We start from the raw sequence: 105,466 nt of genomic DNA, 5'->3' as shown, positions 1-105,466 counted from the left end.
GTTCCTTCCCTGGAGAGGGTGCGAGGGGGCGGGGCGGAGGTTCAGTTGACCGGCTTCGCGGGGCGGGCCACGACGGCCGCGGCGGCGGCGACGAGCACCGAGACCGTGGCGCAGCACCACCACACGGTGGTGTAGGCGTCGATCGTCGGTATCTCGGTGCCCTGGAAGGTGAGGGCGGTGAGGATGGCCGCGAAGACGGCTCCCGCCACGGAACCGCCCACGGTCTTGGCGGTGTTGTAGATGCCGGTGGCGATGGCGGTGCGTTCGTGCGGGCTGGAGTCGACGATCAGGACGGGCATCGCGCTGAGGGCCAGTCCGACACCCGTGCCGACGATGATGTTGACGACGACGAACTGCCAGGGCTCGTCGTGGGCCGCGATCAGGAACAGATAGCCGATCGCCATCAGGCCGCCGCTGAGTCCGAGGGTGCCGCGTCCGCCGATGAGCTTGAACAGGCGGGAGGCGCAGAGCGAGGCGATGAACGCCATGACGCCGGACGGCAGCATCAGCCAGGCGATGCCGAGGGCGTCGTAGCCGAATCCGTAACCGACCTTGTCGGCGGGCGAGGACACGAAGAGCACGAGCGCGGTCTGGGCTCCGAAGAGGGCGGTGCCGAGCAGGAAGCTGGCCGCGTAGACGGGAAGCAGGGTGCGCCGCACGGTGAGGCGGATGTCGACGATCGGCTCGGCGACACGGAGTTCGACCATCACCCAGGCGGTAAGGGTGAGGGCGGCGACGGCGAACAGGCCGAGGGTGGCCGCGTCGGTCCAGCCCCACTTGGGCCCCTGGGAGATGCCGAGCAGCAGGGTGGCGAGTCCGACGCTGAGGAGTCCGGCCCCGGCCCAGTCGACCCGGCCCTGGGCCCGGGTCTTGGATTCGGGCACCAGGAAGAAGACGACCGCGGCGCACAGGACGGTGGCCGCGGCCGGGATCCACAGGACGCCGTGCACGGAGGAGATGACCTCCCGGAGCAGTCCGGCGACGACCATGCCGGCGCTGGCCCCGAAGGTCAGCGCACCGACGAGCATGGCGATGGCACTGCGGGCGCCGGAGGCGTCGAGCCGGTCGCGGACCAGCCCGATCTCCAGCGGCAGGAGCGCGGCGAGCGGTCCTTGCAGCACGCGGCCGACCAGCAGCACCTCGAAGGAGGGCGCCCAGGCGACGAGGACGGAGCCGACGGCGAGGCAGAGGACGGCGATGCGCAGGAGCCGTCGGTGGCCGTACATGTCGCCGAGCCGGCCGAACAGCGGCACGGAGACGGCGGCGGCGAGCAGTTGTGCCGCGTTGACCCAGTTGAGGTCGCCCGCGCCGACGCCGAGAACGGTGCCGAGTTCGGGCAGCAGGGTCGGCATCATCCCCTGGATGATGCCGCTGGTCAGTTCGACGAAGACCAGGAATCCGACGACCGCGGCGACGCGGGTGGCGCCGAGGCCGGGCGCGCCGGTGCCCGTGGTGGGCTGGATACGCGACATGGGTTCTCCACTTGGGCACGGCCGCGCGCGTGGGCGCGGCAGATGGTGGCGGGACAGGGGGACTTCGGGGCGGCGCACCTGGGACCGGTGCGCCCGGGGCGGGCCGGCGTCAGGCGGTGGGCTGCCGGCCGACGGTGAGAAGCGACCGGGCCACGGCCCGTACGACGGCCAGATCGGCCGCGTCCGGGGTGATGCCGAGGGCGGCGAGCAGCGCTCCGGCGTCGGGGGAGCCGTCGCCGGGGGTGGCGGCGGACGGTGCGGGCGACGCGGGAGCCGGTCCGGCTTCCTGGTCCTGGAGCGGGGCGGGCCGTCGCCGGGGGTCGGGCGTGGCCCGGCGCAGATGCCAGGTGGTGACCGACTGGTAGGCCTCGCCCGCCGCGATCAGGGTGGGTTCGCTGCGGGGCCGCCCGGCCAGTTGGAGGGAGAGGGGCAGTCCGGCCGGACCGGCGCCCATGGGCAGCGCGAGGGCCGGGAATCCGGTGGGGTTCCAGACGGCGGTGAGGTTGAGTTCCTCGCCGGGTGCGGCCTCCTGTGCGTACGGCCGCGCGGGGGCCGGCCAGGTCGGGGTGGCTATCAGGTCGACGCCGCCGGGGCCGTCCATCCGCTCCAGCAGCGCCGCGGTGAGCCGCTCGCGGGTGTGCTGGGCGCGGAGGTAGAGGTGGGCGGGCAGAAGCCCGCCCGCGGCGGCCAGCCGGCGAAAGGTCCGGCCGTGGCTGTCCCAGTCGGCGGCGAGCCGCTCACCGTGCACGGCGAAGGCTTCGGCGAGCATGGTCACGGCGTTGACCGCGAGCAGGCCGCCGAACTCCGGGAGCGGGAACTCCCTTATCCGGGCGCCGAGTTCACGTAGGGTCCGCAGGGCTTCCTGGAACGCGTCGCGGCACGCCGCCGTGATGCCCGGTGTGTCGAGAAGCCCGTACGGTACGCCGATCCGCAGTCCGCGCACCCCGGCGTCCGCCACGTGGCCGCCGGGCCGCGGCATGCCGGTCAGCGCGTCGAGGAGGAGTCCGCAGTCGTGTGCGGTGACGGCCATGGGGCCGAGGACGTCCTGCGAGGGGCTGAGCGGGACGCAGCCGTCGAGGGGCAGCAGCCCGAAGGTGGTCTTGAGTCCGGTGGTGCCGCAGAGGGCGGCGGGCAGCCGGACGCTTCCGGAGGTGTCGCTGCCGAGGGCGCCGAGGAAGAGTCCGGAGGCGATGCCGGCGCCGTTGCCCGTGCTCGATCCGCCGGTCCAGCGCTCGGGGTCCCACGGGTTGCGGGGCACCGGGAAGGAGTGGGAGGGATCGGGGCGGCCCATGGCGTACTCGGTCATGGTGGTCTTGCCGAGGACGACGGCCCCGGCGCCGCGCAGCCGGGCGACGGCCGGCGCGTCGAGGCCGCGCCACCAGTGCGGGTCATGGGCCGGGCTCTGCACGGTGGCCGGCCCCTCGACGGTGGCGAGGTTGTCCTTCACCGCGAGGGGCAGCCCGTGCAGCGGACCGCGTTCGGCGGCGGGCAGGGAGTCGGCCGCACGGGCCGCGGCCAGCGCCTGCTCCGGGAAGCGGGCCACGTACACACCGAGCAGCGGGTCGAGCACCTCGGCGTCGGAGAGGGCGGCGGCGACGAGTTCCGCGCTGCCGACGGCGCCGGACCGCAGGGCTGACGCGGCGTCGGCGAGGGTGGCGAAAGGCTGCTGCACGCGGCGCCTCCGGAGTCGGGAAGTGGCTGGATCTGATGGAGTACGGCGATGCTAATCTCCGTTCAAGAAGCGCCCCGAGATTGCTGGTATCTGTCATGGATGATGATCAAATGCAGTTCCTTCCCCTTCCGTCCTCCGGTTCGGACTCTCGATGACCGAAACTCCGCCCTCACTGAGCGAGCTGGACCTGGCCCTGGTCAACGCCCTTCAGATCAATCCGAGAGCGACCTGGACCGAGCTGGCGAAGGCCCTGGACATCGATGCCGCGACCGCGGCGCGGCGCTGGGAGAGGCTGCGGGCCGCGGGGCACGCCTGGGTGACGGCGTACCCGTACGGCGGCTCGGGCGCCGGCGCGCTGATCGAGATCGACTGCGCGCCGGGGCAGGCCGGGGCGGTCGCGGAGATTCTGTCGGCGGACCCGCACGCGGTGACCGTGGAGCACGCGGCGGGCGGGCGCGATCTGCTGATCACCGCGATGGCCACGAGCTTCGGGGCGCTCTCGGGCTACATCGTGGACCGGCTCGGCACGATCGCGGGCATCACGGCGACCCGGGCACATCTGGTCACCCGCAGCTACACGGAAGGCAGTGTGTGGCGGCTGACGAGCCTGAGCCGCTCCCAGCAGGAGGTACTGGCCGCGTCGCGCAGGTCGGCGCTGGGCGACGCGCAGCACCTTCCCGAGTACGCCGAACTCGTCACGGCGATAGGCGAGAACGGGCGCATGTCCCTCAGCGAGCTCGCCGAAGCGCTCGGCGTCTCGGTGAACACGGCGAGCCGCCGGCTGAACCGGCTGCTGGAGGCGGGCCGTCTGGTGATCCGCTGCGACCTGGCCCGCTCCCTGTCCGGTTCGCCCGTCGCGGTGACGTTCTTCGGCACCGTGGCCGCCGAGCACCTGGACGCCACGGCACGGGAGTTGGCCAAGCTTCCGGAGATCAGACAGTGCCTGGGACTGGCCGGTCCGCAGAATCTCATCGCCACCGTCTGGGTCTCGTCGCTGGTGGACGCGCAGGCCCTGGAGGTGCGGCTCGCCGCGACCCTCCCGCATCTGCGGATCGCCGACCGCGCGGTCGCGCTGCGGGCGGTGAAGCTGATGGGCCGGCTGCTGGATCCGGACGGCCGGGCGGTCGGGTTCGTGCCGATGAACCTCTGGGAGTGACAATTGCCGTGGAAGACACCGACGAGGAGACATCCATGACGCTGCACGACATCCCGCTCCACACCCTGACCGGCGAGCCGACCACGCTGGGCGCCTACAGCGGCCAGGCGGTCCTGCTGGTGAACGTTGCCTCCAAGTGCGGGCTGACCCCGCAGTACGCCGGCCTCGAACGGCTCCAGAAGGAGTACGGCGACCGGGGCTTCACCGTGCTCGGCGTGCCGTGCAACCAGTTCGGCGGCCAGGAGCCCGGGAGTTCGGAGGAGATCCAGACGTTCTGCTCGACGACGTACGGGGTGAGCTTCCCGCTGCTGGCGAAGACCGACGTCAACGGCGCCGGCCGGCACCCGCTCTATGCGGAACTCACCCGGCTCGCGGACGCGGACGGTGAGGCCGGTGACATCCAGTGGAACTTCGAGAAGTTCCTCATCTCCCCCACCGGCGAGCCGGTCGCCCGGATCCGCCCCCGCACGGAGCCCGAGGCCCCCGAGGTCGTCGCGGCCATCGAAGCGCAGCTCCCCGCCTGAGTGCCCGGCCGCTGCGGCCCGGCCCGGCCCCCGTTCCTGTCGCGCGGACAGGAACGGGGGCCGGTTCACCGGGGTCCGGGCGGAGCGTCAGCGGATGGGCATACCGGACAGCGTGCGCGCGATCACCAGGCGCTGGATCTCGCTGGTCCCCTCGAAGATCGTGTAGATCGCGGCGTCCCGGTGCATGCGCTCCACCGGGTACTCACGGGTGAACCCGTTGCCGCCGAGGATCTGGATCGCCTGAGCGGTGACCTTCTTGGCGGTCTCGCTCGCGTACAGCTTGGACATGGAACCCTCGGCCGACTCGAACGGCTTGCCGGTGGTCGCCATCCACGAGGCGCGCCAGACCAGCAGGCGCGCCGCGTCGATCCGGGTACGCATGTCGGCGAGCTGGAAGGCGATGCCCTGGTTGTCGATGATCGGGCGGCCGAACTGGGTCCGGGTCTTCGCGTAGTCCAGCGCGACCTCGTACGCGGCACGGGCGGTGCCGACGGCCATCGCGCCGACGGCCGGGCGCGATGCCTCGAAGGTGGCCATCGCGGCGTTCTTCACCCGCTCGCCGCCGCCGGAGGCCGCACGCTCGCGGGCCCGGGCGAGGCGCTGGTCCAGCTTCTCCTTGCCACCGAGCAGGCAGTGACCCGGGACGCGCACGTCCTCCAGGACGACCTCGGCGGTGTGCGAGGCGCGGATGCCGTGCTTCTTGAACTTCTGGCCCTGTGAGAGGCCCGCGGTGTCCGGCGGCACGATGAAGGAGGCGTGCCCCTTGGAGCCGAGCTCGGCGTCGACGACCGCGACCACCACGTGGACGTTGGCGATGCCGCCGTTGGTCGCCCAGGTCTTGGTGCCGTTGAGCACCCACTCGTCCTTGGCCTGGTCGTACACGGCACGGGTACGCATCGAGCCGACGTCGGAGCCGGCGTCGGGCTCGGAGGAGCAGAAGGCGGCGACCTTCACATCGTTCGCGTCGCCGTACATCTGCGGGATCCAGGTGCCGATCTGCTCCTCGGTCCCGTTGGCGAGGACGCCGACGGCCGCCAGGCCCGTACCCACGATCGACAGGGCGATGCCCGCGTCGCCCCAGAACAGCTCCTCCATCGCCATCGGGATGCCGAGGCCCGTCGGGTCGAAGAACTGCTGCGCGTAGAAGTCGAGGGAGTAGATTCCGACCTTGGCGGCTTCCTGGATGACGGGCCAGGGCGTTTCCTCACGTTCGTCCCACTCCGACGCTGCCGGACGGATCACATCCGCGGCGAAGCCGTGAAGCCAGTCCCGGACCTGCTTCTGGTCGTCGTTGAGATCGAGCGTGAACTCGGCCATGTTCCCCTCCACGTACTGCCGTCGAAAACTGATCGTTACTAGCGGTAACAACAGTCTGTTACCGACAAGTAGCCTCTGTCAACCGCTCGGCCGGCGATCCACACACCGCTGGGCAGGGTGTTACGTTGCGCAGGCAGAACGGACATGCACGGTCAGGGGTGGGAGAAACGACATGGAGACCACACGACAGGCCGAGCGCCAGCGGTCCGCGGCCGAACGCCGCCGCCGCGAGCTGCTCGAGGCCGCCGACCGCGTGGTGCTCAGGGACGGCCCCGGGGCCTCGATGAACGCCATCGCGGCAGAGGCGGGCATCACCAAGCCCATCCTCTACCGCCACTTCGGAGACAAGGGCGGCCTCTACCGCGCCCTCGCCAAGCGGCACACGGACGCGCTGCTGAGCGCCCTGCGGGCCGCGCTCGACGCCCCCGCCGACCGCCGCGCCCGCGTCGAGGCGACGCTCGACACCTACCTCGCGGCGATCGAGGCCCGCCCGCAGGTCTACCGCTTCCTGATGCACCCGTCCGACGACGCGGCACCCTCGTCCGAGCAGGGCTTCGACGTGGGGCGGCACTCCGCCCCGCTGCTGCGCCGGCTCGGCGAGGAGCTCGCCATGGTCATCGCGGAGCGGGTGGACCTCGGCCCCGACAGCCAGGAGATGGCCCGGATCTGGGGCCACGGCATCGTCGGCATGATGCACGCGGCGGGCGACTGGTGGCTGGGGGAACGCCCCTGCTCGCGCGAGCAGTTGGTGCGGAGTCTGGCCGATCTGCTCTGGGGCCGACTGGCCGCGGCGGGCGACCGCCCCGGCGGTCCCGGGTTCTGACGCCGGCGGCCCTCAGCCGGTGCGCCCCCAGGGCGCCCGGCGAGCCGCGCGCAGCGCGCGGGCCTTGCGCAGCCCGGTCAGCCGGTCCGTGTAGACGGCTCCTTCGAGATGGTCGCACTCATGCTGGAGGCAACGGGCGAAGAAGCCCGTCCCGCTGATCCGCACCGGCTCCCCGTCGGCCGTCACGCCCTCGACCACCGCCCGGTCGAAGCGTGGAGTGCCGGCCTCGATACCCGGGAGCGACAGGCAGCCCTCGGGGCCGCGCACGGTGATGCCGTCGGCCTCGACGAGCGTGGGGTTGACCACGTGTCCGAGATGACGGACGTCCTCGTCGTCGGGGCAGTCGAAGACGAACACCCGGAGCGGCACGCCGACCTGGTTGGCGGCGAGCCCGACGCCCTGCGCCTCGTACATCGTGGCGAACATGTCCTCGATCAGCCGGGCGAGCGACGGGCCGAAGTCGGTGACCGGCTCGCAGGGAGCATGGAGGACCGGGTCGCCGAGCAGGCTCATGGTCCGGACGAGCCCGGAGCTGCCGGGGATGGGACGGTTTCGCATGGCGGCCATCGTACGTTCCGCGAGAACGCCCTCCGCCTGCCGTGACGGGCTCGCCGCCCCGGCGACCTGCGACACTGCAGGCCGCACGGTCCGGTGCGCACGAGGAGAACGGAGGCGGATGCCGTGATGAGCCTTCAGGATCTCGGACTCACGGCGGACGAGGACGCGGTGTACCAGGCGCTGATAGCGCTGCCTTCGCCCGGCTACGAACAGCTGGCCGCCACGGTCGGCCTGCCGGAACAGCGGACCGGCGCCGCGCTGCGCACCCTGGCCGACCGCGGACTGGTTCTCCGGGTGGCCGACGGGCAACGCTATGCGGCCGCGCCTCCGGCCGTCGCCCTGGGGGCCGAACTCGCGGACCGCCGTGAGCGCCTCCAGCGTGCCGAACTCGCCGTGGCGCGGCTCGCGGAGACGTACCGCACCGCGACCGCCGACCGGGCTCAGCGCGAGCTCGTGGAGATCGTCGAGGGCACCGACGCGATCCGCACGCGCTATCTCCAGCTCCAGCTCTCCGCGCGCGGCACCATCGACATCTTCTCCGCCGGCACACCTCAGGCGGTCACCCCGGCGGACAGTGCGGAGGTGACGGCCATCTCGCGCGACGTGCGGGTGCGGGCGGTCATCGACCAGGGGTTCCTGGGCGAACCGGGTGCGGCGGACCAGGTGGCGCAGTCCCTGGCCGACGGAGTCCAGGTACGCACGGTCACCGAGGTCCCCTACAAGCTCATCCTGTGCGACGGCGCCGTGGCGATGCTGCCGCTGCACGGACGGGACGCCCGCGTCGACCCGGCGGTGGTGCTGCGCGGCGGACTGGCCCATGTGGCACGGGAGCTGTTCGAGCAGGTGTGGGGGCGCGCCCGCCCGTACCAGGAACAGCCGCACGCGGAGATCGACCCCGTCGACGCGCACATCCTGCGGCTGCTCCTCGCCGGTCTCACGGACACGGCGGTGGCCGGCCAGGTGCGCCTGTCGGTGCGCACCGTGCAGCGCAGGCTCCAGGCGCTCATGGCCCGGACCGACGCGACGACCCGTCTCCAGCTGGGCTGGCACGCGAAGGACCGGGGCTGGGTGTGACACGGCGGGGACGGACCGGTCCGCCGGTCCGTCCCCGCCACGCACCCGTCCTGTCCGTCAGCGCAGAGCGACCGCGTCGATGACGTCCTGCTGGACGGAGAATCCGCCCGGCGCCTGGGCACCGGCGCGCAGGGACACCCCGTGGGCGTCGCGCGGCGTGACCAGGGTCGTGGTCCACCGTCCCTCGCCGGTCCGCCTCAGCTTCGCGTTCTGCCAGGTCGCCCCGGCGTCGTAGGACACCTGGAGCGTCGCCTCGTCCGCGGTGACGTCACCGGGCAGCGTGGCCGCGTGCAGCCCCACGTCCAGGCGCTTGCCGGCCTTCGCCGCACCCGACAGATCGGTGTCGATGTCGTAGCCGAGGTTCAGCAGCGACACGTCCTTGCGGGCGACGGTGCCGGGGGGCGCCGCCTCGAAGTCGAAGCCCCAGGTGGTGCGGGTGCTCGTGGAGGTGCCCCACACCGTGGAGCTGCGCGCACCTTCGGCCACCAGCCGGTAGGAGCCCGTGGTCAGGCTGTAGGCGCGCCCCGCGCGGGAGTTCACCTTCGCCAGCTGGGTGTCGCCCCGGTAGAGCGAGGTCCGGGCCGTTCCGCCGAATCCGACGTGGTCGTCGTCGCCGCCCGACAGCATCGGGATGTTCCATATCAGCGTGTTGGTCCCGGTCGCGTACGTGGCGTAGTCGTCGTTCAGGCGTGGTGCCTGCACCGGCTTGAACCACGCGGCCTCGATCGGCCGTCCCCTGGACGCCTGTGTGTAACCGGTCTCCCAGTAGTCCGCCGCGTCGCCGAGGCCCTGGTGCTGCTCCCACCACGCGCCGACGTCGCTCACGTCCGGGGTGACGTACTCGGTGAGGGTGCGCCCGTACTTCTCGTACGAGTCGCCGCCCAGAGCCGGGCTCCACTTCGGGACGAAGTACCGGCCGCCGAGACCGAGCGTGCCCTGCGCGGCGTAGAAGCCGGTGTTCAGCCGGGCCAGTTGGCCGTCGCCCGGCCGGTAGGTGAGCTTGTCCGGGATCCGCCCGTCGAACTTCTCGAGCAGGTCGTAGGTGTAGTCCGGATACTGTCGCTGCGTCACGCGCAGGGTGCCGCGGCCCGACTTCGCCTCGGCGACCAGTCGCGCGCCGTCCACCTGGGGCACGGACGCGATAGTGACCTCACCGGCGCCGCTGTACGTCTGGTAGAGCCGGCCTCGGGCGTCGTGGGCGACGATCAGCATCGCGGCACCCGCGTCCGAGGCGGCCTTCGCGCGCTGGGCGGCGGTGACGGCGTCGCTGCGGTCGATCACGACGGCCTTGCCGCGCGCGTCGATCCCGTCGTAGTCGGCGGCCGCGCCGCCGCCCGCGTACACGGTCTTCAGGGTGCCGGTGCCGTCGTGGTACGCGGTGCCGCCCTGCGGGGTCAGCGCGATGCCGCGGCCCGTGCCGGTCGTCGCGGTCAGCGCCTCCTGCCGCATCCGCCAGTGCATGAACGCCTTCATCGAACCGTCGGCGACCCGCGCGGTCGGCGTCAGGTAGACGGAGTCGTACTTGGCGGCCAGCAGCAGCGAAGTGGACCAGCCGTGCTGCGAGGCGTCGGCGTACTGACGCGACAGGTTGAAGACCGTCTCCGTCGTCTCGCTGCTGCGCTCGGACACGGCGGACACCTTGCGTGCCTCGGTGGCGTCCAGGACGGCGGTGCCGGCCGGGTGCCGGGCGTCCAGCGTGACCTCGTTGGAGATCAGCAGCGCCTCGCCCAGCGAATCCGGGCTCTCACCCGGCACGTCCATGTACGAAGAGACGGAGTAGCGGCCCGGCGGCAGGCGCAGCGTCTTCTCGCCGTCGACGTTGATGTACGACGCCTCGGCCGCGGACGCGTCGTAGAACGCGACCGAGTCCGCGGCGGGATTGCCCGCGCGGTCCTTCACCTTGATGGTGAAGTCGTACATCTCGGCTTCCTTGAACAACGCGAAGCCGGTGTGCGCGACGACCGCGCCCGAGGCGGCGTCGGTGGCCGCGACCTGGCCGGAGAACGTGGTGCCCGCGCCGACCTTCGACGGGTCGAGGGTCAGACGGACATCGGCGGTCCCGTCGGCCGGGACCTTCACGGAGGACGCGGACAGGGTGTAGGTGTCCCCGTCGGTGCCCGTGGCGAGGTCGAGGATCACGTCCGCGTCACCGTCGTTGCGGTAGGTGATCGTGCGGGTGACCGCCTGCGCGCCGGCGTTCGGCCAGTTGTACGTGGCCGCGGCCACCGAGCCGGTCGCCTCGATCGTGGAGTCCACGGCCGCGGCCGTGTCGACGCGGCCGGTGCCCACCTCGTAGGGAGTCTCGTCGGTGCGGTGCGAGGTGGTCATCAGCGCGTTCTTGATGCGCTCGCCACTCCAGTCGGGGTGACGCTGCTTCAGGATCGCGGCGGTGCCCGCCACCAGCGGGGTCGCCATCGACGTGCCGCTCATGGTCCGGTAGAGGCCACCGGACCAGCCCGGCACGGACTGCGAGGCCGCGGCGGTGACGTCCACGCCGGGCGCCGACACGTCGGGCTTGAGGCCGTGGGTGCCGGTCAGCGGGCCCTGGCTGGAGAACTCCGCGCGCCCGTCCTTCTTGTCGACGGCGGCCACCGTCAGGGCGGCGGTGGCGGCGCCGGGGGCGCCGACGGTCCCGGGGTCGTAGGAGTTGCCCGCGGCGATCACGAAGAGCGGGCCGCCGTTCGCCGACAGGGTGTTCACGGCCTGCGACATGGGGTCCTCGCCGTCGGACCCGTCGGGGGTGCCGAGGCTCATCGACACGATGTCGGCGCCCTGGTCCTTGGCCCACTCCATGCCCGCGATGACATCGGAGTCGTTGCCGGAACTGCCGTGGTTGCTCAGGACCTTGCCGACCAGCAGCCGGGCTCCGGGGGCTGCCCCCGTCTCCTTGCCGCCGGAGGCGGCGCCGCTGCCGGCGATCGTCGATGCGGTGTGCGTGCCGTGGCCGTGACCGTCGTCGACGTCCTCGCCCGGAACGAAGCTCTTCGACACGTCCACCCGGCCGACGAGGTCCGGGTGGTCGAGGTCGGCGCCGGTGTCGAGCACGGCGACCTTCACGCCGGTGCCGTCATAGCCCTTCTGCCAGGCGTCGTTCGCCTTGATCTGCGCCGTCTCCTCGGCCAGGGAGGCCTTGACCTTCCCGTCCAGCCACAGCTTTCCGATGCCACTGCTCAGTGTGCGCGGCGCCTGGCCGGGGGCCACGTCGTTCCAGAAGGCGCGGGCGTCGTCCTTGGCGGTGCGCATCGCCGTCGCGTCGATCGACTCCAGCGTGTGCACGGTCGTCGCACCCTCGGGCGCTGCCGGGGGCCGGGCGGACCGGGCGTTCTCCGGCGCCGTCGCGATCAGCGGGACGGAACCGGCCTGCGCGTCGTCGTACCCCAGAGCCACCAACTCGGTGACGTCGAACAGACGCGGGTCGAGCCGGTCGGCCGCCAGCAGCGGCATCGCCTGCGTCGGCACCACAGACGTGTGGTCCCCCTGTGTCCGCACCTGCACACCGCCGGCGTCCGGATCGGCGAGGTCGACCGTCACGACGTCGTTGGCACCGGGCAGGTCGGTGTAGTGGACGACGTCGCCGGTGACCAGCGTGATGTCGTACGCCTTGCCGGTGGGCGCGCTCGCCGGAGCCGGCGCGGAGGGGTCCGCCGCCGCGGCCGACACCCCCGCCCATCCGGTGAGCGCCATGGTCAGCGCGGTGGCGGCCGGAAGGAGCCGGCTCCTGGTTATGGATCTCATGGGATCGGTTTAACGGGCGGGGCGGCCCTTGCACAGCCTTGACCTGTGTCGTATCTCCGACATGGCGGAAACGTGACGGGCGCAGGCCGCGAGGCGGTGTGCCGGGGACCCCGGACCGCGGCCTCGGGATACCTCAGGGCTGTCCCGCTGCTCCTGATCCCGCCCAGACGCCCTGACCTGTATGTTTGCCAGACACATGAAGTGGTGTTAGTTCGCGCGTGTCTCGTTCCACAGGAACTCCACGGTCCGGACGGTGCCGCCGTGCCTCCGCCGTGCCGGACATCGATAGGCTGGGCGCGGACCGATGCAAGGAGGATCTAGGACGATGGCAGGCAACACGGAGCCGTTGTCGCCGCGGGCCAAGCTGGCCGTGACGGCGGGCAAGGCCGCTGCGGCGGTGTCGCGAGCGGCCGGGCGAGGCAGCGGATCGGTGATCGGCGGCCGGGTGGCGCTCAAGCTCGACCCCGACCTGCTGGGGCGGCTGGCGCAGCACCTGGACGTGATCCTCGTGTCGGCGACGAACGGCAAGACGACCACGACCCGGCTGATCGCCGAGGCACTGCGGGCCGCGGGCCCGGTCGTGTCGAACGCGCTGGGCGCCAACATGCCCGCCGGTATCACCTCGGCCCTGGCCGGTGGCTCGGACGCGCAGTACGGCGTGATCGAGGTCGACGAGAAGTACCTCGCCGGCGTCGCCCGCGACACGACGCCCAAGGTGATCGCGCTGCTCAACCTCTCGCGCGACCAGCTGGACCGGGCCGCCGAGACCCGGATGCTGGCCGAGAAGTGGCGAGAGGGACTGTCCGGCTCCAAGGCCGTGATCGTGGCCAACGCCGACGACCCGCTGATCGTCTGGGCGGCCTCCTCCTCCCCCAACGTGGTGTGGGTCGCGGCCGGCCAGGCGTGGAAGGACGACGCCTGGTCCTGCCCGTCCTGCGGCGGCGTCATGCAGCGCCCCGGCGACGACTGGTTCTGCGGCGAGTGCGGCTTCCGCCGCCCGCCGCCCAGCTGGGTCCTGCACGGTGACTACGTGCTCGACCCGCACGGTTCGGCCTGGCCGATCCATCTCCAGCTGCCCGGCCGCGCCAACAAGGCCAACGCCACCAGCTCGGCCGCCGTGGCCGCCGTGTTCGGCGTGCCGCCGCAGGTCGCCCTGGAGCGGATGTACCAGGTGCAGGCCGTCGCGGGCCGCTACGACGTGGTCACGTTCCTCGGCCGCGAACTCCGGCTCCTGCTGGCGAAGAACCCGGCGGGCTGGCTGGAGACGTTCTCCCTGATCGACCCGCCGCCCACCCCGGTGATCCTTTCTGTGAACGCCCGCGGCGCGGACGGCACGGACACCTCGTGGCTGTGGGACGTGGACTACACCCAGCTCGCGGGCCACCCGATCTTCGTGCTCGGCGACCGGAAGCTGGACCTCGCGGTCCGCCTCGAAGTGGCCGGTCTCGACTTCCGGGTCTGCGAGAACCTCGACGAGGCCGTCCAGCAGGCACCGCCCGGACGCATCGAGGTCATCGCCAACTACACCGCCTTCCAGGATCTGCGCCGTCGTGTCGGCAACTGACCCCGGCCCCGGGCCCCTCAGGAGAGGACGAAGCATGAGCAACAACAGCCTGCGGCTGGTGTGGGTCTACCCCGACCTGCTGAGCACCTACGGCGACCAGGGCAACGCCCTCGTCGTGGAGCGCCGGGCCCGTCAGCGCGGTCTCGACGTGTCGCGCGTCGACGTGCGCAGCGACCAGCCGGTCCCCACGTCCGGGGACATCTATCTGATCGGCGGCGGGGAGGACCGCCCGCAGCGGCTCGCGGCGGAGCGGCTGCGCCGCGACGGCGGCCTCAGCCGGGCCGCGTCGAACGGCGCGATCATCTTCTCGGTCTGCGCGGGCTACCAGATCCTCGGCCATGAGTTCGTGAACGACCTCGGTGAGCGCGAGCAGGGTCTCGGGCTGCTCGACGTGGTGTCCACCCGCGGCGAGGGCGCCCGGTGCGTCGGCGACGTGCTCGGGGACATCGACCCGCGTCTCGGGCTGCCGCCGCTGACCGGCTTCGAGAACCACCAGGGCGTCACCCATCTCGGGCCGACGGCACGCCCGTTCGCCCAGGTGCGGTTCGGCCGGGGCAACGGCACGGGTGACGGGACCGAGGGCGCGTACAACGACACCGTCTTCGGCACGTACATGCACGGGCCCGTGATGGCGCGCAACCCGCTGATCGCGGACCTGCTGCTGAAGCTGGCCCTCGATGTGAACGCGCTCCCGCCCTGCGACGACCGCTGGTACGAGGCGCTGCGCGCCGAGCGGATCGCCGCGGCGACACAGCCCGCCTGATGAGGGGTATTTCGCTCAGCTGAGCGGAGTCCAGCAGGCGGACGCCCGGTTCGGTCCCGCCACCCTGCGCCGGTAGGGTGGCGGGGATCCAACCGGACGACGTGGTCCGGTCGTCGGCCCACGTTGCAAAGGTTTCCCGGGCAATGCGAATTGGTGTGCTCACCTCCGGCGGCGACTGCCCCGGCCTCAATGCCGTCATCCGTTCCGTCGTCCACCGCGCTGTGGTCGACCACGGCGACGAGGTCATCGGCTTCCACGACGGGTGGCGGGGCCTCCTCGAGTGCGACTACCGCAAGCTCGACCTCGACGCGGTCGGCGGCATCCTGGCCCGCGGCGGCACGATCCTCGGCTCCTCCCGGGTCCAGCCCGCGCATCTGCGCGGCGGTGTCGAGACGGCCAGGGGCCACGTCGCGGACCTCGGCCTCGACGCGATCATCCCGATCGGCGGCGAAGGCACGCTGAAGGCGGCCAACCTGCTGTCCGAGGCGGGACTGCCGATCGTCGGCGTACCGAAGACCATTGACAACGACATCGCGTCCACCGACGTGACCTTCGGTTTCGACACCGCCGTCGGCGTGGCGACCGAGGCGCTCGACCGGCTGAAGACGACCGCCGAATCCCACCAGCGCGTCATGATCGTCGAGGTCATGGGACGTCACACCGGCTGGATCGCGCTCCACTCCGGCATGGCGGCCGGTGCGCACGCCATCGTCGTTCCCGAGCGGCCCTTCGACATCGACGAGCTCACCGAGCTGGTCGGCCGGCGCTTCTCCGCCGGCAAGAAGTTCGCGATCGTCGTGGTCGCCGAGGGCGCGAAGCCGCGTGAGGGCTCCATGGAGTTCCAGGCGGGCGTCAAGGACGTCTACGGTCACGAGCGCTTCGCCGGCGTGGCGACGCAGCTCTCCATCGAGCTGGAACAGCGCCTGGGCAAGGAGGCGCGCCCGGTGATCCTCGGCCACGTCCAGCGCGGCGGCACACCGACCGCGTACGACCGCGTCCTCGCGACCCGCTTCGGCTGGCACGCGGTGGAGGCGGCGCACCGCGGCGAGTTCGGCATGATGACGGCCCTGCGCGGCACGGACATCACGATGGTGCCGCTCGCGGACGCCGTGGAGACCCTGAAGACGGTCCCCGCGGAGCGCTACTCCGAGGCCGAGTGCGTGCTCTGAGACACACCAACGCTGAGAACCGCCCCCGGCCGCAGTTGCGGCCGGGGGCGGTTCTACTCTGGTCGGGACAACCGGCACGAAACAGGGACGTCCCGACGTTCCCATCGGGAGTGAACAGATGGATCACAGCGGGCACGGCATGAACATGGATCTGCCGCCGTTCACGCTGGGACGCGGGCTCCAGTTCTCCGCGGACCCGTTCTTCCTGATCGGCTGCGTCCTCGCAGTGGTCCTGTACGCGTACGCGGTGCTGCGGCTGCGCGGACGCGGGGACGACTGGCCGGTCAGCCGGACCGTCTTCTTCGTCGTCGGGGTGCTGACCATCGCGCTGGTGATGTGCACCCGGCTCAACGACTACGGCATGGTCATGTTCAGCGTGCACATGGTGCAGCACATGGTGATCAGCATGCTGTCGCCGATCCTGTTGCTGCTCGGTGCGCCCGTGACCCTCGCACTGCGTGCTCTGCCGGTGGCGGGGCGTGACAGGACGGGACCCCGCGAGCTGCTTCTGATGCTGCTGCACAGCCGCTACATGAAGATCATCACGCATCCCGCGTTCACCATCCCGCTCTTCATCGCCAGTCTCTACGCCCTTTACTTCACGCCGCTCTTCGACTTCCTGATGGGTTCGACGGCCGGGCACCTCGCGATGATGGTCCACTTCCTGGCGGTCGGCCTGGTCTTCTTCTGGCCGATCATGGGCATCGACCCGGGGCCGCACCGGCCCGGCTATCTGATGAGGATGCTGGAGCTGTTCGCCGGGATGCCGTTCCACGCCTTCTTCGGCATCGCGCTGATGATGGCGAGCGAGCCGATGGTGAAGGTCTACGAGAACCCACCGGCCTCGCTCGGCATCGACGCCCTGTCCGACCAGAACGCGGCCGGCGGCATCGCGTGGGCGTTCAGCGAGATCCCCTCAGTGCTGGTCCTGGTGGCCCTGGTGTTCCAGTGGTACCGCTCGGAACAGCGGACGGCGAAGCGTTCGGACCGGGCCGCGGACCGGGACGGCGACCGGGAGCTCCAGGCGTACAACGCCTATCTCGCCTCCTTGCAGGCGCGCGGACAGTAGCGGTGGAGGGGCCTTCGGGGTGACGATGGCATCCACGGCCTCGAGGAGGGTGCGCGCATGTCCGGATCCACGAAGGCAATGGGAGTGCTCACCGTAGGTGCCCTGGTGGCAGTCACCGCGTACACGGTGGCGCTGGGGAGCAATGGCTGGCTCTGGTTCGGCTGGGTGGTGCTGGGGCTGATCACGATGGGAATGGTCGCCACCCGCGAGACCTGAGCCGGACGGAGCGGGGCCCGGCCCTCCGGAAGCCCCGCCCGCCGGCACCCACGGATGGAGCGGGGCCCCGCTCTCCGGAAGCCCCGGAGAGCGGACCCATGGCTTCCTCCGGGCGCCCGCGCCGGGCCGGGCCGGCGGCCCCCTCCCGTGCGCGCACGGGCACGAAGGGCGCCGTGATCAACGGGATGCGGCAATCCGTACAGTGACGGCGACCGAAGGCAAGGCCTTCGACACCGCGGATGTGAATTCGGGGCAAACGGTCCCCTTCGGGGCCCTGCCCGGCCGGGCGCGAATCCGTACATCCTCACCCTCCGCCCGGCCGCGAACGGCTCCGCCACAGCCCTCTGAGACCCCTTTCCGTACGCCCCGCCGAGCGGGTACCCGGGCCGGGACCGGCCCGTGGCGTACACCATCGCGTACGCGCGGGGACCGCGTACACGCCCGCCACCACACCGTCCACGGCCCGGCCCTCTGTCACTCTCCGCCCCATGTCGGTACATCATTGAACTACCTGCCGGGGGGCCGGCGCCCGCACGAGGACCCCTCCGGCGAGCCGTCACCGTCGGCACTTATACAGCTGTCCAGCGGCTTTGCCGTCCACGGCCGGGCAACACGCGACCGCGGCACCGCCTGCCCCATGACATCGCCCCGGGGAGCCCGGAGTCCCCGCCCGTCACCCACCGTGCACACCGGTCATCAGCGCCCACCGGCCCCCGCGCCACCCCTCGCGCGCAATCGCGAACGGGCCATGTCCGGCTCGCCCGCGCCTTGAACCACGCCCGGAACGGAGCGTTCACGCGCCGTCGGAAACACCCCCGCCGACAGGCATCGCCGGCACCTCGCGAGGCGGCCGACCCCAGCTCCCCCGGCGTCCGTTCGAGGAGTGGCCGAGTTAACGCGCTCGTAAGGCAGTTGTGATTTAAGTCTTGACAGGTGCCTATCACCACGCCACCTTGGGAGCGCTCCCACAATCAAGACTTGCACACTCCACTCCCCTCCCTTCTCCCCCAACACCGGGCGGCCAAAGGGGTGTTACGGGGCGCAGCCGCGCACCCCGCAACGCTCCATGCCGCACGGCCGAGGAAGGCCTTTGTCATGAGCTTGGTGAAGCGCTGTAGACACAGCCGCACCGGAGGGCTCCCGACCCTCCTGGTCGGAGCCCTGGCCCTCGTCACCACCCTGATGGGCGGACCGGCGACCGCGGCCGAGCAGAGCACCTTGCACGAACTCGCCACCGCCCAGGGCAAGTACTTCGGCTCCGCCACCGACAATCCGGAGCTGCCCGACGCCGCCTACGCGGCCGTCCTGGGATCCGAGTTCGGGCAGATCACCCCCGGCAACTCCATGAAGTGGGACACCACCGAGCCGGCACAGGGCCGGTTCGACTTCGCCAAGGGTGACGTGATCACCGGCTTCGCCCAGCAGCACGGCCAGACCGTGCGCGGCCACACCCTCGTCTGGCACAGCCAGCTCCCCGGCTGGGTCGGCGCACTGCCCCCGGCCCAGGTCGAGGCCGCCATGACGAACCACGTCACCGAGGAGGCGACGCACTACCGCGGCGCGGTCTCCGCGTGGGACGTGGTGAACGAGCCGTTCAACGAGGACGGGACCTTCCGCACGAGTCCCTTCTACACCGCCATGGGCAGCGACTACATCGCCACCGCTCTGCGCGCCGCCCACGCCGCCGACCCGGACGCCAAGCTGTACGTCAACGACTACAACATCGAGGGGCTCGGCGCGAAGAGTGACGCCATGTACGCCCTGGTGAGCGAGCTGCTCGCCGAGGGCGTGCCGCTCGACGGGGTCGGCATGCAGGCGCATCTGGCCGTCCAGTACGGCTTCCCCTACCAGATGCGGGCGAACATGCAGCGGTTCGCCGACCTCGGGCTCGACGTGGCCGTCACCGAACTCGACGTGCGCATGCAGCTGCCCGCCGACAGCGCCAAGACGGCCACGCAGTCCTCGTACTACCGACAGGTGACCGAGGCCTGCCTGGCGGTCGCACGCTGCGTCGGCATCACCGTCTGGGACTACACGGACAAGTACTCCTGGGTCCCGAGCACGTTCCCGGGTGAGGGCGCGGCCAACCTGTACGACGAGAACCTGCTCCCGAAGCCCGCCTACTCCGCCGTCCGCACCGCACTGGGCGGCGACGACGGGGGCGAGGGCGGCGAACCGGGCGCGCTCAAGGCCCAGTACCGCAGCAGCGACTCCTCCTCGGGCGACAACCAGATCAAGCCGGGCCTCCAACTCGTGAACACCGGCGACACGGCGGCGGACCTCTCGGACGTGACGGTCCGTTACTGGTTCAGTTCCGACAACGGAGCTTCTACGTACGGCACTTGGTGCGACTGGTCGCCACTCGGCTGCTCCACCGTGACCCACCGCGTCGCCGCCGTGAGCACCCCGAAGGCAGGTGCCGACCACTACCTCGAAGTCGGCTTCACCGGCGGCGGTCTGGCGCCGGGCGCCACCACCGGAGAGATCCAGCTGCGCCTGAGCAAGACGGACTGGTCGAACTTCGACGAGTCGGACGACTACAGCCACGGATCCGGCGCCTCCTACGCGGACGCCGACAGGATCGCCGTGTACGTCGGCGGCGAGCTGGTCTGGGGCATCGAGCCCTGACCGTCGGCCACGCCGGCCATCCCCTCCCACCGCTTTCCGCTCCCCGCCGCATCACCCCGCACCCGGCGTCGGCGCCCTGCTCCTTGAAGGGCGAGCCGGAGTCCCGGAACCCGCCGAAGGGGTGGTGGACGTCCCAGCCGGGAGTGGTGAGGTTGACGGCGATCTGCCCGCACTCGGCCCGGTCCGCGAAGCGGTGCGCGGCGCCCAGGTCCCGGGTGAAGACGGCTGCGGCGAGCCCGAACGCCGAGTCGTTCACCGCGTCGACGGCCTCGTCGAACGAGTCGACGGCACGCAGCGCGAGAACCGGGCCGAAGACCTCGTCGTGCCAGATGTCCATGGCGGGTGTGACGTCCGCGAGGACCGTGGGTCGCACGAAGCAGCCGTGCTCGGGCAGCTCCTGACCCGCGCCTTCCGCTCCGGCGATCACGGTCGCGCCCTGCTCCACCGCTCCCGCGACCGCCGCGAGCACGGCGTCCCGCTGACGGGCACCGGACAGCGGACCCATCGTCGTCCCGTCGGCGAGGCCGGGGCCGGTGCGCAGGGCGGCGACCTCGTCGAGCAGCAGCTTCGTGAACTCCAGGTACACGTCCCGCTGCACGATCACCCGGCTGGTGGCGGTGCAGCGCTGGCCGGCCTGGCCGAAGGAGGCCGCAGCGACGGTCCTCGCGGCCTTGGGCAGATCGGCGTCGGAGAGGACGACCGAGGCGTTCTTGCCGCCCAGTTCGCCCTGGAAGCGGATGTTGCGGACGGCGAACCGCTCACGCAGCCGGTCACCGACCGCGTTGCCGCCGGTGAAGGTGACCGCGGCGATGCGCGGGTCACCCAGGAGCGCCTCGCTGATCTCCGCGGTACGTCCGGTGATGACGTTCAGCACGCCGGCGGGCAGCCCCGCGTCGTCCAGGGCGCGGGCCAGGTGGAGTCCGGAGACGGGGGTTTCGGTCGCGGGCTTGAGGACGGCCGCGTTGCCGGCGGCCAGTGCGGGCGCCAGCTTGCGGGCCGGGGTGATCAGCGGGTCGTTCCACGGGGTGATGGCCAGGACGACGCCGAGCGGTTCCTGGTGGGCGCTGGTGCGGGTGTCGGGCCGGACGTCGTGGAGGAGTGTGCCGTAGCCGCCGCGGCCCACGAGCAGGCCGTAGTACTCCAGGAAGTCGGCGGCCTTGAGCGACTCGCCGCGCGCCTCGGCACGGGTCTTGCCGTTCTCGGTGGCGATGTCGGCGGCGATCTCCTCGACGCGCTCCCGCAGCAGCCCGGCCGCGCGGCCCAGCACCACGCTCCGCTCCAGGGGGCTGGTGCGCCGCCACAGGAGGGCGCCCGCCTCCGCGGCGTCGTAGGCGCGGGTGACGTCCTCGGGACGCAACGCGGGGACGCGGAACGCGGGGGCGCGCAGGTCGGCGGGGTCGTGCACGTCGATCCACTCGCCGGAGGCCTCCCACTGACCGCCCAGGAGGGTTTCCACGGTACGCATCACAATCACTTCTCTCGTTCGCCGCGCTGCGGTCGTCGCGGTCGCGGATCCGGTTTCGGGGAACCGGATGTACGACACACCATCGGAGGGCGGCGCGGACAGAGCCGGAGCGGCAGTCATTGGTTGCGCGCCGTGAGGGCCGCGGCCCGCGTGATCCGTGCTGGAATCGGCTGGCCGGAGCGCAGTCGCGCACCCCGCAGGACCCGAGGAGAGACACCCATGGCGTACGCCGTCTTCGCCCACTACCGCTGCGAGCCCGCCGACGGGGCAACGGTGCGGGACGCGCTGCTGAAGATGCGCGAGCACACCCGCGAGGAGCCCGCGAACCGGGAGTACGAGGTGCACGCGCAGGAGGACGTACCGGGCGGCTTCGTGCTGTACGAGGTGTACGCGGACCGGGCGGGTTTCGACGCGCACGCCACCACGGACCATTTCGTGGAGCTCATCGTCAAGACGGTGCGTCCGCTGCTCACGGACCGGACGGTGACGTTCGCCGAGCGTCTCTGAGCCAGCGGTGCGGTGGGGGCCGGGAAGCACCGCGGTGCTTCCCGGCCCTTCGGCGTGCGGTCAGAACTCGTTGCCCCAGCAGTAGCGGGCCAGCGTCTCAACCAGGACCAGCTTGCGGCGCTGCTCCTCCGTGGTCAGCAGCGGGCCGCCGGCGGTGTCGGCGAAGCCGCGGGAGGGCGAAAGGGCCATGTCCTCCAGGTCCTTGACCTCGGCGGCCGCGTCGATGCGTGTCAGCACCGTGTCCAGTTCCTCGATCGCGGCGACCCGGGGGTCGACGACGCCGAGACAGGCGTCCCGGTCCTCGGGCAGTGCGGCCAGGAGGTCGAGTTCGGCCGCCGTGCCCCGGTCGAACGGCAGCACCCAGCGGTCCGCCGGCACGGTCGTGTAGAGGCGCTCGGCCGCGGCCCGGTCCACCTGTCCGGGGGCGGTCCAGCCCGGGCAGATGCCCACGCGCACGCCTTCGGGGCGGCCGCCCGGCGCTACCGCCAGGGCCTCCACGGCCAGCGCGTCCTCGAAGGAGAGCGCGGTGGGTGCGGCGGCCCCGGTCGCGGTGTGGGCGAGCAGCAGCGGGTTGTTGAGCTGGATGAGCTTCACACCGCGGGCGACCAGCAGCGCGATCTCCCGGTGGATGATCTCGGCCAGTGCCTCACCGAGCTCCCGGGCCGAGGCGGGGCCGCCGGCGCCGGCGCGGTCCGGGTCGAAGCAGGTGGCGGCGAGATAGGCCGGTGAGGGCAGCGACACCTTGGGCGCGATCACCGTCAGTCCGGCGAACCGTGCCGTCCCGTCGGCCATCGGCGGGCCGTCCGCCTTCGGACGGGCCTCCGCCACCCAGCGGGCCAGGCCGTCGGTCTCCTCGCCGGTACGCCGGAATCCGGAGACGTGGTCGAGCACGACGCTGCGGAAGTCCTCGCGCGGGAAGTCGCCGTCGGTGACCACGGTGGTGCGCAACCTGCGCTGGAACGTCACCGCTTCCTCGACCGCCGCGCGTTCGGCCTCCTGGAGCGCCTCGGCCCCGGCCTCACCCCGTGCGTACCGCTCGCGGGCGGTCAGCAGGGCCGCGGGGCGGACCAGGCTGCCGTGGTGGTCGATGCGGTAGTTGAACGTGTCCGCCATGACTCACTCCTTGCCGGTGGGCTTGCCGGGGACGCCCCAGGCGGGGAACTCCAGCTCGTAGCCGAGGGTTTCGAGGATCTCGTCGGCGATCTGCTGGTCCTCGTCGGCGGTGCCGCCGGCGACGCCGAGGCCGCCGATGATCACGCCGTCCTTCTTGACGGTGACGCTGCCGTCGGCGGCCATGATCGGCATGGCCGCGCCGGGCAGCTGGGAGAGCTGGGAGAAGAAGACGGGCTGGCTCTCCTGCCACTTCTTCAGCATCTTTCCGGGCCGCTGCATCACGGCCGCGGTGTACGCCTTGGCGCGGGCGATGTCCGGAGTGAGCGGTCTGGCACCGTCCGAACGGCGGATGCTGACCGGGAATCCGCCGGCGTCCACGACGGCGACGCTCACGGCCTTCCCGAGCGCCCGGGCGCGCGCGATGACGGCGTCGGCGATCGCGTCGGCGGCGTCGAGGCCGATGCTGCTCATGCTGCTTCCTTCGGGCTGGTCATACTGATTCCTTCGGTGCGGTGAGGGTGCGGCGCAGGCGGGCGACGGCCGCGTTGTACTGCGCGGGCGCCTCCCAGTACATGGAGTGCGGGGCGCCGGGAACGATCTCCAGGTGGGAGCCCGGGAGCATTTCATGGGCGCGGGTGACGGTCTTCACGCTGAGGACCGCGTCCTTCTCGCCGGCCAGGAAGGCCACCTTCACCCCGGAGTCCCGGATGTCGTCCAGGCTCGGTCCGTCGGTGTCAAGGTTGCGCAGGTCCGCCATCTTGGCGACGTTGAAGGTGCCCATCTGCTGGAACAGGAAGGTGAGACCGGCCCGTTCCTGCTGGAAGTCCTTCGTGAGCAGCCGGTCGATGACGGGCAGTTTGACGGCCTCGGCCCGGTCTGCGGCGGCCAGCTCGGTGAGTTCCGGGTGGCTGATGCCGCCCAGGGAGTGGCCGAGCACGGCGGCGGACACCCGGTCGGGGCGCTGGAGGGCGGCGCGCAGGGCGGCGACGGAGCCGATGGACTGGCCGACGACCATGACGTCGGTCAGCTGCTCGGCCTCCAGGACGGCGACGACGTCGCCGGGGAAGTCCTGCCCGTCGAACTCCGGCATGGACGAGTCGGACTTGCCGAAACCGCGCAGGTCGACGGTGACGACCGTGAACTCGTCTCGGAGTGCTGCCACTTGCTGCCACCATGCGGCGTGATGGCCGCCCGATCCGTGCACGAAGAGGATCGCTGGGCCGCTGCCGTGGCGTTCGTAATAGATGGAGGTGCCGTCGGAATCGGCGTAGGGCATGGGACATCTCCTCGCAAGAACCGGTCAGTTGGGGCGCTTGCCGTGGAAGACCAGCTCGATCATGGTGTGGTCGGGGTCGTGGATGTAGCAGAACTTGGACTGGTTCTCCGGTCGTTCGATCGGGCGGGTGTGCCGGATCCCCAGTTCCTTCAGGTGGGCCATGAAGTCGTCCCAGTCGTCGACCTCGACGGCGAAGTGGTACGGCGCCATCCTTTCCATCTCCTCGACCGGGGTGAAGTGCAGGTCGAAGTTGCCCCGGGTCATCAGCACCACGCGGGTGTTGGACCTGGGCATGATGCGCTTCATCCCGAAGACCTTGGCGTACCACTCCGCGGTCCGGTCGGGGTCGGTGGTGGGGAAGTTGACGTGATGGATGTAGCGGGGTTCCCTGCTCATGGCTCGTTTCCTTTCGGTGGCTGGGCGTGGCGGACCGGGCGCGCCGGCTCCTCCCGCACGGGGTTGGCCAGGACGCCGATGCCGCTGATCTCGACCTCGACGGTGTTGCCCGGTTCCAGTCCGCAGGTGGACTCGGCGCCCATCCACAGGACGTCGCCGGGCTGCAGGGTGAGGTAACGGGTCATCTCGACGATGTAGTCGTACGGGTCGAACACCATGCCGCCTGTCGGGAAGGAGGCCCGCACCCGGCCGTCGACCCGCAGGGTCGTCGTCTGGGCGAGCGCGTCCACGTCCGTCTCGATCCACGGCCCCATCGGTTTGAAGGAGTCGGCGTTCTTGCTGCGCCAGAAGGTGCGGTCCTCGTGCTGCCAGGTGCGGGCGCTGACGTCGTTGCCGATCGTCCAGCCGAAGACGGCGTCCCTGGCCTCCTCGTGCGTGGCGTGGCGCAGGGTGCGGCCGATCACGGCGACGAGTTCGGGTTCGGCCTCGAATCTGCCGGTCACCTCCCGCGGCTTCACGATGGGCGAGAGGTGGCCGGTCAGCGCGTTGTTGGCGCGGTATCCGATCTCCGGCCGCTCGGGCATGACCGCCGCGATGTTGCCCAGCGCGCGGGCGTGCTCGATGTGCCGGGTGTAGTTCAGCCCGACGGCGTAGAAGACGGGCGGGACGACGGGCGGCAGCCACACGGCGTCGGCCGTGGCCACGCTGCCGATGACGGTCGGCCGCCCGGCCAGCGGTGACTCGGACAGCAGCTCGACATGATCGTCGTGGACGCGGCCCCACACCGCCATCCCGCCGGCCGCGACACGTGTGTATCTCATGGGTGTTCAGCCGGCGAGCAGGTGGGAGACGCGCTTGGTGACGAGGTAGCCGTCCAGTCCCTCCGGGCCGCCCTCGCGCCCGTAGCCGCTGTCCTTCATTCCGCCGGAGGGCGCCTCGTGGACGGAGCCACCGCAGTGGTTGAGCGACACGATGCCCGCCTGGAGTCCGCTCGCCAGGCGTTCGGCGGTGGCCGCGGACTCGGTGAATCCGTAGGCGGCGAGCCCGTACGGAAGGGAGTTGGCCTGTGCCAGCGCCTCGTCCAGTCCGGCAAAGGAGACGATGGGGGCGATCGGGCCGAAGGGCTCCTCGGTCATCACGAGTGCGTCGGCGGGGACGCCGGTCAGGACGGTGGGCGGGTAGAAGTAGCCCGGTCCCTCGATGCGCTCGCCGCCGAGGGCGACGGTCGCGCCCCGGGTCACGGCGTCGGCGGTGAGGCGTTCCATCGCCGCCAGCCGGCGTTCGTTGGCGAGCGGCCCCATGGTGGTAGCGGCGTCGAGCCCGTCGCCGACCCGCACGCCCTCGGCGGCCTTCACGAATGCCGCGGTGAACTCCTCGACGAGGCTCTCGTGGACCAGGAACCGGCTCGGCGACGTACACACCTGCCCGGCGTTGGCGAATTTCGCTCCGGCCGCGCGGCGCGCCGCGACGGCCGGGTCGGCGTCGGCGCAGACGATGACCGGGGCGTGCCCGCCGAGCTCCATCAGCGAGGGCTTCATCCGTGCGCCGGCGTCGGCGGCGAGCAGCTTGCCGACGGGCACCGAGCCGGTGAAGGCGACCAGCCGGATGACCGGGTGGGCGATGAGCCGCGCGGAGACCTCCGCCGGCTCGCCGAAGACGAGGTTGAGGGCTCCTGCCGGGACACCGGCGTCCTCGAAGCAGCGCACCAGCGCGCAGGCCGTCCCGGGGGTCTCCTCCGACGCCTTGATGACGATCGAGCAGCCCGCGGCGAGGGCGGCGGAGATCTTCCGCATCGGAGAGCCCGCCGGGAAGTTCCACGGGACGAAGGCCGCGACGGGGCCGACCGGCTCGCGCCGCACCGTGAGGACGGTGCCGGGGGCGGCGGGGATGATGCGGCCGTAGGCGCGCCGGGCGTCGTCGGCGTGCCAGCGCAGCGAGTCGGCGACCCGGCAGACCTCGCCGGCGGCTTCGGCCAGCGGCTTGCCCTGTTCCAGGGTCATGATGCGGCCGATGGTCCCGGAGCGTTCCGTGGCGAGGTCGGCGGCGGCGTGCAGGATCGCGGTGCGGCGGGCGATCGGGGTGTCGCGCCAGGTCTCGAAGCCCTCGGCGGCGGCCTCGGCGGCGCGGTCCAGGTCGGCGGGTGCGGCCAGGGGGACCTCGCCGATCACCTGCTCGGTCGCGGGGTTGACGACGGTGGACGTCCGTCCGGTGCTGCCCTGGCACCACTCGCCCGCGATGAACATGCGGACGGGCGGGTAGCCGTGCTCGGTGGTCATGAGTGGGTGCCTCTCGGGAAAACGGAGGGGGAGGTGGCGGTTCAGGAGGCCGGGGTGTCCTGGGCGTCCCGGTTGGAGCGCAGCGACCAGATGGTGTGCGGGGGCGCGGTCGTGTGGACACGGGTCTCGAAGGTCTCGTCGACCCGGTCCATGTCGCAGGCGTACTCCACGCGGCCTCCGCACGGGGCGTGCAGGAAGCGGAAGACGTTGGAGCCGATGGTGTGCCGGCCCAGTTTCCGGGCCTCCCGCCAGCCGCGCTCGATCATGTGGTTGCCGCCTTCGACCACGTCGTCGAAGCCGGGTACCTCGTAGGCGATGTGGTTGACGCCCGCCCGGTCGGGGCGGTGGCACAGCAGGAAGGTGTGCTGGTCGTCGTCGCCGGGTGCCTGCATGAACACGCCCATGGGCTCCACGACATCCGTCGGCCGGAAGCCCAGGAGGCCGGTGTAGAAGGCGACGGCCCGCTCCCGGCCCTCCTTTTCGATGTTGAGGGCGACGTGGCACATCCGCAGCGGCCGGACCTGTCCGACCGTCTCCAGCGGGGCGTTCCAGCGGGTGATGTCACCGGAGACGTTGGCGGTCCGGGAACCGTCCGGCAGGGGCCTGGGCCTGGCGAGGGTGAGGCCCACCCCGAAGCCGGACAGGTCGACGGTGCGGTGGATCCCGTCGGGGGTGCTGTGCACGGGGCGGTCCGCGCGCACCGTGTCCACGAGCCGCGCCAGTTCCCCGGCGGTGTCGACGCCCCACACGACCTCGCGGAGAGTGGGGCCGTCCTCGACCGGGGGCGGGAGCAGCGGTCCGGGGCAGGTGTCCAGGTGAACGGTCTGGCCGGCGAGGGTCTCGAACACTGCGTGCTCCTCGGTCCGTTCCACCAGGAAGAGGCCGAAGTCTTCGAAGAACCGCACAGACTCCTCGAGTACCTCGACGCCGTAGGTGACGGATTCGATTCGCTGGATCCCCATGGATTCCTCACTTCGGATGATGCGTGCATGCGGACCGGTACCCGTTCCCGGCGATCCTAGATTTACCGGGCGCACGCCTCAACGGTCCTGCCGTGCAGGCTCCGCAATCCTTGATTGCACGGCATGCGGCCTGGTGCTCAGATGTTTTCCGGAATGCGCGGAATGGGGTTCTTGGAAAACCATTCGGTGAGGAATTCGAGGAAGACGCCGACTTTTCGGGGCGTGGAGGGGCCGGGTCCGTAGATGGCGAAGAGCGGGCGGTCGGGGACGCCTCGTTCGGGAAGGAGGATCTCCAGCGCCCCGGACAGCAGGTCGTCGTACGCCGACCGCTGGGGCAGCAGCCCGATGCCGCGGCCGTGGACGGCGGCTTTCTGCAGCGCGATGTAGGAGTTGGACGAGAACGCGACGTTGCGGATCTTGTGCAGCGTGGAGGCGTGTCCGTGGCCGATGCGCCAGACCGGGTCGTTGACGTGCACGAGGCAGTCGTGGGAGGCGACGCCGTTGGGCTCGGTCAGCGCCCCGTGGCGCTTCAGGTACGAGGGGGCGGCGCACAGCATGAAGGGCAGGGACGCGATCTTCTTGAGGCGTACGCCGGAGTCGCGCAGATCCCGGGTGTGGAACGCGACGTCGAAGCCGCCCTCCAGGAAGTCGTAGGTCCGGTCGGACATTCCGCCGAGTTCGAAGCGCACCTGAATCTTCGGATGTGCCGCGGAGAATGCGGCGATGGCGTCGCCGAGATCGAGGCTGCCTATCCATTTCGGACAGCTGATGCTCAGCGCCCCTTCGGGGCGGTCGTGAAGGTGGGCTATGGACGCGTCCTCCGTCTCTATCTCCCCGAGAATGCGTATGCAGAATTCCGCGTATCTCTGCCCCTGCTCGGTCAGGCTCACCGAGCGCGCGGTGCGATGGACGAGGCGTACGCCCACCTGTCGTTCCAGTTCGGCCACGTGCCGTGAGACCAGTGAGCCCGACGAGCCCAGTTTCTTGGCGGCTCCGTTGAAGCTGCCCGTCTGGGCGACGGTGACGAAGCTGTGCATGACGAGCAGGCGGTCCATGGATCCTCCGGGCGGCCCCGGGGCGGGTGGACCCGGGGCCGGTCGTGCGTCAGGGCGGGGGTTGCTGCCGCCGGCCTGGGGCCGGGGTCGTGAGGGTACGGGCGTTTGCTGTGACCGAGCCGCTTCCGGGCAGCGGAAACCCGCCCGTCCGGGCTACTTGGGGCAGTATTGAGGAGCTTGCGCCACGTTGTCCTTGGTGACAAGAGTCAACGGAACATTGCTGATCTTGTCGCCGTTCTTGTCGGCGAGCAGGGCCAGAGCCTTCTCGACGGCGGTCTGCCCGATCGTCATCGCCGAGTTGGCCACGGTGGCGGAGAGGGTGCCCGCCCGGACGGCGGCGATCCCCTCCTCCGTCCCGTTCACGGAGACGATCTTGACGTCCTTGGCGCCGGCGGCGTCGAAGGCCTTGCGGACGGCGAAGGCCATCTCCTCGTTGGCGACGAAGGCGTAGTCGAGGTCGGGATGGGCCTGGATCATGTTCTCGGCGACATCCTGCGCCTTGGCGGGGTTGAACATGCCGGGCTGGTTCGCCACCACCTTCGCGGTGGCGGGGAGTGCCGCCTTGAAGCCGCCGACGAGCAGGTCGGACGCGGCGCCGGGCGCACCGGCGACSACRCCGACCTGTACCTGCTTGCCGGCCGCGTCCTTCTCGATCCATCCGGCGTCCATGGCGCCGACCTTCTTGAGGTCGACGACGGCGGCGCCCAGGATGTCGGAGAGGTCGTCGGTGGCGACCGAGGTGAGATAGATCGGGATGCCCGCGTTCTTCGCCTTGGTGATGTCTCCTTCGAGGGCGTCGACGTTGACGGTCTGGACGATCAGCGCGCTGACGTTGCGGGCGATCATGTCCTCGATGTTGGACAGTTCGGTGCCCGCGTCCTGCTTGGAGTTGGCGGAGTACAGCTTCGCCCCCTTCACCTCGGCCGTCTGCTCGACCGCCTTGAGCAGACAGGTGTGGAAGTGGGTGTTGGCGCCGTTGACGAATCCCAGCGAGGTGGAGCCGTCACCGGATCCGCCGTCGGCTCCCTCGGAGCATCCGGAGAGGAGGAGCGCGGCGACGCCGGCGAGCGAGACCGCGAGAACGCGGCGGGAGCGGGTGGTCGAAGACATGGAGGTGGGACCTTTCCTGCGACATTGACGGGAAGGGCGTGGGGGGAGCCGGCGGCGTGGGTCAGTGACCCGGTCCGGACCTGCGGTTGAACTCGTTGACGACGGCCGCGACGAGGAGCACCGCACCGGTGACGACGGGCTGGTAGTAGCTGTTGACCTGGAGCAGGTTCAGCGCGTTGGCGACGACGCCCAGGAGGATCACGCCGAGCACGGTGCCGGGAATCGTGCCGTGCCCGCCGACCAGCAGCGTGCCCCCGATGACCACGGCGGCCACGGCGGTGAGCTGGAGCTGGAGGCCTCCGGTGTTGGGTGCGCTGGCGCCCAGGCGGGAGAGGAGCATCAGGCCGGCCAGTCCGGACAGCCCGCCGGCCAGTGCGTAGAGGGCGAGCTTGCGGGCGGGCACGTTGATGCCGCTCAGCCGGGCGACGTATTCGTTGCCGCCCATCGCGAAGGCGTCGCGGCCGAACGTGGTGAACCGCATCGCCAGGCCGACGGCCACCAGGACCACGACGGCCACGATCAGCAGCCAGGGGATGCCCAGGAGCTTGGAGTTGCCGAGCGCGGACATCCTGTCGCCGATGGAGATGCTCATGCCGTTCAGGACGAGCAGGGCGACACCGTCGAGGAGCATGGCCGTCGCCAGGGTGGCGACGAACGGCGCCACCCTGGTGAAGGTCACGACCAGGCCGTTCACCAGGCCGATCAGGGTGGCCAGCAGCAGGGTGGCGATCACGGTGACGGTCGTGGACTGTCCATGGGAGAGCAGTTGCGCGGCGACCGCGGTGGTCACGGCGGCGTTGCTGCCCATGGAGAAGTCCATGCCGCCCGCCGTCATCAGCAGGGTGAGACCGCCCGCGATGACGGCGGTCACGCTGATCTGGCGGAGGATGTTGAGGAGGTTCTGCGAGGTGGTGAAGGAGTCGGCCCGCAGAGCGGTGAAGACGATCATCAGGATCAGCACGGCGATCAGTCCGCCGTGAGGGATCCGGCCCAGCGAGCTGAGCGTCGGGCGGGGCCGGGCGGTGGCCGGCGCGGTCGCCCGGTCAGGGGCGACGGAGGGGGATTTCAGGCTCACTGCGGCGCTCCTCCGAGGGCGGTGGCGACGAGTTCGTCGCGGGTGATGGCGGTGGTCTCGTACTCCGCGACGGTGCGCCCCGCCCTGACCACGAGGATCCGGTCGGCCAGACGCATCGCCTCCTCCGCGGACGAGGAGGCGAGCAGAACCGCGACTCCCCGCGCGGCGAGGGCGTCGATGAGCGTGTGGATGTCCGCCACGGCGGCGACGTCCACACCGTTGGTCGGGTCTTCGAGGAAGCAGGCCGTGGGGGCCGTCTCCAGCCACTTGGCCAGCAGGACCTTCTGCTGGTTGCCGCCGGACAGGCTGCCGACCGGCGGGTCACCGCCGAGCGTCACGACGCCGTAGTCCTTGCGCCGGGCCGCCGAGCGCCGGGCCAGCTCTCCACGGCGGTGCAGCCTCCTCCGGTGGAACCGGTCGTCGGCCAGCATGAGGTTCTCGTCCACGGACAGCCCCGGCACGAGTCCCAGGGCCCGGCGGTCCCCGGTGACGCACCGCAGCCCGCTCGCGAGAGAGGCCGGCACCCGCCCCAGCGGCACGGGCGTGGCGTCCACGTGCAGCTCCCCGCTCAGCGGACGCTGCCGCCCGGAGAGCAGGTCGAACAGGCAGGACTGGGCGTCACCGGCGGGGCCGAGCACCGCGACGACCTCGCCCTTGCGGACCTGCGTGGTGAAGTCGCGGATGGACCGTCCGTGCGTGAGGCCACGGATCGCCAGTCCGATCTCGTCGGCGGGCGCGGGCCGCTCCGGCCGGTGCGACACCACGTCCCGGCCGACCATCGCCCGTACGAGCTCCCCCGCGTGGAACCCGTCGGCCGGTGCGCTGCGCACCACGCTTCCGTCGCGCAGCACCGTGACCCGGTCCGCGAGGCCCAGCACCTCGTCGATGTAGTGCGAGATGTAGACGACGGCGACGCCTTCGTCGCGCAGCCTGCGGACCAGGCCCCTGATCCGGCCGGCGGCCTCCGCACCGAGGCACGCGGTCGGCTCGTCGAGGATGAGCACGCGTCCGCCGCGCCGGACCTCCCGGGCGACCTCGACCATCGTCTGCTCGGCGACGGTGAGTTCGCCCGCGGTACGCCGTACGTCGATCTCGATGCCCAGACCCGCGAGCGCCTCCCGGGCCCGGGAGAGCATCTGCGGCCGGCTCACGAAGCCGCCGCGTCGCGGCAGGTCGCCGAGCATGATGTTCTCGGCCACGCTCAGGCCCATGACCAGCTCGCGGCGCTGCGGAACGAAGGCGATGCCGAGGTGGCGGGCCTTGCGCACCGTGAGACCGGAGTGGTCGTGCCCGTCGACGCCGATGGTGCCGGCGTCCGCCTGGTGCACTCCGGAGAGGACCTGGACGAGTGTCGACTTGCCGGCACCGTTCATGCCCATGAGTGCGTGGATCTCCCCCGGATACAGGTCCAGGTCGACGCCCTTGAGCGCCGCGACCCCGCCGAAGCCCTTGGTGATCCCGCGGACCCGCACCACAGGTGCGGAGCGGTCGGCGCCGTTGCCGGGGTCCGTGCCGGTCCGCCCGGGGTCCGTGCCGGTCCGCTCGGAATCCGTGCCGACTCGCCCGGTGTCCGTGCCGGTCCGCCCGGGGTCCGTGCCGGTCCGCCCGGAATCCGTGCCGACTCGCCCGGTGTGCGTGCCGGTCCGCCCGGGGTCCGTGCCGGTCCGCTCGGTCACGGCCGGTGCCCGTTGCCGTCACGGGCGACCCGCTCGAAGCCGCGGATGTCCGGGAAGGGGGGCTCGCGGTCGGCCTGGAGGTCCACCTGGAAGGCGTTGAGACACATGCCGAGCATGGTGAAGTTGCCGAGCGCCCCGATGGTGTCGACCAGGCCCTGCGAACCGAAGTGCTCGTGGGCCAGGGCGAAGGTGTCGTCGGACACGAAGTGGTCCTGGAGGATCTCCCGGCAGAACTCGTAGAACGCCTGGTCCGGCTCGTTCCCGAACACCGGCCGGCGCTGTTCGGCGATGGCCCGGACCGCCTCCTCGGGCACCCCGGCCTCGATCGCGGAGCGTACGTGCGCGTTCCAGGAGTACTGGGCGTCCCAGTTGCGGGCGGCGAGCAGCAGGGTGAGTTCGCGCAGATGCTCGGGAAGGCTGCAGTCGAAGCGGGCGAAAGCGCCGAGCGACTCGGCGCGCTCGCACATCTGAGGGCTGTGCAGCCAGACCCGGAACGGCCCCCGAACCGCGCCGCGGCGGGCCGTGATGCGCGCGGCCAGCTTCTTCTGGGGCGGAGTCATTTCGTGTTCGGTGAGTACGGGGAGCCTCATGTCGGCGATCCGCCTTTGCCTCGGGCACGGTCCGGTTCCGCCGTGCGATGGTGGCCGACCGTACCCCCGTATCCGGCAACCACATCCCTCCTGACGTGCAAGGTAAAACTGCATACCGGAGGGCATCACATCCCGGTTCCTGGCCCTAGGGTCTGTCCGACCCCGAACCGCCGGACAGGCCCTCACGTCGTTCGGCGCAGCCCTGCCGAAAGAGGAACCCTCCGATGCCCACCGTCATCAAGGCCGGCGCCGTCCCCCTGCTCGACCGCGGCGGCGCCGTCGTCACCACGCCCCTGGTCACCACGGTCTCCGCTCGTGGCGAGAACCGGATCACCAGCGGGATCAGCGTCTACCCGGTCGGCTCCGGGGCGCCCCTGCACTCGCACAACTGCGACGAGCACGTCACGGTCCTCGACGGCGACGCCGAGGTGGTGATCGACGGAGAGGTGACCCGTCTGGAGCGCTACGACACCACCTATGTCCCCGCTCCCGTCCCGCACCTCTTCCGGAACGTGGGCGATACGCCGCTGCGGATCCTGTGGGTCTACAGCTCGGGGCACGTGACCCGCACGTTCACCGAGACCGGGGTGACGGTGGAACACCTCTCGCCGCAGGACCAGATGGGCTGACCAGCCCCACGAAAGGCGGTACTCCCCGTGCTCCTCCCCCAGGACGGACCAGATGAACCGAAGAGACCCCGCACTTCCCGCCGAGCACTGACCGCATCGGCCGCCGGCGCGGCTCTCGTGCTGAGCGGCTGCGGTGGCGGCTCCGGTGCGGGCGACGACACCGCGGTCACGCTCGGATTCGTCAACGGGGCCCACACCGATTTCCACACCTGTCTCCAGGGCGCCGTCGAACTCGCGGCCGAGAGCGCGGGCGTCAAACTGTTCACCGCGAACTCGCAGCAGGACGCGGCGAAGGAGCTGGACAACATCGGGAAGATGACGTCCTGGAAGGTGGACGCGCTGATCGTTCAGCCCGTGGACATCGACGCCCTGCCGGGCGACATCGCCCGGGCCCGGAGCGCCGGCACGCCCGTCTTCCTGACCTCGGTGGTACCGAAGGACACCTCGGACATCCTCGGGGCGGTCGTCGTGGACCTCGAACAGGCGGGCCGTCTCGACGCCGAGTGGATCGGCGAGAACGCGAACGGCAAGCAGTCCGAGGTCGGTGTCGTCGCCGGTGCGCCSGGCGCGGCCTCCGACCTGCTCGTCTCGGGTTTCACCGCCGCGCTGCCCGGCAACGCCGAGATCGTGGCCAGTCGGCCCGGCATGTTCGACCCGGTGCAGGCGTCGGCCGTCGCAGCCACCATGATCCGGGAACACCCGGGTCTGGACTACGCGTTCGTCGCCAACGAGGAGATGGCCTTCGCGGTGCGCAAGGCCTTCGACGCGGCCGGGGCGCAGGCGGTCGCGATCGTCACGGTGAACGGAACCGACAAGGGCCTGGCCGCGATCAGGAGCGGGCAGTTGTCCGCCACGGTCACCAACTCCCCTCTGGCGAACGGGACCCTGGCCGTCAGGAACACCCTGGCGCTGCTCGCCGGGAAGAAGGCTGCCCGGATCGACTCCGTTCCCCTGGTCCTCGTCACGAAGAACAACCTCGACCAGGCACCGCAGTACTGTCCCTGAGCCGCCCCGGCCCGGGGCAGGGCAACCCGGGCTCCCGTGCCCTTGAGCCATCCGGATCTGCGCCCATGCGTGCGACTTCAGGCCCGCACGGTCGCGGACGGTTACGGGAATCACCGGTCGGCCCTAGGCTGTTCCCCCAGAGGTATCCGCTGACCTGGGAAAACGCAGCCCCGGAGCCCATCCGGCAGAGCTTGGAGCCGCCCGTGTTCTATTACGTACTCAAGTACGTCGTCCTGGGGCCGCTGCTGCGGTTGTTCTTCCGCCCCGTCGTCAAGGGGATGGAGAACATTCCCGCGGACGGCGCGGCGATCATCGCCGGCAACCATCTGTCCTTCTCCGACCACTTCCTGATGCCGGCGATCATCAAGCGGAGGGTTACCTTCCTCGCGAAGGCGGAGTACTTCACCGGGCCCGGTCTGAAGGGCCGGCTGACCGCGGCGTTCTTCCACAGCATCGGCCAGATCCCGGTGGACCGGTCGGGAAAGGAAGCGGGGCAGGCGGCGATCCGCGAAGGGCTCGGAGTGCTGGCCAGGGGTGAGCTGCTCGGCATCTACCCGGAGGGCACCCGTTCGCACGACGGGCGGCTCTACAAGGGCAAGGTCGGTGTGGCCGTGATGGCCATCCGGGCACAGGTCCCGGTGGTGCCGTGCGCGATGGTCGGCACGTTCGAGATCCAGCCGCCCGGGAAGGTCGTCCCGCGCATCAAGCAGGTCACCATCCGCTTCGGCGAACCGCTGGACTTCTCCCGCTACGCCGGCCTGGAGAACGAGAAGGCGGCGATCCGGGCGGTGACGGACGAGATCATGTACGCGATCCTCGGTCTCTCCGGTCAGGAGTACGTCGACGAGTACGCGGCCAAGGTGAAGGCGGCCGAACAGGCCGAAGGCGCCGGAAGGTTCCCCAAACGGCGACGCTGACAGCGGATTCGCGCTCGGTGAACCTCGCTGGTCCGGGCGCCCGCAGAGCCCCTAGCGTGCGGTGCATGGGCAAAGGACACGCATGGGTACTGGGAGCGACGGGTCAGATCGGACGGGCCGCGGTGCGCTCGCTCGTCGAGGACGGCTGGGACGTCACCGCCGCCTCGCGCGGTGGTGGCCGTGACACGAGCCGGCACGAGGACGTCCGGACGGCCGCGCTGGACCGCGACGAGGACGGCGCGCTCGCCGCGGCGCTCGGCGACGGCTGTGACGTGCTGGTGGACATGGTGGCGTACGGCGAGCGGCACGCCCGTCAGCTGACGGCGCTCGCGGACCGGGTCGGCTCCGCGGTGGTGATCTCCAGCGGTGCGGTGTACGAGGACGGCCGAGGCAGGAGTTTCGATACCCAGGGTGAGCCGGACGGGGCGCCTCGCTACCCGGTGCCGGTTGCGGAGTCGCAGGCCACGGTCGCACCGGGCGGGGCCACCTATGCGACGCGGAAGATCCGGCTGGAGCGGGACCTGCTGGCGGCGGGTGACTCGCTGCCGGTCACGCTGTTGCGGGCGGGCGCGGTCCACGGCCCGTACTGCCGCTCACCGCGGGAGCTCTATTTCGTGAAGCGGGCCCTGGACGGCCGTACGCGGCGGGTCCTGGCCTACGGGGGAACCTCGCGATTCCATCCCGTCCATGCGTCCAATGTGGCGGAGCTGATCCGTCTCGCCGCTCTGCAGCCGGGCTCGCGGGTGCTCAACGCCGCCGATCCGCAGGCGCCGACGGTCGCCGAGATCGGTGAGGCGGTGGACGCGGTGCTGGGCCGGAGCGCGCAGACCGTACTGATGCCGGGGGCTGCCACACCGGAAGGCGTGGGCGACACGCCCTGGAGCACTCCCCATCCCGTCGTGTACGACATGAGCGCCGCGGAGCGGGAGCTCGGCTACCGGGCGGTGACGGGCTATGCCGAGTCGCTGCCGGAGACGGTCGAGTGGATCGCCGGGCAGCTGGCGGGCCGTGACTGGACGGACGCGTATCCGGCGATGGTGCGCACCTACGGGACCGGCCTCTTCGACTACGCGGCAGAGGATGCCTGGCTGGAGCGGTACGACCGGGAGGTGTGAGCCGGGCGCGGCGACAGCGACGGGCCGCCGGTGGGTTACCGGCGGCCCGTCCCTGTCACTCGGGTGCTACGGCTTCGGCGTGGCGTGCGGGGCGCACGTCACGTCGCGCCGGTCGGTCTTCCCGGTGAGCAGGTAGCTGTCCACCCGCTCGTTGATGCAGGAGTTGACCAGCCCGGTGACGCCGTGCGAGCCGGCGCCCTCCTCGGTGATGAGCCGCGAACCCTTGAAGCGCTTGTGCAGTTCGACGGCGCCCTCGTAGGGAGTGGCGGCGTCACGTGTGGACTGCACGATCAGCACCGGCGGCAGCCCCTTGCCGGTGCGCACGTTCAGCGGGGTCTGCTGCTTGGCCTGCCAGGTCGCGCAGGGCAGGTTCATCCAGGCGTTGGCCCAGGTCATGAACGGGTGGTCCTGGTGCAGCCGGGTGTTGTCGCGGTCCCATGTGCGCCAGTTGGTGGGCCACTTGGCGTCCGCGCACTCGACCGCGGTGTACACGGCGTTGCTGTTCTCGGACCGGATGTTGCCCGCCGTGTCCGACAGGTCGGGGGCGGCGGCGTCGATCAGTGCCTGGGTGTCACCGGCCCGGTAGGCGCTCCAGGTCCGGGCGGTGGGCGCCCAGGCGGAGTCGTAGTACGGGGCGCTCTGGAAGAAGCCGATGAGCTCGGCGGGGCCGAGGACGCCGCCGATCGGGCTCTTCTTCGCGGCTGCGCGCAGCTTCAGCCACTCCTGCTCGACCTTCTGCGGCGTCGTGCCGATGTGGAAGGTGGCGTCGTTGGCGGCGACCCAGGCCTTCCAGTCGTCCCAGCGCTTCTGGAAGGCGATGTCCTGGTTGAGGTTCGCCTGGTACCAGATGTTGTCCTTCGCCGGGTTGACGACACTGTCGACGACCATGCGGCGGACGTGGGACGGGAAGAGGGTGCCGTAGACCGCGCCCAGGTAGGTGCCGTAGGAGACGCCCAGGTAGTTGAGCTTCTTCTCACCGAGCGCGGCGCGGATGACGTCCAGGTCGCGTGCGGTGTTCGGTGTCGTCATGTGCGGCAGCATGTCGCCGCTGCGTTCGGCGCAGCCGTCCGCGTACTCGGCGGCGAGCTTGCGCTGGGCGCGCTTGTCGGCCTCGGTGTCGGGCACCGGGTCGGCCTTGGGCGCCTTGACGAACTCCTGCGGGTCGACGCAGGAGATCGGCGCCGAGTGGCCGACGCCGCGGGGGTCGAAGCCGACGAAGTCGTAGGCCTTCGCCGCGTTGGCCCAGAGCGGGTTCTTGGTGACGATGCGCTTGGGGAACGCCATGCCCGAGCCGCCGGGGCCGCCGGGGTTGTAGATCAGGGCGCCCTGGCGCTCACCGCTGGTTCCGGTGCTGACGTGCCGGTCGACGGCTATCTTGATCTGCTTGCCGTCGGGCCGCGCGTAGTCGAGCGGGACGGTGACCCATCCGCACTGGATCGGCGCGGCGATGGCCCAGTCGGCCGGGCAGTCCGCCCAGTCGATGCCGGCCCTGGCGGCGCGTGCCGCGGCCAGCTGGACGCCGCGCGCCTCGGAGCCGTTGTGGTGGCGGCCGTCGGCGGTGGCAGCCGGTGCGGCTATCGCGCCCGCTATGAGCGTGCCCGCGATCAGAGCGCCGGCTGAGCCGAACGCTGCTGTGCGTCTCAAGTGGAACCTCCCCCATGGTGAAGCGCCTTCAGGTGCGGCGCGGTTCAGTAGGTACCTCCCGCGGATCCTGTCGCCTGTGAGCCGCCTGAGACAGATCGCACACACACTTCTTTACCGAATCGATAACCGGACACCGGACTCCTGCCAGCGGTGTTCAGCCATGCGCGGCAGCCGGTGTTCGGCCATGCGCGACAGCCCCGAGTTCCTCCGCCGCCTTGTTCAGTACAGCGCGCAACTCCCGTGCGTCGGCGGCGAGTACGGATACGAGCACGGCGGGTCCCGCCAGCCGGGTGAGCACGGCCGTGGCCCCCAGCACCCGGGTTTCCGGGCCCCGGTCTCCGAAGTCCGGGTCCACGACGAGCAGTTGTCCGGTGGCCCGGTGGCCGCCGAGCACGGCCGGGCCGTCCCAGCCGCCGGGCGCGCCGGGCCCGTAGGCCAGTTGCTGATCGAGGAGCGGGCGTCCGGCGCGGTGGACCGTGAGCCGGCTCCGGAGCGTTCCGGTGGTCTCGCCGTGCCGGCCCAGGATCTGTTCCTCGCGCAGTACCAGCCGTGCGGTGGGGGCGAGTTCGGCCACGGTCGTCATATGGAGTTCGCTGCCGTGCGCGGAGATCAGCTGCTCGGGCAGCCAGTGGAGCTCGGCACCCTCCTCGGCCTTCAGCGTGATGGCGTAGTCGGCCGCTGCCGGTGCGGGCCCGGGCCCGGGGAGGGCGACCGTGGCCGCCGCGGAGTCGACGGTGAGCCGGGTGCCCTGCCCAGCCCGTACCTGGATGGCGAGCCGGTCGCCGCCGAGCGGGGCGCTCATCGCGCCCACGACGGTGACGCGTGCGGCCCCGGGAAGGACGGCTCTCGTCCGGCGCGGTGCGAGCGGCCCGTCACTCTCCAGAACGGGGAGCGTGGTGGCGCCGCGTGCGTCGCGTACGGCGGTGATGCGGGCGGTGGCGCGGACGCTCACGCGGTCCAGGAGGCGAGCTGCCCCCGTACCCAGTCCGCGACGGGTCCGACACCTTCGCCCGAGGTGAGCGAGGTGAAGGCGACGGGCAGTTCGCCGCGCTGCTGTGCGGCGTCGTGGGCCATCCGGCCGAGGTCGGACCCGACGTAGGGTGCCAGGTCCGTCTTGTTGATCACCAGCAGGTCGGACGTGGTGACGCCGGGACCGCCCTTGCGGGGGATGTCGTCGCCGCCGGCGACGTCGATGATGAAGATCTGGGCGTCCACGAGCCCCTTGGAGAAGGTGGCCGTGAGGTTGTCACCGCCGGACTCCACGAGGATGAGGTCGAGCGGTCCCACGGTGTCCTCCAGGTCCTCGACGGCTTCGAGGTTGGCGGATATGTCGTCGCGGATGGCGGTGTGCGGGCAGGCGCCGGTCTCGACCGCCTGGATCCGCTCGGGCGGCAGCACCGCGTTGCGCAGCAGGAACGCCGCGTCCTCCCGCGTGTAGATGTCATTGGTGACGACGGCCAGGGACAGCTGGTCGCGCAGGGCCCGGCAGAGCGCTGCCACGGTCGCGGTCTTGCCGGATCCGACGGGTCCGCCGAGGCCGATCCGCAGGGCCCGCCGGGTGCCGTCGGGGCGTGCGGCGTCCGCTCCGAGTGCGGCCGGGCCGGCGTGGGCGTGATCGAGGTGCATGGTGCGGCTCCTGTGCTGTTGGGGCGGCGTACGTCTCGGCGCTGCGAGGTCACGAGGCGAAGAGCCGGACGGGGCGTGCGGCATGGGCCTCGGCAGCGATGTCGAGCAACGGGGCGGAGAAGGAAGGAAGTTCGCCGATGGGGCCGCGTGCGGCTGCGGCGGCCAGCTCGGCGACGTGGTCGAGCTCGGGGGCGAGCCCGGCCAGGACGGCGGTGGCATCGAAGGGGTTGAGGGAGAGCAGCCGGACGACGGCGGTGGCCGGTCCGCCGACCGTCTCGTACGCGGCGCAGTGTGCGGCGTCCTCGGGGGCGAGCCCCGCCGAGCGCGCGGTGAGGCCGAGCACGACGGGCTGGTGGCCGCCGCGTGGCCGGGCCAGCGCGAACGCGTCGAGTTCCTCGCCCGGCCAGGTCGCGCGGGCGGCCCGCATCAGCTGCCGGCCGAGCTTGCGGGCGACCGCCCGCAGGGCCGGTGAGGGCGTACGGGCGTCGGCGGCCTCGTCCAGGGCCAGCGGGTCGTGGCCGTGGGCGGCCGCCGCGGCGAGTGCCGCGGCGGTGAGCCCGGTGGTGTGCAGACGGCCCCGGCAGAACGCCGCGAGGTCGTCGGCGTCGCGGATGCGTCCTGCCACGACGGCCGCTTCGGCACCGCCGGAGTGGGCATGGCCCCCCGCGGGGAAGCGACCGTCGGAGAGGACGAGGAGGGCGGCTCGGCTCATCCCTGGTCCGTTCTCAGAAGAGGAAATAGCGCTGGGCCATGGGGAGTTCGGCGGCGGGCGCCGGTTCGACCGGCTCCCCGTCGATGGTCACGGCGAAGCTGTCCGGGTCGACGTCGACCCGGGGCAGCGCGTCGTTCTCCCGCATGTCGGCCTTGGTGACGCCCCGGGTACTGGTGATCGGCACGAACCGCTTTCCCAGGGCGAGCCGCTCCGGCAGCCCGTCCTCGATCGCCGCTGCCGAGACGAAGTTGAAGGAGTTGGCGGCCGGGGCCCTGCCGATCGCACCGAACATCGGGCGCGGCAGGACGGGCTGGGGGGTGGGAATGGAGGCGTTGGCGTCGCCCATCTGCGCGTACGCGATCTGGCCGCCCTTGATGACGGTCTGCGGCTTGACCCCGAAGAAGGCCGGTTCCCACAGGACCAGGTCCGCGAGCTTGCCCGTCTCCACGGAGCCGATCTCCCGGTCGAGGCCCTGCGCCACTGCCGGATTGATGGTGTATTTGGCGACATAGCGACGGACCCGGTGGTTGTCGGCCCGCCCGTCGCCCGGCAGTGCGCCTCGCCGCTTCTTCATCACGTGGGCGGTCTGCCAGGTGCGCAGCACGACCTCGCCGATGCGGCCCATGGCCTGGGAGTCGGAGGAGATGATCGAGATGGCGCCGAGGTCGTGCAGGATGTCCTCGGCCGCGATGGTCGAGGGCCGGATCCGTGACTCGGCGAATGCCAGATCCTCCGGCACGGCGGGGTTGAGGTGGTGGCAGACCATCAGCATGTCGAGGTGTTCCTCGATGGTGTTGACGGTGTGCGGCCGGGTCGGATTGGTCGAGCTGGGCAGGACGTACGGCTCCGAGACCACGCTGATGATGTCGGGGGCGTGCCCGCCGCCCGCGCCCTCGGTGTGATAGGCGTGGATGGTGCGCCCGGCGATGGCGGCCAGGGTGTCGGCGACGAATCCGGCCTCGTTGAGGGTGTCGGTGTGGATGGCGAGCTGGGCCCCGGTCTCCTCGCAGACACCCAGGCAGGCGTCGATGACCGCGGGGGTAGCGCCCCAGTCCTCATGAATCTTGAACCCGAGTGCACCGGCCCGCAGCTGGGACTCCATGGCGTCACGTGACATCGTGTTGCCCTTGCCGAGCAGACCGATGTTGACGGGGTACGCCTCCAGCGCCTCGAACATCCTGGCCAGGTGCCAGGGACCCGGGGTGATGGTGGTGGCCTTGGTGCCTTCGGCCGGGCCGGTTCCGCCGCCGACCAGGGTCGTGATGCCGCTGGACAGGGCCTCGTCGACGAGGGTCGGCGAGATGAAGTGCACATGGGCGTCAATGGCGCCCGCGGTGAGGAACTTCCCGTTGCCCGCGATGATTTCGGTCTCGGGGCCGATGACGAGGTCCGGATGGACGCCGTCCATCGTGTCCGGGTTCCCGGCCTTGCCGATCCCGGTGATCCGGCCGTCTCGGATTCCGATGTCCGCCTTGACGATGCCCCAGTGGTCGATGACGACGGCGCCGGTGATCACGGTGTCCGGCGCTCCTTCGGCACGGGTGGTGCGCGCCTGCCCCATGGACTCCCTGATCACCTTGCCCCCGCCGAACACCGCCTCGTCGCCCGCGAGTCCGGGTCCGCCGCAGCGGTCCTCCTCGATCTCCACGAGCAGACCGGTGTCGGCCAGGCGGATCCGGTCGCCGGCGGTGGGGCCGAACAGGTCGGCGTACACGGCACGGTGGAGCTCAGCCATCGAGGGGACCTCCGGTCTGCCCGCGCAGGCCGGGGACGATACGCCGCCCGGCCAGCGGAACGAGTTCGATGTCGACGGGGACGCCCGGCTCGAAGCGAACGGCCGTTCCGGCGGCGATGTTCAGCCGCAGTCCGCGCGCGGCCGCACGATCGAACTCGAGGCCGGGATTGGCCTCGGCGAAGTGGTAGTGCGATCCCACCTGAACCGGCCGGTCGGCCGCGTTGAGGACGGTGAGGCGGCTGACGGGCCGGCCCGCGTTGAGCGGCACGGAGCCCTCCGCGTACAGGATCTCTCCCGGAATCATCGGCGGCGGCCCGTCAGACGATCGGTTCGTGGACGGTGACGAGCTTGGTGCCGTCCGGGAACGTCGCCTCGACCTGCACGTCGTGGATCATCTCGGCTATGCCGTCCATGACGTCGTCCCGGGTGAGCACCTTGCGTCCGGACGCCATGAGTTCGGCGACCGTACGGCCGTCGCGCGCCCCCTCCATCAGATGGGAGGTGATGAGAGCGACGGCCTCGGGGTGGTTGAGCCGCAGCCCTCGAGCGCGGCGCTTCTCGGCCACGTCGGCGGCCACATGTATGAGCAGGCGTTCCTGCTCGTGCGGGGTCAGTTGCACGCGTCCACCTCACAGTTGTCCGCCCAGTTCCGGCCCTGGGCGCAGCGAGACACTAGCGATCTTCAACAGCCTGTTGAAGATCGAACCGGTGTCGCACGGCGAGGTATTGCACGTTAGAGCCGAAGTTTTTCCGGCGCGTTAACTGGCCCTTTGCAGATCCATGGACATCAGCCCGCGCAGACCGTCCTCGAGGACCTCGGGTCCCGCGTCGCCGAACATGGCGAGTTGGGCGATGAGACCCTGGGCGGTGGCGATCAGCGTGCGGGCGATGTGCTCGTCCGGCACCCCGGCAGCGAGCATCCCGCGTGCGCGGTACTCACCGACCAGTTCCGTCCAGGAAATCCGCAGACCCTCGTACGCCTCGCCGAGCGTGGCCGCCAGCCGCTCGCTGCGCAGGGTCTCGGCCCACACCTGGACGATCAGCCCGGCGTACGCCCTCGGATCCAGCCCTGCCCTCCGCGCGGCGTCGTCGCCGAACAGGGTGCGCACCACGCGGCCGATCAGCACGTCAGGGGTGGGCGGAGGACTGACTCGGGCGGCACGCTCGAACGCCTGCCGGACCCCGCCGACCGCCTCGCCGGCGATCGCGGCGATCAGATCCTCCTTGCCGCCGAAGTAGCGGTAGACCGCACCGGCCGACAGCCCGACCTCCTTGAACACGTCCTGCATCGAGGTGGCGTGGAACCCGTCACGGGCGAAACACCGGGCCGCCCCGTCGAGGATCTGCCGGCGGCGGGCGTCGAGGTGCTCCTGGGATACACGGGCCATGAACCCAATCTAAAACGAACGTTCCTTCTTGACAAGGGTCACCGCCCGGCACGACAGTGGCGCCATCACGGAAAACGAACGATCATTCTCTTTGGAATCGAGGTTCCCGTCATGCCCGCTGCCCCGAACCGCCGTTTGGTGGCGGTCGTCCTCCTGGTCCCTGTCGTGGTGGCGCTCGCCCTGTGGGCCTTCGCCTGGCCCGCCGCCCGCATGGCTCCCCGCGACCTCCCCCTCGGCATCGCCGGCTCCGCACCGGCCGCCGACCGGCTGGCGCGGCAGCTCGAACAGCGCGAAGGCGCTTTCGAGATCCACCGTTACGACTCCGAGGCCGCCGCCCGCACCGCGATCGAGGCCCGCTCCGTATACGGCGCGGTCGTCGTCACACCGAAGGGCCCCGAACTGCTGACGGCCTCCGCCGCCGGCCCCGCGGTCGCCCAGTTGCTGAGCGAAGCGGTGACCGCATCCGCGCCCGCGGGCACCGCGGTGCCGGTCACGGACGTGGTGGCGGCACCGGCCGCCGATCCGCGGGGCAGTGTCCTCGGCGCGAGCATCCTGCCCCTGGCGATCGCGGGCGTGGCCGCCGGTTCGGCCGTGACGCTGCTGCGGCTGCGCGGTGGGCGCGCGGTCACGGCGCTGCTCGGCGTGGCCGCCCTGGTAGGGGCCGTCGCCGCCGCGCTCACCGACAGCTGGCTCGGAGTCATCACCGGTGACTGGTGGAGCGAGGCGGGGGCCCTCGGCCTCACGGTGCTCGCCATCGGCGCCACGGTGGCGGGGCTCGCCGCGCTGATCGGACCGGCGGGCGTCGGGCTCGGGGCGCTGCTCATGGTGCTCGTGGGCAATCCGTTCTCGGGCGTCACCAGCGCGCCGGAACTGCTCCCCCGGCCGGTCGGGGCGATCGGCCAGTGGCTGCCGCCGGGCGCGGGCGGCTCATTGCTGCGCTCGGTCGCCTACTTCGACGGGCGGGCGGCGGGCGGCGCGGCCCTGACCCTGGCCCTGTGGGCCGCGCTCGGCCTCACCGCGGTGATCATCGGCGGCCGCCGCCGGCTCCCGGCACCAAAGGCGCCCGAGGCCACGCCCGCGCGACAGCCCGCACTCGCGGGCTGAGCGGCCGGCCGTGAAGGCCGTGGGTCCCCGCCGACAGCGGGGGCGCACGGCCTTCCTGCGTTCCGTCAGTTGCCCGGCCCCTGCTGCCCCCGGTGCTCGGCAGCGATCCCGAAGCGGTGCCGTTCGCCCGGAGCGGACGTGGAGGAGCCGATCGAGGAGACCGAACTGATCACCTGCTCCCGCTCCGCCGCCTCCTCGTTCTCGAGTCGCTCCAGGTCAGCGGCTGATACGAACGCCACCAGGGGCTTGCCGTGCCGCGTCACGACCACGCGCTCGCCGCCGTAGACGACTCGGTTGATCAGTTCGGCGAGGTCGGCTCGGGCTTGCGTCACCGGAATCTCATAGACCATGCTCCCATCATAACCTTCTGTACGTCCTGTACGTTTTTTACAGACGTGCGCGGGCGCCCTCCCGGACCCGCGCGCCCCGGAGGAGAGGTCCGCCATGCACCGCCCCGCCGCCCGCCATGTACTGCCCGAGTTCACGGAGCGCACGTCCCAGGGGACGCGCACGCTCGACCCGTACTCCAAACTGCTCGCCGAACGGGTCGTGTTCCTCGGGACGCCCGTCGACGACACGGCGGCCACCGATCTGGTCGCCCAGTTCATGTACCTGGAACACGACGCTCCCGACCGGCCGATCTCGCTCTACATCAACTCCCCGGGCGGCTCGTTCGGCGCCATGACCGCCATCTACGACACGATGGCGTACCTCACCTGCGAGGTGGAGACCTTCTGCCTCGGCCAGGCGGGGGCCGCCGCGGCCGTACTCCTCGCAGCGGGCGCCCCGGGCAAGCGACACGCACTGCCGGGCGCCCGCGTGGTGGTGCAGCAGCCCGAACTCCCCGAGCCCGTACAGGGGCAGCCGTCCGACCTGGAGATCGAGGCGCGTGAACTGGCCCGGATGCGCGACACGCTGACCGGCATGCTGGCCCGTCACACCGGCCGCCCCTCCGAGCAGATCGCAGCTGACACCGAGCGCGATCTGATCCTCGACGCCGAAGGCGCCAAGGACTACGGGCTGGTCGACCACATCGTGCGACGACGCGGCCCGGCGCTGCCTCCGCGCCCCGGGAGGTGAATCCGCGATGCAACCACCGGAGTTCGCACCCCTGCCCGCCCTGACCCGCGCGGAGGGCGAGTTCATCGACCGCTATCTGCAAGTCCTCGATCAGGTGGGCCGGATCAATCCGGCCCACGGTGGCGACACCTACGGCGCCCTGCGTGCCGCCCAGGCGCTGGCCTCGTACTCGGCCGCGCTGCGGGACGCGCTCACGTTGATGCACGAGCGGGGCGAAGACCGGATCCACGCGGCCACGTTGACCCGGGCGCTGCGCGTTCTCGACGGCGAGAGGCGCTCCGGGCGGGTCACCGTGCCGCCCGACCCGCCGAGTTGATCAGTTCGACGGACCGACACGCCCAACGCGTGGACCGGATTTTCTCGCTCGTTCGGCGTAGGCGCTACTTCGCACGAGGGACAACTCGATTTGCGTTTTCGAAGTGGACTCTGGGTGAAATCTCCCGTTCCGTCGCTGGTGCCGCACCGGTCGGCAGGGCCCTGCGGTTTGCCGCAACGTCACCTGTCCACCCGAACGGATCATTGGTGATGAGCCTCACATATGGCTGTTTCACCTCGGAAATCCGGCACTCGGTGAGTCAAGATCCCTGGGACGACAAGCCCCCGCCACCGCGGCGGGGCGGTCCGGGCGGACGCCGAGTCCTGCCGCCGCCCGGATGCCTGGTCGACAGGAGTGGATCGGCAGGAGTGGAGGACCCAGCACAACGGGTCGACCGGATTTCCGGTCGTCCCTCGGGGTGAAGCCGCATCCGCGGCCGGGCGACTTCGCCGGCCCGAACCCGACAGGTCATCCTTCACAGGCGGCTGACGAAGGGTTGCGCATGACTGCGCAGGTTCATGTCCCATCTCTGCTTGCCCGGGCCGGTACGGCCTCGGTGATGACTCTCGCCGCCGTAGGCGGCACGCTGTTCGTTCCCGGCGCCGTGACCGACGCCCAGGCCGCCACCCATTCGATGAAGGCCCTCACCATCGCCGCGTCGAAGAAGGGGGCGCCCTACCGGTGGGGCGCCACCGGGCCCAGCCGCTTCGACTGTTCCGGGCTCACGCTCTACTCGTTCAAGAAGGCCGGCAAGAAGCTCCCGCGCACGGCCCAGCAGCAGTACAACAAGACCCGTCACATCTCGTCGTCCAAGCGGCAACGCGGCGACCTGGTCTTCTTCCACTCCGGCCGCAGCATCTACCACGTGGGCATCTACGCGGGCAGCGGCAAGATCTGGCACTCGCCCAAGACCGGGGCCGTGGTCCGCCTGGAGAAGATCTGGACGAAGAGCGTCTACTACGGACGCGTCCGTTGAGGCCCCTCCCCCGCCCCGGCCCGTGCTCCCGCGTCAGTGCACCAGCGGGCCCGTCACCAGGGCCAGCCCCAGTGCGGTGAGTGCCGCGCCGCTGCCGCCCTCGATCGCCCGGGCGGTACGCGGCCGGCGCAGCCACCGGCCGAGGCGGTCCACCAGGAGCGCCACGAGCGGGAACCAGATCAGCGCCAGCACCACAACGATCGCGGCGAGCAGCAGCGTCCTGGGCAGGGGCGCGGCCCCGGCCGGCACGAACTGCGGCAGCAGGCTGAGGAAGAGCACGGGCGCCTTGGGGTTCAGCGCGTTGGTCAGGAATCCCTGACGCAGTGCGCGGCCCGTCCGCAGGCCCGTCCGCCCGCCGTCCGCCTCGTCGGGCCCGGGCTCCGCATCCTGCCCGGCGCCGCGCCGGGCCGCGCACAGAGCGCCGATCCCCAGGTAGAGCACGTAGGCGCCACCCAGCAGCTGGATGATCCGGAACAGCACGGGCACCGCCACCAGCACGGCGGCCAGACCGGCGACGGCGAGCGCGGTGTGCACGAGGAGGCCCCCGGCGACCCCGAGCGCGGTCGCCACCCCTGCCGCGCGCGAGGCGAGGGCATTGCGTACGACGACGGTGAAGTCCGCGCCGGGCAGCGCGACCATGGCGGTGGCGACCCCGACGAAAGCGGTCAGTTGTGCGTCCATGGGTCCACCCTGGACCGCAGGAGCCTTTAGCGTGTACTTGTAATCTCCTGGGTCTGCCAAAAGGAATGCTTAATGTACGACCCGACACGGCTCGCGGCGCTGGTGGCGGTCGCCGAGGCCGGTTCGATCACCCGGGCCGCCGCACGCCTGGGCTACACGGCCCCGGCGCTCTCCCAGCAGCTCGCCAAGCTGGAGCGGGAGGCGGGGGCGGCGCTGCTGGTGCGCCATCACCGGGGCGCCCGGCTGACCGCGGCGGGCGAGCTGCTCGCCGGACGCGCCCGGCGGGTCCTCGACGAGATGGAGCAGGCCCGGCACGAGCTGGCCCGGCTCGCCGGACTCTCCGGCGGGCGCCTGCGGGTCGGCACCTTCACCACCGCGGGCATCCATCTGCTGCCCCCGGTACTGAGCGCGTTCCGGCGGGCCCACCCGGACGTGGAACTGGCGGTCACCGAGTACGAGCCGCCGGGCGGGGTGGCCGCGGTGGCGGCGGGCGAGGTGGATCTGGCGCTGACCCATGACTACGAGCCCGGACCCGTGACGCCGCCGCCCTCGGGTGTCCTGACCGAGCCGGTCCTGATCGAGGAACTGGTCCTGATCACGGCCGTCGGCCAGGTCCTGGCGGACGGCAGCGGGCGGCTTCCGGTGACGGAGCTGGCGGGCAGGCCCCTGATCAGCAGCGCGCCCACACACCCGCCGCGCCGCGGGGTGGAGAGCGCGCTCGCCGAGGCGGGGGCCCTGCCCGCGGTGGTCTGCGAGTCGCCCGGCTACGCGCTGGTGTGCGCCCTGGTCAGTGCGGGCATCGGGATGGCCGTGGTGCCGGAGATGGTCGCCGCCATGTCGCCGACGCCCCTGTCCGTACGACGGCTGGAGCCGGCCTCGTTCCGCCGGACGATCTCGGTGGTCCATCGCGGGGACCGTACGAGCCCCGCGGCATCGACGCTCCAGGCGCTGCTGCGCAGCGGATTCGGGCGGGCCGCGACGCCTGGGTGACCGCGACGCGCGACGGAACGGTTCAGTGCTGGACGGGCAGGTGCCACGGCAGCGCGATCCACACGGTCTTCCCGCCGTCCGGGGTGGGCGTGACGGTGAGCCGGCCACCGTACTCCTTGGCCAGCGAGCGGATGATCACCATGCCGCGGCCGTTGTCCTGCTGCACGGCCGCCGGCAGCCGCTGGGGCCACCGGGGGTGACTGTCCGTCACCCCGAGGCGCAGCTGCTCCTCGCGCTCCAGCCGGAGGTCCACGGTGAAGGTGGGTGACTGTCCGAACGTGTGCTGGACCGCGTTGGTCGCGAGTTCCGAGACGATCAGCCGGACGGTCTCGCCCGTGTCCGTGCCGTCGGGCAGTCCCCATTCGGCCAGTACCCGGGCCACATAGCGCCGGGCTGCGGAGACCGAGACCGGCTCGCTCGGCAGCGTGACACGTGCTTCCTGATGGTCTGCCATGGCGAGCCGTCCCTTTCCCACCCGGAAGCGACCCCGCGATCGATGGTCCGGGTTGTGCTTCGCGCCAGATTGCCACTGATGCTGCCCGCTGTAACGGCGATCCACCAAGATATGCATATATCTGTCGCTCAAAGCGGTGAACTCTGCACCGGATGCGCCGTGAGGGCGCCACACTGTCCGCTCGGCGGGGAGTGGGAGGGAGGCACCACATGCAGCACGGCCCTGCGGTGCGACGCCGCAAGCTCGGGGAGGAGCTGCGGAGTCTGCGTCACGCGTCGGGACTCACGAGCCGGGACGCGGCGCGTCTGCTCGGCTGGCATCAGTCCAAGGTCAGCCGGATCGAGACCGGTGTGAGCGGAGTGAGGCCGGGTGACGTGACCCGGCTGCTCGACACCTACGGCACCAACGACCCGAAGTTGCGGGAGGTACTGGAGGCACTCGCGGGTTCCGCGGGCGGCGGGGGCGCGGGGTGGTGGCACGCCTACCGCGGTCTCATCCCGCCGCAGTACCGCGACTTCATCAGTCTGGAATCACAGGCGCGCACCGCCCGCACCCTGGAGACATCAGTGGTGCCGGGCCTGTTGCAGACCGCCGGCTACGCCCGTGCGGTGACCCGGGCCTCGCTCGACGGACTGCCCACGGGACAGCTCGACTCGCTCGTGGAAGTACGGCTGGCGCGGCAGGGCGTCCTGCGGAGCGATCCTCCGCTGCGGCTGAGCGCGGTACTGGACGAGGCGGTGCTGCGGCGGGAGGTCGGGGGCCGCCGGGTGATGCGGGAGCAGTTGCGCCATCTCAGCAGGGTGGCCCAACTACCGAATGTGCGGCTCCAGTTGTTGCCGTTCTCGGTCGGTGGCTATGTGGGCCTCACCGGACCTTTCGTTATCTTCTCATTTCCGACCACTTCTGATCTGGATGTGGTCGTTCTTGACCACTTGACGAGTAGCCTCTACCTGGAGCGGAAAGAAGACCTCGAGGCGTACAGCTCGGCCTTCCGCACCCTTCAGGAACACGCGCTGTCGCCGGAGCACTCGTTGGATCTGATCGCCGCAATCGACCGCGACGGTCGGTGAACCCGGACTGCCCGAGGGAGCGTCATGTCGGATTGCCTCGCACAGCACGCGTTACGGTGGCGGCGCAGCAGCCGCAGCACGGGAATGAACAACTGCGTGGAGGCCGCGCCGTTCGGTGGCCGGCGGCTGGCCGTGCGCGACTCCAAGGACCTTTCCAGGCCGCCTCTGCAGTTCTCCGCGACGGCCTGGACCTCCTTCGTCACCGCCCTGAACGGCGACTCCGTCCGCTGAACCGGACGCCGCGGAGCGGCGGATTCCGGCGTCTCAGCCGGCCGGGGCGGTCCGCCGTACGACCGCCACCGCGTGGGCGATCTGCTCGTCCGTCAGGTCGGCGCGTGCGGTCAGCCGCAGCCGGGAGATGCCGTCCGGTACGGACGGCGGCCGGAAGCACCCCACAGCGATGCCGGCGGCCCGGCAGTCGGACGCCCAGCGGACGGCGGCATCCGCCGAGGGCGCGCGTACCGAGACCACGGCCGCGTCGGGCCTGACCGCGGTCAGGCCCGACGCGGTCAGCTGCCCGTACAGCGCGGTGGCGACGGTACGGGCCCTGGCCGCGCGTGCCGGTTCGCGCCGCAGCAGCCGCAGGCTGCCGAGCGCGGCGCCGACGGCGGCCGGGGCGAGCCCGGTGTCGAAGATGAAGGTACGGGCGGTGTTGACGAGGTGGTCGATCACGCGGGCCGGGCCGAGGACCGCACCGCCCTGGCTGCCCAGCGACTTGGAGAGGGTGAGCGTGGTGACGATGCCGTCGCCGCCCGCCAAGCCGGCCGCGGCGGGGGCGCCCCGGCCGCCTTCCCCGAGTACGCCCAGCCCGTGCGCGTCGTCGACGAGCAGCGCGGCGTTCTCCGCGCGGCAGGCGTCGGCCAGTTCGGCCAGCGGCGCGGCGTCACCGTCGACCGAGAAGACCGAGTCGGTGACCGCCAGGGACCGGCCCGGGTGCGCGTGCAGGCTCTTGCGTACGGCATCGGGGTCGGCGTGCGGCACGACGGCGGTCTCGGCCCGCGAGAGCCGGCAGCCGTCGACGATCGAGGCGTGGTTGCCCGCGTCCGACACGATCAGCGAACCCCGGCCGGTCAGGGCGGTGAGCGCGGCGAGGTTGGCGGCGTACCCCGAGGACAGGACCAGGGCCGCCTCGAAACCGCAGAATTCGGCCAGTTCGCGTTCGAGCTCGGCGTGCAGTGCGGTGGAACCCGTGACCAGCCGGGAGCCGGTGGACCCGCCGCCCCAGCGGCGTGCCGCGTCGGCCGCGGCAGCGGTCACCTCCGGATGCCGCGTGAGGCCGAGGTAGTCGTTGCTCGCGAGGTCCAGCAGTTCCGGTTCGGCGGGCCGCGGCCGGAGCGTACGGACAAGTCCGGCGTCCGCGCGGCGGCGCGCCTCCTCGTCGATCCAGTCGAACGGGGCGAAGGACATGAGCGGGTCCCTTTTGTAGGCAGCTCACAGACCCTAACCGCGGGCGCGGCCGGTCATGGTGTGGCCATGCACACACCCTCAGCGGGCTCTGTTGTCCGGTTCCTCCTTGGCTCGGAGCGGTGCCGTGCGTCAGGATCGTCGCCATGGACCTCCTGAACACGCTGGTGGACAAGGGGCTGCGGCGCGAGCTGCCGACCCGTGAAGAAGCGCTCGCCGTACTGGCGACCCCGGACGACGAACTGCTCGACGTGGTGGCCGCGGCCGGAAAGGTGCGCCGTCAGTGGTTCGGGCGGCGGGTGAAGCTGAACTATCTGGTCAATCTCAAGTCCGGGCTCTGCCCCGAGGACTGCTCGTACTGCTCCCAGCGGCTGGGATCCAAGGCCGAGATCCTGAAGTACACCTGGCTCAAGCCCGACGAGGCGTCGAAGGCAGCGGCGGCGGGAGTCGCCGGTGGCGCCAAGCGCGTCTGTCTGGTCGCGAGCGGCCGGGGGCCGACCGACCGGGACGTCGACCGGGTGTCGCAGACCATCGAGGCGATCAAGGAACAGAACGAGGGCGTCGAGGTGTGCGCGTGCCTCGGCCTGCTCTCCGACGGCCAGGCCGACCGGCTCCGGTCGGCGGGCGCCGACGCCTACAACCACAACCTCAACACGTCCGAGGGGACGTACGGGGAGATCACGACCACCCACACCTACGCCGACCGGGTGGAGACGGTCCACCAGGCGCAGGCCGCCGGGCTCTCCGCCTGTTCCGGGCTGATCGCGGGCATGGGAGAGAGCGACGCCGACCTGGTCGATGTGGTCTTCGCCCTGCGTGAGCTGGACCCGGACTCGGTGCCCGTCAACTTCCTGATCCCCTTCGAGGGCACCCCCCTCGCCAAGGAATGGAACCTGACGCCGCAGCGCTGTCTGCGCATCCTGGCCATGGTCCGGTTCGTATGCCCGGACGTCGAGGTACGGCTGGCGGGCGGCCGCGAAGTGCATCTGCGGTCGATGCAGCCGCTGGCCCTGCATCTGGTCAACTCGATCTTCCTGGGCGACTATCTGACCAGCGAGGGCCAGGCGGGCCAGACCGACCTCGACATGATCGCGGACGCCGGCTTCGAGGTCGAGGGTGCGGGTACGACGACGCTGCCCGGCCACCGGGTCGACGCGGGCGGCGGCTGCGGTTCGCACACGGGTGCGAGTGACGGCTGCGGTTCGCACGCGGGCGGCGGGTGTGCGCCCTGCGGCGACGGCCCGGAGAAGGAGGCGGCTCCCGCGGAACCCGTCCTCGCGGAAGCCGACGGGAACCTGGCGGCGCGCACGGACCTGGTGACGGTCCGCCGTCGTGGCGCGGGTACGGATCTCGCCCCCAATGCCTGAGCCGCTCTCCCCCGCCGGGCTCCGGGCGCTGGACCGGGCCCATGTCTGGCATCCGTACGGTCCCATGCCGGGCCGGCAGGAGCCGCTGGTCGTGGAGTCCGCGTCCGGTGTACGGCTCCGGCTGGCCGAACCGGCTCATGGGCAGCACGAGTTGGTCGACGGGATGTCGTCGTGGTGGTCGGCGGTGCACGGCTACAACCACCCGGTGCTGAACGAGGCGGCACGCGACCAGCTGGACCGGATGAGTCATGTGATGTTCGGCGGGCTCACCCACGAGCCCGCCGTGCGGCTGGCCGCCAGGCTGGTCGAGATCACGCCGGAACCGTTGCAGCACGTCTTCCTCGCCGACTCCGGCTCGGTGTCGGTCGAGGTGGCCGTGAAGATGTGCCTCCAGTACTGGCGTTCCGCCGGACGGCCGGCCAAGCAGCGCCTGCTGACCTGGCGCGGCGGGTACCACGGGGACACCTGGCAGCCGATGTCGGTGTGCGACCCCGAGGGCGGTATGCACGAGCTGTGGTCGGGGGCACTGCCCCGGCAGGTCTTCGCGGACGAGCCGCCGGCCGGTTTCGACGCGGAGCCGGACGCCGCGTACGCGACGCATCTGCGCGAGCTGATCGCACACCACGCCGATGAGCTCGCCGCGGTGATCGTGGAGCCCGTGGTGCAGGGGGCCGGCGGCATGCGCTTCCACTCCCCCGCGTACCTGCGCGTCCTGCGCGAGGCCTGCGACGCGCACGGCGTGCTGCTGGTGTTCGACGAGATCGCCACGGGCTTCGGCCGGACGGGCAGGCTGTTCGCAGCCGAGCACGCCGGGGTCTCGCCCGATGTGATGTGTGTGGGCAAGGCGCTGACCGGCGGCTACCTGACGATGGCGGCGACGCTGTGCACGACCGCGGTGGCCGAGGGCATCTCCCGCGGCGAGGTGCCCGTGCTCGCCCACGGGCCGACGTTCATGGGCAATCCGCTGGCCTCCGCGGTGGCCTGCGCCTCGATCGAACTGCTGCTCGGCCAGGACTGGGAGCAGGAGGTCAAGCGGATCGGGGCCGGTCTTCGGGACGGCCTTGCACCGGCCGGGGACCTGCCCGGAGTCCGCGAGGTACGGGTTCTGGGCGCGATCGGCGTCGTCCAGCTCGATCATGAGGTGGACATGGAGTCCGCGACCCGGGCGGCGGTACGCGAGGGCGTCTGGCTGCGGCCGTTCCGCGACCTCGTCTACACGATGCCGCCGTACGTCACCGGTGACGACGATGTGGCGCGGATCTGCCGCGCCGTGTGCGCTGCGGCGCGGGAGGGCTGAGATGAGCGTTCTGGTGGTGACCGGCACGGGTACCGAAATCGGCAAGACGATCGTGACCGCGGCGGTCGCGGCAGCCGCCGCGGGCCGTCGGGTGGCGGTGCTCAAGCCGGCCCAGACGGGCCTGGAACCGGGTGAGCCGGGTGATGCCGCCGAGGTGGCGCGCTTGGCGGGCGGTCATGTGACGGCGGTCGAACTGGCCCGGTTCCCCGAACCGTTGGCGCCGGCGACCGCCGCCCGCCGGGCCGGGATGACCCCGGTCCGCCCGTACGAGATCGCCGAGGCCGCCGGGAAGCTGGCGACGGAGCACGATCTGGTGCTGGTGGAGGGCGCGGGCGGCCTGCTCGTACGGTTCGACGACGACGGCGCGACCCTGGCGGACGCGGCGCGGCTGCTGGCGGCACCGGTCCTGGTGGTGGCGCCTGCGGGGCTCGGCACACTCAACTCCACGGCGCTGACCGCGGAGGCGCTCCGGGCCCGCGGGCTGGACTGTCTCGGCGTGGTGGTCGGCAGCATGCCCGCAGAGCCGGACCTGGCGGAGCGGTGCAACCTGTCGGACCTTCCGGTGGCGGCGGGCGCCCCGCTGCTGGGTGTGGTTCCGGCGGGCGCCGGATCGCTCAGCCCCGCGGACTTCCGTGCCCGCGCGGGGAGTTGGCTGGCCGCTCGACTGGGCGGGAGCCGGCCGCAGGACTGAAGGGTGTACGGCACAGGACGGGATGCGTCTCAGGAGGCAGAATCGAAGGAGCCGAACCTTTCCGGCCGAGCGGGCCCGCGGGACGTCCCCCGTCACCCGGCCCGCGCGGACCGGCCCCGTCGAGGAGGTCCGTCATGCGGTTGCGGAACACGAAGATCCCGAAGGACGCGGTGCACCACCCCGTCTTCGCCCGTTTCTATGCCCGGATGAGCGTGGCCGCGGAATCCGCGGCGGGCATGGCCGCAGTGCGGGCCGAGCTGCTGTCGGGACTGTCCGGGCGGGTCATCGAGATCGGAGCGGGCAACGGCCTGAACTTCGCCCACTACCCGCCCGCGGTGTCCGAGGTGGTCGCCATCGAACCGGAGCGCACACTGCGGCAGTTGGCGGTACGGTCCGCGCTGCGCGCCGGAATCCCGGTGGACGTCGTACCGGGTACGGCAGAGGCGCTCCCGGTGAAGAGCGAGGCGTTCGACGGAGCCGTCGCCTCCCTCGTACTGTGCACCGTGCGCAATGTGCAGCAGTCGCTGGCGGAGATCCGCCGGGTTCTGCGCCCGGGCGGTGAGCTGCGCTTCTTCGAGCATGTGCGGGCTGACGGCCGGGCCATGGCGGCCACCCAGCGCGCGCTGGACAGGACGTTCTGGCCGCTGGTGTCCGGGGGCTGTCACACCTCGCGCGACGCGCTCGCCGCAATCGAGGCGGCCGGGTTCGTGGTGGAGACGTACCGCAAGGTCAATATGCCGGAGGGCGGCATCAGGCTTCCCACGTCCTCGTGCGTGCTCGGCGTGGCCCGGCGGTCGGCGGTGGTGGACCGGGGGCCGCGGGGACTGCGCTCGCGCTTCTGACGGGTCACAGGCTCCACTGGCGCAGCTCGTCGGCAATGGCCCGGACGTCCGCCTTGCCCTCCTTGACCAGGAGGGCCAGATCGCGCACCTGTTCCGGCGAAGTGATGACCTTGAGCCCCGACGCGACGAGATAGCCGTAGGCGACGGCCGAGGCGAACATCGCGTTGGAGCGCTCCAGCGCGGGCACGTGCAGCAGGAGTTGAAGCAGCGCCGCGGCTCTGGAGTGGGGGTCGCCGTAGACCGGGCTGCCGAAGATCTCCGCCTCGTGCCGCGCGACCGCGGCGACCAGTGCGCCCCAGTCGGTGACCTGAGGGTCGCCGGGTGTCTTGTGTTCGGCGACCATGAGCAGCCAGGAAAGGTGGATCCGGAGGTTCAACGGGTGCCTTTGCGCTCCGAGCCGAACTCCTCGGCGAACACCGATTCGTACTGCTTCATGAAGTCGGCGGCGGCCTCGACGAAGGTGTGGCCGACCTCGCCCGCGTCCTGTTTGACGAGTTCCTCTATGTAGCGGTTCACGCTCATCCCCCTCTGGAGCGCGCGCTGCCGCGCGGCCTCGGCGGTGGCCTCGTCCACTCGAACGTTCAGCTGTGTCTTGGGCACTCCTTCACGCTAGCGCGGTATCGCTAGCACCGGCAAGAGGAACGGGTCGGGCGGAGCCCCGGGCGGTCTTCCGGAACCCGCCCCGCGGACCGCCCTCGGTCATCTCGCACCCCCGCCACCAGGCATATCTCCGCCGTCCGCCGGCCCGGGCGCGCGGGCGCCGTCACACGTACCGTCGAAGGATGAGCGACCGATACCCCACCCGGCCGCCCCCTTCTCCGAACAAGTGGTCATAATTCCTGGTCAGGAAGCCGAAGTCCGCGCAGTCGGCCACGTCCTGGCGGCGAACGCCCGTAAACGCCCGCGCATGCCTGCCAACCGACCAGATCTCGCGACGACTCATGGAGTGCACATTGAGTACGACGTTCCGTTCCCGTATCACCGCCCGGCTCGGGCGCACCTACCTGGCCAGGATCCAACGGCACGGAATCGGCTCCTCCACCATCAAGCTGCTGCCGGAGGAACTGCTCATGCTCCTGCGCCGCGACGGCCTCGATCCCGTGCGCCGGGTTGCCACGACCCGGGCGAGTGCCCCGGTGTCCAGGGTTTCGCTGCCCTTCGGCATGGACGCCTGGGTGGTCACCGGTTACGAGGAGTCGAAGGCGGTGCTCGGATCCGCCGAGGGCTTCAGCACTGACTTCGCCAACCTCGCGGGCAACGCCGGGATCGCCGCCGAGCAGAGCCCCGGCGGGCTCGGGTTCAGCGATCCGCCGGTGCACACGCGGCTGCGCCGCATTCTGACGCCGGAGTTCACCATGCGCCGGCTACGGCGTCTGGCACCCCGGATCGAAGCCATCGTCGAGGAACGTCTCGACGCGATGGAGGCCGCGCGCGGCCCGGTGGACCTGGTGCACGAGTTCGCGCTGCCCGTCCCCTCGCTCACCATCTGCGAACTGCTGGGCGTGCCGTACGCCGACCGGAACGACTTCCAGCAACTGGCCATGGACCGCTTCGATCTCTTCGGCGGGACGACCGCGCCCTTCGGCGCCATGTCCGCCTCACTGGACTACTTCAGGAACGTGGTCAAGGCGCAGCGGCAAAACCCGGGGGACGGGCTGCTAGGCATGATCGTGCGGGAGCACGGCGACAGCGTCGACGACGAGGAACTCGCGGGTCTCGCCGACGGGGTGCTCACCGGCGGCTTCGAGACGACGGCGAGCACGATCGCACTCGGTTCGCTGGTCCTGTTGCGGAACGAGGAGGTCCTCGACCGGCTGCGTACGGACGACACGATGACCGCACCGTTCGTCGAGGAGGTTCTGCGGTATCTCTCCGCGGTCCAGATGGCCTTTCCCAGGTTCGCCCGTGAGGACATCGAGATAGCCGGCGTGCTCATTCCGCGCGGCGACATGGTGCTCTGCTCCCTGAGCGGCGCCAATCGCGATCCGGCCTACGTCCTGGATGACGGGGGCTTCGACCCGCACCGCGTCACCCCGTCCGGCCATCTCGCCTTCGGCCACGGCATCCACCGCTGCATCGGGGCCGAGCTGGCGCGTATGGAGTTGCGCGTCGCCTACCCGGCGCTGGCCAGGCGGTTTCCCGGCATGCGGCTCGCCGTCCCGCCGCAGGAACTCGGCTTCCGGAAGCTGTCGATCGTCTACGGCATCGACTCGCTCCCGGTGCACCTGACCTGAGGCGAGTCGCTCGGCGTGCGCTGCGCCGGGGCGGGCTCCGTCGGTGCACCCGGGCGGGACGGACTCCGCCCGGTGTACGCGGGGGCGAGAAGGACTCCGCCCGGTGTACGCGACTCCGCCCGGTGTACGCGGGGGCGAGAGGGACTCCGCCGGGGCATCTACGAACGGAGTCGAAATTCGGTCGCCCGCCGGGATGACGCTCTGCTTGGCTCGCCCCATGAGCGATCTTCACATCCGCTGCGCCGGCCTCGACGACGTCGACGACGTACTGCGGTTCTGGCCCGAGGCCGCGGAGGGTACGAGCATCAGTGACGACCGCGACGGGGTGTCCCGGCTGGTCGTCCGGGACCCGGAAGCCCTGCTTCTGGCGGAACGGGACGGCCGGCTCGTGGGCACCGTCATCGCCGGCTTCGACGGCTGGCGGTGCCACCTCTACCGGCTGGCCGTGCATCCCGCGTTCCGTCGCCAGGGCATCGCCACGGCGTTGCTGGAAGCGGCGGACGCCCGTTTCGCCGCGCTCGGCGGCCGCCGGGCCGACGCCATGGTGCTGGAGGCCAACGAACGCGCGCAGCAGGCCTGGGCCGCCGCCGGCTACCACCGGGAGGACCACTGGCGCCGCTGGGTGAAGCCGCTCTGACAGCGGGCGCGGCGCGGAGCGTGAGATCCAGGACTGAGGACCGGGAGCTCGGGCGCCTCCCCGACCTCGCCACTTTGCCGACCCTTTACTATAGGTGTTCCCCTTCTCGATTCCTTCTGAAAGGTGTGAGCGTCCGCCCATGGGCGAGCCTCCCAGTAGCCGATATCGCCGAGACCGAGCGATCCTCCTTCCCCTGCCCGATCATGGGACGGAGGTGAACCGATGACAGAAGTGCTTCTGCTGCTCGTGGCCGTACTGCTCTCGCTTGCCTGCGGCGCCTTCGTCGCGGCGGAGTTCTCCCTGACCACGGTCGAGCGCGGCCAGCTCGAGCGGGCTGTCGAGCGGGAGGAACGCGGCGCCGCGAGCGCCATGAAGGCGGTACGCAGCCTCACATTCCAGCTCTCCGGGGCCCAGCTGGGCATCACCGTCACCAACCTGGTCGTCGGCATGCTCTCCGAGTCGTCCATCGCGAAACTGATCCGTGGACCGGTCGAGGCGGTCGGGCTGTCACCCGGCGTGGCGTCCTCGGTGGCCCTGGTGATCGGCACCGCCCTGTCCACCGTGTTCCTGATGGTGGTCGGCGAGCTCGTACCGAAGAACTGGGCCATCTCCTCGCCGCTCGCCGTGGCGAAGACGGTGGCCACGCCGCAGCGGGCCTTCACGGCACTGTTCCGGCCCTTCATCAGCCATCTCAACAACACGGCCAACCACATCGTGCGCCGCTTCGGGCTCGAACCGGCCGAGGAGCTGGCATCGGCCCGCAGCCCGCAGGAGCTGGTGGCCCTGGCCCGGCACTCCGCCAAGGCGGGCGCGCTGGAGGCCGACACGGCGGAACTGTTCGTCCGCACCCTCAACCTGGCGGAGCTGACCGCGGAGAACGTGATGACGCCGCGGGTACAGGTCACCGCGCTGGAGGTGCAGGCGACCGCAGAGGACGTCGCCAACGCCACGCGGGCCACCGGGCTGTCCCGGTTCCCCGTGTACCGGGGCAGTCTCGACACCGTCGTCGGCGTCGCCCACATCAAGGACGTGCTGGCGATCCCCGCCGAACAGCGCCCGCGCAAACGGGTCTCGGACATGCTGCGCGAGCCGCTGCTCGTGCCGGAGACGCTGACCGTGGACCGGCTGCTCGACCGCCTCTCCGGGAAGCTCGCGATGGCGGTCGTCATCGACGAGTACGGCGGCACGGCGGGTGTCGTGACACTGGAGGACATCGTCGAGGAGGTCGTCGGCGAGGTCCGGGACGAACACGACCCGCACGAGACACCGGATCTGGCACCGGCCGGCGAGGACGCCGACGGACGCACCCTGTGGTCGGCCGACGGCGCTGCCCGCACCGACCAGCTGGAGAGGATCGGACTGCGCGTGCCGGACGGACCGTACGAGACCCTCGCCGGACTGATGGCCACGGAGGTGGGCCGGATCCCGGCCGTGGGTGATTCGATCGAGCTGGCCGGCTGGCGCCTCGACGTGGTGGACGCCTCCGGGCGGCGCGCCGCCCGGGCGCTGCTGCACGCACCGCTGCCCGGTTCCGACGAGACGTCTGAGGATGAGCGATGACCGCCGTACAGCTCTTCATCGGTCTGCTGACCCTGGTCGTGAACGCCTTCTTCGTCGGTGCGGAGTTCGCGCTCATCTCCGTGCGGCGCAGCCAGATCGAACCGCAGGCCGAGGACGGGAACCGGCGGGCGCGCAGCGTCATCTGGGGTCTCGAACACGTCTCCGCACTGCTCGCGGCGGCTCAGCTGGGCATCACGCTGTGCACCCTCGTCCTGGGTATCGTCGCCGAACCCGCCATCGCCCATCTGCTGGAGCCCGTATTCGACGCCGTGGGGGTGCCGCACGGGCTGGTCCACCCGATCTCGTTCGTGATCGCGCTGTCGGTGGCGACCTACCTCCACATGCTGCTCGGCGAGATGGTGCCGAAGAACATCGCGCTGGCCGAGCCCGTGAGGACCGCGTTGCTGCTCGGGCCGCCGCTGGTCACCCTGGCCCGGGCGCTGCGTCCGGTGATCTTCGCGATCAACGCCTTCGCCAACGCGCTGCTGAAGCTGTTGAGGGTGGAGACGAAGGACGAGGTGTCCGCCACCTTCTCCGACGACGAGCTGGCCCGGCTCGTCAAGGACGCCGGCGACGCCGGTCTGGTCGACGACCGCGCGGCCGAGCGGCTGCACCATGCCCTGGAGCTGGGGCGCAGGCCGGTGCGTGATGTGGTGCTCCCGGTAGACCGGGTGATGTACACGCGGGTCGGGACGACGCCCGAGGAACTGGAGCGTCTCTCGTCCGAGACCGGATTCTCGCGGTTCCCTGTGATGGACAGCGAGCAGCGGATCCTGGGGTACCTGCACGTGAAGGACGCCCTGGACGTCACACCTCGCGACGTGCCCTTCCCGGTGACGGCGATGCGGCCGATCGCCCGGGTACGGGCGGCGACACCACTCGACGACGTGCTGACCGCTCTCCGGCGCAGCCGTACGCACCTGGCCGCGGTCCTCGACGAGGACGACCGGCTGGCCGGCATGGTGACGATGGAGGACGTGCTCCGCGAGCTGGTGGGCCGGCCCCAGCCGCGCTGAGCCGGACCCGGCAGGCCCGTTCCCGCACCCTCCCCGGGGCACGGGACCGGGCCTGCCCCCATGTCCGGGAACGGTCCGGGCGCCCCGCGATACGATCGCGGGGCCATGGAAATAAATGCCGAATACACCAGTCTCGTCGCGGTAGGCGATTCGTTCACCGAAGGCATGTCGGACCTGCTGCCCGATGGGTCGTACCGGGGCTGGGCCGACGTCCTCGCCACCCGGCTGGCCACCCGTACCCCCGGATTCCGGTACGCCAATCTCGCCGTACGCGGAAAGCTCATCGGCCAGATCGTGGACGAGCAGGTGGACGTGGCGGCGGCCATGCAGGCGGACGTCGTGACGCTGGTCGGCGGTCTCAACGACACCCTGCGGCCCAAGTGCGACATGGGCATGGTCCGTGGCCGGCTGGAGGAGGCCGTGGAGCGTCTCGCTCCCTCGTGCAAGAAGCTGGTCCTGATGCGCAGCCCCGGCCGCAACGGGCCGGTGATGGAACGCTTCCGGCCGCGCATGGAGGAGCTGTTCACCCTGGTCGACGACCTTGCCGCCCGGCATGGCGCGGAGGTCGCCGACCTGTACGGGGCACCGGTGCTGGGCGACCCCAGGATGTGGGACGTGGACCGGCTGCACCTCACCGCGGAGGGTCACCGCAGGGTGGCTGAGGCCGTCTGGCAGACGCTCGGGCTGCCGCCGGAGAACGACTGGCAGGCGCTCCCGCCCGCCGCGGCCCCACGACGCTGGTCCTCCCGGCGCGTGGACGACGTCCGCTTCGCCCGCCGGCACCTGCTCCCGTGGATAGGGCGGCGGCTGACCGGGCGCTCGTCGGGCGACGGACGTACGGGAGCACAGTTCAGCGCCGAGCTGGGGCGGGCCTTCTGGGTCACCCCCGTGAACGCCGGGACGCCGGGCCCCGTGGCCACGTGGCGACGGGTCGACGCGGGCGAGTAGCCGGCCCTCGGGGCACGGCTGGGTGCCCGCCCCCGCCACCGCTGCCGCCGCTTCCGCTCCGGCGCCCTCACTCGTAGCAACGCACAAACCGGGGGCGGCGCCGACCTGCACAAACCGCCAGTAGAATCTGCTCACGTGACTGCTGTGTCTGCGAAGCCTCGCATCCCCAATGTCCTGGCCGGCCGCTACGCCTCTACGGAGCTGGCTGTCCTCTGGTCCCCCGAGCAGAAGGTGAAGCTGGAACGTCAGCTGTGGCTGGCGGTGCTGCGCGCCCAGAAGGACCTCGGGATCGAGGTACCCGACGCGGCCCTCGCCGATTACGAGCGCGTCATCGATCAGGTCGACCTGGCCTCGATCGCGGAGCGCGAGAAGGTGACCCGGCACGACGTCAAGGCCCGCATCGAGGAGTTCAACGCCCTCGCCGGCCACGAGCAGGTCCACAAGGGAATGACCTCCCGCGACCTGACCGAGAACGTCGAGCAGCTCCAGATCCGGCTGTCGCTGGAGCTGATGCGCGATCGCACGGTGGCGGTCCTGGCCCGGCTCGGCAGGCTCTCTGGTGAGTACCGCGAACTGGTCATCGCGGGCCGGTCCCACAATGTCGCGGCGCAGGCCACGACGCTCGGCAAGCGCTTCGCTTCGGCGGCGGACGAGCTGCTGGTGGCCTACGGGCGGCTCGATGACCTGCTGGGCCGCTACCCGCTCCGCGGGATCAAGGGCCCCGTCGGCACCGCCCAGGACATGCTCGACCTGCTGGGCGGAGACGCCGGGAAGCTCGCTGAGCTGGAGCAGCGCATCGCCGGGCACCTCGGGTTCGCGCAGGCCTTCACTTCGGTCGGCCAGGTGTACCCCCGCTCGCTCGACTACGACGTGGTGACCGCGCTGGTCCAGCTGGCGGCGGCGCCTTCCTCGGTCGCGAAGACCATTCGGCTGATGGCGGGCCACGAGCTGGTGACCGAGGGATTCAAGCCCGGTCAGGTCGGCTCGTCCGCCATGCCGCACAAGATGAACACCCGCTCCTGCGAGCGCGTCAACGGCCTGATGGTCATCCTTCGGGGTTACGCGTCGATGACGGGTGAACTGGCGGGCGACCAGTGGAACGAGGGCGATGTGTCCTGCTCCGTGGTCCGCCGCGTAGCGCTGCCGGACGCCTTCTTCGCCTTCGACGGTCTGCTGGAGACCTTCCTCACGGTGCTCGACGAATTCGGCGCCTTCCCTGCCGTCGTCGCTCGCGAACTGGACCGCTACCTGCCCTTCCTCGCTACGACCAAGGTCCTCATGGGCGCGATTCGCGCCGGTGTCGGCCGTGAGGTCGCCCACGAGGCCATCAAGGAGAACGCGGTCGCGTCCGCTCTCGCCATGCGTGAGCAGGGCACGGAACGCAACGAGCTGCTGGACAAGCTGGCGGCGGACGAGCGCATCCCGCTCGACCGCGCGCAGCTGGATGAGCTCATGGCCGACAAGCTCTCCTTCACCGGTGCGGCGGGCGACCAGGTCACGTCCCTGATCGGCCGGATCGAGGAGATCACCAAGCAGTACCCGGAGGCGGCCGGTTACACGCCGGGCTCGATCCTCTGATGCGCCGAGCCACCGGCCGATGACGCCCGAAGAGCTCCTGGCCGCCCGTGACCGCATCGTTCCCGATGTGATCACGGGCGGTCTGCGCGTCCTGTTCTGCGGCATCAATCCAAGCCTGATGACAGGTGCCACGGGTCACCACTTCGCCTTTCCCGGTAATCGTTTCTGGCCGGTCCTTCATCAGTCGGGATTCACTCCGCGGCAACTCAAGCCCTGCGAACAGTCCGAACTGCTCCGTTACGGGCTCGGCATCACCAACGTGGTCGCCAGGGCCACGGCCCGGGCCGACGAACTCTCCGCCGAGGAGTTCCGTGCCGGGGGCCGGATCCTCACGTCAAAGGTCGAGGAACTGCGCCCCCGATGGCTGGCCGTAGTCGGCATCACGGCGTACCGGACGGCATTCGGCGAGCGTCAGGCACGCATCGGACCGCAGGAACGACAGATCGGCGGGGCCCGCGTCTGGGCACTGCCCAACCCCAGCGGGCTCAACGCCCACTGGACCGTGACCTCGATGGCCGAGGAGTACGGGCGCCTCCGGTCAGCTGTCGACTCGGACGCCGAGATGCCGGCTCCTGAGCTCTGAGCGCTGCGTCGAACTCAGAGCTCTGCTTCGAGCTCCGGGCTCCGGGCTCCGGGCTCCGGGCTCCGGGCTCCGGGCTCCGGGCTCCGGGCTCCGGGCTCCGGGCTATGGCTATGGCTATGGCTATGGCCATGGCTATGGCTATGGCTATGGCTATGGCTATGGCCATAGCTATGGCCATGGAACAGGACTAGCCGGGAGTACGGCCTTTTCGCCCCGCCGCCCCAGGACAGGGCTCACGGAGGATCGATCTCGGTCACCAGTACATTGAGCTCGCACCCCGGACCTTCTTCCTCCAGGTACAGCGTGAGGGCGATCCACCGATCCTCGATACGCCAGAGCCGGAGATACTCGCACCCCGCAACCGTTTCGGCCCAAGGGTCGGGTATCTCCTCACCCGACATCATCCGCTCCTGTGCGCTCCACAGGCTGATCAGCCGCGGATCGCCCCAGCGTGCACCGAGCACGGTGATCAGTGCCTCGTGCTCCGCCAAGCACTGGGCACGGTGCTCCAGCCGCCCCGCCTCGTCGTCGTCCCAGTGATCGTCGTCAGCGTGCAGGGACGCCGTGTGGTAGCCGGGCCCGCTGACTCCCGAACCCGACCGGATGCGATCCGCGGGAAACTCTCGGGTGCGCATCCCGTCGATGAGGCGGAGGTGATGTGCGGTGGTCATGCCGTCAGTAAACCGTCCGGCACTGACAACGAAAGCCTCGCCCTGCCCTTTGAGGGTTTTTCAGCCACCGTTCAAGCAGTGTCGTCGCCACCACCGACACGACCGCCGACGCGCGCGTCATCTTTCTGCCCCCTCCCCGACCCCGACACCGGAGTCCCCTGCGCGACGGGGATTTTGCCAGCGAGGCATCTCTCCAGCACCACCTCCTACGCATCTCCCCTCGCCCTGCGTATCGCCCCCGGCCCATCTCGTCCTAGGCATCCCGCCGTCGCAGTGCCCACCAACCGGCCAGCGAGGCCGCCCCCGCCCATGCGGCGGTCACCGCAAGCCCCGCCCAGGGTCCGATGCTGCTGTCCGGGTGCTGGTGCAGCACCAACTGTCCGGCTCGGTCGGGCAGATAGTCGGCCACACCGCCCGCAACGTCGCCGACGACGAACGAAACGATCAGGATGAAGGGAATGAGCAGACTGAGCACGGCAACGGCACTTCGCGACAGAACGGTCAGCCCGGCGGCGAAGAGACTCATGAGAGCGAGATATATACCGCTGCCGACAGCCGCCCTCAGCGCGCCCGGTTCTCCCAGCCCGATGGCATGATCCCCCATGAACAGTTGCCCGACGAGGAATGAGCTGAAGCTGGTGACCAGCCCTACGGCTAGGGCCACGCCCCCGATGAGCGACATCTTGACCGTGTAGAAGAGAGTGCGGCGCGGAACCGCAGCCAGCGACAGACGCAGCGCGCCGTTGACGTATTCGGATGAGATCGCTGTGGCTCCGAAGCTGATGGCCGCGATCTGACCGAAGTTCAGCGCGTAGAACGCACCGAACACAAGATCCGCGTCCGCCTTGTCCGCCTCGGCCTGGCCCACGGTGGCGAAGCTGAGAACCGTGACGGCCATGGTGGCGAAGAAGACGGCTGCCAGGGATCCGACGACGGAGCGTACCGATCTGATCTTGATCCACTCGGAACGCAGGACTGCCGTAGCCGTCATCATCATGCCTCCTGTCGGGCGGTCCGGGTGTCGGCTGCGGACCCGAACTGCGCGGCACCCACGGTGAGATCCAGGTAGGCCCGTTCCAGGGTGACCTGCTCGTCCACGAGCTGAAGAACAGGAATGCCTTCCGCTGCGGCGAGCGCACCGATCTCCGCCGCTCTCGCCGCCTCAACGGTCCAGAGCCCGTCCTTGCCCTGCTCGACCCGGTGACCCTTACGTGTCAAAGCCTCGCCGAACCGGGGTGATTCGTCCGTGTTCACCCGCACTCGCACCCGCGGCCGGCTCCGGGAGTCGAGGAACTCCTGCATCGGCATGTCAATGAGCAGGCGGCCCTGCCCGAGAACGAGCAGGTGGTCGGCGAAGGATGACGTCTCGTTCATCAGATGGCTGGAGACCAGCACGGTGCGGCCCTCCCGCGCCAGCCGCTTCATCAACTCCCGGACCCAGATGATGCCTTCCGGGTCCAGCCCGTTCGACGGCTCGTCGAGCATGATCACTTCCGGGTCACCGAGCAGCGCCGCCGCTATCCCGAGACGCTGACGCATACCGAGGGAGAACGTCTTGACCCGCCGGCCCCCGACGCGACCGAGTCCGGCCTCGTCCAGCACTTCGCCGACCCGGGCCCGTCCCAGGCCATTACTCGTCGCCAGAGTGAGCAGGTGGTCGCGTGCGGTGCGCGAGCCGTGTGCGGCCTGCGCGTCGAGCAGCGCGCCGACCCGGCGAAGCGGATCTTTCAGAGCCGCATATACGCACCCGCCGATCGTGGCGGTGCCGCCCGTAGGCCGGTCCAGGCCGAGGGCCAGCCGCATGGTGGTGGACTTGCCCGCCCCGTTCGGCCCGAGGAAACCGGTGACCCGGCCGGGCCGCACGCTGAACGTGAGTCGGTCCACGGCACGGGTCGCACCGTAGTTCTTGGTGAGCTCGTTGACGTCGATACTGGTCATGTCCCCAGCCTGGCCGCCGCGCCGGCAGCGGTCCTCCCCCGCCGGTGTGGATCATCTCCCTCGCGCGGGGGAGCCGTTGCGCAGAGCTCGCTGGCACGATGGCAGCATGTCCAGCTTCCTCCACCCGTTGACCACGCCGGTCACCTACACCCGGTGGCTGCATCTGCTTCTGCCCGGCGCCGCTGTGAGTGTCTGGCTGTTCATCTCGATGGACACGCCCTGGGTGCCCGTCGTCCTCGCGGCTCTGGTGGGGCTGATTCCCGGGATGCGCCTCGCCGAGGGGGTCCAGGCGCAGCTGCTGCTCACTCCCGCGGAGCGGGGCGACCCCGGGGCATCGATTTCGGCCGCTCCGTCCACATCGTGGTCCGAGCGATGGCGGACGTCTCTCTGGCTGGAGGTGCGCCTGCTCTGTGCCGCACTGGCCGGCATGGCGACGGTGTGGCTGTTGGCCACGGCGGTCGATCTCATCCGCTCGGCGGTGGGTTCGGAACCGAGCGCCGAGTGGTTCGCCGCAGGGCTGGGCACGCATTGGTGGGCCGCGCTCCTCGTCCCGGTTCCCCTGGTGATGCTGCTCGCCATCGTCGTGAGCTGTGGAGAGCTCATCACCGCTGCTGCCCGGTGGCTGCTCGGGCCAACCCGGAAACAGCGGATGACCGCGTTGGAGGAGCGCACGGAGCAGTTGCTCGAACGCAACCGGATAGCGCGCGAGCTTCACGATTCGATCGGGCACGCCCTGACGGTCGCCGTCGTGCAGGCAGGCGCCGCCCGGGCGGCACACGACCCGGAGTTCACCGAGCGGGCGCTGTCGGCGATCGAGGAGACGGGCCGTGACGCGCTGGATGACCTGGAGCGGGTGCTGAGAGTGCTGCGCGAATCGGGTGAGCCGTCGAGTCAGCAGCCATCACTGAGCGAGGCAGACCGTCTGCTGGACTCAGCGCGCGGTTCCGGAGCCGATGTCGATGTTGACCTGTCCGGTCCCCTGGAACAGGTACCCGCGTCGGTGTCCCGCGAGGGCTATCGCATTCTCCAGGAGGCCCTCACCAATGTCCTGCGCCATTCCGGATCTGTCGCAGTCCGGGTCCGGGTCCGCATCACCGTCGCTGACGGCCGGCTTGAGCTGGAGGTGACGAATCCGTTCATGGGTTCGACAGGTACTTCCCTCGCGGCTCCGGCCGAGCCGATGGGGCGCGGAAGCGGGCTGAGGGGCATCAGGGAGAGAGCCGCGCTGCTGGGCGGCAGTGCCAGAACGGGACCGTACAAGGGGGAATGGATGGTGCACGCGAGCCTTCCTCTGCACCACATAGGCTGACCGGATGCCCGTTACCGTTCTTCTCGTCGACGACGAACCCCTGGTCCGCGCGGGACTGCGCGCGGTTCTGGAAGCCCAGCCCGACATCGAGGTGGTCGGTGAGGCGGGTGACGGCGCCGCGGTGATCCCGTTGGTGCGTCAGCTGCGGCCCGATGTGGTGGCGATGGACGTCCGGATGCCGCTCATGGACGGCATCGAAGCGACGCGGGTGGTGCTGCGGACCGTACCCGATCCGCCGAAGATCCTGGTGGTGACGACCTTCGAGAACGATGAGTACGTCTACGAGGCGTTGCGGGCCGGCGCGGACGGGTTCCTCCTCAAGCGGGCCCGGCCGGCCGAGATCGTGCACGCGGTGCGGCTGGTGGCGGAGGGCGAGTCCCTGCTCTTCCCCGCCGCGGTGAGGCAGCTGGCAGCCGCATACGGTACGAGCAAGGCGCGGGAGGCCATGAAGCAGGCTTCCCTCACCGAGCGCGAGGCGGCTGTACTGCGTCTGATGGCCCGCGGGCTGTCCAATGCCGAGATCGCGGCCCGGCTCGTCGTGGGCGTCGAGACGGTGAAGTCCCATGTCAGCGCCGTGCTGGCGAAGTTGGGGGCCCGGGACCGTACCCAGGCGGTCATCGCCGCCTACGAGTCCGGATTCGTCGCTCCGAGCTGATACCGGTGGTTCCCGGACTGCCTCGCCGCCCACGGTCGCCCAGTCCCCGGGCAGCGAGTACGATCCGCCTGACATGCGCACGAGCTGGGAGGACACACCGTGGGCCGGCTGACCGGTGGGGACCCGTCGTTGCTGCGACGGATCAATTCCGCGGTGGTGCTGCACGCCCTCCGGGGCGCGGAATCCCCGACCCTTACGGACCTGACCCGGATCACGGGGCTGTCCCGGCCCACGGTCGAAGGCGTCGTGGAGGGACTGTTCGAGGCCGGACTGGTCGTCGAGTCGGCCCCGGACGGGGCCGAGGCGCGGCGTCAAGGGCGTCCGGCCCGCAGGTTCCGGTTCCGGGCCGAGGCGGGACACCTTCTCGGCATCGAGATCGGCCCGCACCGGGTCTCGGCGTTGTTGTCGGGACTGGACGGCCGGATCATCGGGGCCGGCTCGCGCGAGGTGTCCGAGACCGCCTGCGCGGACGACCGCCTCGACAAAGTGCGGACCGTGGTCGCCGACGTCCTCCGGCGGACCGGCGTGGCCCGGAGCAGTCTGCGGGCGGTCGGTGTGGGCAGCCCCGGCATCGTGGAGGCGGACGGCACCGTCCGGCTCGGGACCGCGCTGCCGGACTGGACGGGGCTGGCGCTCGGTGAGCGCCTGAGGCGCTCGTTCCGCTGCCCCGTGCTCGTGGAGAACGACGCGAACGCGGCGGCGGTCGCGGAGCACTGGAAGGGTGCGGCCACGGAGTCCGATGACATCGTGTTCGTGCTGGCGGGTCTGAGCCCGGGGGCGGGTTCCCTCATCGGTGGACGGCTGCACCGCGGTTTCGGCGGCGCGGCCGGCGAGATCGGTGCCTTGCATCTCCTCGGTCGTGACGTCACGCCGGAAAGGCTGCTGTCGACGACGGACACACCCCTGGACCCGCTCGACGAACATGCGGTCGCCGCGGTGTTCGCCAAGGCACGGCGCGGTGACGAGCAGGCCCAGGCCGCGGTCGAACGGTTCATCCAGCGTCTGGTGCACGATGTGGCGGCACTGGTCCTGGCGCTCGACCCGGAGCTGGTGGTCATCGGCGGCTGGGCCGCCGGACTGGACGGGGTGCTGGATCCGCTCCGCGGTGAACTGGCCCGTTACTGCCTGCGGCCCCCTCGGGTGGCCCTGTCGCTCCTGGGCGAGGCCGCCGTGGCCACGGGTGCGCTGCGGCTGGCGCTCGACCATGTGGAGGAGCAGCTGTTCGCCGTAGAGGGAACGGTGACGGCCCGCCGCTGAAGGCGACGGGCCGTTCGGTGCACGCCGGGGGCGCGCGGTCATCCGGTCAGGATGCCTGCCGGGTCCGGTCGTCGTGGCTGATCTCCAGATCGCCCGAGTCGCCGAAAGTGAGACGGCAGGTGTCGGCCCGGTAGGTGGCGACGGAGACCGCGGCCGTGCCTCCGGCGGCGAGGTAGCGGGTCGTCACGACGAGGACGGGGGCGCCGGGGAGCCGGTCGAGCTCCTTGGCGTCGTCCGCGCGTGCCGAGCCGAGCTCCACGGAACGGTCCTGACCGTCGAGGCCGAGCCGATGCAGTTCACGTACGACACTGCGGGCCCTGGCGGGACCGGACGGGGTCTCTATCGCCGAGAGGTCCGGGACGGAGGCCGCCGGTACGTACAACAGTTCTGCCGCGACCGGCTGTCCGTGTGTGAGGCGGATCCTGCGCACGATGTGGACGGGCTCGTCACCTGCCACGTCGAGCATCCCGGCCACGGCGGCCGGTGCGGCTGCGGTCCGGCAGTCGACCGGCTGCCAGGCCTCACCAGCGCCGCCCCCGGTCCAGTCGTGCTGAGCGGTGGAGACAGCGACGCCCACGCGCGGCGGGGCAACGGTGGTGCCCACCCCGCGGCGGCGTTGGAGCCTGCCTTCGAGTTCGAGCTGTTCCAGAGCCTGCCGGAGCGTGGCCCGGGCGACGCCGAACCGGGCGGCGAGCTCGCGCTCGTTGGGAAGGATCTCCCCCACCGCAAAGTCCGAGTCGAGTGCCTCACTGAGCACGGTCTTGAGGTGCCAGTACTTCGGCTCCTGCACCGATTCCAGCTGCGTGGTCCCCACCCTGTCCTCCGCAATCGCCCAGCGGCTTTTCCGCGACGTTATTTATTAAAGGTTCCTGTCTTAACGTTGAGACCATAGGACGGCGCACCCCCTTGGTCAAGACCAATCCTCGGGCCACGGGCCCGTGAAGCGGCGATCCGCCGTGCAGCGTTCACAGGACGTTCGCGGAAGGCGGGGCGCAGGCAGCACGAAAGCCCCACGTCCGGGACGGTGCGCGGGGCTGCGTTGCCTGACCGGGCACCCTTCCGGTGCGGGCGGCCGGGAACGCCGCCCGAGGAAACCCACGCATCAGCCGCTCGGCAAAGAATGCGGAAATTTCATTTACATTAAGGGCGATACACGCCTCTTCAGGCCGCTTTGCCCCGCTCTGCGTATCTGTCGGCTCCGCCCCAGCATCCGCCCGGGAGGCAAGGGGCCGGCCGGCCTGTCGCCGCGAATCCGGCTCGCCGCCCCGCCCGCGTGTTCAGTTCGCGCCCCCGCCCTCTTGAACTACAGGCTACCGGGCGGTAATTGTTGCTGACGAAATGTCTAAGCCGCTTGGCACGGACCCCTCGTTTCGCCTCACCCGGGAGCAACTCCATGGCCACCACGGTCTCGTTCACCATCGAGTCACCCCGAGGACCGCAGACCGTGTCCGTGGCGTACGAGCGGTCGGGTACCGGTGAGCCCCTGCTGCTGCTCCACGGCATCGGACACCACCGGCAGGCCTGGGACCCGGTGATCCCGGTCCTGGCCCTGGAGCGGGATGTCATCGCCGTGGACCTGCCCGGTTTCGGCGCTTCTCCGGGGTTGCCCGACGACGTGGCCTACGACCTGGCGACCGTGGCGCCGCTGCTCGGGACCTTCTGCGAGGCGATCGGGGTGGACCGTCCGCACGTGGCGGGGAACTCGCTCGGTGGGCTGCTGGCACTGGAGCTGGGCCGCGCGAAGCTCGTACGCTCGGTGACCGCGCTCTCGCCCGCCGGCTTCTGGACGGATCCCGAGCGCCGGTACGCGTTCGGCACCCTCCGCGCCATGCGGCTCGCGGCGGAGTCGATGCCGCTTCCCCTCATCGAGCGGCTGTCCCGCACCGCCGCCGGTCGCACCGTCCTGACCAGCACCATCTATGCCCGGCCCGGGCGGCGCTCACCGGAGGCGGCCGTGTCCGAGACCCTCGCCCTGCGACGGGCGACGGGTTTCCACCGGACCCTTACCGCCGGAAGGAACGTCCGGTTCGCCGACAACGTGCCGGGGCTACCGGTGACCATCGCCTGGGGTGGCCAAGACCGGCTCCTCCTGCGACGCCAGGGCATCCGGGCCAAGCACACCGTCCCCGGTGCCCGACTGGTCCGGCTCCCCGGCTGCGGTCACGTCCCGATGAACGACGACCCGGCTCTGGTGGCCCGGGTGATTCTCGACACCAGCCGCTGAATCCGCGACCCGCTCGCAGCCCCGCCGGCTCAGGACGCCCGAGCCGATCGCCACGCCGGCCCCGACCAGGCAGCTGCCCGCCGCCTGCGCGATGCCGTACGAGCCGGAGCCGACGAGGGGGGCGGTGAGCGCGGCGGCGACGGGGATCAGCCCGAGCAACAGCGTGGCGCGCTCCGCTCCGATGCGCTGCATCCCGCGGTACCAGCAGACGAAACCGATCACGGTCACCACAGCGGCCTGCCACAGCAGCGCGGCCGCCTCGCCGGCCGTCGGCACCCGCACGAATCCCGCACCGTCGACCAGCAGGCCCAGGACCGTGGCCTCCGCCGCGGCGATCGCGCACACCGTGGCGGACAGCAGCTTGGGCCCGAGTGGGCGCAGCACCGGCACGGCGATGACCGCGAAGCCCACCTCACCGGCCAGCGCACCGACGGAGAAGACGATGCCGGCCGTGTCGGTCTGCCCCCAGCCCTGAACGGTGAACGCGCCGACCGCGACCAGTGCCGCGGCGCTGAGAACGGCACGGGTCGGCCTGCGCCCGGCCGCCAGTGGCACGAGGACGGCTACCAGGATCGGTGCGCATCCGACGAACACGCCCGGAACAGCCGGCTCCGCGGAGCGTTCCGCTGCCAGGACGGCGAGGTTGAAGCCGACCATTCCCACAGCGGCGAGCAGGGCCAGCCTGCCCCACTGCCTGGCGGTGAGCCCACGGAGCACGTCGGCCGGCCGGGGCTCACCGGCCCGGTTCAGCAGGGGCAGGAGCAGCAGGGCGGCGAGGCCGTAGCGCAGCGCCTGGCCGCCGGCGTACGGATAGTCGCCTAGGACGCTGTTGGCGGTGAAGGAGGCACCTACGAGGACGGAGGCGAAGGCGGCGAGAGACGCGCCACGCAGATAGGTCACATTCATGGCTTCGACGCTAGGCGCCCGGGCGGTACGGTTTAAGGTCCACATTTATGACGTCTTCGGGGACCACTTCGACGCCCGGCACGGACGGCGGTGCTCGGGAGTCCGTCTCGGCAGCCTGGGAGCTCCTCCTCCCGGCCGCTTCGGCCCCGSCCCGTGGCCGCGGGCGGGCGCTCCAGTCCGCACTGCGGGAAGCGGTCCGTTCCGGCCGCCTGGCGCCGGGGACACGACTGCCGTCGAGCCGCGCGCTCGCCGCGGATCTCGGTGTCTCGCGCGGCCTGGTCACCGAGGCCTACGAGCAGCTGACCGCCGAGAGCTATCTGCGCAGCGGGCACGGGGCGGGGACATGGGTGAGCGGCTCGGTGCGGGCGGCCAGGGGCGGTGCCCGCGATCTCGCTCCCCGCGCCCCCGGCACACGCGTCGACTTCAGACCGGGTACTCCGGACCTCTCGCTCTTCCCGCGCAGCGCCTGGGCCGCCACCCACCGTTCGGTCCTCGGCCGGCTGCCGCACAGCGCACTGGGCTATCCGGACCCGCGCGGGCTGCCGGAACTGCGTGATGCGCTGGCCGCGCTGCTGGCCCGGCGCCGCGGGGTGGTGGCCGACCCGGAGCGTCTGCTGGTCTGCTCCGGCGTCGCCCAGGCAAGCACCCTGCTCGGCTTCGTCCTGCACGGACGCGGACTGACCACGGTCGGTGTCGAGGATCCCGGGAGCCCGGAGCACGCCTCCCTCTTCTCGTCGGCGGGCCTTGCGACGGCTCGCCTGCCGCTCGATGACGAAGGGCTGTCGGTCGAGCCTCTCGTGCGCTCCGGCGTACGAGCCGTCGTGACCACTCCGGCCCATCAGTTCCCCACCGGAATCGCGTACTCCGCGGCCCGTCGCAGCCGCCTTCTGGACTGGGCCAGGGAGACGGACGGCGTCATCGTGGAGGACGACTACGACGGCGACTTCCGCTACGACCGCGCGCCCGTCGGCGCCCTCCAGGGCCTCGACCCCGAGCATGTCGCGTACACCGGCTCCGTGAGCAAGTCCCTGGCGCCCGGGCTGCGGCTCGGCTGGCTGCTGGCGCCGGCCTCGATGACGGACGAGCTCGTCGACCGCAAGCGGACCATGGACATGGGCAATCCGGCCGTCGACCAGGCCGTGCTCGCCGACTTCATCGTCCGGGGCGGTTACGACCGGCAGTTGCGCCGCTGCCAGCGCGCCTACCGGGAGCGTCGTGACGTCCTGACGACCGCGCTCGCCGAGCACTTCCCGGGCGCCGAGGTCAGCGGGATCGCGGCGGGACTGCACGTCATCGCCCGACTGCCCGAACGGTACGGCCCCGAGGCCGACTTCGTGAGCCGCGCGGCGGAGGCCGGAATCGCCCTGCGCCCCCTCGACGACTGCCGCGACGAACGGTCCGCCGACCCCTGGGTGAGTCTGGTCATCGGCTACGCGCACCTGCCACCGGCCGACATCTCACACGGTGTCCGACTGCTCGCGGCCTGCCGGCAGGAAGGACGCCGACCGCGCTCCAGGTCAAGCGGGGGCGCGGACTCAGGTGGGGACGGTGAGCCGGATTCCTGAACGGGTGGGGGCCGGATCCCGGGCCAGTCTGCGGCCGGATTCCGGTGCGGGCGCCGGACGGATCCGGAGCAAGCGGGCCCGGTATTCACCTGGTGTTGGTGTGTCCGCCGCCGTCGGGCGCGAGGGTGGGCCGGTCGCTCAGCAGTCCGTACGCCCGACCCGCCGGAGGCCTCCCGATGCCGTACCGTCCACGAATCCCGTCCCCCGACCGCCGTACCGTGCTGCGCGGTTCGCTGGTGGCCACGGCCGCTCTCACCCTCCCCGTGGCGGGCGCGGCCGCCCCGGCCTTCGCGCGGTCCGGCCGTCCGGACGCGGCCTGGGGCGTGCAGGTCGGCGATGTCACCTCGTCCTCCGCTCTGGTCTGGGTACGCTCCGACCGGCCGGCCCGGATGGTGGTGGAGACGTCGGCGACCGAGTCGTTCCGGCGCGCCCGGACCTGGCACGGCCCGCTGCTGGGTGCGGGGACGGACTTCACCGGAACGACGCCTCTGTTCGGGCTGCCGCCCGGCGAGCAGGTGCACTACCGGGTGACGCTCGCCGCCCCGGACGACCCCCGTCGCACCGGCGAACCGGTGTACGGCACGTTCCGGACCGCGCCCGCGCGCCGGCGCGACGGTGTGCGGTTCCTGTGGTCCGGCGACATAGCGGGTCAGGGATGGGGCATCAACCCGGACATCGGGGGCTACCGGGTCTACGACGAGATGCGCCGCCTCGACCCCGACTTCTTCCTCTGCAGCGGGGACAACATCTACGCGGACGGGGTCATCGAGCCGAGCGTGACGCTGCCTGACGGCCGCGTCTGGCACAACGTCACCACCGAGGAGAAGGCGAAGGTCGCCGAGACACTCGCCGAGTACCGGGGTAACTTCCGCTACAACCTGCTGGACGACAACCTCCGCGGGTTCAACGCACAGGTGCCGTCGGTGATCCAGTGGGACGACCACGAGGTGCGCAACAACTGGTATCCCGGTCAGATCCTCGACGACGCCCGGTACACCGAGAAGAACGTGGACGTGCTGGCGGCGCGCTCGATGCGGGCGTTCGGGGAGTACTTCCCGGTGTCGACCCTGCACGGCTCCGCGGGCGGGGGCAACAGGGTCCACCGAGTGGTGCGGCACGGTCCGCTGCTCGACCTGTTCGTCCTGGACATGCGGACGTTCCGCAACGCCAACTCCCCCGGCCGGCAGCCCGACGATGCCACCGGAATCCTCGGTGCCGAGCAGCTGGCCTGGCTCGAGCGGGAGCTGTCGAAGTCCCGTGCGGTGTGGAAGGTGATCGCCGCGGACATGCCGCTGGGGCTGGTGGTCTCCGACGGTGCGACGGACTTCGAGGCCGTGGCACAGGGCGACCCCGGGGCGCCGCTCGGCCGCGAACTGCAGATGGCCGCGCTTCTGCGGTTCATCAAGCACCGCGGGATCACCGGCACGGTGTGGCTGACGGCCGACGTCCACTACACCTCGGCCCAGCACTACGCCCCCGAGCGCGCGGCGTTCAAGGACTTCGCGCCGTTCTGGGAGTTCGTCACGGGACCGCTGGCGGCCGGCCAGTTCCCGTCGAACGCGCTCGACGGGACGTTCGGACCCGACCAGGTGTTCGTTCAGGCTCCCGGCCGGGCAAACGTCTCACCGATGGAGACACCTGCGCTCTTCGGTGAGGTGGACATCGACGGCGACAGCGGGGAGTTGACCGTACGTCTCCGGGAGCAGGGCGGATCCGTCCTGTTCAGCAAGGTGCTCCAGCCGGGGCGCGTCGGGCAGTGAGCGGGTCCGCTCGGCCCGACGGCGGCGCAGACCGGAGCGGTGCCCCGCGCTCGATTCCGGTCCGGACCTCGCTCAAAATCGACTTGCCAACCGACCAAAAACAGACGATAGGCGACTAGATCCACACTTAACCCATCGGTCACAAGGCGTTCGTGATCAGGCAACACCGCTCGGTCACAGTGAAGTCATGACTGATGTGACCTCCGCGAAGAGCGCCCGCCGCCCCCACCACTGGCGGCGGGACCTCATTGAGCTTGCCGCCCTGTTCACCGCGGTCGCCGTCGCCGACGCGATCGCCAACCTGATCGGGCACCAGCCCGACGGTCCGTATCTGCTCATCGCCTCGGCGGTGGCGCTGACCGCCACCGCCGCGTTCCACACCTGGTGGGCACGCCGGCACAGTCACGCGCCACCGCCGGATGCCCAGGGCCTAGCGGCCTCGGACGCTCCGGCCGTGGAGGCCGACGCGTCGCCGGACTCCGCTCCCGCCGAGACGGTGCTGTGGCGGATGCGGACCACCGTGCGGGACGCTCCCGGCAGCCTGGCCGCACTGTGCATCGTGCTGGCCCGCCACCGGATCGACATCCTGACCCTGCAGACCCACCCGCTGGCCGAAGGCACCGTCGACGAGTTCCTGCTGCGCGCCCCCGCCTCGCTGCCCGCCGCTCAGCTGACCCGCGCCATCTCGGACGCCGGCGGCAGCTCCACGTGGATCGAGCGCGCCGACGCCCACGATCTGGTGGACGCTCCGACCCGGGTGCTCGGCCTCGCCACCCGCACCGCGCTGGACGCTGCCGAACTCCCCCTCGCCCTGCGCCAGCTGCTCGGCCGCTGCACCATCCACTCGCTGCCCGCCATGTCCATCACCGGACGCGCCACCGGTGAGACCGCGCCCGTGGAAGGCGTGCTGGAGGAGACGGTGATGCGGCTGCGCGATCCGTCGGGCGGCGTCATCACGGTGGAGCGGCCCTATCTGCCCTTCACCCCCACGGAGTTCGCCAGGGCGCGCGCCCTGGTCGAGCTCGATGCGCGCCTCGGCCCCCGCATCCCGCGCAGCGAGCACGTGCTCACCCTGCCCGAGGGCAACGCGATCACCGTGCGCCGGGCGGACGGCGGCGACCTGGAAGCAGCGCGGGCCATGCACGACCGCTGCTCGGAGCAGACCCTGCGGCTGCGCTACCACGGACCGGTCCGCGATGCCGACCGCTATCTCGACCACCTGCTGAGCCCGCGCTTCGGGCGCACCCTCGCCGTACAGACGGCCTCCGGCCGGACGGTGGCCCTCGGCCATCTCCTCTGGGACGGCGACGAGACCGAGGTCGCCCTGCTCGTCGAGGACGACTGGCAGCGACGGGGCATCGGCTCCGAACTTCTGGGCCGCCTGGTGGCTCTCGCCGTCGAGGCGGGCTGCGAGAGCGTCTACGCGGTCACCCAGGCGTCGAACACCGGGATGGTCGCCGCCATGCGCGCGCTCTCGCTGCCGCTCGACTACCAGATCGAGGAGGGCACGCTCGTGATCACCGCCCGGCTGAGCTCGGCCGCGGCGCGTTCCCTGCCGCCGTACGAGCGGGCGAAGCGCTGACCGTCCGCCGGACGGGCTCCTCGCCGCTCAGCGCCTGACACAGGTCGGCCCACAGATCCTCGACGTCCTCCAGCCCGACGGACATGCGAAGCAGCCGGTCGCCGACGCCCGAGGACTGCCGGTCTCCCTCATCCACAATGCGGTGGCTGATGGAGGCCGGGTGCTGGATCAGGGTGTCCACGCTGCCGAGACTGACCGCGGGCGTGATCAGCCGTACGGCGCCGATCACCCGGTGCGGGTCCCCGTACACCTCGAAGGAGACCATCGCGCCACCCAGTTCCGGGTAGTGGACACGGGCGATCCGCGGGTCGGCGGAGAGCCGGCGGGCGAGTTCCGCGGCGTTCGCGGACGCGGCCCGGACGCGCACCGGCAGCGTGGCGAGACCGCGCAGCAGCAGGTAGCCCGCCATCGGGTGCAGCACCCCGCCGGTGGCGAAGCGCACCTGCCGCAGCCGGGCCGCGAACTCCTCGTCGCAGGCGACGACTCCGCCCATCACGTCCCCGTGACCCCCCAGGTACTTCGTCGCGCTGTGCAGCACGATCCGCGCCCCGTGCTCGACGGGCCGCTGGAGAACCGGCGTGGCGAAGGTGTTGTCGACGAGCAGCGGGACCGAGCCGCAGGAGTGGGCGACCGCCCGGATGTCGACCTCGGCAAGGGTCGGGTTGGCGGGCGTCTCGACGATCACCAGCCCGGTGTCGGGGCGGACCGCCTCGGCGATCCCCGCAGGATCCGTCCAGGTGACCTCCGTGCCGAGGAGCCCGGCGCCCAGGAGGTGGTCGCTGCAGCCGTAGAGCGGGCGGACGGCCACCACATGGCGCAGCCCCAGGCTCGCGCGGGCCAGCAGAACGGCGGTCAGGGCCGCCATTCCGCTGGCGAACGCCACTGCGCTCGCGGTCCCTTCGAGCCGTGCCAGGGCCGTTTCGAACCGGGCGTTGGTCGGGTTGTCGAGCCGGGCGTAGACCGGCGGCCCGTCGAGCCGTGCGCCGGTCGCGGCGAAGGAGTCGATCCGGTCCGCCTCGCCCCTGGAGTCGTACGAGGGGTAGGTGGTGGACAGGTCGATCGGCGGGGCGTGCAGGCCGAGGGCAGCGAGGTCGTCGCGTCCGGCGTGCACGGCTTCGGTGGCCTGCGCCCGGTACGGGGGTGTTGTCGGGGGCACCATCGAGGATTCGTTGTTCATGAGCTCACTCTGAACAATGACCGGGACAAGCAGGAGAACGCCCGTGCTACGTTCGGCGAATGACCGATTCCGTCGCTCTCGACACGGTGGATCTGCACATTCTGCGGCTCCTGCAGAACGATGCCCGGACCACGTACCGCGAACTCGCCGCCGAGGTCGGGGTCGCCCCGTCGACGTGTCTGGACCGGGTCACCAGGCTGCGCCGCACAGGCGTGATTCTCGGCCATCAGCTCCGGCTGGACCCGGCCAGGCTGGGCCGCGGTCTGGAGGCACTCCTGTCCGTTCAGGTCCGGCCGCACCGCCGGGAGCTCATCGGCCCGTTCGTCGACCGGATCAGGACACTGCCCGAGTCGCGTGCGCTCTTCCATCTGACCGGCCCCGACGACTATCTGGTCCATGTGGCGGTGACGGACACCGCCGATCTCCAGCGTCTGGTCCTGGACGAATTCACCTCGCGCCGTGAAGTCGCCCGTGTCGAGACCCGGTTGATATTCCAGCAGTGGGAGTGCGGTCCCCTGCTGCCGCCCCCGTCCCGGACGGCCGAGGACGGTCGAGGTCAGGCCCACACCGCCGATCGGTAGTGACGCGGAGGCCCTCCCCGTACGAGGATGTCCACATGTCAGACACTCCTAGCAGCGCGCTGCCCCGCCAGGTCGCCGACACCTATGTCGACGCGTTTATCGAACTCGACCCGATCTCCGGCACCTACCTGGGTGTCGCGGAGAGCTCGCGCCGCCTTCCCGACTTCTCCCCCGCCGGCCAGGAAGCCCTCGCCGCACTGGCCCGCACCACGCTCGCGCGGCTCGACCGTGCGGAGCAGCTTCCCGGCGCGGCCGATGACGCCGAGCGCCGTTGCGGCCGTCTCCTGCGTGAACGCCTGACGGCCGAACTCGCCGTGCACGAGGCCGACGAGGCGTTGCGGGCCGTTTCCAACCTGCACTCCCCGGCCCACTCGATCCGTGAGGTGTTCACGGTGACCCCTACCGAGACGGACGAGGACTGGGCGGCCGTCGTCGAGCGGCTCAAGGCGGTTCCGGCTGCCCTGTCCGGCTACCGCGAGTCGCTCGCGCTCGGTCTGGAGCGGAAGCTGTACGGCGGTCCGCGCGCCACCACCACCTTCATCGGCCAGCTCGACGAGTGGGTCGGGGACGGGACGACGGGGTTCTTCCAGGACTTCACCGCCGCCGGGCCGGCGGCGCTGCGCACCGAGCTGAACGCGGCGGCGGCGCAGGCCACCCGGTCGCTGGAGGAGCTGCGGGACTGGATGCGGGAGGTGTACGCCCCCGCGATCGAGGGCGAGCCGGACACAGTGGGCCGCGAGCGCTACGCCCGCTGGTCGCGCTACTTCAACGGCACCGACCTGGATCTCGACGAGGCGTACGCGTACGGCTGGTCGGAGTACCACCGGCTGCTAGCCGAGATGCGGGCCGAGGCCGAGAAGGTACTGCCGGGCGCGGGCCCCTGGGAGGCGCTGGCCCATCTCGACGTCCACGGCGAGCACATCGAGGGCGTCGACGAGGTCCAGGCGTGGCTGCAGGGCCTGATGGACGAGGCGATCGAGGCCCTGGACGGCACACACTTCGAACTCGCCGAGCGGGTCCGCAGGGTGGAGTCCAGGATCGCCCCGCCCGGCGGCGCCGCCGCGCCGTACTACACGGGTCCGTCCGAGGACTTCTCGCGCCCCGGCCGCACCTGGCTGCCGACGATGGGCGAGACCCGTTTCCCGGTGTACGACCTGGTGTCCACCTGGTACCACGAGGGCGTTCCCGGCCATCACCTCCAGCTGGCCCAGTGGGCCCATGTCGCCGAGAGCCTCTCGCGCTACCAGGCCTCCATCGGCATGGTCAGCGCCAACGCCGAGGGCTGGGCACTGTATGCGGAGCGGCTGATGGACGAGCTGGGCTTCCTGCCCGACGCCGAGCGCCGGCTGGGTTACCTGGACGCCCAGATGATGCGGGCCTGCCGGGTGATCGTGGACATCGGCATGCACGCGGAGCTGGACATCCCGGCCGACTCGCCGTTCCATCCCGGTGAGCGGTGGACGCCGGAGCTGGCCCAGGAGTTCTTCGGCAACCACAGCGGCAGGCCCGCCGACTTCGTGGAGAGCGAGCTGACCCGCTATCTCTCGATGCCGGGTCAGGCCATCGGCTACAAGCTGGGCGAGCGTGCCTGGCTGCTCGGCCGGGAGAACGCCCGCGCGGCGCACGGGGACGCCTTCGACCTCAAGTCCTGGCACATGGCCGCCCTGTCCCAGGGGCCGCTGGGTCTGGACGACCTGGTCGACGAGCTGTCGAAGCTCTGACACCGTGACGACGGACGGCCCCGGGCCCGGTGTCCGGGACCGTCCGTCGTCAGCAGCCGCAGTCGCCGGACACGTCCGGCGCGGTGAGCGGGTCGGCGGTGCGCCGTTCGCTGCCCTGCCAGGTCTCGAACCCGAAGCCCTCGCGCACCCAGTACTCGAATCCGCCGAGCATCTCCTTGACCTGGTAGCCGAGTTCGGCGAGCGCGAGCGCGGCACGGGTGGCGCCGTTGCAGCCGGGGCCCCAGCAGTAGGTGACCACGGGCACGGCGGGATCGAGCAGGTGACGTGCCTGTCCGGCGATGAGCGCCGTCGGCAGGTGGACGGCGCCGGGAACGTGCCCCTGGTCCCAGGACTCGGTGGAGCGGGAGTCGAGGAGGACGAAGCCGGGGCCGTCGTCGGATGCCAGTGCCGCGGCGACGTCCGAGACGTCGGCGTGGAAGGCGAGCGAGGCGCCGAAGTAGGCGGCGGCCACGGCCGGAGCGGCGGGTGGGACGCGCAGTACGGGGTTCGGGGCGGTCGTGAGGGTGGGGTGCGTGGTCATGGGAGAGAATCTACGAGCGCCGATCGCACTGTGGAAGACGAGATCCCCGGCACACCTCTTGATCCTCCGGGGAATCCCCTGTTTCCTCTTCCCCCATGACCGCCTATTCCCCGGACGACACCGACTGGCGCATTCTCGACGTCCTACAGCGCGAGGGACGCGCGACGTTCGCCGAGCTCGCGCGGGCCGTCTCGATGTCGTCGAGCGCCGTGACCGAGCGCGTGCGCCGGCTGGAGGAGGCCGGGATCATCGGCGGCTACGCGGCGGTGGTCGATCCGGAACGCCTCGGCCTGCCCGTTCTCGCCTTCGTACGACTGCGCTATCCGAACGGCAACTACAAGCCGTTCCACGACCTCCTCGACACGACACCGGAGATCGTGGAGGCCCATCACGTCACCGGGGACGACTGCTTCGTGCTGAAGGTGACCGCCCGTTCCATGCGGCATCTGGAGGCGGTCTCGGGAAAGATCGGCGCCCTGGGATCCGTCACCACCAGCGTCGTCTACTCCTCACCGCTGCCCAGACGGGCGGTCAGTCGCTGATGCCTTCGGCCACCCGGTGCCGCACCGCCGACCCGTCCCGCTCCTTCACCACTTCGAGCTGGGCGGGGATACGGCGGCGCAGATCGCCGACGTGGCTGACGATGCCGACGCTGCGGTCCCGTTCGCGCAGCGAGTCCAGCACGTCGAGCACCTCGTCGAGGGTCTGCTCGTCGAGACTGCCGAACCCCTCGTCGATGAACAGCGTGTCCAGCCGTACGCCGCCCGCCTCGTCGGTGACCACGTCGGCGAGGCCGAGTGCCAGGGCGAGCGAGGCGAAGAACGTCTCACCGCCGGAGAGCGTGGCCGTGTCGCGTTCGCGTCCCGTCCAGGCGTCGATGACGTGCAGTCCGAGGCCGGCCCGGCGGCCTCCCGTCCGGGCATCGGAGTGGACCAGCTCGTAGCGGCCGGACGACATCCTCCGGAGCCGGGCGGTGGCAGCCGCCGCGACCTGTTCGAGACGGGCCGCGAGCACGTACGACTCCAGCCGCATCTTGCGTGCGTTGTCCGCCGAGGTCCCGGCGGTGAGACCGGCGAGCCGCGCGACCCGCTCGTGCTCCTCCCGCACGGGGCCCAGACCATGGACCTCCTCGGCCACGCGGCGGGAGAGCCTGCCGAGCTCGGCGCAGCGTTCCCGTGCCGAAGCGAGAGCCGCCGCAGCGTCCCGCAGCAGCCGCTCCGCCCTGTCGTGCGCCTGCTGCGCGGCATCCGGCGCGGCGGGAGCACGGTCCGCGGCGGCGCGGGCGCCGGTCTCGGCGAGCCGGTCGGCCACCGCGGCCGCCTCGGCCTGCCAGGCGTCGATACGGTGCTGGAGCGCACGCTGTGCCGAGTCGCCGAGGAGCGTGTCCGCGGCGGCCTGCGGCGTGTCGAATCCGGCCCGGAACGCGGCGTCGGCGAGCCGGTCGTCGGCTTCCTTGAGCCGCGCTGCCGCGCTCTCCTCCTCCCGCACGGTCACGGCCGCGTCGGCGAGGAGACCAACCCTGTTCTGCAGCAGGGCGGCGTGCTCCGCGACACTGTCCGACCCCCCGCGCGCCTGCACCAACATCTCTTCCAGGGAGGCCTGTTCCGTGTCGAGGCCCTCGCGACGGGACGTGCGGGCCGACACCCGCCGCTCGGCCTGCTGCCGGTCCTCGGCGCGCTGTGCCTGCTCCCGTTCGGCCGTCGTCAGGGCCTCGCGTGCGGTGTGCGTCCCGGCGGCGGTCCGGTGCGCCTGGGCGTGCTCCCGGGTCAGGGTGTCCACGAGGGCGGCGAGCGCGGCGACCGACGGATCGCCCGCCGCTCCCTGGGCCGCGTCCGCGTCCTCCATGGCCTCCGCGCGGGCTGCCGCATACCGTTCCCGTACGGCTCCGAGCGCGTGCTCCGCCTCGGTACGCGCGTGCTCGGCGCGCCGGTGGGCGGCCTCCGCCGCGTCCTCCGTCGCCTGGTCGACGTGTCCGTCCCCGGCACGGGCCGGCCGCGGGTGGTCGGCCGATCCGCAGACCGCGCAGGCCTCGCCCTCGACGAGTTCCCGCGCGAGTTCGGCCGCGATGTCACGCAGCCGCCGCTCGCGCACGTCGAGCCAGTGCTCACGGGTGCCCAGGGCATGCTCGCGGGCCGCACCGAGCCGCTCGTCGGCGGCCGCCGCCTCGGCCGCCAGCGCGTCCCGCCGTCGGGCCGCGTCCAGGCGTCGCCGGGCCGGGTCCAGCCGGCCGGCCAGTGACTCGGCCCGGGTCGCGGCCTCCTGCGCCTCCTCGATCCGGGCCAGCAGACCGCTTCGGGTGTCCTCCCAGCCCGCCAGCCAGCCCTCGGCCTCACGGATCAGTTCGTCGTCAGCGCGGGCCTGGCGCTCCAGCTCGGTGCGCTCAGTGTCGATCTCCGCGCTGCGCCGCTCGGCACGGCGTGCGGCGTCGAGGCCGCCGAGCTCCTCGCGCAGCCCTCGTTCCAGAGCCGCCAGTTGCTCGGCACCGGCGTCGGCCAGGGTGTCCGGCAGCCGGCTCCGGGAGCGGTCGCGGGCCGCGCTCGCCCGTCCGTAGGCCCGCTCGGCTTCGTCGCGGAGCTCCAGTGCCGGGGCGACACGGTCCGCCCTGCGGGCGCGCCTCAGCTGTTCCAGGTCCTCGTCGTGTCCGGACCGGCCCGCTTCGGATGCGGCGGCCCGGCGCCGGGTCTCGGCGTAGCGCTGCTGAAGTGCGGCCAGTTCCCGTTCGGAGTCCAGCGCGGACCTGGTGGCTGCGTGGCGGTTCTCGGCCGCGGAGAGGGCCTGGGCCGCGATGTCGAGCCGTTCCCGGGCGCTGCTGCGGGCCGTCGCGGCCCATTCGAGTACGGAGTCCGCGAGCCCCGGCTCGCCCGGCTGGAGTCGCGGCATCGGGTGTTCCGCCCCGGCGGGGCCGGCGGCCTGGGCGATCCGCTGGGCGAGGGCGAGGATCTGGTCGTCCCCGGCCCTGACCTGGTTCTCGGCGAGGCGGCGGAGGTCGGCGAGGCGCTCCTCGACCGCGGCGAACCGACGGGTGTCGAAGAGCCTGCCGAGCAGCTTGCCCCGCGCCTCGGCGTCGGCTCGCAGGAAGCGGGCGAAGTCGCCCTGCGGCAGGAGCACCACCTGGCAGAACTGTTCCCGGCTCATCCCGATGAGCTGGGTGATCTCCTCACCGATCTCCTGGTGCGAGCGGCTCTGCGCCTGCCAGCCCTGCTCGGGGTCGTACGCGCGCAGCAGGCTCTGCGCCTTCTCCGTGGTGTGGCCGCCGCCGCGCTTCTTCGGCCTGGGCTGGGCGGGGCGGCGGGTGATCTCCAGGCGGCGCCCGCCGACGGTGAGTTCGAGCCGGACCTCCGTGGGCAGGTCCGCGGGTGCGTGGTCGCTGCGCAGCGAGGTCCCGGGGCTCTGCCGGGCTCCTGGCACGGCCCCGTACAGGGCGTAGCAGACGGCGTCGAGGACCGAGGTCTTGCCGGCGCCGGTCGGCCCGTGCAGCAGGAAGAGTCCGGCTGCGGAGAGCGCGTCGAAGTTGATCTCCTGGGTGGCGCCGAACGGGCCGAAGGCGGTGATGTGGAGCCGGTGGAGCCTCATCGGTTCACCTCGCGCACGGTGTCGTCGACCCGTACGTGGTCGAAGGCGCTGCGCAGTACCGTGCGCTCCTGTTCGTCGGTGCCGTACCCGCCCCGGACGTGGGCCACAAAGTCCTCCGCGATGCTCTGATCGTCGCGTCCCCGCAGCCGCTCGGCGTAGGAGGTGTGCGGGTCGTCGGGTGCCCGGTCCGGTTCGAGGACGAGGCTGAGCGTGTGCGGGAAGCGCTCGACGAGCCGGGCCATCGGCTCGGCCGGGCGGACCGGGTCGGTGAGGGTCGCCTCGATCCAGGAGTGGGCGTGCCGGTCGAGGGCGGGGTCGTCGAGGAGGGCGTCGAGCCGGCCGCGGAGCCGGGCGAGAGGCCGGGGCACCGGGCAGTCGATCCGCTCCGCGGCGATCGCGCCCGTGGCGTCGAGGTCGATCAGCCACATCGTCTTGCGGTGGTGGACCTCCGAGAAGGAGTACGCCAGCGGGGAGCCGGAGTACCGGACGCGCTCGGCGACGGTCTGGCAGCCGTGGAGGTGGCCGAGCGCCACGTAGTCCACGCCGCCGAAGACGCCTGCGGGGACGGCCGCGACGCCGCCGACGGTGATGTCGCGTTCGCTGTCGCTGGGCTCGCCGCCCGCGACGAAGGCGTGGGCGAGGACGACGGACCGGGTGGCGTCCGGCCGCTCGGCGAGATCGGCACGCACGCGGTCCATGGCGGCGGTCAGCACGGCCTCGTGTCCGGCCCGTTCCGTCTTGAACACGTCCTTGACCAGGGCGGGTTCGAGGTACGGGAGGCCGTAGAACGCCACGTCACCGTGCGCGTCCGGGATGAGGACGGGGGTGGCGCAACGCGCGGGGTCGGTCCGCAGGTGGATACCGGCCTGCCCGATGAGCCCCGCGCCGACACCCAGGCGCCGGGCCGAGTCGTGGTTGCCGGAGATCATCACGGTGGGCACACCGGCGGCGGCGAGCCGGTGCAGTGCGTCGTCGAAGAGCTCCACGGCGAAGAGCGGCGGCACGGCCCTGTCGTACACGTCACCCGCCACGAGCACGACGTCGACCGCGTACTCGCGCACGGTGGCCACCAGGTGGTCGAGGTAGGCGGCCTGCGCCTCGCGCAGGGAGACCCGGTGCAGGGAGCGGCCCAGGTGCCAGTCCGATGTGTGCAAAATCCTCAAGAGCCGGCTCCGACCTGCATGTTTCGCTTCCTCGTCCCCCGAGCCCCGTCCGGCTGTGCACCGGCCCTGCCCACGGCGCCGGTGCCGGGGTCCGCCACGCCTGCGTGCCCCTGCCCCTGCTCCCTCACGGACCACAGTCTCCCACCCCCGGGGACCACCCCGGGGCGGCGGCCGGGAAGACGCCCGCGGACGGCCCGCCGGGGCCGGTCCGCCGCTCAGGCGTCCCCGTACGCCTCGTCGCCCAGTTCCAGTTCCGCCTCGCCCGCCGTGGCGTCGGCCAGCCAGCGGCGGAAGTCCTCGACCTCGGCGTCCGGCAGCCCGATCTCGATGCTCACGGCCTCCGCGTACCGGACCTCGCGCACGGTGCGTCCGGTGGCCCGCAACTCGTTCTCCAGCCGGCCGGCGCGCTGATGTCCGACGGTGACCGTCACGATCCGGAACCGCTGCCGGGTGAGCGTGCCGAGGGCGTCCAGGGCCTCGCCCACCGCACCGCCGTAGGCCCGGATCAGTCCGCCCGCACCGAGCTTCACGCCACCGTAGTAGCGGGTGACGACGGCGACGACGTACCGCATCTCGCGGCGCGTGAGCATCTGGAGCATGGGGACGCCGGCGGTGCCCCCCGGCTCGCCGTCGTCACTGGCCTTCTGTACGGAGGCGTCGGCGCCGATCACGTACGCGAAGCAGTTGTGCGTGGCGGTCGGGTGCTCCCTGCGGACGCGTGCGACGAAGTCCTGGGCGTCCTGCTCGGTGGCGGCGGGGGCGAGCGCGCAGATGAAGCGCGATCGGTTGATCTCGGTCTCGTGCTCGCCCGCGCGGGCGACGGTCCGGTACTGCTCCTGCATCCGGCCAGCCTATGCGCAGCCGCGGGAATGGTCCGGGGCGGCCGCCCGTTGTGCGGATCATGTACGCAGACACGGAGACGATCCGCAGGATTCTCAAGGACACGGGCGACACCTGGGCGGTGGTGGGCCTTTCCAACAACCGCTCGCGCGCGGCCTACGGGGTGGCCGAGGTGCTCCAGCGCTTCGGCAAGCGGGTGGTGCCCGTCCATCCCAAGGCGGAGCGGGTGCACGGGGAGGAGGGCTATGCCTCGCTGGCGGACATCCCCTTCCCGGTCGACGTGGTGGACGTCTTCGTCAACAGCGAGCTGGCCGGTGCGGTGGCGGACGAAGCGGTGACGATCGGCGCCTCGGCGGTCTGGTTCCAGCTCGGTGTGATCGACGAGAAGGCGTACGAGCGCACGAGGGCGGCCGGGCTCGACATGGTCATGGACCGCTGCCCCGCCATCGAGATACCCGCACTGAACGGCTGAGCGCGCCGGGGCGTTCGTATGTGCGGGGTATCACACTCCGCTTCGGGCTGGGAGGATGGCCCGCTGTGAGTACTGCCCACGCCACGCGCGTGTCCGCTGCCCCCCACACCCGGGCCCGCCTGTCCGGACAGCTCTCCGCGCTCGGCGTCGAGCGCGGCGGCGTCCTGATGGTGCACGCGTCACTGAGCGCCGTGGGGGCGGTGGGCGGGGGCGCGGCCACGGTCGCCGCCGCCCTGCGCGAGGCACTGGGCCCGGAGGGCACGCTGGTCGTCCCGTCCTTCACGCCGGAGAACTCCGACACCTCCCCGCAGTACCACGCCCGGATCCGCGGCCTCGACGAGCGTGAGCGCCGAGCCGTCCGGGCGGCGATGCCCGCGTTCGACCCGGGCACCACGCCCGCGCCGTCGATGGGCATGCTCTCCGAAACGGTGCGCCGGTCCCCCGGCGTCCTCCGCAGCGCGCACCCGCAGACCTCCTTCGCCGCCGTGGGGCCGCTGGCCGGCCATGTGGTGGCGGACCATGACCCTGCCTGCCACCTGGGCGAGGACTCCCCCCTAGCCCGCCTGCACGCACTGCGGGCCCAGATCCTGCTGCTCGGCACGGGATTCGGCCGCTGCACCGCGTTCCACCTGGCCGAGTACCGCGTACCGTCGCCGCCCCGTCGCACCTACCGCTGCGTGGTCCGGGACGGAGGCGGGCGCCGGTGGTGGCGGTACGAGGACGTGGCGCTGGACGACAGCGACTTCACGGAGCTGGGCACCGACTTCGAGCGCTCGGACCACGGTGCGGCGATCCGCAGCGGCCCGGTGGGCTCCGCCACGGGCCGCCTGTTCCGCTTCCCGGCAGCCGTTTCGTTCGCCACGGGGTGGCTGACGGCGCACAGGGGGGCGCACTCCTGACGGCGCTTCGCGCCTGCGCGGCAACCTCCTGGCCGGTGCATCTATATCCAACTTCCCTTGTGGCACTCATACTTACCGCGTATCGGCCCCGAGGGGAAGGCACCGGATGGAGCAGCTGATCCGCACGGAGGACGGCCGGGACCTGGCCGTGGAAAGCTTCGGAAATCCGCACGGCAGACCGGTGTTCCTGCTCCACGGCACCCCGGGGAGCCGGCTCGGTCCGGCCCCGCGCGGGTCCGTTCTGTACCGGCTGGGCATCCACCTCATCGCCTACGACCGTCCCGGCTACGGCGCGTCCGACCGGCTGCCCGGCCGTTCCGTGGCCCATGTCGCCGCGGACGTCGTGACCATCGCCGACGCCCTCGGCATCGGAGAGTTCGCGGTGGTGGGCCGGTCGGGCGGAGCGCCGCACGCACTCGCGTGCGCCGCGCTGCTGCGCGGCCGCGCCGCTCGCACGGCGGCGCTGGTGGGTCTGGCGCCCCGCGACGCCCAGGGGCTCGACTGGTTCGAGGGCATGACCGAGTCCAATGTCCGGGAGTACATCAACGCCGCGGCGGGGCGGGGCCGGCTGACCGCCGCGCTGGAACGCAGGTCGGCGTCGATCCGGGCGGACCCGATGGGCTCGGTCGTCGACATGCACCGCGGGCTGTCGGCGTCCGACCGCGGGATCGTCTCCGACACCGGCATCCGCGCCATGCTGGTGCGCAACTTCGCCGAGGGGCTCCGCAGTTCGGCGGACGGCTGGGTCGACGACGTCATGTCCTTCAGCAGCGACTGGGGGTTCCGGCCCGAGGACATCGCCTCGCCCGTGCTCCTGTGGCACGGCGAGGACGATGTGTTCGCGCCGGCACAGCACACCCGTTGGCTCGGCGAGCGCATTCCCGGGGCGGAGACGGTGGTGGAGCGCGGGGCCGCGCACTTCGGCGCGCTGCGCGTCCTCACCCGGGTACTCGGCTGGGTCACCAGATGACCGGGCGGCCGCGCCCACCGCAGGCGGGGCGGCCGGCCCGTACCGGCCGGCCGCCCCGCCTGAGCGGACATCAGACCGGCTGCGGTTCCAGATCACGGTTGATGCGCCGCCAGGCGCGGGCCGCCACGGCGATCGGATGGTCCATGCCCAGGTGCTCGACGGCCAGCGGCACGACTTCCGCCCGCAGCCGCTCGGCCTCCCTCTCACGGTCCATGGAGCGCAGGGTGACGGCCAGGTTGGAGCGGCAGGCCAGCACGTCGGGGTGGGTCGGCCCGTACCGGTCCAGCAGGCCTTCGAGAGCGGCCCGTTCCCAGCGCTCCGCCAGTTGCAGCCGGTTCAGGTCGCCGTAGGCGTTGGCCAGGTTGATGGCGGCGCAGAGCGTGAAGGGGTGCTGGGCGCCCAGGCTGCTCTCCAGCGCGGCCCTGACCTTTTCACCGGCCTCCGCCGCCGACTGGGCCGCGCCCATGCCCCGCAGATAGATGGCGACGTTGTTGCGGCAGGCCAGGGTGAACGGATGGTCCTCGCCCAGCGTGGCCCGGTAGCCGTCCAGGGACTGCTGGGCCAGGTCCAGAGCCGCCTGTTTGTCGCCGACCGCGGAGAAGTCCGCCGCGAGGTTCAGCCCGCACGCGAGCGCGTCGGGCACCTTGGTGCCGTACCGCTCCCGGTAGCGGTTGTACGTCTCCTCCGTGAGGAGCTTCGCCTCGTGCGGGTGGCCCGCCTTGCGCAGCGACACGGCGAGGCTCTTGGCGGTACGCAGCGCTTCGGGCACGTCCGCGTTGAGGACCCGCTCGAAGGAGGCCTTGACCTCGCGGAGGATCTGCACCGAGGACTCGTACTCCCCGGTCTCCCGCAGGTCGCGCCCCAGGTGCCCCTTGGTGGTCAGGGTGTACGGGTGGTCCTCGCCGAGCAGCGTGCTGCGGCGCTCCACGGTCAGGTCGTCGAGCCTGCGCGCCGCTTCGCTGTCGCCGGTCAGCCGGTAGTCGATGGCGAGGTTGTGAGCGGCGACGAGGGTGCGCGGGTGGTTGTCCCCGAAGGTCTCGCGCATCACGTGGTGGATCTTCTGGTCCCGTTCCAGCGCCTCGTCGAACCGGCCCAGGGCGCGCAGGTCCGCCGCCAGACTGCCCGTGGTGATCAGCAGGCTGGGATGGTCCCTGCGCAGCAGGCGGGTCTGCCGGGCGAGGGTGTCCTCGTCCATCCGGCGGGCGTCCTGGTATCTGCCCTGGGCGCGCAGGGCGTTGGCCAGCTCGAAGCGCAGGTTCAGTGTCTGCAGATCGTCCTCGCCGAGTTCCTGGGTCCAGGTCTTGTTGAGCTGGGTGCCCAGCGCCCTGGCGCCCTCCAGTTCGCCGCGCTTGAGGAGGTAGCGGATGCGGTCGACCATCAGCTGACGGGCCTCGGCCTCGTCGCAGTCGGCCACACCCGACGGCCCCAGGTGCGGCCAGATGAGTTCGAAGGCCGGCCAGCTCCGGGGGTCGTTCACCGGATTGTCCTGGTCGGCGCCCTGCGGGGGCCGGGCCTCGGCGAGGATGCGGTGCACCTCGTGGACGGCCGTGTCCCGTTCCTCCGGCGACAGCCCGGCACGGACCGCGGCCTGGACGAGCCGGTGGACCTGGATGCTGTTGTCGGCCGGTTCCACCTTGGCCAGCGCGAAGCGGTTGAGCGCCTGGATGACCCGTCCCAGCATGTACCGCTCGCGGAGATCCGAGTCGTACGGCAGGAGCGACCTGAACATCGAGTCACTGCCGATGAGCGTCATCGATATCGGTTCGGCGGAGAAGAAGGAGCACAGTTCCAGCAGCCGGACCGCGGCCTTGGACTCCTTGCGCAGCCTGGCGATGGAGATGTTCCAGGTGGCGCCGATCTGGAGGGTGTAGTCCTCGGGCCGGCCGAGGGAGAGAACCTTGGTGCTCTGCTCCCTGAGCTGCTCGACGTAGGCGTCGACGGGGGTCGCGGTCTCGGCCAGCCAGGCGGCGGCGACCTCCACCGCCAGCGGCAGGTCGCCGACGGCCTCGGCCACCCGCTCCGCGTCCCTGGCCGGCAGCTTGCGCACCCTGCGGCACAGGTGCTCCACGCTCTCCGGGCGGGTGAAGACCTCGACCTCCACCGGCTCCACGCGGCTGGAGATGGGCCTGTTGCGGCAGGTGGCGAGAATGTGACCGTAGAGGCCGGTCATCAGCGGTCCGGTCTCGTCGGGGAAGAGCTCCAGCGCCTTGTCGAGGTCCTCGACGTTGTCGAAGATGAGCAGCCAGCGTGCGTACGGCGCTCCGGCACGCAGCGCCTGGAGCGCCGCCCGGGCGGCCTCGGCGACCACCTCGCCGGCGCGCAGGCCCATCTTCTCCGCGAGTTCCGCCAGGGACGACACGACCCGGTCCGGCTGCTCGGCCTCGACCCACCACACCAGGTCGTAGTCGGCCCGGAACCGGTGCGCGTACTCCCGGGCCACCTGTGTCTTCCCGACCCCGCCGAGCCCGTAGAGGACCTGCGGGAGGTGCTGTGCGGATCGGCTGCTGCCCCGTAACTGGTCGCGCAACCGCACCAGTACGGATCCGCGGCCGGTGAACTCGGTGTGCCGGGGCCGTACGTTCCACACCCCGGGGACCGTGCCGGGGAAGCGCGGGCCCCCGGGCGGGGCCGGCATCGTGTCGAGGGCTTCGGGCCGGTCCAGCGCCGTCAGTACGGCGGCGGTGGCCTCCCGTTCGTCCAGCCGGGCGACGTCGACGATGCCCCTGCTGTTGAGCGGCATGGTCAGCCGCACGTCGCTGACCCGCACGGGGACGAGCTGGCGCCTGCTGCCCGACGGATCGAGCCCCAGCGCGGACTCCCACAGGCTCCGGGCCCGCCGCGAGTTCTGGTAGGCCTGGGAGACGACGGGGACGACCCGGAAGGCACCGGCCGCCGCCCATTCGGCGTCGTTCCACGCCTGGTGCGAGCTGCGCACGTCGACGGGCATGACGTGGAAGCCGGCGCGGGTGAGGACCGACTCCAGCCAGTCCGCCCACATCTGGTCCTCCGCCACATGGGTGAGGACGATGTTGGACGGCGGGACGGGCCTGCGACGGGTGTAGGCCGCCACGTAGGCCAGCCGCTCCGCCTCGTCCATCGCGGGCAGCGCGGTGACCCGGCCCTCGGTGAGTACCGCGGTCAGCCGTTCGCAGGAAGTGAGCATGGAACTCGATATGTTCGGGGCGTCACCGAACGTGGCGAGGATCTCCTCATAGGCGTAGAACGGCCGGTAGGGAATCTCCACCGTGCCCCAGTAGTTGGCCAGTTCGTCGTTGGAAAGGCCACTGGGGAAACCGGGGAAGCTCTCTCTGGCCAGCGCGCGTCCCGCGTCCGCCTTCTCCTTCTCCCCGTCGTCGATGCGCATGGGCACGGGCAGGATCCGGATGTGCTGGTCGTGGAACCGCTCCTCGATGTCGCGGGCCACGGCCGACGCGCCCTCGATGCTCTGGTCGCTGAGGGTGAAGCAGACCACCAGCACCTGGGGCATCTGGACGGTGCAGATATCGGCGATGTCACTCAGCCCGGTCCGGCTGTCGATCAAGGTGAAGTCATAGTGTTTCTGCATGTCGGCCCGCATGGCGTCAAAGAAGTGACCACCGCCGTAGCGTTCGTAGAAGTCGTCCCAGTCCATCCGGCCGACGGTCGAGGAATAGTCCCGGTTACGGCGCCCGGCGGACAGGAAATCGAGACTTCCGCCTCGTGGGAAGGACCAGTTCAGTGAGGTGGCGTGCGGCCTCACGCGGGCGTATTCGCGGTGCCATTCCGGATCACGTGCCGCGGGCCTGCGTGCCTCTTCCTGGTATTCGGTGATCAGGTTGATCAGCCCGGGTGTGGCGGCCAGGTCGGAAAGATCGAGGAAAGGGTGGAAGAAGCGGTGCAGACCGGGGGCTTCCAGATCCCAGTCGACGGCGAGTACGCGAAAGCCGTTCGCGGCAAGAATCCAGGCGGTATTGGCCAGCGCCATGGTGCGGCCGGTTCCGCCTTTGTAGGAGTAGAAGGTGACGACGGTACCGTCACGGTTCTCGGTCATCTGCTGGGTCCTCCCCCTCGGGGGCGTCACCGTCGCCGGGATCGCCCGTGTCGTGGTCCGTACCGGTGACGGGTGGAGCGGGATTGCTGCTTCCGTAGCCCACGCCGTTGACCAGCAGGCGCGGCAGGGTGCCGCTCGAACCCGCGGGCGGGAAGGTCTCGGCGTGGGCGGCGTAGTGGCGCTCGGCGGCCTTCACCGCTCCCGGGAGTTCCTGGCTGAAGGCCTCCAGGGTCGGGACGCCTCCGCTGTGCGACCGATGGCCGAATTCGGTCGCGGGCCCGGATTCGAGCAGCCCCTCCAGCACGGCGCGCAGGTCGGCCTCGCGATGGCCGGAGTCGGGGTCGTCCCTGTTCCACGGGACCATGACGCTGATCCAGGGCCTGCTGTTCTCGCTCAGCCGTCTCAGCAGTTCCTGCCGGCGCGGGGTGTCCAGGGCCCACCGGTCCAGCAGCAGCAGTCCCGGCCCCTGCGGCCGCTCGGTGCCGAGCAGGCGCTCGGATTCCGCCTCGAACTCACCGACCCGCACCTGGTAGTCGAGATTGCGTACGAGGTCGACGGCGTGATCGGCCAGTGGCCTGGACGACTTGGGGTGGTACGGATTCCAGTCGCGCTGGGCCGGCCCGTAGCAGTCCGGCGCACGGCCCGGAGGCAGATCGGAGCGGGAGCAGGCGAGGACGGAGATCTCCATCTGCCGCGCCCTGCCGGGCGGCCCGAAGGCGCTCGGCACCGCCGCGTAGTCCTGCTGCGGATCCCCTTCGGGCATCCGGCTCTGCTCCGCGACCTTCACTATCCGCTTGGCCAGCAGATACACGGCCCGTTCGTACTGGTCACGCAGATAGCGCAGCTTGATCAGCCCGTAGAAGCCCTCGTCGGCGTACTCCTCGCCGAAGGCGGCGTGGTTGAACTGCAGCCGCTCCGCGGGCTGCGGCAGCTGCCCGGGCTGTACGGGCACCCAGAGCGCGGGCACGATGCCGGACATCTGGCCGCCGTTGCTGCGGGCCGCCTGATAGTGCACCGCGCGGCTGGAGAAGGCGTACCACTCCCGGCCGCACTGCTCGCTCAGGAAATAGCGCGGCGAGTAGAGCGGCACGAAGACCTTGCAGTACGCCAGGGATTCGGAGAGGCGCTCCTGCCACCCCTCCCCGGGCTGCATCTGCTGATCCAGGAACCCGGCCGGCACCCCGGCGGGCAGGGACGTCAACTGCAGAACGTGGGCGCACAGGTCCCGGTAGAATCTCTCGACCCAGAGATTCGGATCTTTGTCCTTCGGATCGTTCCTGGGTGTATGCGCATAGCTGAGGAAGAAGTACGGTCTCGGCTCATCTCCCTGTGCTCCGGCAGCTTCAAGATCCAACGTCTCCCCCGGTCCACGTGTGGGACCTCAGTCTAGGAAGTATCGAATCTTCGACGGAACGGCAGGAACGCGCCTATTTATTGAGCCCGCCCCTCCGTTTTCGGTACGGGACAATCAATTGCTGCCATAACCGCCAATTCCGAAAAGGATCAAGGGCCGAGCTGTGCGGCATGCACGGGATTGCGGGCCGCCCAGTCGGCGCGGTGCCGTTCGGCGGAACTCCGCGCCCGGTCCAGGGCGTCGGCAGAGACCTCTTCCGCCTCCCACGCCCCGGCCGTATGGCCCATTCCGGCCACGAACCGCTCGCCGAGGGGCGTCAGCAGCCCCGATCCGGCCAGTACCCGCACGGCCCGCGTCGTCTGCTCCCGCCATCGGGCGAACTGCGCCTCGGCGGCGTCGGCCGCCGCGCCCTGTGCGGAGTGCCGGCGCACGCGCCAGAAGTCCGTGACGGCGATGTGGGCATACGTGCCCTGGAGCAGGCCGTCCAGGGGGCGTGGATCGGGGCGCCAGGGTGCGTAGAACAGCCGGCCGTCGTCGACGGGTTGACGCAGATCGAAGCTGTCCATGACCGCACCCAGCTTCACGTGCTGGAACTCGTGGACGATCAACAGGGCCAGCAGCTCGGGGGTTTCGGGCCGGGCCGCTCCGATCGCCCCGAACGCGTCACGGGAGGCCGCACTGACGTCGCTGCCGCCCGGCGCGTGCAGCGGTGTGACGACCCGGAGACCGGCCTGCACTCCGGGGGCGTATGCCGGGAGTTCGTCCTGGATCAGCGCCCAGGCCTGGGCCAGGTCCTGCGCCCACAGCTTGGCCTCGCCCGCGGAGAGCCGCCCGGTGACGGGCCACTGATGACGGTCGCGCAGGGGGTCGGTGTCCTCCAGCGCGACCGACCAGCCCGGAGATTCGACCACCCGCACCGGCTGCCAGTGCGCAGTGAGCCCGTCCACCCCGTCCTCACGGTCGATCCGCACATGGCGGCCCGCAGCGCGTACCGAGAACCCCTCGGCGTCCGCGGACACCTCGGCGAGTGCCGCGCCCCGGGGCAGGGCCACCGCGCCCAGGCCGGGAAGGCGGAGCATGCCTTCGCGCACGGGGACGGCGACGGTGTCACCGCGGCCGGCCCGCACCGCGGCGGCGGCCGCGATCTCGGCGAGTCCCGCGGCGGCGGACCACGGCGGCCCGCCTTCGAGCACACCCAGCGCCCAGGGGCGGGTGTACGGGTGCGCCAGCACCGCGTCCAGCGCCTCGGGGGCTCCGGTGTCGAGGTCGATGAGCAGTTCCCAGGCCTGCATCGCCGTGCGGTCGCCGCGCGGGGCGCGTTCGCCGACGGCGGCCAGCAGGTCGTGGTTGATCTCCGCCTGGGCCGCCACGAGCCGGCCCACGGTCGCGGCGCCGCCGAAGCCCGAGGCCAGCTCGTCGAGTCCGGCCGCGTCGAGCGGTTCGGGAGCACTCGCCATGGGCACCGCCGCCTCCCGGTCACGGATGTTCGTGATCAGTTGCATCAGATCGGGACAGAAGACCGAGGGGTTGAGGAAGCCGCTTCCCGTCCGGTAGCGATGTGCGTAGAGACCGCCTCCGCAGGAGCTGACCACCGGGCAGGCCCGGCACTCGTCACTGAGCTGCTCCAGCCCTTGCTGGCGGGCGAGCATGCCCGGATGTGCGAGCACGTCGTCGAGGCTGTGATCGACAAGGTTCATCCCCGTGGCGGGTGCCGAGTCGTAGGCCGTCTTGAGGCTGTCGGCCTGCTCGAACGTACCGTCCGTCTCGATGACCACGAGGTCCGCCGGTGCCAGGCCCAGCGACTCGGTGAGGCTACTCTCGCCGCGCAGCGTCCGCAGCACGGAGTCGAAGATCCGCACCGGCACCGGCCGCCCGGCCTCGGTCCATCGCCGGTGGATCACGTCGAGCCAGTCGGCGTAGGGCGTCGCGGATCCGTGCGGACGGGGCGGGGGCACGTCCCAGGTCGCGTGCGGGAGCAGGAAGTCGATGCGCGGCGGGTCGAGGGCCACGAGGGCGTCGTACACGGCGACCGGATCGTTCTCCACGTCGATGGTGCAGAGCAGTCCGGCGAAGAGTCTTCGGTAGCCCGGACGGTTGAGCAGCGACACGGCGCGCAGGACCTGGGGGTGACTGGTGCGTCCGTCCGCATAGCGGCGATGACGGTCGTTGGAGGCCCGGTCGCCGTCGAGCGACACCCCGACCTTGATGCCCAGTTCGGCGAAGAGCTCGCAGAACTCCTCGTTGAGCAGGACGCCGTTGGTGTGGATGCGCAGATCGAGTGCGCTGATCCCGTCGAGTGCGCGGGTGAGCTCCTCGGCCGCGCACCGGATCCTCTCGGGGCCCGCGAGCAGCGGTTCGCCGCCGTGCAGGACCACGTGGACCATGGGAAGACCGTGTGCCAGGGCGTGTTCGGCGATGCGATCCGCCGCCCTGGCCAGGGTCTGCTGGGTGACTGCCCGGGGCCGGCCACGCCAGCTCGTGTCCGCGTGCTCGTACACATAGCAGTGATCGCAGGCGAGATCACAGCGGCTGTGCATCTTCAGCACGAATTGGCTCAAAGAAGGGGGTGGCCGGTCCATGGCGAGTATCTGTTCGGCTACTCAGACGGACGACTGAAAGGCTGCGATCACCAACGGACTCGCCCCGGCGTCGGTCGACAGGAGTCGACTGAGCGATGCGGGCAGGGCCCCGCCGCCCTGGACAGCGGCTCGCTGAGCGAGCGGCACCCGGGGCACGGCCTGGCTGCGGGGAAGGATCCCCGGCCGGACGGCCGCCGAGACGAGAGTAGTTTTCATTTAAAGCCCTTCATGTTGAGGACGTCCACGATCGCTGCGAACCCGATATGGACAGGGATGGAAATCCCTAGCTTTCCTTATAAATAGGACAGAACATCAGAGTTGGCCACTCGGACACGCATGGGAGCGCCGCGCTCCAGGAACGCGCGTGCCCGCCTCGCGGTTTCGGCCGTGTTCACGCACACCCCCCGGATGGGCTAAGCCATGACCCGCCCGGCTCAGCCGGGGCCTGCTCGGGCATACCAGAGCCAGCCTCCCGCAGAGCGGGGGCCTGAGCCAGATGATGCGCATAGAGAGCCGACAACCGAGACACGATTCGGTCAAACCCCGAGACCGTCGACCACGACCGCCCCGGGCAGCGCCGCCAGCGCCTTGCCGGGCACGATCAGCTTGCCCCGGCGGGTGCCGCTGCCGATCAGGACCCACTCCTCGTCGACCACGGCGGGGTCGATCAACAGGGGCCATCCGTCGGGGAGTCCGACCGGGGTGATGCCGCCGTACTCCATTCCCGTCTCGCCGACCGCCGTCTCCATCGGGGCGAACGACACCTTGCGGGCGCCGAGATGCTCGCGAACGGCACCCTTCACGTCGACGCGGCAGCGGGACAGGACGAGACAGACGGCCAGGGTGACCGCGCCTCCACGCTTGCCCGCCACCACGAGGCAGTTGGCGGACCGGCTCAGCAGATCGGCCCCGTGGCGTTCGACGAACGCCGCCGTGTCGGCGATCTCCGGGTCCGTGTCGACGTGGATGATCTGCTCGGCGGGAACGCCGCCCCAGCCCTTCTCCACCGCTCGGGCGACCGGAGCCGTGAGGAGTCCGAGACGGTCGGCAGCAGGGCAGGCATCCTCGAAGGAGCCGATCGGGGCGCGCATGCGCGCAACGCTAACAGCCCCTGGCCCGTTGCCGGTTGAGTGTCTCATCTGACGGGCGGGATCGATACGGCCATCGTGATGCGGACGGGCTCGGTGCCCTCGTTGCGGTAGGCGTGCGGGTGGTGCGCCTCGAAGGTGGCGGAGGCTCCGGCGGGTACGGCGTACGGGGCCTCGTCGACCACCAGGGTGAGGGTGCCCGCGGTGACATGGAGGAGTTCCACGGTGCCTTCGGGGTGCGGGTCGGACGCGCTCGACTCGCCGGGCATCAGGTTCCAGGACCAGAGCTCCAGCGGGCCCCGGGCCTCGGTTCCGACCAGCAGGGTGGTGGAGCTTCCCGCCTCGGTGGACCACAGCCGGACGGCCTGGCTCTCGGGGACCAGACGGACGGGTGTACCCCGTTCGTAGTCGAGCAGCGTCGTGATGCTCACCCCGAGGGCGTCGGCGAGCTTGACCGTGGTGCCGACGCTCGGGTTGGTGCGGGCCTGCTCGATCTGGATGATCATTCCGCGGCTGACCCCGGCACGGGCGGCCAGCGTGTCCAGGGTGAAGCCCCGCTCGCCGCGCCAGCGCTTGAGGTTCCGGGCGAGGGACTGGGTCAGCTGGTCGAGATCCGTCACATTCCGTCCAATATTTTGGATGCCTTGGTAGCGAATACTGCACTACGGTGTGCTGTACTCACCGTTCATCGCACTGTACTGCGAGGCCCGCCCATGACCGCACTGTTCGCCCTGGCCACCAGCCTGCTGTGGGGGCTGGCCGACTTCGGTGGCGGGGTCCTGACCCGGCGCGCCCCGGCGCTCACCGTGGTGGTCGTCTCGCAGGTGATCGCCGCGGCCGTCCTCGGCGTGATCGTGATGGCGACCGGCGGCTGGAGCGAGGCCGGCCCGCAGCTCTGGTTCGCCGTCGCGGCGGGCGCGGTGGGTCCGGTGGCGATGCTGAGCTTCTACAAGGCCCTGGCACTCGGCCCGATGGGGGTGGTCTCGCCGCTCGGTTCGCTGGGGGTCGCCGTGCCCGTGAGCATCGGGCTGGTCATCGGCGAGCGTCCCGGTCTGCTGCAGTGCGCCGGGGTGGCCGTCGCCGTGGCCGGCATCGTCATGGCGGGCGGACCGCAGCTGCGGGGCGCCCCGGTGCAGCGTCAGGCGGTCCTGCTGACCCTCCTCGCGGCGTTCGGCTTCGGGGCCGTGATGGCCCTCATCGCCGAGGCGTCCACCACGGTGACCGGACTGTTCCTGGCGCTCTTCGTCCAGCGGGTCACCAATGTGACGGTGGGCGGCGCGGCGCTGTACGCCTCCGTGCGGCGCGGAGCACGCGCCCTGCCCGCCGAGGGCGGCGCCGCCGTGGTGCTCGCCGCGCTGCCGGCGCTGACCTTCGTGGGTCTCGCCGATGTCGCGGCCAACGGCACGTACTCGATCTCCGCGCAGCACGGGCCGGTGACCGTGGCAGCCGTGCTGGCCTCGCTCTACCCGGTGGTCACGGCCCTGGCCGCGCGCGGACTCCTCGGGGAGCGGCTGCGCGGGGTACAGGCGGCGGGGGCCGGGCTCGCGCTGCTGGGCACGGTGCTGCTCGCGACCGGCTGACGGCCGCGGGCGCCGGCCCGGTGGCGGGCGGGACTCAGCTCTCGTCGAGGATCTCGTCGAGCTCCGCCACGGCCAGGAGCTGTTCGGGAGTGACGCCCGCCGGGATCGGCACCGGGGCCGGCGTCCGCAGAGGCGGCTGCCACCCCTTCCCGGGGTCCCAGCTACGTACGACACGGGCGGGCGCCCCCGCCACGACCGCGTGGTCGGGCACCTCTCCGCGTACCACCGCGCCCGCGGCCACCACCACGTTCCGGCCGAGCCGCGCACCCGGAAGGATCACTGCTCCGGTGCCGATCCAGCAGCCCGGGCCGATGGTCACCGGCTCCATCCGCGGCCACTGCTTGCCGACGGGCTGCTGCGGGTCGTCATAACTGTGGTTCGTCGACGTGATGTAGACGTACGGTCCGCAGTACGTGTCCGGGCCGATCGTCACCGTGGTGTCGGCGACGACATGGCTGCCGCGCCCCAGCACGACTCCGTCGCCGAGCGTCAGCACGGTGTCGGACCCCAGATCGAGGTCGGGCATGAGCCCCGCCGTGAGGGTGACCTGCTCGCCGATGACGCAGTGGGCGCCCAGCTCGATCCACGGCTCGCCGAACACCGTGCCCTGCGGGAAGGCGAGCCGGGTGCCCTCGCCGATCCGGCGGAAGCGCAGCCCGCCGGGGTGCACCGCTGTGACCGCGCCGGTCTTCTGGACCCAGCGCCAGCAGCGGTGGACGGCCCCGGACAGGGCGCGCCGACGCCAGGCGGTCACGGAGGAGAACGTGTTTCTGTTCTTCGGCACTCGCTCACGGTAGTGGGCCGCTCCGCGGGCGATCGCCGCGCCGCCCTGTGATCTTCACCCCACCCGGCCGCGCAGCGCCCGACCCGTCGCATACCGTTTGCCGGTCGGGACCACCGGTCGGCGACGGGACTGCCGCGCCGCACGGCACGGGAGAACGAGAGGACGCGCGATGGCAGAGCAGGCGTTGATCACGGCCATGGGCGGCAAGGAGCCGGTCATCGACGCGGATGCCTTCACCGCGCCGACCTCGGTCGCGATCGGTGAGATCACGATGGCCGCGGGCTCCAGCCTCTGGTACCACGCGGTGCTGCGCGCCGACTGCGGCCCGATCGTCATCGGGGCCGGCTCCAACATCCAGGACAACTGCAGCGTCCACGTCGACCCCGGTTTCCCCGTCACGGTCGGCGAGCGGGTCTCGGTCGGGCACAACGCCGTACTGCACGGATGCACGATCGAGGACGACGTCCTGGTCGGTATGGGTGCCACCGTGCTCAACGGCGCCCACATCGGTACGGGTTCGCTGATCGCCGCCCAGGCCCTCGTCCCGCAGGGCATGCGCGTGCCCCCGGGCTCCCTGGTCGCGGGTGTGCCCGCCAAGGTCAAGCGGCAGCTGACCGAGGAGGAACTCGAAGGCATCAGGTTCAACGCGGTCGGCTACGTGGAGCTGGCCAAGGCGCACCGGCAGGCGTACGAGGGCTGAGCGTGCCCACATGCCGCCGGCCGACGGAGCGTGCCCACACGTCGCCGGCCGGCGGGCGGCGCGGACTTCGTCAGTCGGCGACCGGTACGGCCTCGGGTTCGGGTGCGGCCGCGGTGGAGTGCGCGGCCGCCTTCTTGGCCCGGTTCTTGATGATCAGCATCGAGGCGAGACCGATCAGGACGGCGATCGCCAGTCCCAGGTACGAGAACCGCTTGAGCCACTCCTCGGCGACGACACCCACGGAATAGATGACGGCCGTGGTGCCGCCCGCCCAGGCGATCCCGCCGAGCACGTTGGCGGTCAGGAACTTCCAGTACGGCATGTGCAGGACGCCCGCGAGCGGTCCCGCGAAGATGCGCAAAAGTGCGACGAAGCGGCCGAAGAAGACCGCCCACATGCCCCACTTCTGGAACGAGCGCTCCGCCAGGGCGATCTGGCTCTCGCCGAAGTGCCGGGGGAATTTCCCGCCGAGCCAGGCCAGCAACGGCCGTCCGCCCTTGCGGCCGATGGCGTATCCGATGGAGTCGCCGATCACCGCCCCGGCCGTGGCGCAGGCGCCCAGGATCCACGGGTTGATGCCGTCGTGTCCCGCGGCCAGCAGCGCCGCGCTGATCAGCACGATCTCGCCGGGCAGCGGAATGCCCAGGCTCTCCAGCCCGATGACGACGCCCACCAGGACGTAGACGCTGATCGCCGGGACGGTCTCCAGCCACTCCTGGATGTGCAACGCCGGTTCCTCCGTAGTGATGTCCTCATCGCCCGCCGGACAACTCCTCGGCGCACGGCGGAAGCCTACCGGTCGCCCCGCCGGCCCCGACAGGGAGAAGGGACCGGCCGCCTCCGGACGTCCGAGGGGCCGCCCGCTCCCTCCCGGGCGCGTGGCGGCCCCGTCCGGGCAGGTCCGGAATCAGACGATCGGCCGCAGCGTCCAGAGCACGGTCATCTCGCCGGTCACCGCATCGTCGGCGCGCTGGATCCGGACGGCCACCGGGAACTCGGGGCGCTCGCCCGCGTCCAGTTCGGCGACGACGTCGGCCACCGGGCGGCCGAGCGTGGCGGTCGCGGTGACCTCGCCCATCGCCAGCTTCCTGTAGGCGATCTCGGCGTTCACCGCGAGCGGGACGGCCCGCGTCAGCTGGTCGCCGAACGCGGCCATGACGACGGCGCCGCTCGCCGATTCCGCGAGGGTGAACATGGCTCCGGCGTGCGGTCCGCCGACGTGGTTGTGGAAGTCGGCCTGGTCCGGCATGCGGACCACCGCGCGTTCGGCGGTGGACTCCAGGAATTCGAGGTTGAGGGTCCGGACCATCGGAACCGACGCGGCGACCCTCTCGCCCGCGGTCATCTGTTCAGCGCTCATGGACCAGATGTTACTCACGAGTAGAGATGTTTGGCCATGACTCCGCGCCCGGGCGCCCGGGCGCGGGGCGCATCCTTCACCGTCCGCTCACGGGGGCGGCCGTAGCCGCCCGGGCGGCGCCCCTCTATCGTTACTCGCCATGTGGCCAGGACAGCAGCCGCCCGGGGGCGAGCAAAACCCGCAGGACCAGAACCAGAACCCGTACCAGCAGCCGGGGTACCAACAGCCGAACCCCTATCAGCAGCCGGGGCAGCAACAGCCCGGCCAGCAGCAGCCGGGGTACGGCTATCCGCAGCAGGGTCAGCCGGGGCAGCAGCCCGGGTACGGGTACCCGCAGCAGGGTCAGCCGGGGTACCAGCAGCCCAATCCGTACCAGCAGCCGACCGTCCCGCAGTACGCGGTGCCCGGTCCGCCCGGCGGGCCGCAGCCCGGCAACGACAAGAAGAAGACGACCGTCATCGCCATCGTCGCGGCGACCGCGGTCGTAGTGGCCGCGGCGGTCACCGGTGTCGTGGTGCTGGGCAAGGACGACGACAAGGACGGCAAGAACGTGGCCGACGGCAAGAAGTCGTCCGCGCCCGCCAAGCCCTCCGACGCCGCGTCCTCGCCGGTGGCGAACCCGCGCGGCGAGGAGGGCGACGCCAAGCCGCTCATCGCGGGCTGGAAGGTCGTGACCAATCCCAAGTGGGGCACGCAGTTCGACGTGCCCGGCGACTGGGAGGTCGGGTCCCCCGGCACGTTCTCGTACTTCGAGGACGACGCGAAGGGCGACGGCTCGCCGCTGATCGGCTTCTCCGCGCCGGCGGACCTCAAGAAGAAGTGGTGCGTCGACGACTTCGACAAGGACGGCACCAAGGAGAACTACAGCCTCGCCGGTACCGGCACCCGTGGAGCGGAAGGTGCCACGGACGCCGCCCTGAACGCCAGGAACGAGGCAGGCACCTGGGCCTGGGCCGCCTACGCCCAGCACATGCCGAAGAAGACCATCAAGATCAGCAAGGCCAAGCAGTACACCACCACGTCGGGCCTGACGGGCAGCCTGGTCACGGCCACCGCCCCGAACGTCACCAAGAAGAAGAAGTGTGACAGCGACGGCAAGACCTACGCCTTCACCTTCAAGAACAGCAGCGGCGCCTTCTCCTCCTGGGTGCTGTACGCCGCGGCCGGCGTCGAGGGCGAACTGCCGGACGCCACGGTGCAGAAGATCCTCAGCACGGTGCGGCTGGTGAAGATCACCGAGTCCTGACCGGGGAAAACGCATTTGGCACAAAGGGGCCGTTGCCGCGATAGTCCCTGAGTGACTGACGCAGCCGACCCCGCACCCCGCCGGGGTGGGGCGGTCCGGGC

The 105,466-nt window shown here is 71.2% G+C and carries 97 protein-coding genes, 2 pseudogenes and 1 riboswitch; of the genes and pseudogenes, 49 read left to right on the top strand and 50 right to left on the bottom strand.

Annotated elements, in window-relative coordinates; all coding sequences use genetic code 11:
* Positions 1-41 precede the first annotated feature (41 nt).
* Complete coding sequence (locus tag EAO72_RS01120) at positions 42-1,472, bottom strand: MFS transporter (RefSeq protein WP_148015286.1); 1,431 nt, start codon at positions 1,470-1,472, stop codon at positions 42-44.
* Positions 1,473-1,581: 109 nt separating this feature from the next.
* Positions 1,582-3,144, bottom strand: a complete 1,563-nt coding sequence (locus EAO72_RS01115; protein ID WP_148015285.1) for an amidase — start codon at positions 3,142-3,144, stop codon at positions 1,582-1,584.
* 151 nt (positions 3,145-3,295) lie between these two features.
* On the opposite strand from EAO72_RS01115, the gene EAO72_RS01110 reads away from it, so the two are divergent.
* On the top strand, positions 3,296-4,300 hold the full coding sequence (locus EAO72_RS01110) for an Lrp/AsnC family transcriptional regulator (protein WP_148015284.1): 1,005 nt from the start codon (positions 3,296-3,298) through the stop codon (positions 4,298-4,300).
* Between the two features lie 35 nt (positions 4,301-4,335).
* Complete coding sequence (locus EAO72_RS01105; protein WP_148015283.1) at positions 4,336-4,824, top strand: glutathione peroxidase; 489 nt, start codon at positions 4,336-4,338, stop codon at positions 4,822-4,824.
* An 87-nt stretch (positions 4,825-4,911) separates the two neighbouring features.
* Here EAO72_RS01105 and EAO72_RS01100 read toward each other — a convergent pair whose 3' ends face one another.
* Complete coding sequence (locus EAO72_RS01100; RefSeq protein ID WP_148015282.1) at positions 4,912-6,141, bottom strand: acyl-CoA dehydrogenase family protein; 1,230 nt, start codon at positions 6,139-6,141, stop codon at positions 4,912-4,914.
* A 172-nt stretch (positions 6,142-6,313) separates the two neighbouring features.
* Here EAO72_RS01100 and EAO72_RS01095 point away from each other — a divergent pair, with 172 nt between their 5' ends.
* On the top strand, positions 6,314-6,964 hold the full coding sequence (locus EAO72_RS01095) for a TetR family transcriptional regulator (RefSeq protein ID WP_148015281.1): 651 nt from the start codon (positions 6,314-6,316) through the stop codon (positions 6,962-6,964).
* 12 nt (positions 6,965-6,976) lie between these two features.
* Here EAO72_RS01095 and def read toward each other — a convergent pair whose 3' ends face one another.
* Positions 6,977-7,522, bottom strand: coding sequence for a peptide deformylase (def, locus tag EAO72_RS01090; RefSeq protein ID WP_187284884.1), 546 nt, complete (start codon positions 7,520-7,522; stop codon positions 6,977-6,979).
* A 126-nt stretch (positions 7,523-7,648) separates the two neighbouring features.
* Here def and EAO72_RS01085 point away from each other — a divergent pair, with 126 nt between their 5' ends.
* A complete protein-coding gene (locus EAO72_RS01085) occupies positions 7,649-8,596 on the top strand; it encodes a helix-turn-helix domain-containing protein (RefSeq protein WP_148015279.1) in 948 nt (315 codons plus the stop codon).
* A gap of 57 nt (positions 8,597-8,653) precedes the next feature.
* On the opposite strand, the gene EAO72_RS01080 is transcribed toward EAO72_RS01085, so the two are convergent.
* Complete coding sequence (locus tag EAO72_RS01080; RefSeq protein ID WP_148015278.1) at positions 8,654-12,331, bottom strand: S8 family peptidase; 3,678 nt, start codon at positions 12,329-12,331, stop codon at positions 8,654-8,656.
* Between the two features lie 325 nt (positions 12,332-12,656).
* On the opposite strand from EAO72_RS01080, the gene EAO72_RS01075 reads away from it, so the two are divergent.
* The 6 genes and pseudogenes from EAO72_RS01075 to EAO72_RS01050 form a co-directional block, all read left to right on the top strand.
* Positions 12,657-13,895 carry a Mur ligase family protein gene (locus EAO72_RS01075; RefSeq protein WP_148015277.1) on the top strand — a complete coding sequence of 413 codons (1,239 nt, stop codon included), beginning with the start codon at positions 12,657-12,659 and terminating at the stop codon, positions 13,893-13,895.
* A gap of 34 nt (positions 13,896-13,929) precedes the next feature.
* Complete coding sequence (locus tag EAO72_RS01070) at positions 13,930-14,658, top strand: type 1 glutamine amidotransferase (RefSeq protein WP_148015276.1); 729 nt, start codon at positions 13,930-13,932, stop codon at positions 14,656-14,658.
* Between the two features lie 143 nt (positions 14,659-14,801).
* Positions 14,802-15,827 (top strand): 6-phosphofructokinase, encoded by a 1,026-nt coding sequence (locus EAO72_RS01065; protein ID WP_148015275.1) that lies wholly within the window; start codon positions 14,802-14,804, stop codon positions 15,825-15,827.
* A gap of 118 nt (positions 15,828-15,945) precedes the next feature.
* A complete protein-coding gene (locus EAO72_RS01060) occupies positions 15,946-16,896 on the top strand; it encodes a cytochrome c oxidase assembly protein (RefSeq protein ID WP_148015274.1) in 951 nt (316 codons plus the stop codon).
* Positions 16,897-16,953: 57 nt separating this feature from the next.
* Complete coding sequence (locus EAO72_RS01055; protein WP_148015273.1) at positions 16,954-17,112, top strand: hypothetical protein; 159 nt, start codon at positions 16,954-16,956, stop codon at positions 17,110-17,112.
* A gap of 1,095 nt (positions 17,113-18,207) precedes the next feature.
* Positions 18,208-19,539 (top strand): annotated as a pseudogene (locus EAO72_RS01050) (endo-1,4-beta-xylanase); the annotation flags it as partial.
* A gap of 16 nt (positions 19,540-19,555) precedes the next feature.
* Here the strand turns inward: EAO72_RS01050 and EAO72_RS01045 are convergent.
* Positions 19,556-21,205, bottom strand: coding sequence for an aldehyde dehydrogenase family protein (locus tag EAO72_RS01045; protein ID WP_315986278.1), 1,650 nt, complete (start codon positions 21,203-21,205; stop codon positions 19,556-19,558).
* 219 nt (positions 21,206-21,424) lie between these two features.
* Between EAO72_RS01045 and EAO72_RS01040 the strand changes: the two genes are divergently transcribed.
* Positions 21,425-21,712, top strand: coding sequence for a putative quinol monooxygenase (locus EAO72_RS01040; protein ID WP_148015272.1), 288 nt, complete (start codon positions 21,425-21,427; stop codon positions 21,710-21,712).
* Positions 21,713-21,772: 60 nt separating this feature from the next.
* On the opposite strand, the gene EAO72_RS01035 is transcribed toward EAO72_RS01040, so the two are convergent.
* The 12 genes from EAO72_RS01035 to EAO72_RS00980 form a co-directional block, all read right to left on the bottom strand.
* A complete protein-coding gene (locus tag EAO72_RS01035) occupies positions 21,773-22,825 on the bottom strand; it encodes a uroporphyrinogen decarboxylase/cobalamine-independent methonine synthase family protein (protein WP_148015271.1) in 1,053 nt (350 codons plus the stop codon).
* 3 nt (positions 22,826-22,828) lie between these two features.
* Complete coding sequence (locus EAO72_RS01030) at positions 22,829-23,296, bottom strand: GlcG/HbpS family heme-binding protein (protein ID WP_148015270.1); 468 nt, start codon at positions 23,294-23,296, stop codon at positions 22,829-22,831.
* A 19-nt stretch (positions 23,297-23,315) separates the two neighbouring features.
* The gene (locus EAO72_RS01025) at positions 23,316-24,101 is read right to left on the bottom strand and encodes an alpha/beta fold hydrolase (protein ID WP_148015269.1); all 786 of its coding nucleotides are present in this window, start codon (positions 24,099-24,101) and stop codon (positions 23,316-23,318) included.
* A 24-nt stretch (positions 24,102-24,125) separates the two neighbouring features.
* A complete protein-coding gene (locus tag EAO72_RS01020; RefSeq protein ID WP_148015268.1) occupies positions 24,126-24,497 on the bottom strand; it encodes a VOC family protein in 372 nt (123 codons plus the stop codon).
* Positions 24,494-25,318: a fumarylacetoacetate hydrolase family protein gene (locus EAO72_RS01015; protein WP_148015267.1), complete on the bottom strand. Its 825-nt coding sequence runs from the start codon at positions 25,316-25,318 to the stop codon at positions 24,494-24,496. Before EAO72_RS01015 ends, EAO72_RS01020 begins: the two co-directional genes overlap by 4 nt.
* A gap of 6 nt (positions 25,319-25,324) precedes the next feature.
* Positions 25,325-26,773, bottom strand: coding sequence for an NAD-dependent succinate-semialdehyde dehydrogenase (locus EAO72_RS01010; RefSeq protein ID WP_148015266.1), 1,449 nt, complete (start codon positions 26,771-26,773; stop codon positions 25,325-25,327).
* A 41-nt stretch (positions 26,774-26,814) separates the two neighbouring features.
* Positions 26,815-27,735, bottom strand: a complete 921-nt coding sequence (locus EAO72_RS01005; protein ID WP_148015265.1) for a VOC family protein — start codon at positions 27,733-27,735, stop codon at positions 26,815-26,817.
* 137 nt (positions 27,736-27,872) lie between these two features.
* Entirely contained in the window at positions 27,873-28,790 is a 918-nt protein-coding gene (locus tag EAO72_RS01000) for a LysR family transcriptional regulator (RefSeq protein ID WP_148015264.1), read from the bottom strand.
* A 153-nt stretch (positions 28,791-28,943) separates the two neighbouring features.
* Positions 28,944-29,900, bottom strand: coding sequence for a sugar ABC transporter substrate-binding protein (locus EAO72_RS00995; RefSeq protein ID WP_148015263.1), 957 nt, complete (start codon positions 29,898-29,900; stop codon positions 28,944-28,946).
* Positions 29,901-29,961: 61 nt separating this feature from the next.
* Positions 29,962-30,975: an ABC transporter permease gene (locus EAO72_RS00990; RefSeq protein ID WP_261991259.1), complete on the bottom strand. Its 1,014-nt coding sequence runs from the start codon at positions 30,973-30,975 to the stop codon at positions 29,962-29,964.
* Positions 30,972-32,651 (bottom strand): sugar ABC transporter ATP-binding protein, encoded by a 1,680-nt coding sequence (locus EAO72_RS00985; RefSeq protein ID WP_261991258.1) that lies wholly within the window; start codon positions 32,649-32,651, stop codon positions 30,972-30,974. Before EAO72_RS00985 ends, EAO72_RS00990 begins: the two co-directional genes overlap by 4 nt.
* Positions 32,648-33,211, bottom strand: coding sequence for a carboxymuconolactone decarboxylase family protein (locus EAO72_RS00980; RefSeq protein ID WP_148015262.1), 564 nt, complete (start codon positions 33,209-33,211; stop codon positions 32,648-32,650). The genes EAO72_RS00985 and EAO72_RS00980 overlap by 4 nt, the downstream gene beginning before the upstream one ends.
* Before the next feature lie 254 nt (positions 33,212-33,465).
* On the opposite strand from EAO72_RS00980, the gene EAO72_RS00975 reads away from it, so the two are divergent.
* The 4 genes from EAO72_RS00975 (at position 33,466) to EAO72_RS00960 (ending at position 36,907) form a co-directional block, all read left to right on the top strand.
* Positions 33,466-33,870 carry a cupin domain-containing protein gene (locus EAO72_RS00975; RefSeq protein WP_148015261.1) on the top strand — a complete coding sequence of 135 codons (405 nt, stop codon included), beginning with the start codon at positions 33,466-33,468 and terminating at the stop codon, positions 33,868-33,870.
* Positions 33,871-33,987: 117 nt separating this feature from the next.
* Positions 33,988-34,875, top strand: a complete 888-nt coding sequence (locus EAO72_RS00970) for a sugar ABC transporter substrate-binding protein (protein ID WP_261991257.1) — start codon at positions 33,988-33,990, stop codon at positions 34,873-34,875.
* 203 nt (positions 34,876-35,078) lie between these two features.
* Positions 35,079-35,792: a lysophospholipid acyltransferase family protein gene (locus EAO72_RS00965; protein ID WP_148015260.1), complete on the top strand. Its 714-nt coding sequence runs from the start codon at positions 35,079-35,081 to the stop codon at positions 35,790-35,792.
* A 65-nt stretch (positions 35,793-35,857) separates the two neighbouring features.
* Entirely contained in the window at positions 35,858-36,907 is a 1,050-nt protein-coding gene (locus EAO72_RS00960; RefSeq protein ID WP_148015259.1) for an NAD-dependent epimerase/dehydratase family protein, read from the top strand.
* 66 nt (positions 36,908-36,973) lie between these two features.
* Here the strand turns inward: EAO72_RS00960 and EAO72_RS00955 are convergent, their stop codons facing one another.
* The 8 genes from EAO72_RS00955 to EAO72_RS00920 all read right to left on the bottom strand — a co-directional run bounded on the left by EAO72_RS00955 (position 36,974) and on the right by EAO72_RS00920 (position 44,012).
* The gene (locus EAO72_RS00955; RefSeq protein WP_148015258.1) at positions 36,974-38,551 is read right to left on the bottom strand and encodes an alpha/beta hydrolase; all 1,578 of its coding nucleotides are present in this window, start codon (positions 38,549-38,551) and stop codon (positions 36,974-36,976) included.
* A 154-nt stretch (positions 38,552-38,705) separates the two neighbouring features.
* Positions 38,706-39,503 (bottom strand): urease accessory protein UreD, encoded by a 798-nt coding sequence (locus EAO72_RS00950; protein ID WP_148015257.1) that lies wholly within the window; start codon positions 39,501-39,503, stop codon positions 38,706-38,708.
* Positions 39,500-40,177, bottom strand: coding sequence for an urease accessory protein UreG (gene ureG, locus EAO72_RS00945; protein WP_148015256.1), 678 nt, complete (start codon positions 40,175-40,177; stop codon positions 39,500-39,502). Before ureG ends, EAO72_RS00950 begins: the two co-directional genes overlap by 4 nt.
* A gap of 49 nt (positions 40,178-40,226) precedes the next feature.
* On the bottom strand, positions 40,227-40,889 hold the full coding sequence (locus EAO72_RS00940) for an urease accessory protein UreF (RefSeq protein WP_148015255.1): 663 nt from the start codon (positions 40,887-40,889) through the stop codon (positions 40,227-40,229).
* A gap of 13 nt (positions 40,890-40,902) precedes the next feature.
* A complete protein-coding gene (locus EAO72_RS00935; RefSeq protein WP_148015254.1) occupies positions 40,903-42,624 on the bottom strand; it encodes an urease subunit alpha in 1,722 nt (573 codons plus the stop codon).
* Positions 42,617-42,928, bottom strand: coding sequence for an urease subunit beta (locus tag EAO72_RS00930; RefSeq protein ID WP_148015253.1), 312 nt, complete (start codon positions 42,926-42,928; stop codon positions 42,617-42,619). Before EAO72_RS00930 ends, EAO72_RS00935 begins: the two co-directional genes overlap by 8 nt.
* A gap of 13 nt (positions 42,929-42,941) precedes the next feature.
* A complete protein-coding gene (locus EAO72_RS00925; protein WP_148015252.1) occupies positions 42,942-43,244 on the bottom strand; it encodes an urease subunit gamma in 303 nt (100 codons plus the stop codon).
* A 138-nt stretch (positions 43,245-43,382) separates the two neighbouring features.
* Complete coding sequence (locus EAO72_RS00920) at positions 43,383-44,012, bottom strand: TetR/AcrR family transcriptional regulator (RefSeq protein WP_148015251.1); 630 nt, start codon at positions 44,010-44,012, stop codon at positions 43,383-43,385.
* A 111-nt stretch (positions 44,013-44,123) separates the two neighbouring features.
* On the opposite strand from EAO72_RS00920, the gene EAO72_RS00915 reads away from it, so the two are divergent.
* Positions 44,124-45,116 (top strand): ABC transporter permease, encoded by a 993-nt coding sequence (locus EAO72_RS00915; RefSeq protein WP_148015250.1) that lies wholly within the window; start codon positions 44,124-44,126, stop codon positions 45,114-45,116.
* A gap of 65 nt (positions 45,117-45,181) precedes the next feature.
* Here the strand turns inward: EAO72_RS00915 and EAO72_RS00910 are convergent, their stop codons facing one another.
* Positions 45,182-45,466, bottom strand: coding sequence for a type II toxin-antitoxin system Phd/YefM family antitoxin (locus EAO72_RS00910; RefSeq protein ID WP_148015249.1), 285 nt, complete (start codon positions 45,464-45,466; stop codon positions 45,182-45,184).
* A gap of 94 nt (positions 45,467-45,560) precedes the next feature.
* On the opposite strand from EAO72_RS00910, the gene EAO72_RS00905 reads away from it, so the two are divergent.
* The 3 genes from EAO72_RS00905 (at position 45,561) to EAO72_RS00895 (ending at position 47,488) form a co-directional block, all read left to right on the top strand.
* On the top strand, positions 45,561-46,196 hold the full coding sequence (locus EAO72_RS00905; protein WP_148015248.1) for an ATP-dependent Clp protease proteolytic subunit: 636 nt from the start codon (positions 45,561-45,563) through the stop codon (positions 46,194-46,196).
* Positions 46,197-46,203: 7 nt separating this feature from the next.
* The gene (locus tag EAO72_RS00900; protein ID WP_148015247.1) at positions 46,204-46,512 is read left to right on the top strand and encodes a hypothetical protein; all 309 of its coding nucleotides are present in this window, start codon (positions 46,204-46,206) and stop codon (positions 46,510-46,512) included.
* A 328-nt stretch (positions 46,513-46,840) separates the two neighbouring features.
* Positions 46,841-47,011: riboswitch (cyclic di-AMP (ydaO/yuaA leader) on the top strand.
* Positions 47,012-47,014: 3 nt separating this feature from the next.
* Complete coding sequence (locus tag EAO72_RS00895; protein ID WP_148015246.1) at positions 47,015-47,488, top strand: C40 family peptidase; 474 nt, start codon at positions 47,015-47,017, stop codon at positions 47,486-47,488.
* Between the two features lie 33 nt (positions 47,489-47,521).
* Here the strand turns inward: EAO72_RS00895 and EAO72_RS00890 are convergent, their stop codons facing one another.
* Positions 47,522-48,169, bottom strand: coding sequence for a LysE family translocator (locus tag EAO72_RS00890; protein ID WP_148015245.1), 648 nt, complete (start codon positions 48,167-48,169; stop codon positions 47,522-47,524).
* A 72-nt stretch (positions 48,170-48,241) separates the two neighbouring features.
* Here EAO72_RS00890 and EAO72_RS00885 point away from each other — a divergent pair, with 72 nt between their 5' ends.
* Positions 48,242-49,159 carry a LysR family transcriptional regulator gene (locus EAO72_RS00885; RefSeq protein WP_148015244.1) on the top strand — a complete coding sequence of 306 codons (918 nt, stop codon included), beginning with the start codon at positions 48,242-48,244 and terminating at the stop codon, positions 49,157-49,159.
* A gap of 22 nt (positions 49,160-49,181) precedes the next feature.
* Here EAO72_RS00885 and EAO72_RS00880 read toward each other — a convergent pair whose 3' ends face one another.
* Positions 49,182-49,613 carry an ATP-binding protein gene (locus tag EAO72_RS00880; RefSeq protein WP_148015243.1) on the bottom strand — a complete coding sequence of 144 codons (432 nt, stop codon included), beginning with the start codon at positions 49,611-49,613 and terminating at the stop codon, positions 49,182-49,184.
* Between the two features lie 209 nt (positions 49,614-49,822).
* On the opposite strand from EAO72_RS00880, the gene EAO72_RS00875 reads away from it, so the two are divergent.
* Positions 49,823-50,683 carry a helix-turn-helix domain-containing protein gene (locus tag EAO72_RS00875; protein WP_148015242.1) on the top strand — a complete coding sequence of 287 codons (861 nt, stop codon included), beginning with the start codon at positions 49,823-49,825 and terminating at the stop codon, positions 50,681-50,683.
* A 24-nt stretch (positions 50,684-50,707) separates the two neighbouring features.
* Positions 50,708-50,914 carry a DUF397 domain-containing protein gene (locus EAO72_RS00870; RefSeq protein ID WP_148015241.1) on the top strand — a complete coding sequence of 69 codons (207 nt, stop codon included), beginning with the start codon at positions 50,708-50,710 and terminating at the stop codon, positions 50,912-50,914.
* Between the two features lie 33 nt (positions 50,915-50,947).
* Here EAO72_RS00870 and EAO72_RS00865 read toward each other — a convergent pair whose 3' ends face one another.
* Positions 50,948-52,090, bottom strand: a complete 1,143-nt coding sequence (locus EAO72_RS00865) for an 8-amino-7-oxononanoate synthase (protein ID WP_148015240.1) — start codon at positions 52,088-52,090, stop codon at positions 50,948-50,950.
* Positions 52,091-52,233: 143 nt separating this feature from the next.
* Here EAO72_RS00865 and bioB point away from each other — a divergent pair, with 143 nt between their 5' ends.
* The 4 genes from bioB to EAO72_RS00845 all read left to right on the top strand — a co-directional run bounded on the left by bioB (position 52,234) and on the right by EAO72_RS00845 (position 56,284).
* A complete protein-coding gene (bioB, locus tag EAO72_RS00860) occupies positions 52,234-53,454 on the top strand; it encodes a biotin synthase BioB (RefSeq protein WP_148015239.1) in 1,221 nt (406 codons plus the stop codon).
* On the top strand, positions 53,447-54,751 hold the full coding sequence (locus EAO72_RS00855) for an adenosylmethionine--8-amino-7-oxononanoate transaminase (RefSeq protein ID WP_148015238.1): 1,305 nt from the start codon (positions 53,447-53,449) through the stop codon (positions 54,749-54,751). The genes bioB and EAO72_RS00855 overlap by 8 nt, the downstream gene beginning before the upstream one ends.
* A 1-nt stretch (position 54,752) precedes the next feature.
* Positions 54,753-55,442 (top strand): dethiobiotin synthase, encoded by a 690-nt coding sequence (gene bioD / locus EAO72_RS00850; protein WP_148015237.1) that lies wholly within the window; start codon positions 54,753-54,755, stop codon positions 55,440-55,442.
* Between the two features lie 134 nt (positions 55,443-55,576).
* Positions 55,577-56,284, top strand: a complete 708-nt coding sequence (locus EAO72_RS00845; RefSeq protein WP_148015236.1) for a class I SAM-dependent methyltransferase — start codon at positions 55,577-55,579, stop codon at positions 56,282-56,284.
* 4 nt (positions 56,285-56,288) lie between these two features.
* On the opposite strand, the gene EAO72_RS00840 is transcribed toward EAO72_RS00845, so the two are convergent.
* Complete coding sequence (locus EAO72_RS00840; RefSeq protein ID WP_148015235.1) at positions 56,289-56,660, bottom strand: fic family toxin-antitoxin system, toxin component; 372 nt, start codon at positions 56,658-56,660, stop codon at positions 56,289-56,291.
* On the bottom strand, positions 56,657-56,884 hold the full coding sequence (locus EAO72_RS00835; RefSeq protein WP_148015234.1) for an antitoxin: 228 nt from the start codon (positions 56,882-56,884) through the stop codon (positions 56,657-56,659). Before EAO72_RS00835 ends, EAO72_RS00840 begins: the two co-directional genes overlap by 4 nt.
* A gap of 353 nt (positions 56,885-57,237) precedes the next feature.
* Here EAO72_RS00835 and EAO72_RS00830 point away from each other — a divergent pair, with 353 nt between their 5' ends.
* The 7 genes from EAO72_RS00830 (at position 57,238) to mug (ending at position 64,840) form a co-directional block, all read left to right on the top strand.
* Positions 57,238-58,518, top strand: coding sequence for a cytochrome P450 (locus EAO72_RS00830; protein ID WP_261991256.1), 1,281 nt, complete (start codon positions 57,238-57,240; stop codon positions 58,516-58,518).
* A gap of 217 nt (positions 58,519-58,735) precedes the next feature.
* Positions 58,736-59,155, top strand: coding sequence for a GNAT family N-acetyltransferase (locus tag EAO72_RS00825; protein ID WP_148015232.1), 420 nt, complete (start codon positions 58,736-58,738; stop codon positions 59,153-59,155).
* A 222-nt stretch (positions 59,156-59,377) separates the two neighbouring features.
* Positions 59,378-60,715: a hemolysin family protein gene (locus tag EAO72_RS00820; RefSeq protein WP_148015231.1), complete on the top strand. Its 1,338-nt coding sequence runs from the start codon at positions 59,378-59,380 to the stop codon at positions 60,713-60,715.
* Positions 60,712-61,731 carry a hemolysin family protein gene (locus EAO72_RS00815; protein WP_148015230.1) on the top strand — a complete coding sequence of 340 codons (1,020 nt, stop codon included), beginning with the start codon at positions 60,712-60,714 and terminating at the stop codon, positions 61,729-61,731. Before EAO72_RS00820 ends, EAO72_RS00815 begins: the two co-directional genes overlap by 4 nt.
* A gap of 105 nt (positions 61,732-61,836) precedes the next feature.
* Positions 61,837-62,679, top strand: coding sequence for an SGNH/GDSL hydrolase family protein (locus tag EAO72_RS00810; RefSeq protein WP_148015229.1), 843 nt, complete (start codon positions 61,837-61,839; stop codon positions 62,677-62,679).
* Between the two features lie 135 nt (positions 62,680-62,814).
* A complete protein-coding gene (gene purB / locus EAO72_RS00805; RefSeq protein WP_148015228.1) occupies positions 62,815-64,257 on the top strand; it encodes an adenylosuccinate lyase in 1,443 nt (480 codons plus the stop codon).
* 19 nt (positions 64,258-64,276) lie between these two features.
* Positions 64,277-64,840, top strand: coding sequence for a G/U mismatch-specific DNA glycosylase (gene mug, locus EAO72_RS00800; protein WP_148015227.1), 564 nt, complete (start codon positions 64,277-64,279; stop codon positions 64,838-64,840).
* Between the two features lie 233 nt (positions 64,841-65,073).
* Here mug and EAO72_RS00790 read toward each other — a convergent pair whose 3' ends face one another.
* The 3 genes from EAO72_RS00790 to EAO72_RS00780 all read right to left on the bottom strand — a co-directional run bounded on the left by EAO72_RS00790 (position 65,074) and on the right by EAO72_RS00780 (position 67,449).
* On the bottom strand, positions 65,074-65,511 hold the full coding sequence (locus tag EAO72_RS00790) for a hypothetical protein (protein ID WP_148015226.1): 438 nt from the start codon (positions 65,509-65,511) through the stop codon (positions 65,074-65,076).
* 253 nt (positions 65,512-65,764) lie between these two features.
* Positions 65,765-66,508, bottom strand: coding sequence for an ABC transporter permease (locus EAO72_RS00785; RefSeq protein ID WP_148015225.1), 744 nt, complete (start codon positions 66,506-66,508; stop codon positions 65,765-65,767).
* On the bottom strand, positions 66,505-67,449 hold the full coding sequence (locus tag EAO72_RS00780) for an ATP-binding cassette domain-containing protein (RefSeq protein WP_148015224.1): 945 nt from the start codon (positions 67,447-67,449) through the stop codon (positions 66,505-66,507). Before EAO72_RS00780 ends, EAO72_RS00785 begins: the two co-directional genes overlap by 4 nt.
* A 106-nt stretch (positions 67,450-67,555) precedes the next feature.
* Here EAO72_RS00780 and EAO72_RS00775 point away from each other — a divergent pair, with 106 nt between their 5' ends.
* From EAO72_RS00775 to EAO72_RS00765, 3 genes are all read left to right on the top strand, one after another.
* The gene (locus tag EAO72_RS00775; RefSeq protein WP_148015223.1) at positions 67,556-68,758 is read left to right on the top strand and encodes a sensor histidine kinase; all 1,203 of its coding nucleotides are present in this window, start codon (positions 67,556-67,558) and stop codon (positions 68,756-68,758) included.
* 4 nt (positions 68,759-68,762) lie between these two features.
* On the top strand, positions 68,763-69,413 hold the full coding sequence (locus EAO72_RS00770) for a response regulator transcription factor (protein ID WP_148015222.1): 651 nt from the start codon (positions 68,763-68,765) through the stop codon (positions 69,411-69,413).
* 99 nt (positions 69,414-69,512) lie between these two features.
* Positions 69,513-70,670 (top strand): ROK family transcriptional regulator, encoded by a 1,158-nt coding sequence (locus tag EAO72_RS00765; protein WP_148015221.1) that lies wholly within the window; start codon positions 69,513-69,515, stop codon positions 70,668-70,670.
* A gap of 46 nt (positions 70,671-70,716) precedes the next feature.
* Here EAO72_RS00765 and EAO72_RS00760 read toward each other — a convergent pair whose 3' ends face one another.
* The gene (locus EAO72_RS00760; protein ID WP_148015220.1) at positions 70,717-71,484 is read right to left on the bottom strand and encodes a GntR family transcriptional regulator; all 768 of its coding nucleotides are present in this window, start codon (positions 71,482-71,484) and stop codon (positions 70,717-70,719) included.
* A 579-nt stretch (positions 71,485-72,063) separates the two neighbouring features.
* Between EAO72_RS00760 and EAO72_RS00755 the strand changes: the two genes are divergently transcribed.
* Entirely contained in the window at positions 72,064-72,894 is an 831-nt protein-coding gene (locus tag EAO72_RS00755; protein WP_148015219.1) for an alpha/beta fold hydrolase, read from the top strand.
* Positions 72,895-73,383: 489 nt separating this feature from the next.
* Here the strand turns inward: EAO72_RS00755 and EAO72_RS44265 are convergent.
* Positions 73,384-73,800 (bottom strand): annotated as a pseudogene (locus EAO72_RS44265) (EamA family transporter); the annotation flags it as partial.
* 47 nt (positions 73,801-73,847) lie between these two features.
* On the opposite strand from EAO72_RS44265, the gene pdxR reads away from it, so the two are divergent.
* The 3 genes from pdxR to EAO72_RS00735 all read left to right on the top strand — a co-directional run bounded on the left by pdxR (position 73,848) and on the right by EAO72_RS00735 (position 78,707).
* Positions 73,848-75,365 carry a MocR-like pyridoxine biosynthesis transcription factor PdxR gene (gene pdxR, locus EAO72_RS00745; RefSeq protein ID WP_148015218.1) on the top strand — a complete coding sequence of 506 codons (1,518 nt, stop codon included), beginning with the start codon at positions 73,848-73,850 and terminating at the stop codon, positions 75,363-75,365.
* Positions 75,366-75,541: 176 nt separating this feature from the next.
* Complete coding sequence (locus tag EAO72_RS00740; RefSeq protein WP_148015217.1) at positions 75,542-77,125, top strand: alkaline phosphatase D family protein; 1,584 nt, start codon at positions 75,542-75,544, stop codon at positions 77,123-77,125.
* A gap of 187 nt (positions 77,126-77,312) precedes the next feature.
* Positions 77,313-78,707, top strand: coding sequence for a GNAT family N-acetyltransferase (locus EAO72_RS00735; RefSeq protein ID WP_148015216.1), 1,395 nt, complete (start codon positions 77,313-77,315; stop codon positions 78,705-78,707).
* Here EAO72_RS00735 and EAO72_RS00730 read toward each other — a convergent pair.
* The gene (locus tag EAO72_RS00730) at positions 78,643-79,884 is read right to left on the bottom strand and encodes a trans-sulfuration enzyme family protein (protein ID WP_148015215.1); all 1,242 of its coding nucleotides are present in this window, start codon (positions 79,882-79,884) and stop codon (positions 78,643-78,645) included. The two genes, EAO72_RS00735 and EAO72_RS00730, sit on opposite strands and share 65 nt — an antisense overlap.
* Positions 79,885-79,943: 59 nt before the next feature.
* Between EAO72_RS00730 and EAO72_RS00725 the strand changes: the two genes are divergently transcribed.
* Together EAO72_RS00725 and EAO72_RS00720 are read left to right on the top strand one after the other, a co-directional pair.
* Positions 79,944-80,465 (top strand): Lrp/AsnC family transcriptional regulator, encoded by a 522-nt coding sequence (locus tag EAO72_RS00725; RefSeq protein WP_148015214.1) that lies wholly within the window; start codon positions 79,944-79,946, stop codon positions 80,463-80,465.
* 35 nt (positions 80,466-80,500) lie between these two features.
* Positions 80,501-82,186 carry a DUF885 domain-containing protein gene (locus EAO72_RS00720; protein WP_148015213.1) on the top strand — a complete coding sequence of 562 codons (1,686 nt, stop codon included), beginning with the start codon at positions 80,501-80,503 and terminating at the stop codon, positions 82,184-82,186.
* 49 nt (positions 82,187-82,235) lie between these two features.
* Here the strand turns inward: EAO72_RS00720 and EAO72_RS00715 are convergent, their stop codons facing one another.
* Positions 82,236-82,727 carry a rhodanese-like domain-containing protein gene (locus EAO72_RS00715; RefSeq protein WP_148015212.1) on the bottom strand — a complete coding sequence of 164 codons (492 nt, stop codon included), beginning with the start codon at positions 82,725-82,727 and terminating at the stop codon, positions 82,236-82,238.
* 95 nt (positions 82,728-82,822) lie between these two features.
* Here EAO72_RS00715 and EAO72_RS00710 point away from each other — a divergent pair, with 95 nt between their 5' ends.
* Complete coding sequence (locus EAO72_RS00710; protein WP_148015211.1) at positions 82,823-83,269, top strand: Lrp/AsnC family transcriptional regulator; 447 nt, start codon at positions 82,823-82,825, stop codon at positions 83,267-83,269.
* On the opposite strand, the gene EAO72_RS00705 is transcribed toward EAO72_RS00710, so the two are convergent.
* From EAO72_RS00705 to EAO72_RS00695, 3 genes are all read right to left on the bottom strand, one after another.
* A complete protein-coding gene (locus EAO72_RS00705; RefSeq protein ID WP_148015210.1) occupies positions 83,259-86,300 on the bottom strand; it encodes an AAA family ATPase in 3,042 nt (1,013 codons plus the stop codon). The two genes, EAO72_RS00710 and EAO72_RS00705, sit on opposite strands and share 11 nt — an antisense overlap.
* Positions 86,297-87,463, bottom strand: a complete 1,167-nt coding sequence (locus EAO72_RS00700) for an exonuclease SbcCD subunit D (RefSeq protein WP_148015209.1) — start codon at positions 87,461-87,463, stop codon at positions 86,297-86,299. The genes EAO72_RS00705 and EAO72_RS00700 overlap by 4 nt, the downstream gene beginning before the upstream one ends.
* A 215-nt stretch (positions 87,464-87,678) precedes the next feature.
* Positions 87,679-88,305, bottom strand: a complete 627-nt coding sequence (locus EAO72_RS00695; RefSeq protein WP_148015208.1) for a YigZ family protein — start codon at positions 88,303-88,305, stop codon at positions 87,679-87,681.
* Positions 88,306-88,364: 59 nt separating this feature from the next.
* On the opposite strand from EAO72_RS00695, the gene EAO72_RS00690 reads away from it, so the two are divergent.
* The 3 genes from EAO72_RS00690 to EAO72_RS00680 all read left to right on the top strand — a co-directional run bounded on the left by EAO72_RS00690 (position 88,365) and on the right by EAO72_RS00680 (position 90,644).
* Positions 88,365-88,775, top strand: a complete 411-nt coding sequence (locus EAO72_RS00690) for a CoA-binding protein (RefSeq protein ID WP_148015207.1) — start codon at positions 88,365-88,367, stop codon at positions 88,773-88,775.
* An 89-nt stretch (positions 88,776-88,864) separates the two neighbouring features.
* Positions 88,865-89,674, top strand: a complete 810-nt coding sequence (locus EAO72_RS00685; protein ID WP_261991255.1) for an AAC(3) family N-acetyltransferase — start codon at positions 88,865-88,867, stop codon at positions 89,672-89,674.
* 106 nt (positions 89,675-89,780) lie between these two features.
* The gene (locus EAO72_RS00680; RefSeq protein WP_148015206.1) at positions 89,781-90,644 is read left to right on the top strand and encodes an alpha/beta fold hydrolase; all 864 of its coding nucleotides are present in this window, start codon (positions 89,781-89,783) and stop codon (positions 90,642-90,644) included.
* Positions 90,645-90,714: 70 nt separating this feature from the next.
* Here EAO72_RS00680 and fxsT read toward each other — a convergent pair whose 3' ends face one another.
* The 5 genes from fxsT to EAO72_RS00655 form a co-directional block, all read right to left on the bottom strand.
* Positions 90,715-94,674, bottom strand: coding sequence for an FxSxx-COOH system tetratricopeptide repeat protein (fxsT, locus tag EAO72_RS00675; RefSeq protein WP_148015205.1), 3,960 nt, complete (start codon positions 94,672-94,674; stop codon positions 90,715-90,717).
* A complete protein-coding gene (locus EAO72_RS00670) occupies positions 94,658-96,028 on the bottom strand; it encodes a TIR-like protein FxsC (RefSeq protein ID WP_148015204.1) in 1,371 nt (456 codons plus the stop codon). The genes fxsT and EAO72_RS00670 overlap by 17 nt, the downstream gene beginning before the upstream one ends.
* Before the next feature lie 149 nt (positions 96,029-96,177).
* Complete coding sequence (locus EAO72_RS00665) at positions 96,178-98,607, bottom strand: FxsB family cyclophane-forming radical SAM/SPASM peptide maturase (protein WP_148015203.1); 2,430 nt, start codon at positions 98,605-98,607, stop codon at positions 96,178-96,180.
* 536 nt (positions 98,608-99,143) lie between these two features.
* On the bottom strand, positions 99,144-99,698 hold the full coding sequence (locus EAO72_RS00660) for a YbaK/EbsC family protein (RefSeq protein WP_148015202.1): 555 nt from the start codon (positions 99,696-99,698) through the stop codon (positions 99,144-99,146).
* A gap of 44 nt (positions 99,699-99,742) precedes the next feature.
* Entirely contained in the window at positions 99,743-100,315 is a 573-nt protein-coding gene (locus tag EAO72_RS00655) for a helix-turn-helix domain-containing protein (RefSeq protein WP_148015201.1), read from the bottom strand.
* Between the two features lie 93 nt (positions 100,316-100,408).
* On the opposite strand from EAO72_RS00655, the gene EAO72_RS00650 reads away from it, so the two are divergent.
* The gene (locus EAO72_RS00650; RefSeq protein WP_148015200.1) at positions 100,409-101,275 is read left to right on the top strand and encodes an EamA family transporter; all 867 of its coding nucleotides are present in this window, start codon (positions 100,409-100,411) and stop codon (positions 101,273-101,275) included.
* Positions 101,276-101,309: 34 nt separating this feature from the next.
* On the opposite strand, the gene EAO72_RS00645 is transcribed toward EAO72_RS00650, so the two are convergent.
* Positions 101,310-102,059 (bottom strand): acyltransferase, encoded by a 750-nt coding sequence (locus EAO72_RS00645; protein ID WP_148015199.1) that lies wholly within the window; start codon positions 102,057-102,059, stop codon positions 101,310-101,312.
* 169 nt (positions 102,060-102,228) lie between these two features.
* Here EAO72_RS00645 and EAO72_RS00640 point away from each other — a divergent pair, with 169 nt between their 5' ends.
* Positions 102,229-102,759: a gamma carbonic anhydrase family protein gene (locus EAO72_RS00640; RefSeq protein ID WP_148015198.1), complete on the top strand. Its 531-nt coding sequence runs from the start codon at positions 102,229-102,231 to the stop codon at positions 102,757-102,759.
* 70 nt (positions 102,760-102,829) lie between these two features.
* Here EAO72_RS00640 and EAO72_RS00635 read toward each other — a convergent pair whose 3' ends face one another.
* Complete coding sequence (locus tag EAO72_RS00635; RefSeq protein ID WP_148015197.1) at positions 102,830-103,486, bottom strand: DedA family protein; 657 nt, start codon at positions 103,484-103,486, stop codon at positions 102,830-102,832.
* A 180-nt stretch (positions 103,487-103,666) separates the two neighbouring features.
* Positions 103,667-104,104 carry a DUF4442 domain-containing protein gene (locus tag EAO72_RS00630; RefSeq protein ID WP_148015508.1) on the bottom strand — a complete coding sequence of 146 codons (438 nt, stop codon included), beginning with the start codon at positions 104,102-104,104 and terminating at the stop codon, positions 103,667-103,669.
* A gap of 154 nt (positions 104,105-104,258) precedes the next feature.
* Between EAO72_RS00630 and EAO72_RS00625 the strand changes: the two genes are divergently transcribed.
* The gene (locus EAO72_RS00625; RefSeq protein WP_148015196.1) at positions 104,259-105,365 is read left to right on the top strand and encodes a hypothetical protein; all 1,107 of its coding nucleotides are present in this window, start codon (positions 104,259-104,261) and stop codon (positions 105,363-105,365) included.
* Positions 105,366-105,466 lie beyond the last annotated feature (101 nt).

It is taken from the genome of Streptomyces sp. OR43 (assembly GCF_008042275.1).
Classification (GTDB): Bacteria; Actinomycetota; Actinomycetes; order Streptomycetales; family Streptomycetaceae; genus Streptomyces.
Note: the sequence above shows the minus strand (reverse complement) of the source record. Positions and strands in the feature narration are given on the sequence as shown.

Bases quoted from the DNA above. Each gene is read 5' to 3' on its own strand.
- EAO72_RS01120 (WP_148015286.1), bottom strand. From the start codon at position 1,472: ATGTCGCGTATCCAGCCCACCACGGGCACCGGCGCGCCCGGCCTCGGC.
- EAO72_RS01110 (WP_148015284.1), top strand. From the start codon at position 3,296: ATGACCGAAACTCCGCCCTCACTGAGCGAGCTGGACCTGGCCCTGGTC.
- EAO72_RS01105 (WP_148015283.1), top strand. From the start codon at position 4,336: ATGACGCTGCACGACATCCCGCTCCACACCCTGACCGGCGAGCCGACC.
- EAO72_RS01100 (WP_148015282.1), bottom strand. From the start codon at position 6,141: ATGGCCGAGTTCACGCTCGATCTCAACGACGACCAGAAGCAGGTCCGG.
- EAO72_RS01095 (WP_148015281.1), top strand. From the start codon at position 6,314: ATGGAGACCACACGACAGGCCGAGCGCCAGCGGTCCGCGGCCGAACGC.
- def (WP_187284884.1), bottom strand. From the start codon at position 7,522: ATGCGAAACCGTCCCATCCCCGGCAGCTCCGGGCTCGTCCGGACCATG.
- EAO72_RS01085 (WP_148015279.1), top strand. From the start codon at position 7,649: ATGAGCCTTCAGGATCTCGGACTCACGGCGGACGAGGACGCGGTGTAC.
- EAO72_RS01080 (WP_148015278.1), bottom strand. From the start codon at position 12,331: ATGAGATCCATAACCAGGAGCCGGCTCCTTCCGGCCGCCACCGCGCTG.
- EAO72_RS01075 (WP_148015277.1), top strand. From the start codon at position 12,657: ATGGCAGGCAACACGGAGCCGTTGTCGCCGCGGGCCAAGCTGGCCGTG.
- EAO72_RS01070 (WP_148015276.1), top strand. From the start codon at position 13,930: ATGAGCAACAACAGCCTGCGGCTGGTGTGGGTCTACCCCGACCTGCTG.
- EAO72_RS01065 (WP_148015275.1), top strand. From the start codon at position 14,802: ATGCGAATTGGTGTGCTCACCTCCGGCGGCGACTGCCCCGGCCTCAAT.
- EAO72_RS01060 (WP_148015274.1), top strand. From the start codon at position 15,946: ATGGATCACAGCGGGCACGGCATGAACATGGATCTGCCGCCGTTCACG.
- EAO72_RS01055 (WP_148015273.1), top strand. From the start codon at position 16,954: ATGTCCGGATCCACGAAGGCAATGGGAGTGCTCACCGTAGGTGCCCTG.
- EAO72_RS01045 (WP_315986278.1), bottom strand. From the start codon at position 21,205: ATGCGTACCGTGGAAACCCTCCTGGGCGGTCAGTGGGAGGCCTCCGGC.
- EAO72_RS01040 (WP_148015272.1), top strand. From the start codon at position 21,425: ATGGCGTACGCCGTCTTCGCCCACTACCGCTGCGAGCCCGCCGACGGG.
- EAO72_RS01035 (WP_148015271.1), bottom strand. From the start codon at position 22,825: ATGGCGGACACGTTCAACTACCGCATCGACCACCACGGCAGCCTGGTC.
- EAO72_RS01030 (WP_148015270.1), bottom strand. From the start codon at position 23,296: ATGAGCAGCATCGGCCTCGACGCCGCCGACGCGATCGCCGACGCCGTC.
- EAO72_RS01025 (WP_148015269.1), bottom strand. From the start codon at position 24,101: ATGCCCTACGCCGATTCCGACGGCACCTCCATCTATTACGAACGCCAC.
- EAO72_RS01020 (WP_148015268.1), bottom strand. From the start codon at position 24,497: ATGAGCAGGGAACCCCGCTACATCCATCACGTCAACTTCCCCACCACC.
- EAO72_RS01015 (WP_148015267.1), bottom strand. From the start codon at position 25,318: ATGAGATACACACGTGTCGCGGCCGGCGGGATGGCGGTGTGGGGCCGC.
- EAO72_RS01010 (WP_148015266.1), bottom strand. From the start codon at position 26,773: ATGACCACCGAGCACGGCTACCCGCCCGTCCGCATGTTCATCGCGGGC.
- EAO72_RS01005 (WP_148015265.1), bottom strand. From the start codon at position 27,735: ATGGGGATCCAGCGAATCGAATCCGTCACCTACGGCGTCGAGGTACTC.
- EAO72_RS01000 (WP_148015264.1), bottom strand. From the start codon at position 28,790: ATGGACCGCCTGCTCGTCATGCACAGCTTCGTCACCGTCGCCCAGACG.
- EAO72_RS00980 (WP_148015262.1), bottom strand. From the start codon at position 33,211: ATGACTCCGCCCCAGAAGAAGCTGGCCGCGCGCATCACGGCCCGCCGC.
- EAO72_RS00975 (WP_148015261.1), top strand. From the start codon at position 33,466: ATGCCCACCGTCATCAAGGCCGGCGCCGTCCCCCTGCTCGACCGCGGC.
- EAO72_RS00960 (WP_148015259.1), top strand. From the start codon at position 35,858: ATGGGCAAAGGACACGCATGGGTACTGGGAGCGACGGGTCAGATCGGA.
- ureG (WP_148015256.1), bottom strand. From the start codon at position 40,177: ATGCACCTCGATCACGCCCACGCCGGCCCGGCCGCACTCGGAGCGGAC.
- EAO72_RS00940 (WP_148015255.1), bottom strand. From the start codon at position 40,889: ATGAGCCGAGCCGCCCTCCTCGTCCTCTCCGACGGTCGCTTCCCCGCG.
- EAO72_RS00935 (WP_148015254.1), bottom strand. From the start codon at position 42,624: ATGGCTGAGCTCCACCGTGCCGTGTACGCCGACCTGTTCGGCCCCACC.
- EAO72_RS00930 (WP_148015253.1), bottom strand. From the start codon at position 42,928: ATGATTCCGGGAGAGATCCTGTACGCGGAGGGCTCCGTGCCGCTCAAC.
- EAO72_RS00920 (WP_148015251.1), bottom strand. From the start codon at position 44,012: ATGGCCCGTGTATCCCAGGAGCACCTCGACGCCCGCCGCCGGCAGATC.
- EAO72_RS00915 (WP_148015250.1), top strand. From the start codon at position 44,124: ATGCCCGCTGCCCCGAACCGCCGTTTGGTGGCGGTCGTCCTCCTGGTC.
- EAO72_RS00910 (WP_148015249.1), bottom strand. From the start codon at position 45,466: ATGGTCTATGAGATTCCGGTGACGCAAGCCCGAGCCGACCTCGCCGAA.
- EAO72_RS00905 (WP_148015248.1), top strand. From the start codon at position 45,561: ATGCACCGCCCCGCCGCCCGCCATGTACTGCCCGAGTTCACGGAGCGC.
- EAO72_RS00900 (WP_148015247.1), top strand. From the start codon at position 46,204: ATGCAACCACCGGAGTTCGCACCCCTGCCCGCCCTGACCCGCGCGGAG.
- EAO72_RS00895 (WP_148015246.1), top strand. From the start codon at position 47,015: ATGACTGCGCAGGTTCATGTCCCATCTCTGCTTGCCCGGGCCGGTACG.
- EAO72_RS00890 (WP_148015245.1), bottom strand. From the start codon at position 48,169: ATGGACGCACAACTGACCGCTTTCGTCGGGGTCGCCACCGCCATGGTC.
- EAO72_RS00885 (WP_148015244.1), top strand. From the start codon at position 48,242: ATGTACGACCCGACACGGCTCGCGGCGCTGGTGGCGGTCGCCGAGGCC.
- EAO72_RS00880 (WP_148015243.1), bottom strand. From the start codon at position 49,613: ATGGCAGACCATCAGGAAGCACGTGTCACGCTGCCGAGCGAGCCGGTC.
- EAO72_RS00875 (WP_148015242.1), top strand. From the start codon at position 49,823: ATGCAGCACGGCCCTGCGGTGCGACGCCGCAAGCTCGGGGAGGAGCTG.
- EAO72_RS00870 (WP_148015241.1), top strand. From the start codon at position 50,708: ATGTCGGATTGCCTCGCACAGCACGCGTTACGGTGGCGGCGCAGCAGC.
- EAO72_RS00865 (WP_148015240.1), bottom strand. From the start codon at position 52,090: ATGTCCTTCGCCCCGTTCGACTGGATCGACGAGGAGGCGCGCCGCCGC.
- bioB (WP_148015239.1), top strand. From the start codon at position 52,234: ATGGACCTCCTGAACACGCTGGTGGACAAGGGGCTGCGGCGCGAGCTG.
- EAO72_RS00855 (WP_148015238.1), top strand. From the start codon at position 53,447: ATGCCTGAGCCGCTCTCCCCCGCCGGGCTCCGGGCGCTGGACCGGGCC.
- bioD (WP_148015237.1), top strand. From the start codon at position 54,753: ATGAGCGTTCTGGTGGTGACCGGCACGGGTACCGAAATCGGCAAGACG.
- EAO72_RS00845 (WP_148015236.1), top strand. From the start codon at position 55,577: ATGCGGTTGCGGAACACGAAGATCCCGAAGGACGCGGTGCACCACCCC.
- EAO72_RS00825 (WP_148015232.1), top strand. From the start codon at position 58,736: ATGAGCGATCTTCACATCCGCTGCGCCGGCCTCGACGACGTCGACGAC.
- EAO72_RS00820 (WP_148015231.1), top strand. From the start codon at position 59,378: ATGACAGAAGTGCTTCTGCTGCTCGTGGCCGTACTGCTCTCGCTTGCC.
- EAO72_RS00815 (WP_148015230.1), top strand. From the start codon at position 60,712: ATGACCGCCGTACAGCTCTTCATCGGTCTGCTGACCCTGGTCGTGAAC.
- EAO72_RS00810 (WP_148015229.1), top strand. From the start codon at position 61,837: ATGGAAATAAATGCCGAATACACCAGTCTCGTCGCGGTAGGCGATTCG.
- mug (WP_148015227.1), top strand. From the start codon at position 64,277: ATGACGCCCGAAGAGCTCCTGGCCGCCCGTGACCGCATCGTTCCCGAT.
- EAO72_RS00790 (WP_148015226.1), bottom strand. From the start codon at position 65,511: ATGACCACCGCACATCACCTCCGCCTCATCGACGGGATGCGCACCCGA.
- EAO72_RS00785 (WP_148015225.1), bottom strand. From the start codon at position 66,508: ATGATGATGACGGCTACGGCAGTCCTGCGTTCCGAGTGGATCAAGATC.
- EAO72_RS00780 (WP_148015224.1), bottom strand. From the start codon at position 67,449: ATGACCAGTATCGACGTCAACGAGCTCACCAAGAACTACGGTGCGACC.
- EAO72_RS00775 (WP_148015223.1), top strand. From the start codon at position 67,556: ATGTCCAGCTTCCTCCACCCGTTGACCACGCCGGTCACCTACACCCGG.
- EAO72_RS00770 (WP_148015222.1), top strand. From the start codon at position 68,763: ATGCCCGTTACCGTTCTTCTCGTCGACGACGAACCCCTGGTCCGCGCG.
- EAO72_RS00755 (WP_148015219.1), top strand. From the start codon at position 72,064: ATGGCCACCACGGTCTCGTTCACCATCGAGTCACCCCGAGGACCGCAG.
- EAO72_RS00740 (WP_148015217.1), top strand. From the start codon at position 75,542: ATGCCGTACCGTCCACGAATCCCGTCCCCCGACCGCCGTACCGTGCTG.
- EAO72_RS00735 (WP_148015216.1), top strand. From the start codon at position 77,313: ATGACTGATGTGACCTCCGCGAAGAGCGCCCGCCGCCCCCACCACTGG.
- EAO72_RS00730 (WP_148015215.1), bottom strand. From the start codon at position 79,884: ATGAACAACGAATCCTCGATGGTGCCCCCGACAACACCCCCGTACCGG.
- EAO72_RS00725 (WP_148015214.1), top strand. From the start codon at position 79,944: ATGACCGATTCCGTCGCTCTCGACACGGTGGATCTGCACATTCTGCGG.
- EAO72_RS00720 (WP_148015213.1), top strand. From the start codon at position 80,501: ATGTCAGACACTCCTAGCAGCGCGCTGCCCCGCCAGGTCGCCGACACC.
- EAO72_RS00715 (WP_148015212.1), bottom strand. From the start codon at position 82,727: ATGACCACGCACCCCACCCTCACGACCGCCCCGAACCCCGTACTGCGC.
- EAO72_RS00710 (WP_148015211.1), top strand. From the start codon at position 82,823: ATGACCGCCTATTCCCCGGACGACACCGACTGGCGCATTCTCGACGTC.
- EAO72_RS00705 (WP_148015210.1), bottom strand. From the start codon at position 86,300: ATGAGGCTCCACCGGCTCCACATCACCGCCTTCGGCCCGTTCGGCGCC.
- EAO72_RS00695 (WP_148015208.1), bottom strand. From the start codon at position 88,305: ATGCAGGAGCAGTACCGGACCGTCGCCCGCGCGGGCGAGCACGAGACC.
- EAO72_RS00690 (WP_148015207.1), top strand. From the start codon at position 88,365: ATGTACGCAGACACGGAGACGATCCGCAGGATTCTCAAGGACACGGGC.
- EAO72_RS00680 (WP_148015206.1), top strand. From the start codon at position 89,781: ATGGAGCAGCTGATCCGCACGGAGGACGGCCGGGACCTGGCCGTGGAA.
- fxsT (WP_148015205.1), bottom strand. From the start codon at position 94,674: ATGACCGAGAACCGTGACGGTACCGTCGTCACCTTCTACTCCTACAAA.
- EAO72_RS00665 (WP_148015203.1), bottom strand. From the start codon at position 98,607: ATGGACCGGCCACCCCCTTCTTTGAGCCAATTCGTGCTGAAGATGCAC.
- EAO72_RS00660 (WP_148015202.1), bottom strand. From the start codon at position 99,698: ATGCGCGCCCCGATCGGCTCCTTCGAGGATGCCTGCCCTGCTGCCGAC.
- EAO72_RS00650 (WP_148015200.1), top strand. From the start codon at position 100,409: ATGACCGCACTGTTCGCCCTGGCCACCAGCCTGCTGTGGGGGCTGGCC.
- EAO72_RS00640 (WP_148015198.1), top strand. From the start codon at position 102,229: ATGGCAGAGCAGGCGTTGATCACGGCCATGGGCGGCAAGGAGCCGGTC.
- EAO72_RS00630 (WP_148015508.1), bottom strand. From the start codon at position 104,104: ATGACCGCGGGCGAGAGGGTCGCCGCGTCGGTTCCGATGGTCCGGACC.
- EAO72_RS00625 (WP_148015196.1), top strand. From the start codon at position 104,259: ATGTGGCCAGGACAGCAGCCGCCCGGGGGCGAGCAAAACCCGCAGGAC.